Annotated in this window: 116 protein-coding genes, 10 pseudogenes and 1 riboswitch (2 of these 127 cut by a window edge); of the genes and pseudogenes, 72 read left to right on the plus strand and 54 right to left on the minus strand. The window is 33.0% G+C overall.

What is annotated here, in order from left to right; all coding sequences use genetic code 11:
- The 4 genes from BLV40_RS09705 to BLV40_RS09720 all read left to right on the plus strand — a co-directional run.
- Nucleotides 1-757, plus strand: the 3' portion of a protein-coding gene (locus BLV40_RS09705; RefSeq protein ID WP_090689368.1) for an enoyl-CoA hydratase. Its footprint begins 32 nt before the window's first position; only the last 757 of its 789 coding nucleotides appear in the window; the start codon falls outside the window, past its left edge; it ends in the stop codon at nucleotides 755-757.
- 2 nt (nucleotides 758-759) lie between these two features.
- Nucleotides 760-2,301: an acyl-CoA carboxylase subunit beta gene (locus BLV40_RS09710; protein ID WP_026590842.1), complete on the plus strand. Its 1,542-nt coding sequence runs from the start codon at nucleotides 760-762 to the stop codon at nucleotides 2,299-2,301.
- A gap of 48 nt (nucleotides 2,302-2,349) precedes the next feature.
- Nucleotides 2,350-4,290 carry an AMP-binding protein gene (locus tag BLV40_RS09715; RefSeq protein WP_026590843.1) on the plus strand — a complete coding sequence of 647 codons (1,941 nt, stop codon included), beginning with the start codon at nucleotides 2,350-2,352 and terminating at the stop codon, nucleotides 4,288-4,290.
- A 167-nt stretch (nucleotides 4,291-4,457) separates the two neighbouring features.
- Nucleotides 4,458-4,862: a hypothetical protein gene (locus tag BLV40_RS09720; RefSeq protein ID WP_211482113.1), complete on the plus strand. Its 405-nt coding sequence runs from the start codon at nucleotides 4,458-4,460 to the stop codon at nucleotides 4,860-4,862.
- A gap of 392 nt (nucleotides 4,863-5,254) precedes the next feature.
- Here BLV40_RS09720 and BLV40_RS09725 read toward each other — a convergent pair whose 3' ends face one another.
- On the minus strand, nucleotides 5,255-5,932 hold the full coding sequence (locus tag BLV40_RS09725; protein ID WP_090689371.1) for an ArsR/SmtB family transcription factor: 678 nt from the start codon (nucleotides 5,930-5,932) through the stop codon (nucleotides 5,255-5,257).
- A gap of 94 nt (nucleotides 5,933-6,026) precedes the next feature.
- Here BLV40_RS09725 and BLV40_RS09730 point away from each other — a divergent pair, with 94 nt between their 5' ends.
- The 4 genes and pseudogenes from BLV40_RS09730 to BLV40_RS09745 all read left to right on the plus strand — a co-directional run.
- Nucleotides 6,027-6,647, plus strand: a complete 621-nt coding sequence (locus BLV40_RS09730) for a flavin reductase family protein (RefSeq protein WP_026590845.1) — start codon at nucleotides 6,027-6,029, stop codon at nucleotides 6,645-6,647.
- An 11-nt stretch (nucleotides 6,648-6,658) separates the two neighbouring features.
- On the plus strand, nucleotides 6,659-6,847 hold the full coding sequence (locus BLV40_RS09735) for a hypothetical protein (RefSeq protein WP_090689374.1): 189 nt from the start codon (nucleotides 6,659-6,661) through the stop codon (nucleotides 6,845-6,847).
- A 121-nt stretch (nucleotides 6,848-6,968) separates the two neighbouring features.
- Nucleotides 6,969-7,535, plus strand: a pseudogene (locus tag BLV40_RS09740) (Type 1 glutamine amidotransferase-like domain-containing protein); the annotation flags it as partial.
- A 14-nt stretch (nucleotides 7,536-7,549) separates the two neighbouring features.
- Nucleotides 7,550-7,885 (plus strand): annotated as a pseudogene (locus BLV40_RS09745) (DDE-type integrase/transposase/recombinase); the annotation flags it as partial.
- A gap of 330 nt (nucleotides 7,886-8,215) precedes the next feature.
- On the opposite strand, the pseudogene BLV40_RS29230 reads toward BLV40_RS09745, so the two are convergent.
- A pseudogene (locus BLV40_RS29230) lies at nucleotides 8,216-8,401 on the minus strand (hypothetical protein); the annotation flags it as partial.
- Nucleotides 8,402-8,772: 371 nt separating this feature from the next.
- Here BLV40_RS29230 and BLV40_RS09750 point away from each other — a divergent pair.
- The 8 genes from BLV40_RS09750 (at nucleotide 8,773) to BLV40_RS09790 (ending at nucleotide 18,333) form a co-directional block, all read left to right on the plus strand.
- Entirely contained in the window at nucleotides 8,773-9,801 is a 1,029-nt protein-coding gene (locus BLV40_RS09750) for a LacI family DNA-binding transcriptional regulator (protein ID WP_026590847.1), read from the plus strand.
- A 103-nt stretch (nucleotides 9,802-9,904) separates the two neighbouring features.
- Nucleotides 9,905-11,155: an ABC transporter substrate-binding protein gene (locus tag BLV40_RS09755; RefSeq protein ID WP_090690009.1), complete on the plus strand. Its 1,251-nt coding sequence runs from the start codon at nucleotides 9,905-9,907 to the stop codon at nucleotides 11,153-11,155.
- Nucleotides 11,156-11,181: 26 nt separating this feature from the next.
- Nucleotides 11,182-12,141: a carbohydrate ABC transporter permease gene (locus tag BLV40_RS09760; protein WP_090689380.1), complete on the plus strand. Its 960-nt coding sequence runs from the start codon at nucleotides 11,182-11,184 to the stop codon at nucleotides 12,139-12,141.
- A gap of 15 nt (nucleotides 12,142-12,156) precedes the next feature.
- Nucleotides 12,157-12,984, plus strand: a complete 828-nt coding sequence (locus BLV40_RS09765; protein WP_026590850.1) for a carbohydrate ABC transporter permease — start codon at nucleotides 12,157-12,159, stop codon at nucleotides 12,982-12,984.
- A gap of 48 nt (nucleotides 12,985-13,032) precedes the next feature.
- Nucleotides 13,033-13,635 carry a YesL family protein gene (locus tag BLV40_RS09770; protein WP_090689382.1) on the plus strand — a complete coding sequence of 201 codons (603 nt, stop codon included), beginning with the start codon at nucleotides 13,033-13,035 and terminating at the stop codon, nucleotides 13,633-13,635.
- Nucleotides 13,636-13,672: 37 nt separating this feature from the next.
- Nucleotides 13,673-15,436 carry a glycoside hydrolase family 36 protein gene (locus BLV40_RS09775; protein ID WP_090689385.1) on the plus strand — a complete coding sequence of 588 codons (1,764 nt, stop codon included), beginning with the start codon at nucleotides 13,673-13,675 and terminating at the stop codon, nucleotides 15,434-15,436.
- A gap of 162 nt (nucleotides 15,437-15,598) precedes the next feature.
- Entirely contained in the window at nucleotides 15,599-16,924 is a 1,326-nt protein-coding gene (locus BLV40_RS09780) for an alpha-glucosidase/alpha-galactosidase (RefSeq protein WP_090689388.1), read from the plus strand.
- A gap of 635 nt (nucleotides 16,925-17,559) precedes the next feature.
- Nucleotides 17,560-18,333: a glycosyltransferase gene (locus BLV40_RS09790; RefSeq protein ID WP_090689393.1), complete on the plus strand. Its 774-nt coding sequence runs from the start codon at nucleotides 17,560-17,562 to the stop codon at nucleotides 18,331-18,333.
- A 58-nt stretch (nucleotides 18,334-18,391) separates the two neighbouring features.
- Here the strand turns inward: BLV40_RS09790 and BLV40_RS09795 are convergent, their stop codons facing one another.
- Entirely contained in the window at nucleotides 18,392-19,405 is a 1,014-nt protein-coding gene (locus BLV40_RS09795) for a D-alanyl-D-alanine carboxypeptidase family protein (RefSeq protein ID WP_090689396.1), read from the minus strand.
- Between the two features lie 391 nt (nucleotides 19,406-19,796).
- Here BLV40_RS09795 and BLV40_RS09800 point away from each other — a divergent pair, with 391 nt between their 5' ends.
- From BLV40_RS09800 to BLV40_RS09810, 3 genes are all read left to right on the plus strand, one after another.
- Complete coding sequence (locus tag BLV40_RS09800) at nucleotides 19,797-21,170, plus strand: short-chain fatty acid transporter (protein ID WP_090689399.1); 1,374 nt, start codon at nucleotides 19,797-19,799, stop codon at nucleotides 21,168-21,170.
- A gap of 345 nt (nucleotides 21,171-21,515) precedes the next feature.
- Nucleotides 21,516-22,031: a DinB family protein gene (locus tag BLV40_RS09805; protein WP_090689402.1), complete on the plus strand. Its 516-nt coding sequence runs from the start codon at nucleotides 21,516-21,518 to the stop codon at nucleotides 22,029-22,031.
- Nucleotides 22,032-22,996: 965 nt separating this feature from the next.
- Nucleotides 22,997-24,475, plus strand: a complete 1,479-nt coding sequence (locus tag BLV40_RS09810; RefSeq protein ID WP_090689405.1) for an Lsa family ABC-F type ribosomal protection protein — start codon at nucleotides 22,997-22,999, stop codon at nucleotides 24,473-24,475.
- 262 nt (nucleotides 24,476-24,737) lie between these two features.
- Here the strand turns inward: BLV40_RS09810 and BLV40_RS09820 are convergent, their stop codons facing one another.
- The 3 genes from BLV40_RS09820 to BLV40_RS09830 all read right to left on the minus strand — a co-directional run bounded on the left by BLV40_RS09820 (nucleotide 24,738) and on the right by BLV40_RS09830 (nucleotide 26,574).
- Nucleotides 24,738-25,061 (minus strand): hypothetical protein, encoded by a 324-nt coding sequence (locus BLV40_RS09820; RefSeq protein WP_244525375.1) that lies wholly within the window; start codon nucleotides 25,059-25,061, stop codon nucleotides 24,738-24,740.
- A 623-nt stretch (nucleotides 25,062-25,684) separates the two neighbouring features.
- Nucleotides 25,685-26,002, minus strand: coding sequence for a hypothetical protein (locus BLV40_RS09825; protein ID WP_244525376.1), 318 nt, complete (start codon nucleotides 26,000-26,002; stop codon nucleotides 25,685-25,687).
- Nucleotides 26,003-26,124: 122 nt separating this feature from the next.
- The gene (locus BLV40_RS09830) at nucleotides 26,125-26,574 is read right to left on the minus strand and encodes a GNAT family N-acetyltransferase (RefSeq protein WP_090689409.1); all 450 of its coding nucleotides are present in this window, start codon (nucleotides 26,572-26,574) and stop codon (nucleotides 26,125-26,127) included.
- A gap of 182 nt (nucleotides 26,575-26,756) precedes the next feature.
- On the opposite strand from BLV40_RS09830, the gene BLV40_RS09835 reads away from it, so the two are divergent.
- The 3 genes and pseudogenes from BLV40_RS09835 (at nucleotide 26,757) to BLV40_RS09845 (ending at nucleotide 28,166) form a co-directional block, all read left to right on the plus strand.
- On the plus strand, nucleotides 26,757-27,044 hold the full coding sequence (locus BLV40_RS09835) for a hypothetical protein (protein WP_090689412.1): 288 nt from the start codon (nucleotides 26,757-26,759) through the stop codon (nucleotides 27,042-27,044).
- Nucleotides 27,045-27,449: 405 nt separating this feature from the next.
- Nucleotides 27,450-27,788 (plus strand): annotated as a pseudogene (locus tag BLV40_RS29750) (DNA-binding protein); the annotation flags it as partial.
- An 84-nt stretch (nucleotides 27,789-27,872) separates the two neighbouring features.
- Nucleotides 27,873-28,166, plus strand: coding sequence for a hypothetical protein (locus tag BLV40_RS09845; protein WP_231503907.1), 294 nt, complete (start codon nucleotides 27,873-27,875; stop codon nucleotides 28,164-28,166).
- Between the two features lie 468 nt (nucleotides 28,167-28,634).
- On the opposite strand, the gene BLV40_RS09850 is transcribed toward BLV40_RS09845, so the two are convergent.
- Nucleotides 28,635-29,096 carry a VOC family protein gene (locus tag BLV40_RS09850; RefSeq protein ID WP_090689415.1) on the minus strand — a complete coding sequence of 154 codons (462 nt, stop codon included), beginning with the start codon at nucleotides 29,094-29,096 and terminating at the stop codon, nucleotides 28,635-28,637.
- A gap of 315 nt (nucleotides 29,097-29,411) precedes the next feature.
- Between BLV40_RS09850 and BLV40_RS09855 the strand changes: the two genes are divergently transcribed.
- From BLV40_RS09855 to BLV40_RS09875, 5 genes and pseudogenes are all read left to right on the plus strand, one after another.
- Entirely contained in the window at nucleotides 29,412-32,246 is a 2,835-nt protein-coding gene (locus BLV40_RS09855) for a DEAD/DEAH box helicase (RefSeq protein ID WP_090689418.1), read from the plus strand.
- A gap of 76 nt (nucleotides 32,247-32,322) precedes the next feature.
- Complete coding sequence (locus BLV40_RS09860; protein ID WP_081810971.1) at nucleotides 32,323-32,580, plus strand: hypothetical protein; 258 nt, start codon at nucleotides 32,323-32,325, stop codon at nucleotides 32,578-32,580.
- A 109-nt stretch (nucleotides 32,581-32,689) separates the two neighbouring features.
- Nucleotides 32,690-33,298, plus strand: a complete 609-nt coding sequence (locus BLV40_RS09865) for a TetR/AcrR family transcriptional regulator (RefSeq protein WP_090689421.1) — start codon at nucleotides 32,690-32,692, stop codon at nucleotides 33,296-33,298.
- A gap of 12 nt (nucleotides 33,299-33,310) precedes the next feature.
- Nucleotides 33,311-34,597 (plus strand): MFS transporter, encoded by a 1,287-nt coding sequence (locus BLV40_RS09870; protein WP_090689422.1) that lies wholly within the window; start codon nucleotides 33,311-33,313, stop codon nucleotides 34,595-34,597.
- A 250-nt stretch (nucleotides 34,598-34,847) separates the two neighbouring features.
- A pseudogene (locus tag BLV40_RS09875) lies at nucleotides 34,848-35,228 on the plus strand (hypothetical protein).
- Between the two features lie 126 nt (nucleotides 35,229-35,354).
- Here BLV40_RS09875 and BLV40_RS09880 read toward each other — a convergent pair.
- The gene (locus tag BLV40_RS09880; RefSeq protein WP_090689425.1) at nucleotides 35,355-36,512 is read right to left on the minus strand and encodes a sensor histidine kinase; all 1,158 of its coding nucleotides are present in this window, start codon (nucleotides 36,510-36,512) and stop codon (nucleotides 35,355-35,357) included.
- Entirely contained in the window at nucleotides 36,502-37,197 is a 696-nt protein-coding gene (locus BLV40_RS09885; RefSeq protein ID WP_090689426.1) for a response regulator transcription factor, read from the minus strand. The genes BLV40_RS09880 and BLV40_RS09885 overlap by 11 nt, the downstream gene beginning before the upstream one ends.
- Nucleotides 37,198-37,473: 276 nt before the next feature.
- Here BLV40_RS09885 and BLV40_RS09890 point away from each other — a divergent pair, with 276 nt between their 5' ends.
- The 6 genes from BLV40_RS09890 to BLV40_RS09915 all read left to right on the plus strand — a co-directional run bounded on the left by BLV40_RS09890 (nucleotide 37,474) and on the right by BLV40_RS09915 (nucleotide 40,858).
- Nucleotides 37,474-37,605 (plus strand): DUF3885 domain-containing protein, encoded by a 132-nt coding sequence (locus BLV40_RS09890; protein WP_081810973.1) that lies wholly within the window; start codon nucleotides 37,474-37,476, stop codon nucleotides 37,603-37,605.
- 24 nt (nucleotides 37,606-37,629) lie between these two features.
- Complete coding sequence (mtnN, locus tag BLV40_RS09895; RefSeq protein WP_026590870.1) at nucleotides 37,630-38,337, plus strand: 5'-methylthioadenosine/S-adenosylhomocysteine nucleosidase; 708 nt, start codon at nucleotides 37,630-37,632, stop codon at nucleotides 38,335-38,337.
- A 46-nt stretch (nucleotides 38,338-38,383) separates the two neighbouring features.
- Nucleotides 38,384-39,019, plus strand: a complete 636-nt coding sequence (locus BLV40_RS09900; RefSeq protein WP_090689430.1) for an SDR family oxidoreductase — start codon at nucleotides 38,384-38,386, stop codon at nucleotides 39,017-39,019.
- 26 nt (nucleotides 39,020-39,045) lie between these two features.
- The gene (locus BLV40_RS09905; protein WP_026590872.1) at nucleotides 39,046-39,897 is read left to right on the plus strand and encodes a GNAT family N-acetyltransferase; all 852 of its coding nucleotides are present in this window, start codon (nucleotides 39,046-39,048) and stop codon (nucleotides 39,895-39,897) included.
- A 51-nt stretch (nucleotides 39,898-39,948) separates the two neighbouring features.
- Entirely contained in the window at nucleotides 39,949-40,446 is a 498-nt protein-coding gene (locus BLV40_RS09910; RefSeq protein ID WP_090689433.1) for an SRPBCC family protein, read from the plus strand.
- Nucleotides 40,447-40,567: 121 nt separating this feature from the next.
- Complete coding sequence (locus tag BLV40_RS09915; RefSeq protein ID WP_090689435.1) at nucleotides 40,568-40,858, plus strand: hypothetical protein; 291 nt, start codon at nucleotides 40,568-40,570, stop codon at nucleotides 40,856-40,858.
- Nucleotides 40,859-41,067: 209 nt separating this feature from the next.
- Here the strand turns inward: BLV40_RS09915 and BLV40_RS09920 are convergent, their stop codons facing one another.
- Complete coding sequence (locus tag BLV40_RS09920; protein ID WP_090689438.1) at nucleotides 41,068-42,753, minus strand: M3 family oligoendopeptidase; 1,686 nt, start codon at nucleotides 42,751-42,753, stop codon at nucleotides 41,068-41,070.
- A gap of 180 nt (nucleotides 42,754-42,933) precedes the next feature.
- Nucleotides 42,934-43,032, minus strand: a pseudogene (locus BLV40_RS27960) (EamA family transporter); the annotation flags it as partial.
- A gap of 121 nt (nucleotides 43,033-43,153) precedes the next feature.
- On the opposite strand from BLV40_RS27960, the gene BLV40_RS09925 reads away from it, so the two are divergent.
- From BLV40_RS09925 to BLV40_RS09955, 6 genes are all read left to right on the plus strand, one after another.
- Complete coding sequence (locus BLV40_RS09925; protein ID WP_090689441.1) at nucleotides 43,154-44,527, plus strand: aminotransferase-like domain-containing protein; 1,374 nt, start codon at nucleotides 43,154-43,156, stop codon at nucleotides 44,525-44,527.
- Between the two features lie 22 nt (nucleotides 44,528-44,549).
- Nucleotides 44,550-44,897, plus strand: a complete 348-nt coding sequence (locus BLV40_RS09930; protein WP_026590876.1) for a hypothetical protein — start codon at nucleotides 44,550-44,552, stop codon at nucleotides 44,895-44,897.
- A 10-nt stretch (nucleotides 44,898-44,907) separates the two neighbouring features.
- The gene (locus BLV40_RS09935) at nucleotides 44,908-45,786 is read left to right on the plus strand and encodes an SDR family oxidoreductase (protein ID WP_090689444.1); all 879 of its coding nucleotides are present in this window, start codon (nucleotides 44,908-44,910) and stop codon (nucleotides 45,784-45,786) included.
- 154 nt (nucleotides 45,787-45,940) lie between these two features.
- A complete protein-coding gene (locus BLV40_RS09940) occupies nucleotides 45,941-46,393 on the plus strand; it encodes a CHRD domain-containing protein (RefSeq protein WP_090689447.1) in 453 nt (150 codons plus the stop codon).
- 354 nt (nucleotides 46,394-46,747) lie between these two features.
- Nucleotides 46,748-47,302 carry an undecaprenyl-diphosphatase gene (locus BLV40_RS09950; protein WP_090689453.1) on the plus strand — a complete coding sequence of 185 codons (555 nt, stop codon included), beginning with the start codon at nucleotides 46,748-46,750 and terminating at the stop codon, nucleotides 47,300-47,302.
- A gap of 250 nt (nucleotides 47,303-47,552) precedes the next feature.
- The gene (locus BLV40_RS09955; protein WP_090689456.1) at nucleotides 47,553-48,050 is read left to right on the plus strand and encodes a DUF421 domain-containing protein; all 498 of its coding nucleotides are present in this window, start codon (nucleotides 47,553-47,555) and stop codon (nucleotides 48,048-48,050) included.
- 29 nt (nucleotides 48,051-48,079) lie between these two features.
- Here BLV40_RS09955 and BLV40_RS09960 read toward each other — a convergent pair whose 3' ends face one another.
- Nucleotides 48,080-49,516, minus strand: a complete 1,437-nt coding sequence (locus tag BLV40_RS09960; RefSeq protein WP_090689459.1) for a MocR-like pyridoxine biosynthesis transcription factor PdxR — start codon at nucleotides 49,514-49,516, stop codon at nucleotides 48,080-48,082.
- A gap of 148 nt (nucleotides 49,517-49,664) precedes the next feature.
- On the opposite strand from BLV40_RS09960, the gene BLV40_RS09965 reads away from it, so the two are divergent.
- The 4 genes from BLV40_RS09965 to BLV40_RS09980 all read left to right on the plus strand — a co-directional run bounded on the left by BLV40_RS09965 (nucleotide 49,665) and on the right by BLV40_RS09980 (nucleotide 53,060).
- Complete coding sequence (locus BLV40_RS09965; RefSeq protein ID WP_090689461.1) at nucleotides 49,665-50,588, plus strand: DMT family transporter; 924 nt, start codon at nucleotides 49,665-49,667, stop codon at nucleotides 50,586-50,588.
- A 212-nt stretch (nucleotides 50,589-50,800) separates the two neighbouring features.
- Nucleotides 50,801-51,328, plus strand: coding sequence for an isochorismatase family protein (locus BLV40_RS09970; protein ID WP_090689465.1), 528 nt, complete (start codon nucleotides 50,801-50,803; stop codon nucleotides 51,326-51,328).
- 208 nt (nucleotides 51,329-51,536) lie between these two features.
- The gene (locus BLV40_RS09975; protein ID WP_026590884.1) at nucleotides 51,537-51,995 is read left to right on the plus strand and encodes a GNAT family N-acetyltransferase; all 459 of its coding nucleotides are present in this window, start codon (nucleotides 51,537-51,539) and stop codon (nucleotides 51,993-51,995) included.
- Between the two features lie 354 nt (nucleotides 51,996-52,349).
- Complete coding sequence (locus BLV40_RS09980; protein ID WP_026590885.1) at nucleotides 52,350-53,060, plus strand: class I SAM-dependent methyltransferase; 711 nt, start codon at nucleotides 52,350-52,352, stop codon at nucleotides 53,058-53,060.
- Nucleotides 53,061-53,215: 155 nt separating this feature from the next.
- Here the strand turns inward: BLV40_RS09980 and secY are convergent, their stop codons facing one another.
- Nucleotides 53,216-54,520, minus strand: coding sequence for a preprotein translocase subunit SecY (gene secY / locus BLV40_RS09985; RefSeq protein WP_026590886.1), 1,305 nt, complete (start codon nucleotides 54,518-54,520; stop codon nucleotides 53,216-53,218).
- 542 nt (nucleotides 54,521-55,062) lie between these two features.
- Here secY and BLV40_RS09990 point away from each other — a divergent pair.
- The 11 genes from BLV40_RS09990 (at nucleotide 55,063) to BLV40_RS10040 (ending at nucleotide 63,973) form a co-directional block, all read left to right on the plus strand.
- The gene (locus BLV40_RS09990; RefSeq protein WP_090689466.1) at nucleotides 55,063-55,854 is read left to right on the plus strand and encodes an arylamine N-acetyltransferase family protein; all 792 of its coding nucleotides are present in this window, start codon (nucleotides 55,063-55,065) and stop codon (nucleotides 55,852-55,854) included.
- A gap of 130 nt (nucleotides 55,855-55,984) precedes the next feature.
- On the plus strand, nucleotides 55,985-56,635 hold the full coding sequence (locus tag BLV40_RS09995) for a YdeI/OmpD-associated family protein (RefSeq protein ID WP_090689468.1): 651 nt from the start codon (nucleotides 55,985-55,987) through the stop codon (nucleotides 56,633-56,635).
- 93 nt (nucleotides 56,636-56,728) lie between these two features.
- Complete coding sequence (locus BLV40_RS10000; protein WP_090689469.1) at nucleotides 56,729-57,844, plus strand: NAD(P)/FAD-dependent oxidoreductase; 1,116 nt, start codon at nucleotides 56,729-56,731, stop codon at nucleotides 57,842-57,844.
- A gap of 162 nt (nucleotides 57,845-58,006) precedes the next feature.
- Nucleotides 58,007-58,570, plus strand: coding sequence for a GNAT family N-acetyltransferase (locus tag BLV40_RS10005; RefSeq protein ID WP_090689472.1), 564 nt, complete (start codon nucleotides 58,007-58,009; stop codon nucleotides 58,568-58,570).
- A 92-nt stretch (nucleotides 58,571-58,662) separates the two neighbouring features.
- Nucleotides 58,663-59,037, plus strand: a complete 375-nt coding sequence (locus BLV40_RS10010; protein WP_026590891.1) for a nucleotide excision repair endonuclease — start codon at nucleotides 58,663-58,665, stop codon at nucleotides 59,035-59,037.
- 175 nt (nucleotides 59,038-59,212) lie between these two features.
- Entirely contained in the window at nucleotides 59,213-59,824 is a 612-nt protein-coding gene (locus BLV40_RS10015) for a DUF4352 domain-containing protein (protein WP_090689474.1), read from the plus strand.
- Nucleotides 59,825-59,961: 137 nt separating this feature from the next.
- On the plus strand, nucleotides 59,962-60,741 hold the full coding sequence (locus tag BLV40_RS10020; protein WP_090689476.1) for an undecaprenyl-diphosphate phosphatase: 780 nt from the start codon (nucleotides 59,962-59,964) through the stop codon (nucleotides 60,739-60,741).
- A gap of 273 nt (nucleotides 60,742-61,014) precedes the next feature.
- Nucleotides 61,015-62,337 (plus strand): FAD-dependent monooxygenase family protein, encoded by a 1,323-nt coding sequence (locus BLV40_RS10025; protein WP_090689479.1) that lies wholly within the window; start codon nucleotides 61,015-61,017, stop codon nucleotides 62,335-62,337.
- A 90-nt stretch (nucleotides 62,338-62,427) separates the two neighbouring features.
- Entirely contained in the window at nucleotides 62,428-62,937 is a 510-nt protein-coding gene (locus tag BLV40_RS10030) for a GNAT family N-acetyltransferase (protein WP_090689482.1), read from the plus strand.
- 32 nt (nucleotides 62,938-62,969) lie between these two features.
- On the plus strand, nucleotides 62,970-63,491 hold the full coding sequence (locus BLV40_RS10035; protein ID WP_026590896.1) for a YfiT family bacillithiol transferase: 522 nt from the start codon (nucleotides 62,970-62,972) through the stop codon (nucleotides 63,489-63,491).
- Nucleotides 63,431-63,973, plus strand: coding sequence for a GNAT family N-acetyltransferase (locus BLV40_RS10040; RefSeq protein ID WP_090689485.1), 543 nt, complete (start codon nucleotides 63,431-63,433; stop codon nucleotides 63,971-63,973). The genes BLV40_RS10035 and BLV40_RS10040 overlap by 61 nt, the downstream gene beginning before the upstream one ends.
- A gap of 138 nt (nucleotides 63,974-64,111) precedes the next feature.
- Here the strand turns inward: BLV40_RS10040 and BLV40_RS10045 are convergent, their stop codons facing one another.
- Entirely contained in the window at nucleotides 64,112-64,489 is a 378-nt protein-coding gene (locus BLV40_RS10045; RefSeq protein ID WP_026590898.1) for a PH domain-containing protein, read from the minus strand.
- Nucleotides 64,490-64,680: 191 nt separating this feature from the next.
- Between BLV40_RS10045 and BLV40_RS10050 the strand changes: the two genes are divergently transcribed.
- The 4 genes and pseudogenes from BLV40_RS10050 to BLV40_RS10060 all read left to right on the plus strand — a co-directional run bounded on the left by BLV40_RS10050 (nucleotide 64,681) and on the right by BLV40_RS10060 (nucleotide 67,065).
- On the plus strand, nucleotides 64,681-65,532 hold the full coding sequence (locus BLV40_RS10050; RefSeq protein WP_090689488.1) for a patatin-like phospholipase family protein: 852 nt from the start codon (nucleotides 64,681-64,683) through the stop codon (nucleotides 65,530-65,532).
- Between the two features lie 18 nt (nucleotides 65,533-65,550).
- Nucleotides 65,551-65,943: a YxiJ family protein gene (locus BLV40_RS10055; RefSeq protein ID WP_090689491.1), complete on the plus strand. Its 393-nt coding sequence runs from the start codon at nucleotides 65,551-65,553 to the stop codon at nucleotides 65,941-65,943.
- A 120-nt stretch (nucleotides 65,944-66,063) separates the two neighbouring features.
- Nucleotides 66,064-66,171, plus strand: a pseudogene (locus BLV40_RS29755) (DUF1992 domain-containing protein); the annotation flags it as partial.
- A gap of 78 nt (nucleotides 66,172-66,249) precedes the next feature.
- Nucleotides 66,250-67,065 (plus strand): YwqG family protein, encoded by an 816-nt coding sequence (locus BLV40_RS10060; RefSeq protein ID WP_090689494.1) that lies wholly within the window; start codon nucleotides 66,250-66,252, stop codon nucleotides 67,063-67,065.
- A 728-nt stretch (nucleotides 67,066-67,793) separates the two neighbouring features.
- On the opposite strand, the pseudogene BLV40_RS28865 reads toward BLV40_RS10060, so the two are convergent.
- Nucleotides 67,794-68,117: pseudogene (locus BLV40_RS28865) on the minus strand (endonuclease); the annotation flags it as partial.
- A 487-nt stretch (nucleotides 68,118-68,604) separates the two neighbouring features.
- Between BLV40_RS28865 and BLV40_RS10070 the strand changes: the two are divergent.
- Complete coding sequence (locus BLV40_RS10070; protein WP_090689499.1) at nucleotides 68,605-69,987, plus strand: erythromycin esterase family protein; 1,383 nt, start codon at nucleotides 68,605-68,607, stop codon at nucleotides 69,985-69,987.
- A gap of 417 nt (nucleotides 69,988-70,404) precedes the next feature.
- Here the strand turns inward: BLV40_RS10070 and BLV40_RS10075 are convergent, their stop codons facing one another.
- The 4 genes from BLV40_RS10075 to BLV40_RS10090 all read right to left on the minus strand — a co-directional run bounded on the left by BLV40_RS10075 (nucleotide 70,405) and on the right by BLV40_RS10090 (nucleotide 73,458).
- Nucleotides 70,405-71,181: a Cof-type HAD-IIB family hydrolase gene (locus tag BLV40_RS10075; RefSeq protein WP_090689502.1), complete on the minus strand. Its 777-nt coding sequence runs from the start codon at nucleotides 71,179-71,181 to the stop codon at nucleotides 70,405-70,407.
- Between the two features lie 418 nt (nucleotides 71,182-71,599).
- A complete protein-coding gene (locus tag BLV40_RS10080; RefSeq protein WP_244525377.1) occupies nucleotides 71,600-72,172 on the minus strand; it encodes a hypothetical protein in 573 nt (190 codons plus the stop codon).
- Between the two features lie 206 nt (nucleotides 72,173-72,378).
- Nucleotides 72,379-72,837 carry a hypothetical protein gene (locus BLV40_RS10085; protein WP_026590905.1) on the minus strand — a complete coding sequence of 153 codons (459 nt, stop codon included), beginning with the start codon at nucleotides 72,835-72,837 and terminating at the stop codon, nucleotides 72,379-72,381.
- A gap of 183 nt (nucleotides 72,838-73,020) precedes the next feature.
- The gene (locus BLV40_RS10090; protein ID WP_090689508.1) at nucleotides 73,021-73,458 is read right to left on the minus strand and encodes an NUDIX hydrolase; all 438 of its coding nucleotides are present in this window, start codon (nucleotides 73,456-73,458) and stop codon (nucleotides 73,021-73,023) included.
- Nucleotides 73,459-73,650: 192 nt separating this feature from the next.
- Here BLV40_RS10090 and BLV40_RS10095 point away from each other — a divergent pair, with 192 nt between their 5' ends.
- Nucleotides 73,651-73,989 (plus strand): permease, encoded by a 339-nt coding sequence (locus BLV40_RS10095; protein ID WP_244525378.1) that lies wholly within the window; start codon nucleotides 73,651-73,653, stop codon nucleotides 73,987-73,989.
- Nucleotides 73,990-74,010: 21 nt separating this feature from the next.
- Here the strand turns inward: BLV40_RS10095 and BLV40_RS10100 are convergent, their stop codons facing one another.
- From BLV40_RS10100 to BLV40_RS10150, 11 genes and pseudogenes are all read right to left on the minus strand, one after another.
- Nucleotides 74,011-75,219: an L-lactate MFS transporter gene (locus BLV40_RS10100; protein WP_090689513.1), complete on the minus strand. Its 1,209-nt coding sequence runs from the start codon at nucleotides 75,217-75,219 to the stop codon at nucleotides 74,011-74,013.
- Between the two features lie 304 nt (nucleotides 75,220-75,523).
- Nucleotides 75,524-75,667, minus strand: a complete 144-nt coding sequence (locus BLV40_RS28515) for a hypothetical protein (protein ID WP_026590908.1) — start codon at nucleotides 75,665-75,667, stop codon at nucleotides 75,524-75,526.
- 53 nt (nucleotides 75,668-75,720) lie between these two features.
- The gene (locus BLV40_RS10110) at nucleotides 75,721-76,743 is read right to left on the minus strand and encodes a serine hydrolase domain-containing protein (RefSeq protein WP_090689516.1); all 1,023 of its coding nucleotides are present in this window, start codon (nucleotides 76,741-76,743) and stop codon (nucleotides 75,721-75,723) included.
- A gap of 167 nt (nucleotides 76,744-76,910) precedes the next feature.
- Nucleotides 76,911-77,141 carry a heterocycloanthracin/sonorensin family bacteriocin gene (locus BLV40_RS10115; RefSeq protein WP_090689519.1) on the minus strand — a complete coding sequence of 77 codons (231 nt, stop codon included), beginning with the start codon at nucleotides 77,139-77,141 and terminating at the stop codon, nucleotides 76,911-76,913.
- 356 nt (nucleotides 77,142-77,497) lie between these two features.
- Nucleotides 77,498-77,923: an NUDIX domain-containing protein gene (locus BLV40_RS10120; RefSeq protein ID WP_090689522.1), complete on the minus strand. Its 426-nt coding sequence runs from the start codon at nucleotides 77,921-77,923 to the stop codon at nucleotides 77,498-77,500.
- A gap of 58 nt (nucleotides 77,924-77,981) precedes the next feature.
- Nucleotides 77,982-78,107: pseudogene (locus BLV40_RS29240) on the minus strand (GNAT family N-acetyltransferase); the annotation flags it as partial.
- A 216-nt stretch (nucleotides 78,108-78,323) separates the two neighbouring features.
- Nucleotides 78,324-78,629: a heterocycloanthracin/sonorensin family bacteriocin gene (locus tag BLV40_RS10130; RefSeq protein ID WP_139265512.1), complete on the minus strand. Its 306-nt coding sequence runs from the start codon at nucleotides 78,627-78,629 to the stop codon at nucleotides 78,324-78,326.
- A gap of 415 nt (nucleotides 78,630-79,044) precedes the next feature.
- A complete protein-coding gene (locus BLV40_RS10135) occupies nucleotides 79,045-79,491 on the minus strand; it encodes an NUDIX domain-containing protein (protein ID WP_090689528.1) in 447 nt (148 codons plus the stop codon).
- 64 nt (nucleotides 79,492-79,555) lie between these two features.
- Nucleotides 79,556-79,888: a divalent cation tolerance protein CutA gene (gene cutA / locus BLV40_RS10140; protein WP_090689531.1), complete on the minus strand. Its 333-nt coding sequence runs from the start codon at nucleotides 79,886-79,888 to the stop codon at nucleotides 79,556-79,558.
- A gap of 29 nt (nucleotides 79,889-79,917) precedes the next feature.
- The gene (locus BLV40_RS10145) at nucleotides 79,918-80,379 is read right to left on the minus strand and encodes a GNAT family N-acetyltransferase (protein WP_026590913.1); all 462 of its coding nucleotides are present in this window, start codon (nucleotides 80,377-80,379) and stop codon (nucleotides 79,918-79,920) included.
- Nucleotides 80,380-80,535: 156 nt separating this feature from the next.
- A complete protein-coding gene (locus BLV40_RS10150; protein ID WP_090690020.1) occupies nucleotides 80,536-81,468 on the minus strand; it encodes a DMT family transporter in 933 nt (310 codons plus the stop codon).
- Between the two features lie 157 nt (nucleotides 81,469-81,625).
- On the opposite strand from BLV40_RS10150, the gene BLV40_RS10155 reads away from it, so the two are divergent.
- Nucleotides 81,626-83,077 carry an aminotransferase-like domain-containing protein gene (locus BLV40_RS10155; protein ID WP_026590915.1) on the plus strand — a complete coding sequence of 484 codons (1,452 nt, stop codon included), beginning with the start codon at nucleotides 81,626-81,628 and terminating at the stop codon, nucleotides 83,075-83,077.
- A 264-nt stretch (nucleotides 83,078-83,341) separates the two neighbouring features.
- On the opposite strand, the gene BLV40_RS10160 is transcribed toward BLV40_RS10155, so the two are convergent.
- Nucleotides 83,342-83,866 (minus strand): GrpB family protein, encoded by a 525-nt coding sequence (locus BLV40_RS10160; protein WP_090689534.1) that lies wholly within the window; start codon nucleotides 83,864-83,866, stop codon nucleotides 83,342-83,344.
- Between the two features lie 273 nt (nucleotides 83,867-84,139).
- Here BLV40_RS10160 and BLV40_RS10165 point away from each other — a divergent pair, with 273 nt between their 5' ends.
- Entirely contained in the window at nucleotides 84,140-84,607 is a 468-nt protein-coding gene (locus BLV40_RS10165; protein WP_026590917.1) for a DUF2306 domain-containing protein, read from the plus strand.
- Nucleotides 84,608-84,880: 273 nt separating this feature from the next.
- On the opposite strand, the gene BLV40_RS10170 is transcribed toward BLV40_RS10165, so the two are convergent.
- The 3 genes from BLV40_RS10170 to BLV40_RS10180 all read right to left on the minus strand — a co-directional run bounded on the left by BLV40_RS10170 (nucleotide 84,881) and on the right by BLV40_RS10180 (nucleotide 88,302).
- Nucleotides 84,881-85,735, minus strand: a complete 855-nt coding sequence (locus BLV40_RS10170) for an alpha/beta fold macrolide esterase (RefSeq protein ID WP_026590918.1) — start codon at nucleotides 85,733-85,735, stop codon at nucleotides 84,881-84,883.
- A 279-nt stretch (nucleotides 85,736-86,014) separates the two neighbouring features.
- Nucleotides 86,015-86,893 carry a glycerophosphodiester phosphodiesterase gene (locus BLV40_RS10175; RefSeq protein ID WP_090689537.1) on the minus strand — a complete coding sequence of 293 codons (879 nt, stop codon included), beginning with the start codon at nucleotides 86,891-86,893 and terminating at the stop codon, nucleotides 86,015-86,017.
- 203 nt (nucleotides 86,894-87,096) lie between these two features.
- Nucleotides 87,097-88,302, minus strand: a complete 1,206-nt coding sequence (locus BLV40_RS10180; protein ID WP_090689541.1) for an MFS transporter — start codon at nucleotides 88,300-88,302, stop codon at nucleotides 87,097-87,099.
- 565 nt (nucleotides 88,303-88,867) lie between these two features.
- Here BLV40_RS10180 and BLV40_RS10190 point away from each other — a divergent pair.
- Nucleotides 88,868-89,578, plus strand: a complete 711-nt coding sequence (locus BLV40_RS10190) for a hypothetical protein (RefSeq protein ID WP_170833640.1) — start codon at nucleotides 88,868-88,870, stop codon at nucleotides 89,576-89,578.
- Between the two features lie 34 nt (nucleotides 89,579-89,612).
- Here the strand turns inward: BLV40_RS10190 and BLV40_RS10195 are convergent, their stop codons facing one another.
- Nucleotides 89,613-90,119, minus strand: coding sequence for a DUF3189 family protein (locus BLV40_RS10195; RefSeq protein WP_026590922.1), 507 nt, complete (start codon nucleotides 90,117-90,119; stop codon nucleotides 89,613-89,615).
- Between the two features lie 286 nt (nucleotides 90,120-90,405).
- Between BLV40_RS10195 and BLV40_RS10200 the strand changes: the two genes are divergently transcribed.
- Nucleotides 90,406-90,939: a GNAT family N-acetyltransferase gene (locus BLV40_RS10200; protein WP_026590923.1), complete on the plus strand. Its 534-nt coding sequence runs from the start codon at nucleotides 90,406-90,408 to the stop codon at nucleotides 90,937-90,939.
- A 96-nt stretch (nucleotides 90,940-91,035) separates the two neighbouring features.
- Here BLV40_RS10200 and BLV40_RS10205 read toward each other — a convergent pair whose 3' ends face one another.
- The 4 genes and pseudogenes from BLV40_RS10205 to BLV40_RS10215 all read right to left on the minus strand — a co-directional run bounded on the left by BLV40_RS10205 (nucleotide 91,036) and on the right by BLV40_RS10215 (nucleotide 93,183).
- Entirely contained in the window at nucleotides 91,036-91,752 is a 717-nt protein-coding gene (locus BLV40_RS10205) for a YrrS family protein (protein WP_026590924.1), read from the minus strand.
- 341 nt (nucleotides 91,753-92,093) lie between these two features.
- Nucleotides 92,094-92,252 (minus strand): annotated as a pseudogene (locus BLV40_RS29245) (IS4 family transposase); the annotation flags it as partial.
- 63 nt (nucleotides 92,253-92,315) lie between these two features.
- Nucleotides 92,316-93,023 (minus strand): DNA alkylation repair protein, encoded by a 708-nt coding sequence (locus BLV40_RS10210; protein ID WP_026590925.1) that lies wholly within the window; start codon nucleotides 93,021-93,023, stop codon nucleotides 92,316-92,318.
- 19 nt (nucleotides 93,024-93,042) lie between these two features.
- Nucleotides 93,043-93,183 carry a TetR family transcriptional regulator gene (locus BLV40_RS10215; protein ID WP_244525379.1) on the minus strand — a complete coding sequence of 47 codons (141 nt, stop codon included), beginning with the start codon at nucleotides 93,181-93,183 and terminating at the stop codon, nucleotides 93,043-93,045.
- Between the two features lie 379 nt (nucleotides 93,184-93,562).
- Between BLV40_RS10215 and BLV40_RS10220 the strand changes: the two genes are divergently transcribed.
- The gene (locus BLV40_RS10220) at nucleotides 93,563-94,000 is read left to right on the plus strand and encodes a cell wall hydrolase (protein WP_026590926.1); all 438 of its coding nucleotides are present in this window, start codon (nucleotides 93,563-93,565) and stop codon (nucleotides 93,998-94,000) included.
- A 136-nt stretch (nucleotides 94,001-94,136) separates the two neighbouring features.
- On the opposite strand, the gene speD is transcribed toward BLV40_RS10220, so the two are convergent.
- Both speD and BLV40_RS29615 read right to left on the minus strand, forming a co-directional pair.
- Nucleotides 94,137-95,003, minus strand: coding sequence for an adenosylmethionine decarboxylase (gene speD, locus BLV40_RS10225; RefSeq protein ID WP_090689544.1), 867 nt, complete (start codon nucleotides 95,001-95,003; stop codon nucleotides 94,137-94,139).
- 304 nt (nucleotides 95,004-95,307) lie between these two features.
- Nucleotides 95,308-95,436, minus strand: coding sequence for a hypothetical protein (locus tag BLV40_RS29615; RefSeq protein WP_255260056.1), 129 nt, complete (start codon nucleotides 95,434-95,436; stop codon nucleotides 95,308-95,310).
- Nucleotides 95,437-95,601: 165 nt separating this feature from the next.
- Here BLV40_RS29615 and BLV40_RS28520 point away from each other — a divergent pair, with 165 nt between their 5' ends.
- Both BLV40_RS28520 and BLV40_RS10230 read left to right on the plus strand, forming a co-directional pair.
- Nucleotides 95,602-95,757: a hypothetical protein gene (locus tag BLV40_RS28520; protein WP_170833632.1), complete on the plus strand. Its 156-nt coding sequence runs from the start codon at nucleotides 95,602-95,604 to the stop codon at nucleotides 95,755-95,757.
- A gap of 348 nt (nucleotides 95,758-96,105) precedes the next feature.
- Complete coding sequence (locus tag BLV40_RS10230; RefSeq protein WP_090689545.1) at nucleotides 96,106-96,429, plus strand: hypothetical protein; 324 nt, start codon at nucleotides 96,106-96,108, stop codon at nucleotides 96,427-96,429.
- Nucleotides 96,430-96,728: 299 nt separating this feature from the next.
- On the opposite strand, the gene BLV40_RS10235 is transcribed toward BLV40_RS10230, so the two are convergent.
- The 5 genes from BLV40_RS10235 to BLV40_RS10255 form a co-directional block, all read right to left on the minus strand.
- Complete coding sequence (locus BLV40_RS10235) at nucleotides 96,729-97,328, minus strand: undecaprenyl-diphosphatase (RefSeq protein ID WP_026590929.1); 600 nt, start codon at nucleotides 97,326-97,328, stop codon at nucleotides 96,729-96,731.
- 109 nt (nucleotides 97,329-97,437) lie between these two features.
- On the minus strand, nucleotides 97,438-98,865 hold the full coding sequence (locus BLV40_RS10240) for a HAMP domain-containing sensor histidine kinase (protein ID WP_090689548.1): 1,428 nt from the start codon (nucleotides 98,863-98,865) through the stop codon (nucleotides 97,438-97,440).
- Complete coding sequence (locus tag BLV40_RS10245) at nucleotides 98,862-99,536, minus strand: response regulator transcription factor (RefSeq protein ID WP_026590931.1); 675 nt, start codon at nucleotides 99,534-99,536, stop codon at nucleotides 98,862-98,864. Before BLV40_RS10245 ends, BLV40_RS10240 begins: the two co-directional genes overlap by 4 nt.
- 236 nt (nucleotides 99,537-99,772) lie before the next feature.
- Nucleotides 99,773-100,000 carry a hypothetical protein gene (locus BLV40_RS29250; RefSeq protein WP_244525380.1) on the minus strand — a complete coding sequence of 76 codons (228 nt, stop codon included), beginning with the start codon at nucleotides 99,998-100,000 and terminating at the stop codon, nucleotides 99,773-99,775.
- A gap of 203 nt (nucleotides 100,001-100,203) precedes the next feature.
- A complete protein-coding gene (locus BLV40_RS10255) occupies nucleotides 100,204-100,722 on the minus strand; it encodes a GrpB family protein (protein ID WP_090689551.1) in 519 nt (172 codons plus the stop codon).
- Nucleotides 100,723-100,836: 114 nt separating this feature from the next.
- On the opposite strand from BLV40_RS10255, the gene BLV40_RS10260 reads away from it, so the two are divergent.
- Together BLV40_RS10260 and BLV40_RS10265 are read left to right on the plus strand one after the other, a co-directional pair.
- Nucleotides 100,837-101,724 (plus strand): protein kinase family protein, encoded by an 888-nt coding sequence (locus BLV40_RS10260; RefSeq protein ID WP_090689555.1) that lies wholly within the window; start codon nucleotides 100,837-100,839, stop codon nucleotides 101,722-101,724.
- A gap of 100 nt (nucleotides 101,725-101,824) precedes the next feature.
- Complete coding sequence (locus tag BLV40_RS10265) at nucleotides 101,825-103,102, plus strand: sensor histidine kinase (RefSeq protein WP_026590935.1); 1,278 nt, start codon at nucleotides 101,825-101,827, stop codon at nucleotides 103,100-103,102.
- A 614-nt stretch (nucleotides 103,103-103,716) separates the two neighbouring features.
- Here BLV40_RS10265 and BLV40_RS10270 read toward each other — a convergent pair.
- Nucleotides 103,717-104,511, minus strand: coding sequence for an alpha/beta fold hydrolase (locus BLV40_RS10270; RefSeq protein ID WP_026590936.1), 795 nt, complete (start codon nucleotides 104,509-104,511; stop codon nucleotides 103,717-103,719).
- Between the two features lie 676 nt (nucleotides 104,512-105,187).
- Between BLV40_RS10270 and BLV40_RS10275 the strand changes: the two genes are divergently transcribed.
- Complete coding sequence (locus BLV40_RS10275; protein WP_026590937.1) at nucleotides 105,188-105,499, plus strand: hypothetical protein; 312 nt, start codon at nucleotides 105,188-105,190, stop codon at nucleotides 105,497-105,499.
- A gap of 243 nt (nucleotides 105,500-105,742) precedes the next feature.
- On the opposite strand, the gene BLV40_RS10280 is transcribed toward BLV40_RS10275, so the two are convergent.
- The 4 genes from BLV40_RS10280 to BLV40_RS10295 form a co-directional block, all read right to left on the minus strand.
- On the minus strand, nucleotides 105,743-105,841 hold the full coding sequence (locus BLV40_RS10280; RefSeq protein WP_016115012.1) for a YjcZ family sporulation protein: 99 nt from the start codon (nucleotides 105,839-105,841) through the stop codon (nucleotides 105,743-105,745).
- 162 nt (nucleotides 105,842-106,003) lie between these two features.
- Entirely contained in the window at nucleotides 106,004-106,831 is an 828-nt protein-coding gene (locus tag BLV40_RS10285) for an energy-coupling factor transporter transmembrane component T family protein (protein WP_090689558.1), read from the minus strand.
- Entirely contained in the window at nucleotides 106,824-108,524 is a 1,701-nt protein-coding gene (locus BLV40_RS10290) for an ABC transporter ATP-binding protein (protein ID WP_090689561.1), read from the minus strand. The genes BLV40_RS10285 and BLV40_RS10290 overlap by 8 nt, the downstream gene beginning before the upstream one ends.
- Nucleotides 108,525-108,534: 10 nt before the next feature.
- Entirely contained in the window at nucleotides 108,535-109,083 is a 549-nt protein-coding gene (locus BLV40_RS10295) for an ECF-type riboflavin transporter substrate-binding protein (protein WP_090689564.1), read from the minus strand.
- A 137-nt stretch (nucleotides 109,084-109,220) separates the two neighbouring features.
- Nucleotides 109,221-109,336: riboswitch (SAM riboswitch) on the minus strand.
- Between the two features lie 157 nt (nucleotides 109,337-109,493).
- On the opposite strand from BLV40_RS10295, the gene BLV40_RS10300 reads away from it, so the two are divergent.
- On the plus strand, nucleotides 109,494-110,174 hold the full coding sequence (locus BLV40_RS10300; protein WP_090689568.1) for an aspartate/glutamate racemase family protein: 681 nt from the start codon (nucleotides 109,494-109,496) through the stop codon (nucleotides 110,172-110,174).
- Nucleotides 110,175-110,247: 73 nt separating this feature from the next.
- On the opposite strand, the gene BLV40_RS10305 is transcribed toward BLV40_RS10300, so the two are convergent.
- From BLV40_RS10305 to BLV40_RS10315, 3 genes are all read right to left on the minus strand, one after another.
- Nucleotides 110,248-112,029, minus strand: a complete 1,782-nt coding sequence (locus BLV40_RS10305) for a PAS domain-containing sensor histidine kinase (protein ID WP_139265513.1) — start codon at nucleotides 112,027-112,029, stop codon at nucleotides 110,248-110,250.
- 329 nt (nucleotides 112,030-112,358) lie between these two features.
- Nucleotides 112,359-113,219: an HAD family hydrolase gene (locus tag BLV40_RS10310; protein WP_090689569.1), complete on the minus strand. Its 861-nt coding sequence runs from the start codon at nucleotides 113,217-113,219 to the stop codon at nucleotides 112,359-112,361.
- 338 nt (nucleotides 113,220-113,557) lie between these two features.
- The gene (locus BLV40_RS10315) at nucleotides 113,558-114,769 is read right to left on the minus strand and encodes a cytochrome P450 (RefSeq protein ID WP_090689572.1); all 1,212 of its coding nucleotides are present in this window, start codon (nucleotides 114,767-114,769) and stop codon (nucleotides 113,558-113,560) included.
- Between the two features lie 141 nt (nucleotides 114,770-114,910).
- On the opposite strand from BLV40_RS10315, the gene BLV40_RS10320 reads away from it, so the two are divergent.
- Nucleotides 114,911-115,343, plus strand: partial view of a PadR family transcriptional regulator gene (locus BLV40_RS10320; RefSeq protein ID WP_026590945.1) — the 5' portion only. It continues 65 nt past the right edge of the window; 433 of the gene's 498 nt are visible here — the first part of the coding sequence; the start codon lies at nucleotides 114,911-114,913; its stop codon lies off the right edge, out of view.

A 115,343-nucleotide genomic window follows, 5' to 3' on the forward strand; every position in this document is an offset into this window, starting at 1 on the left:
TATAACACCGCATATTGTAAAAATAACATTAAATCGTGAACGACAAGCAAATTCGTTATCTCTTGCACTATTGGAAGAGTTGCAATCTACACTCACTCATATTAATGAAGAAGCTGATGTTCGTGTTGTCATTTTGACAGGAGCGGGCGAAAAGGCATTTTGTGCCGGAGCGGATTTAAAAGAACGTGCCAATATGAATGAGGAACAAGTACGTTATGCAGTCGGAATGATTCGTTCCACAATGGATATGGTTGAACAATTATCACAACCAGTTATTGCTGCAATAAATGGAATTGCACTTGGTGGTGGTACTGAATTAAGTTTAGCGTGTGATTTTAGAATTGCAGCAGAAACAGCAAGTCTTGGACTTACTGAAACATCTCTAGCTATTATTCCAGGAGCCGGTGGTACGCAACGACTACCAAGACTAATTGGTATTGGTAGAGCAAAAGAATTAATTTATACAGCAAGACGTATTTCAGCAAATGAAGCGAAGGAATACGGAATGGTAGAATTTGTTGTACCAACAAACTTACTAGAAGAAAAAGCAATTGAAATTGCAGAACGTATTGCTAGTAATGGCCCAATTGCTGTTCGATTAGCAAAAGAGGCAATTTCAAATGGTTTACAAGTGGATTTGCACACTGGACTACAAATGGAAAAGCTGGCGTATGAAGGTGTGATTCATACGAAAGATCGATTAGAAGGACTACAGGCATTTAAGGAAAAACGTAAGCCGATGTATAAGGGGGAGTAAATGTGCTAGAACAAAAACAACAATCTAATTCGTTTGCAGAACGTGTTGAAACAATTAAACAAGGCGGAGCTCCGAAATATCATGAGCAAAATAAAGAAAAAGGAAAAATCTTTGTTCGGGATCGTTTAGCTCTTCTATTTGATAATGGCGAGTATGTAGAAGACGCTCTCTTTGCAAATTGCGAGCAGTCAGGTTTACCGGCAGATGGGGTTGTAACTGCTACTGGTAAAATACACGGACGAACTGTATGTGTGATGGCGAATGATTCAACAGTGAAAGCTGGATCTTGGGGTTCTCGTACAGTTGAAAAGATTTTACGTATCCAGGAAACAGCTGAAAAGTTACGTGTACCACTGTTTTATCTAGTTGATTCTGCCGGTGCTCGTATTACGGATCAAGTTGAAATGTTCCCAGGCCGCCGCGGTGCAGGACGTATTTTTTATAACCAGGTGAAGCTGTCGGGTAAGGTACCGCAAATTTGTTTATTATTTGGTCCTTCAGCAGCTGGTGGTGCTTATATTCCTGCTTTTTGTGACGTTGTTATGATGGTGGAAGGAAATGCATCCATGTACTTAGGTTCACCGCGCATGGCTGAAATGGTTATTGGTGAAAAAGTAACATTAGAGGAAATGGGCGGTGCTCGTATGCATTGTTCCGTATCAGGATGCGGAGATGTGTTATGTAAAACAGAAGAAGATGCAATTGCTCAGGCAAGACAATATATTTCATATTTTCCAAGTAACTATCAAGAAAATGCTCCTGCGACTAAGCCTCAAGAACCAAAGCAGTTCGAAAAAACGTTAGAACAAATCATCCCAGAAAATCAAAATGCTCCTTTTAATATGAAAGATCTTATTAACCGTATTATCGATGAAGGTTCTTTCTTTGAAGTGAAAAAGTTATTTGCGCAAGAACTCATTACAGGATTAGGACGAATCGATGGGAAACCTGTTGGTATTGTTGCAAATCAGCCGCGTATGAAAGGTGGCGTATTATTCCACGATTCTGCTGATAAAGCAGCAAAGTTTATTAACTTATGTGACGCATATCATATTCCATTATTATTCCTTGCCGATGTGCCTGGATTTATGATTGGAACAAAAGTGGAGAGAGCTGGTATTATTCGTCACGGTGCGAAAATGATTTCTGCAATGAGTGAAGCGACAGTACCGAAAATTTCAATTATTGTTCGTAAAGCATATGGTGCTGGTTTATATGCAATGGCAGGTCCAGCTTTCGAGCCGGATTGCTGCCTTGCGTTGCCGACGGCTTCTATTGCTGTAATGGGCCCTGAAGCTGCTGTCAATGCTGTATACGCGAATAAAATTGCAGCGCTACCAGAAGAAGAGCGTGCAAGTTTTATTGCAGAAAAACGTGAAGAATATAAACAAGATATTGATATTTATCGACTAGCATCAGAAATGGTGATAGATGGTATTGTTCATCCGAATGATTTACGTGAAGAATTAAAGAAACGCTTTGAAATGTATATGAGTAAATATCAAGTATTTACAGATCGGAAACATCCAGTTTATCCAGTATAAAAGCCCTATTAAGGGCTTTCTTATTCGAAATATGAGGAGGGGAAAACAGTGAAACAAGCGGTATGGTTTCCAACAGAAGAATATAAAGAGAAAACGCGTTTACACGGATGGATGAAATCGCTGGGTTATGACGATTATGAAGCATTTTATAACAAGTCAATTGAAGAAACTGCATGGTTTTGGGGAGAAGCAGAACGTGCAGTTGGCTATCAATGGATGAGGCCGTATACAGAAGTGTTAGATTTAGCAAACGGTACACCGTTTGCACAGTGGTATACAGGGGGAACGTGCAATGTAGTTGAATCTGCCTTATCTCGTTGGCTTGCAGATGAAGAAACAAAAAAACAACCTGCCCTCATGTATGAAGGTGAAAATGGAACAACAAAAACATTTACATATGAAGAACTTGATAGCTGGGTAAGCCGCGTTGCGAATGGTTTGAAGCATATGGGCATTGAAAAAGGTGATCGTGTAACAATTTACATGCCGATGATTCCAGAAACAGTTGTTGCTATGTTAGCAGTAATGAAAATCGGTGCAATTATTTCTCCGATTTTTTCTGGATTTGCAGCTGATGCAGTTATGACGCGTGTACAAGCAGCAGGATCCAAAATGATTATTACAGCTGATGGATTCTCACGCCGCGGTAAAATCGTTTCATTAAAAGATGAGGTGGATAAAGCGTGTGAACATTGTCCGACTGTTGAGAAAGTTGTGATTGTCCGTCATGCCGGAAATAATTTTACACCTCACAATTATGATCTTTCCTGGAGTATTCTTGAAAAGGAAAAGCCATTTACACATGCTGAAGAAATGAAAAGCGATGATCCGCTTATGCTCATATATACATCCGGAACGACTGGTAAGCCAAAAGGAACGGTACATACGCACGCTGGATTCCCTTTGAAATCAGCATTTGATGCAGGATTTGGTATGAATATTAAGCAAGGTGATCGTGTGTTATGGGTAACTGATATGGGCTGGATGATGGGACCATTTTTATTATTTGGTTCCCTTATTAATGGGGCAACAATGGTCATGTATGAAGGTGTTCCGGACTATCCAGAAGCAGATCGATTATGGGAAACTGTCGATCGATATCAAATTACACATCTTGGAATTTCTCCAACATTAATTCGAGCATTGATGGCAAAAGGTGATGAATATGTAAAGAAACACTCTCTGGAAAGTTTAGAGGTATTTGCATCAACAGGTGAACCGTGGAATCCTGATCCTTGGATGTGGCTTTTTGAAACAGTTGGAAAAGGAAAGGTACCAATTTGTAACTATTCAGGTGGAACCGAAATTTCTGGTGGAATCTTTGGAAACGTGTTAGTTAAACCAATTGCGCCGATTAGTTTTAATGCATCATTACCTGGAATGGCAGCTGTTGTATTAGATGAACAAGGCAATCCGATTCTTGATGAAGTTGGCGAATTGTGTTTAGAAAAACCATGGGTTGGAATGACGAAAAGCTTCTGGGAAGATGACGAGCGCTACGTTAATACATATTGGTCGCGCTTTGATAATAAGTGGGTACACGGTGATTGGGTAATCTATGACGGTGAACAATATATCATTACAGGACGTTCCGATGATACATTAAATATTGCAGGAAAACGCATTGGACCAGCTGAATATGAATCAATTCTTGTAAAACATCCTAATGTAATAGAAGCTGCCGCAATTGGTGTACCAGATGAGGTGAAAGGGGAAGTCTGCCATTGCTTTGTTGTTTTACAAGAAGGAATAAAATTTACATCTGAACTAAAAAAAGAATTATTGAATTTAGTAAACTCTCATATCGGAAAGGCGTTATGTCCAAAAGATATTCATGTTGTAGAGGACTTGCCGAAAACACGAAATGCTAAAGTAATGAGACGGGTAATTAAAGCAGCATACTTAGGGAAAGAGTTGGGAGATTTATCTTCGTTAGTGAATCCAGAAGTTGTATCATATATTCAGGGGTTACAATCTGAGCAAGTATAAAAAATAAATAACGAACTCTTTTTTATAAGAGTTCGTTATTTATTTTTGGATATTCTATATTCTTTTCTATTGGATAACCGTTTATTTTTCTACCTCCTATGTTTTTGTCTTTATCATTTTCATCCTTTTTTCATATTGTGTAGTAAAAGAATAAAGGAGTGGAAATTATGGGTTGTCGTGATGAATGGTTTGAAAAAACCCATTCTAAATGCCGGGATCACAAAAAGCATTCTAAATGCAGGGATGATAATGATGATTGCTTGAAGAAATTTAAAGAGTGCAAAAAAGATCATAATGAAAAATGTGATTGTTGCTGTACAACTGGTATTTTCCGTAAGTTAAGAGAACTAAGAGATAGTTTTAATTTAGTTACTTTGATTTTAAGAGGAACTACAATTGAAATTGTTGGTGTTGTTGAATCTGTAAATTGTGATACTGTTACCATAAGAACCGGTCGTACTACACGCAGCACAGTATCTCTTTGTGAGATTATTGCAGTTAGTGAACAAGAACCAGAAATTGCTTCTGAAATACATGCAGAGCTTCTTAACATTGTAAAAAAGAATAACTAGTTTTCTTTAAAAGAAGCTATTTTCAAAAGCGAATGGCTTCTTATTTGTGATTCTCATAATTTAGTAGGTAAACTTATATGTGTAAAAAATTAATAGTAATGAGAAAATATCGAATTTATACAGGGGAGCTAACCAATGAGTAGATACCACATTGGGCTTTTTAGGACTCTTCTAATTGTACAAACGCTTTTCATCCTTTTACATATAGTATCAAATAGAGTTCATTATTTTAATGAATTCTACGACAGCTCTAGCTCCTAGCACGTTTACCGTAATCACATTAGATTCTATTATTTATGATTACTGGTAAGAAGTAAAACTCGCAAGCTTTGTGGTATAAGGAAGCGAGTTTTCTTCTGTATATAGGAGAATTGATTTTTGTAATAAAAAATTCATTTTATAAGAAATGTACGCAATATTTGTTGTTCTCCTAAATGTGTTACATGTATAGCTCTCGTTTTCGGGGCTTTTGTTACCCAATTTTGTTCTAACATTCTTTCTAATATAGCTTTTCCTAAGGCTCCTGCTATATGGTGTTGTCTTTCAGTCCAATCTAAGCAACATTTTGAGAATGCTCGTCTTTTCCTGTATAATGAATCCAAGTCAATACCAAATTCTTTGAAAAATAATTGTCCCTCTTTAGTCACCTCAAATTGTAAATTTTCCTTAACTAATATGTTGTTATTCAAAAGTGAATTTGTAATTTCAACACCTAATTTCCCAGCTAAATGGTCATAGCAAGTTCTGGCATATTGAATTTCTCTAGTCTCTTTCGATTGCTTTAAGGATTGAATTGGTTCTGGGGGAGCTAAATATAGTATTTTTTCTAGAGATTCTGCTATTGTATGATTGGTTATTTTGTAATAACGGTGTCTTCCATGTTTTTCAACATCTATAATTTCTGCTTCATATAGTTTTTGAAGATGAAAGCTAGCTGTTTGTGGTTTGATTTTTGCGGCATATGCTAATTCAGTAGCTGGGTGTGGACGACCATCCAAAAGTTGAATTAAGATGGTTGCTCGTGATGTATCACTAATAAGAGAAGCTATTTTTGCTGCGTTTACATTCATTTGCATCACTCCTTATTTTACATCCATATTTCGATGATAATGGAATTATTTGTGTTTTACAATACAAATAAATATCGAATTTAGGAGTGATAGTATGAATGCTAAAACAGAGAAACTGTTATGTAAAGAAATAAAACCAAAGATTTTATACTATGGAATGCCAATTTATTTATTATCGACATTAGATGAGGATGGAACAACAAATATTAGTCCAATGTCTTCTTCATGGGCTTTAGGAAACTATGTAATTTTAGGTATTGGTTTGGGAGGGAAATCGATTGAAAATCTTGAAAGGAATAGAGAATGTGTTATTAATTTACCTTCTTCATCGCAGTGGAAACAAGTGGAAAAAATCGCACCTTATACAGGATTAGAACATGTCCCAGTTTACAAACAAGAAATGGGATATACCTATCAAAAAGATAAATTTGCACTAGCTGGCTTGACTCCGCTAGATTCAAAATTTGTAAAACCACAACGTATTAAAGAATGCCCATTACAAATCGAAACAATCGTAAAACAAATTAGGATTCCAGAATATGATCCTTTCTTTGCAATTGTTGAAACCGAGGTTGTTCATGTACATGCGCATGAAGAGATAATACTAGGGGAAAACCATATTGATCCGCAAAAATGGAGTCCATTATTTTATAACTTTAGGCACTATTTTTCGATAGGAGAAGAGCTTGGGAAGAATTATCGAGCTGAAAGTTAGTTGTATGTATTTTGAATGACAAATTATATACAATTGAAGTTTTTCGATGGACAGAAGATGAGGGATATGAATATTGGAATCCATTAACACGTAATCTATCTCTTATAGATTCAAAAGAACACGCAATTGAACTTGCTTATGAACATGTAAGACAATATACTTCTGAAAAAGTAATGATGAAAGGTGATATTAATACATAATTGCAGTTCTTTTTATAGGTGTCAGTGATAAACACTAGGCTTAATTAACTGAAAACAAGTAATTTACGAACTAGAAAATAGGGGGATTTTAGTGAGAAAAATAGTACTATATAGTGATCAAGTGCAAGAAGATAGAAAATTGGATTATGAACTTTTAAGATTATTAAATAAAGAAAATCCTTCAATAGCATATCTTCGATCATCTTCAGATGTAACAGGAAAGTATTTTAATTATGTAGTTAAATACTATAGAGAATTAGGAATTAGTAATGTAGAATATTTTGATTTAGATAAAGAATACGATGAAAGAAAGATTAATGACATATTTAATTATGATGCAATACATCTTTCGGGTGGAAATACATTCCGCTTTTTAAATTCCCTAAGAAAAAGAAATTTAATGCAGCCATTAAAATATTATGTGGAAAATGGTGGGGTTTTGATTGGGGTTAGTGCAGGCAGTATAATAACAACTAAAAGTATTGATACAGCTCAATTTGTAGACGAAGATATAATAGGACTAGAGGATAGAAGCTCTTTAGGTTTTGTAGATTTTGATTTTCTGCCTCATTGGAGTGAGGAACAGAGTGAAAAATATTTAGATTTAGTAAGGGATTATTCCAAGTTGAAAAATAGGACAATTTATGCTTGTAAAGATGGTGGCGGGATAGTTATTGATGGAGAAAATATTAAATTGATTGGAAATATAATAAAAATCTAATCTGGTGAAAATGATGGAGGTAAGAGGATTATCAATTAATCATACAAAGATTATGCGCTGAGTTCATCAATATGGATCTCAATTAAAAGAGAAAGTACGACAGCATCTAAAACAGCAAATGATTCATGGAGAGTTGATGAAACCTATATTAAAGTAAAAATGCACTATATTTATATCGTTCCGTTGATTCAGAACAGAATACCATTGATTTTTATCTAAGTAAATCAAGAGATAAACAAGCAGCCAAGTGCTTTTTCAAGAAAGCCTTGGCCTTTTCGTACGTTTCTAAACCTCGTGTGATAACAGTAGATAAGAACTATCAAATTGATCAGATGTTTTTGATGTTGTTCAAACAGTTGCTGTAGTATCTAAGTCCCTATCATTATCTTCGTTATTTGTTTGAAACACTTCCTAACATCGATTAAAACAATAAAGAGGAAATTGATAAAGTCTTGCCGTGATCAATGGATTTACCATCTAGTTGCAAAGTACCAAAAAAGTGAAGCAAACAAAAAATAACTCCAAAATCAACTTTTATTGTATATTTTGGAGTTACTTGACGTTTACATTGAAAATGGGTCGGAATTTTGGACATCCTTTCACAATCTAATATAATTAGGTAACCAAAAATCACCAATGAAAAGTTCTTATATTAAATAGAAAAGCCGACTTTCAATCCATAATTCTGGAAGGAATGAAATGAACCCAAAAAGTTTTACGATTCTTTTTAAATTAACGGTGAATATGGCCATTACTCTTTGTAATTCCATACCAATTAGACCCGAGGATGAAGCCACATCGTATCCGTGTTACCCTCAAAAATCATTATTTTTATTAACTCCTTTGATGGCACTCGCTACCCCAATAGCAATGAGATTAATGCAATTACAGTTGAAGAGGCTGAATGTTTCTTCAGTAAATTTTTATTTTGGAGGTTTATTTTTTTAGTTTACTGAATTAATTGATTTATTCACTGGACTTTTTTCGCTCTTTTTATCGTAATAAAAAATGAGTGAATGTTAATAGTTATTAAAATCTTCGGATCCTTGAATTTCAATATGGGTGAATAATGGTGAAAAATTAAATTGAAAATTATGAAAATTAATATTGCGCTTATTTTTTACCTCTGATATATTATATTTAAGTAAAAATTCAGTAAATTATTAATTTTTATTTACTAAAAATAGAAAAAGAGGTAATCATATTGGTAACATTAAATGAAATTGCCAAAAAGGCACAGATATCAAAAACGACTGTATCAAGAGTGTTAAATGAGGACCAAACTTTATCCGTTACAGAAGAGACTCGGAAAAAAATCCTTCAGGCTGCAGAAGAGTTAGATTACATACCTAAAAAGCAACGAAATATAGAAAAAAAAATTACCAATCCTAAGCAGTACGGAAAAATTGGGCTTTTGATGTATCTTTCTCAGGAATCGGAATTTGATGATCCATATTTTTTGGCCATTCGTAATGGAATTGAAAAGAGGATGATTGAATTGGGAATTGAACTATCGAAAGTGTTGAGACCTCCTTTCAATAAAAAGGATCTAGAAGGATTGGATGGACTAATAGTAGTAGGAGTCATAGGTCAAGAAGAGGTGGAAAATCAAGTAAAGCAAGTACAACATTTAGTGTTTGTCGATGTATCTCCTGATGAACAACTATATGATTCAGTGGTGATAGATTGTGAAAAAGCTACTGAAAAGGTTATTCAATACTTATTGGATTTAGGACACAAAAAAATCGGTTATATTGGTGGTCAATCATATACCATTGGTGGATTATCTGGAAAATTAGAGATTCAAGATGTACGAAAAAGAACATATGAAAAAATGCTAACGGAACAGGGATTATATAACCCGGAATATACTTATATTGGAAAATGGGCAACGAAAGATGGCTTAACGCTAATGGAGGAAGCGATCCATTCAGGGAATCTCCCTACCGCCTTTTTCATTGGAAGTGACCCTATGGCCATTGGTGCTTTGAAAGCTTTAACGGATTCAGGATTAAAGGTTCCTGATGATATCGCAATCTTTGGATTTGATGGGATTGAATTATGCGAATTTGTTACTCCTCCATTATCCACTGTAAAAGTTCATACCGAGGAGATGGGGAAAGTAGCAGTAAATCTTCTAGTTGAACGCATTGATGGGAGAACACTGCCATTAAAAGTGGTGGTTCCGACTAATTTGATTATTAGAAAAAGTTGTGGAGGTGAGGGGATTTAAAAAATTTTTAAGAAGGAATGAAAACGCATTCTTAAAGTTAGGTCTAAAGATTGTTTTACAAAAGACAAAATTGATCTTCAAAAAATGATAGGGGGGATTTATGTTGAAAAAAAGAATATCGTTATTATTAATTTTAGCTATTTCTTTTGCAGTGGTGCTTTCTGCTTGCGCGAACAGTGAGAAATCTTCTAGTCAAGGTAAAAGTGGGGAGAAAGTATTACGCTTTGCTACATGGGATACTGGAGAGAGTCTCAAATACCAACAAGATATTGCGAAAAAGTTTGAAAAGGCGAATCCAGGAGTGAAAGTGCAAGTTGAAGCATATGCTGACGGGTTTGAGGATAAGCTGGCTGCTTCTTTCGGAGCAAAAAATCCCCCTGATGTCATGTATATGTGGAATTATCCAGATTACTATAAATCTCTGGAGCCACTTGATGACTACGTAAATAAAGACAGTAGTTTTAAAACTACTTTTGATGATTTTTATACAAATATTCTAAACTATCACAAATTTAAAGATACTACCTATGGATTTCCAGTTGGTTTTACCACTCGCGTCATTTACTACAATAAAAAACTTTTCCAAGAAGCAGGGGTACCTCTTCCGACTTCTGGTTGGACTTGGGAGCAGTTCAGTGATGCAGCGAAAAAGTTATCCAATCCTGAAAAGAAACAATATGGGTTTGTTCTCTCTTCCAAAAAAAATTCATATGCATTCCAAGAATATGTATGGAGTAATGGGAGTAGTTTCATTAGTCCTGATGGCAAAAAGGTAGATGGATATATGAATAGTTCAAAAACACAAGAAATCCTTAAAGACTTTCAACATATGATTGATGAAAATAGTGCTATTGTGTCTGATAAAGTCACTGATAGTTTCAAATCAGGGAAAATAGCTATGATCGAGAACGGCATTTGGCCTTTAGAAGAATTTAAAAAGGCTGGCATGGATTTTGGAACTGCAGAAATTCCATCCTTTCATGGACAACCTTCAAAGGGTGTTATCCATTCTGCAGGAATTGCAATGGCCAAAGACTCTAAAGAAAAAGACATAGCTTGGAAATTTATCAAATACTTTGTATCAGCAGAAGCAGCAAAAATGAGAAAGTCTGATATGCCAGTACTTAAGAGTGTGGTTTCCGAACAAAGTCATAAAAATGATCAGTTATTAAGTACATTCTATTCTATGCTTGAAAGATCATCAGATACTCCAGGCTTTTTACTTACAAGCAAATGGACAGAAGTTGACAAAAAACTAGATTATGCAATTAGCAGTGTATTATTAGGGCAAAATTCAGCAGATAAAGCCTTGAATGAAGCGGTTAAATTAATAGAGCCTGAATTGAAAAAATAGTTTAAGAGAAAGAAGGGGATCATTTTATGATTATAAAAACTGAAAATAAAATAACTCAAACGGTTCCCGAACGACCTATATCCATTCTATCAAAGATTAGATGGGGAGACCTTACTCCCTATCTATTCATTTCTCCTTGGATCATTGGTTTCTTCTGTTTTACGTTCGGACCCTTGATTTTTTCTCTTATCATAAGCTTTTTTGATTGGCCTACTGTTGGAACCCCAACGTTTATTGGTTTCAAAAATTATGTTGATATGTTTACAAATGATCCAGTGTTTTGGCAATCTTTAGGAGTTACCTTTAAGTTTGCTGCTATTTTAGTACCGTTAAACATCGGTATTGCTCTCTTGCTAGCTATATTATTAAATCAAAAAGTAAAATGGCTTTCAGGCTATAGAACGATATTCTATCTTCCTACAGTTGTTTCGGGAGTAGCCCTTTCAATGATTTGGTCATGGATGTACGACGGTGAATACGGTTTACTAAACTATCTACTATCATTAATAGGCATTAATGGACCAAACTGGCTAAATGATCCAACCTGGTCACTTTTTGCCATCGTGTTTGCAGGTATTTGGGGGCAAGGGACTATGATGCTGATATTCTTAGCCGGTTTAAAAAATATACCGAAAGACCTATATGAAGCTGCAGATATAGATGGTGCAAGTAAATGGCACAAGTTCAGTAAAATAACACTTCCGATGCTTAGTCCAACCATTCTGTTTAATGTCATTACTGCTATCATTTCAGCATTTCAACAGTTAACACTCGCGCTTGTTCTAACAGGTGGAGGACCTTTAAGAAAGACGTATTTCTATGCGATGTATGTTTATGAAAATGCTTTCAAGTATTTTAAAATGGGTTATGCATCCGCAAATGCTTGGTTTATGTTCTTAATTATTTTGGCTCTGACATTACTGGTTTTCAAAACATCTAATACTTGGGTTTACTATGAAAATGAAATGAAAAAGAAACAAAAATAGGAAAGGAGGAATATGATGATTACGAGAAGTATAACAACGAAGGTTATTGTACATACAATACTGATTATTTTTTGTTTATTTTTTATCGCACCATTTCTTTGGATGTTCATTACAGCTGTAAAAACCCCTGCTGAGACATTTGTTTTTCCTCCGAAACTAATTCCGTCTCAGTTTGAATTTAGTAATTTTTATACAGCCTGGACTGTTTTACCTTTTACAACATTTCTGAAAAATTCTTTGATTGTTACAGGATTAGGCATCATCGGACAACTATTATCATCTTCTTTAGTAGCTTATGGATTTGCCAGATTCAATTTTAAAGGAAGGGACATTCTTTTTCTAATTTTACTAGCAGGAATGATGATTCCCTGGGATGTAACTGCAATTCCCTTATATATGGAATTTAATCAGTTGGGCTGGATTAATACTTTAAAACCACTGATTGTTCCTAACTTTTTTGGATCACCCTACTTCATTTTTTTACTTCGCCAATTTTTATTAGGAGTTCCTAAAGAAATGGAAGAAGCAGCGATCATAGACGGGGCGAACCATTTTCAAATTTTTTCTCGGATATTCATTCCGTTAATGGCTCCAGTATTGGTGGTTGTCGGTGTGTTTCAAATGTTAGGCTCATGGAATGATTATTTAGGACCATTAATTTTTCTGAACGATCAAAGTAAATACACTTTAACGTTGGGACTCATGCAATTCAAAGGGATGTTTGGAGTTGATATGACTTCTATCATGGCTTCGACTCTATTAATTTGTATTCCTCCCATTATAGTATTTTTTATAGCACAGCGCTTTATCCTGGATGGCGTTCAAAATACAGGTATCAAATAATGTTTATTTCCTACCTGATCAAGGAAGACAGAAAGGAGGAAGTGGGCCGTGATCGCAAGGATTTATCATTTATTAGAATGGATCATGAAATTGTTATTTCTTAATTTATTGTGGATTGGATTTACATTGATTGGTTTTGGGGTGTTTGGATTATTCCCATCGACTGTTGCTATGTTCCAATTAATAATGGATTTGATCAACAAAAAGGATACAAAAATGGTAGCAACTTTTTGGAATTCCTATCAATCTAATTTTAAAAAATCGAACAAAATGGGTTTTGTCATCGTTTTAATAGGCTCGATACTTATGACGGATCTTTATTTTTTTCAAATGTATGACACCTTGGTAAGTAGGGTTCTTTCCCTTATGAGTTTGTCAATGCTTTTATTTTATGTAGTGAATTTACTCTATATTATTCAGACATTTAATCATTTTGAAGTAAAAACATTTCATTATTTTAAATATGCCACATTAATAGGCATAGCAAATCCGATAAAAACGATCATGATCATCATCACTCTCATTCTGATGGCACTTCTTTTTTTAATATATCCAGGTCTAATTTTCATGTTTGGTGGTAGTGGTATTGCACTAGTCATCGTATTGTTTACAAAAAATATTTTTGCTCGCTTAAAAGGTGTAGCTCTATAATTCAATATTTTAAAAAAGAAAAAGAGGAGGAGAGGCTATGATCACACAAAAGGCAAACATTGAGGCCATTCATGAAGATAGTGTCAAAGTCAAAATTGACCAAAGAGAAGAAAATGGAGTTTTATTTGTTCATATTCATATAGGATCAGAACAACCCATTCAATTCCCAAAAGTTAATTTAGTTTGGCATCACCCAATTGTTGATATTCAATCATATTGGCATCCGGGATCCTCCCGTAGTAAAAGTTTCGGTGTGGATTGGGATGGAGGTTTTTCTTCTAAAGCAACAGTATTAGCCCCGGTTGGCTGTTTCTATAATCAAGAAGGACAGAACAGGCTGGCTGTAGCATATTCCAATGCAATGGATACTGTTAATTTTAATTTGGGCGTCCACGAAGAAACTGGAACGATGAAAGCGCAAATCACATTATTTACAGAGCCATCCAAAGTTCGATCATCCTATGATGGAGTGATTCGAGTCGATATGAGGGATATTCCTTATTATCAAGCAATCCAAGATATTTCCGTGTGGTATGAGGAAATGGATGGATATGGGCCATCCTTTGTTCCAGAAACTGCGAAGCTTCCTATGTATTCGACATGGTATAGCTTTCATCAGGACATATCTGATGATGAAATCGAGAAACAATGTGAGATTGCGAAACAGTTAGGTTGTGGGGCTGTTATCGTTGACGATGGCTGGCAGACAGAAGATGATCATCGTGGTTATGCTTATTGTGGAGATTGGGAAGTGTCTCCTAAAAGAATCGTGGGCATGAGGGAACATGTTGAGAGAGTACATGATTTGGGGATGAAATATTTATTGTGGTATAGTGTACCATTTGTGGGAATCTATTCAAAGACGTGGGAGCGCTTCCGAAGTAAAATTTTATATTTCAATGATAGTCTCCAGGCAGGAGTTTTGGATCCACGTTACCCAGAAGTCAGGGAATATTTGATATCTACTTACGAAAAAGCTCTGAAAGAGTGGGATCTAGACGGATTTAAATTTGATTTTATTGATTTATTTGATTTAAATCGAGCGAAGGGCCAAGCAATTCAATTTGATCCAGAACGGGATTATGAATCCGTACAGGAAGCGGTGGATCGTCTATTTACTGATATTATGGAAAGTTTAAAATTAATTAAGCCATCCATTATGGTTGAATTCAGACAAAGATATATCGGACCTTATATGAGGAAATATGGAAATATTTTCAGGGTAGGAGATTGCCCGAATGATGCAATTACAAACCGTGTTGGTATTATGGATCTACGCTTGCTATCAGGAAACACTGCTGTTCATTCCGATATGATTATGTGGAGTCCAGAAGATACGACTGAAAATGCGGCACTACAATTAATCAATGTCATTTTTGGTGTACCGCAATTTTCCATGCGTTTTGAAAAATTAAATAAAGATCATTTTGAAATGGCAAAGTTTTGGCTAGGGTTTTCGAAAAAATACCAAGACGTATTATTGAATGGTGATTTAAAGCCTACTGCACCAGAATTACTTTACCCGATAGTAGAAACTATGAATGACTCAACCAGACTAATCACCATTTACGCAGATGTTTGTATTAAGACTGGTACCAATATTCCCGAGGAATTTATTATTGTAAATGGCACTTTAAACGAGGAGTTCATCCTAGATTTAGAAAAAGATCTTGTCAATATAACAATTGAGACATACAGCTGTACTGGCAATTTAATCCGAAAACATAAAACCGATCTATTCAAAGGGTTACATAGGATAGAGACAGAGAAATCTGGAGTTCTAATTTTTAGAAAAGCCTAAATCGGATTATGGCTTCATGTTAATGAATGCTGGTATTCAACTAGAACAAACTGTTTTTAGGAACACTGCAATGGAACGATTTTTTTCACGGATTTTTATTCTAAAAAGCCGATCCTAGTTGCAATAAATAATAAATAAAAATGGTTCATGAGGAGGATGAAAATGTCAAAAATTACATTTCTAGGTGCTGGAAGTACGATTTTTGCCAAAAATGTACTTGGTGACTGCATGTTAATACCTAGTATCCAAGGATTCGAGTTTGCCCTGTTTGATATTGACCATCAACGCTTAAAGGATTCTGAGAACATTCTGCAAAATCTAAAGGAAAGCTCCGGTAGCAACGTGTACATCAAGACTTATACGGACCGGAAAGAGGCGTTAAGAGGAGCAAAATACGTCATTAATGCTATACAGGTCGGCGGATATGAGCCTTGTACGGTGACCGACTTCGAAATTCCAAAAAAGTATGGGCTTCGCCAGACAATTGGAGATACAATCGGTATTGGCGGCATTTTTCGCGCATTACGAACCATTCCGGTGATGCTTGATTTTGCCAAAGATATCCGTGAAGTTTGTCCGGATGCTTGGTTTTTAAACTATACAAACCCGATGGCGACGTTAACGGCGGCAATGATTCGTTACGGTGGCGTAAAAACGGTCGGATTGTGCCACAGCGTTCAGGTCTGTGTTCCGTACTTATTTCGTTCGCTCGGAATGGATACAGAAAATGTCCAGTGGAAAATTGCCGGAATCAATCATATGGCCTGGCTTTTAGAAGTGACAAGAGATGGGAAAGACTTGTACCCGGAAATCAAGAAACGTGCGGCTGAAAAGCAAAAAGAAAAACATGATGATATGGTTCGTTTGGAACTGATGAACCGTTTCGGCTATTACGTAACGGAATCGTCCGAGCATAACGCCGAATATCATCCATACTTCATTAAAAGGAACTATCCGGAACTCATCGATAAGTTGAACATTCCGCTTGATGAATATCCGCGCCGCTGTGTCAATCAAATTGAGGACTGGGTGAAAATGCGTGAAGACCTTGTTAACAATAAAAACCTGACACATAAACGTACACTTGAATATGCTTCTTATATCATTGATGCAATGGAAACTGATAAACCATTTAAACTCCACGGAAATGTCTTGAATACAGGCGGCTTAATCAGTAACCTTCCGGAAAAAGCTGTGGTTGAAGTTCCGTGCCTGGTCGATCGGAGCGGAATTACACCTTGTTATGTAGGAGAACTTCCTGAACAGCTGGCGGCGCTGAACCGTACCAACATCAATACCCAGCTTCTTACTATTGAAGCAGCTATAACAGGTAAGAGAGAACACATTTATCAGGCCGCAATGCTTGATCCACATACTGCGGCAGAACTGTCTATCGATGATATCGTCTCATTATGCGATGATCTCATTGAAGCACATGGTGACTGGCTGCCTCAATTTAAAGGGACAGAAATTTTGAAGACATTCTAAATAACGTGAATGAATGCGACAGAATAGACTGGGTTCCAGACTGGTTTATTCTGTTTTGGTGAAAAAATGTTCACTAGAACCCAAGAGTGAATATGCTTGAAAAAAGAGAGCAAACCACTAATTAATCTTTATGTAATAGGGGCTTGCTCCTTTTTTGTGCCTGTCTTGGGTGTAATCTCTAGGGTGATAGCACCGAGCTGTGAAGGCAGAAGGAACAGGAAAAGACTTAGATTAGTAGAAGTAGTTATTCATTTTGCTGCGGATTCATTTGTCGGCGAAAGTGTAAAGGCCCCGTTAACGTATTTTTTGAAAAAATAGTAAATAAGAGATATTATATAAGCTAAGGCAACATGATAATAGGCTATTTATCTTAAGGGGTAATATAGAAATTGAATTCTTTAGAATAGGAATGCCAGTTTTGTATTGAATTATTCTAGGTAATGATCATTGTTAGAAAGAAAGGAGCACCGAGTCGTTAGGCATAAATCCTAAATTCCGGTGTTTTTTTGTATGAAAAAGTAGGCAGGTTTTAATTATAATTCAATGTGAATACAGAAATTTGTTCTATAGTAAATGTATCTGTATATATAGTAAGGAATTGCCAAAATATAAGAATTGTATTGGAGAGATGCGACATGGATAGAGGTAGTTGTTTTGTAGGAGGAGATAGTGAACAAGACATTAAATTTTCTATTATAATTCCTGCACACAATGAAGAAAGGTATATTGGTAGATGTCTGGATTCTATTGTGGCTGCATCAAAAAATTATAAAAATAAGGTTGAAGTTATTGTTGTACTAAATCGCTGTAGTGATCGAACAGAAGAAATTGCCCAGTCATATCATTGCGTAACTGTACAAGATGAAAACAAAAACCTTTCTAAAATAAGAAATGCTGGTGCAAAAGTAGCTAGGGGAGAAATCATTGTTACAATTGATGCAGATAGCTGGATGAGCGAGAATATGTTGAGTGAAATAGAAAAGCAATTAATGACTGGAAAATATATAGGTGGGGGTGTTAAAGCAAAGTTTGAACGTATTTCACTAGGAATCATAGTATCGGGAGTATTATTAATTCTTCCTCTCATTTTTAAATATGGACTCATATCAGTTGGGATGTTCTGGTGTTATAGGAAAGATTTTAATGCAATTGGTGGTTTTAACGAAGGTTTGTTAATGGCTGAAGATGCAGAATTTGCGATGCGTTTAAAAAAACATGGTAAGACGAGTGGAAAAAAATTCAATACGATAAAGAAAGCATATATGACAACTTCATGTAGAAAATTTGATGAACATGGTGATTGGGCATTAATAAAGAGACCTCAAATTATTTTTGCATATTTAAAGGGGACAAATAGAAGGTATGCAAATGAGTTATATTATGAAAAAGATAAAGAAAAAGAAAACTAAGATAAACCGACTTGTCTTGAAAACGCAAGTCGGTTTTTATGTAAAAGAGGGTTTGAAATTAAAAATCCTCTGAATCTTTTTTTCGTATATGTAGGAATAGCGAAATGATGATAATAACAAAAATTATTATTGTTTGTACAAATAGATTTTTAAACTGAAATAACGAGATCCATGAAAGCGCATAATCCTTAACAGATTGAAGAGATGGAATGCGAGTAGGCTCGGAACCATAAGTAAATAGTTTTTTTGTTTCGATAAACACGCTATTTTCTCCGTTGACCCCCATTACAATGGAAATATATCTTTTGTTTCCTTGTTGCACTGTACCAGCAAAACTATATCCAGCAGAATTTGCAAAGCTAGTTTGTAAACCATCGACGCCTTTAAATTTCACATTGCTATCAAGTGAATACAACATTTTATTTGTATTGAAAACATGTATATCTTTGAAGGTGAATTGATAAGAGGTTAATTTGGAAATTTCCAATATTATAGGATAATCTGTTAGTAAATGCTGGGCTAATTTGGAGGCATCTAAAGCTGTTATTTTAGATTCTTCTTGTTGATTCACTATAATACCGCTTGCATTTGCAAAATATGTTTTATTAGAAAGTCCAAGTTGTGTAGCTTTTTCATTCATTAAATTCGTAAAGTCTTGCTCACTTTTTGAAATATGTTCTGCTAAAGATACAGCCGCACTATTATTAGATGTAAGAACCATTGCATGAAACAGATCACGAACCGTTACTTGATCGGCAGTATTTATATCAATATCCTTTCTCTCTGTTTGAATGGAAGAATCATTTATTTTTACACGATCATCCCAATTGATATTTCCTTTATGTATTTGTTCTAACACAATATACTCTGTCATCATTTTTGATAAGCTTACTGAGGGAAGAGGGATATCTTCATTTTTTTTATATACAATTTCTTCTGAGGTTGTATCTATTAAAATAGCTGATTTAGCTTTAATTGAAGGTCCATTTACATAGAAATAAAAATAAAAAACAACAATTGCAGTAATAAGAAAAGATAAGATAAGAAGCATCAGTTTCTTAAAATATTGCATAGGCTATCCTCCTTGTATCTCGATATTACTAGTGTAAAAATTAATATTTAACTAGGAGGAAAGAAAAGTTAAAGAATTTCTAAAGAATTATAAGGAAAATATTAAGATTGGATAATTATAGTGATGATGATGGGCTAAAAATATAATTTGACTTACATTTAAACATAAAGAAGATTTAACATTGGAGGACAGGAATGTATTAAGAATGTATAAGGAATAAATTATTCTAGTATAAATATAGAAGTAAATTATGCGGTAGAAATACTAGCTAGAGATGAAAAATTTCCTTAAGTTAAATGGGAGAAGAATCTGCATGTGTAAAAGGAATTTATTTTCTTTTGTGGAATGTTATTCATATTTACCTTATTAAAATTTGGAAAGGAGAATATTTATGAAGCATTCCCTATTAGAGAAAAACACAGATGCAGATCTAGGAAAGAAAGAATCATTGCTTACAAAGTGCGCAAATATGTTTTCGAGATGGTCTCAGAAGTATGTACCAGACGCCTTTGTTATTGCTGTGCTGCTCACTTTGTTTACTTTTATTGTGGCATTTTTGATGAATCCCTCTAAGCCGTATGCAATCGTAAAATCGTGGGGAGATGGGTTTTGGACTTATTTGACTTTTACAATGCAAATGGTATTACTAATGGTTACAGGGATGACGTTAGCGTCCGTCCCGTTTGTTAATAGAGGTTTGCAGTCAGTTGCAAAGTTAGCAGACACACCTCAAAAGGCTTATACGATGACATTTTTAATTAGTGCAATTGCGTACTACATCAATTGGGGATTAGCGGTAGTTGTGGGAGCAATCATTGCGAAGGAAGTGGCGAAAAAGAATCCGAATGCACATTTTCCATTGCTTGTAGCAGCTGCTTATGCTCCGACAGCCTTATACAGTGCAGGCCTTTCCAGCTCTATTGGCTTGACAATTGCCACAAAGGATCATTTTCTTGCAGATATGATTGGAATTATTCCTACCTCACAAACAATCTTTAGTTACTCTACTCTAATTATTTTTTTCGCTCTATTCATCACAATGCCGATTATTATTGTACTTATGGCTCCAAAAAGCGGGATTATCAGGTATCAAGCAAACGAAACAGATACAAATTCTTTTGTAAAACCCCCTCAAAAAGATTTAACTGCTGCGGAAAAATTAGAATGGACACCAATTCTCGGAATCGTATTAGGTGCAATCGGCACGTTGTATTGTGTGTATGAATTTATAAACGGTCGCAGCTTAGATTTAAATATCATTAATTTATTTTTCTTGTCACTCGGTTTATTACTACATGGTTCCCTTGGCAACTTTGCACAAGGATTTAAAGAATCCGCGCAATCCATTTCGCCAATTATACTACAGTTTCCGTTTTATGCAGGAATTATTGCTATTTTAGGAAGTTCAGGATTGGGAAGCTCTATCATCGAATGGATGGCGTCCATTGCGACAAAGGATACATTTGATATATTTACATATTGGTCAGCGGGATTGGTGAACTTATTGGCGCCATCTGGCGGAGGGCAATGGGCTTTACAAGGACCACTGCAGGTCCCGGCAGGATTGAAGCTAGGTGTGGATCCAGCTACTATCGCTATGGCGGTAGGGTGGGGAGACGCATGGACAAATCTGATTCAGCCGTTCTGGGCACTACCTCTATTAGGAGTGCTAGGATTGAAAATTAAAGATATCATGGGCTATTGTTTCATTCTCTGTATTTGGGTCGGGATAGTTACAAGTGTATTGATGTTATTTGTATATTAGCTTTCATAGGAATATCCAAGCTGAAGAACTACTTCACTTTAAGGGAAAAAGTATTCCTCGATGGATTAGTAGTCGTTGGCATCGTTCTGTTGATAATAATAAGGCAATTTTGATGACTACCTTTGAGAGTTTCGAATGTCATAGATTGATAATTTAAAACAAAATTTGATAAAACCCTGTATAATAGGGTTTTTCTTTTGCCCCTTTAAATTCATTTAAAATGCTCAATTAAAGGGCTAGTTTGTAGAGGGTTTTAACAGGTTTTTTAGAGTTATTATTTAAATAAGGATTTTGAAGTCTTTTGGTGAATATTAAATGTTAATTTAAAAGACGGAGGTTGTTGTGATGCTGAAACTGTTTCAATATAACTGGCAAGTTCGTGATGATTGGTTTACATTGTGCGAAGACATACCGGCTGAAGAACTATTAAAGAAACGGGTCGGTGGGTTCGGCAGTATCCTACATACTCTATTTCATATTGTAGATGTGGAATATATGTGGATCTTAGGTTTGCGAGGTGAACCAGTGCCTGAGGAGCCATTGTTTGAAGATTATGCTAGCTTACACAAAGTGAAAAATCTTTCAGCTCAATACCACGAGAAAGTCAAGCTGTTTGTGACATCTTGGACAAATGAAATGGATTCTCGGAAACTTTCAGAAACTGATTTCAATAAAGAACCGATTAGCTCGAGAGACGCACCAATCAGGCGCCGAGTCATTGAATGTACACATGGAGAGATTATACGTCACATCATTGTCCACGAAATCCACCATATCGGCCAGTTATCTATATGGGCACGTGAAATAGGAATGGAGCCAGTTTCCGCAAATTTGAGGGGAAGAGGGCTATTCGATAATTAGACTGCCTTTGCCAATTTCACAATCGGGCGCTTTAATGGCACAAGCATCAAGAAATAATCAAACTTATTTATAAACGAATGGTTTAATTGAATATATTTAAAGCGTATTAGACGAGATGGTAGTGGAGGAGCTAGAGAAGTAGAACGGTCCTTGTAGGCGACTTTTTTGTTTAATAGCAAAAGCTCTGGAATGTATTAGGGGATATTTGCTGAAATGCCCATAATAATATGATTATACAGAGAAGAAACGATGCAAATGATCCCATAAAAGAAGGAAGTTATGAAAAAAGGAAAGAAGTCCCGTGACGAAGCGGGACTTCAAGTAGCTGCCGAAAAAATTTAGACTCGACAATTCAATGGTAATATAAATATTCAGGAAATTCACCTGGTAAATGCGACCAAATAATACAGTCAGTTTAATAGAATTTGCGAAAGACGCTAAAAAATCGGCAGAAGAGATCCGGTGATTTAAATGAGATTGGATAATGTGAAGATGATTCTGAAATTGCGTTCCATAAAAAAGAATGTTATTCTAAAAATAGAATAATGAGAGGACTGATGGATGAATAATGATTAACTAATCGATATTTTAATTTGAAATTAATAACTTCAAACTACAAAATATAGGGTTAGTCTATCCATTTTTCACAAATCAGTTCATACTTTATTTGTCATGATTCCAATGATTAATAAGGACTTATTAAGTATAAGTGAAAGGCTAATCCTTCCAATCACAAATTGGGGGGATTTTTTTATTCTCTTATAGGTAAGTTGATAATCATTAGTCTGTAACCTTAACCTAACAAATAAAGGAGAGAGAAAAGTGAGTAATTCAGAGACTATTGTTACACATGTAATGCTCTATATAAGTCGTTAATATCCATCAAACTTATATGGAGGAATTAAAAAATTGATGGATGTTCCGACTTTATATGAAACGTTTCGATATATAAAGGAGGAATTATTATGTCAATGATAAAAGTCCAAGACTTAACTTTTTCATACCCAGGTAGCTTTGATAACATTTTTGAAGGTGTAAATTTTCAAATAGATACGGATTGGAAACTGGGATTTATCGGTAGGAATGGACGAGGCAAAACGACGTTCTTTAATTTATTATTAGGGAATTATGAGTATAGTGGAAAAATCACTGCTTCGGTAGAATTTAATTATTTCCCTTACCAAGTTTTTGATAAGAACAAGTTTACTCATGAAATCCTTGAAGAAATTTGTCCCCAAGCAGAAGATTGGGAATTTCTTCGTGAAATATCCTATTTAAATGTTGATGCCGAGGTCATGTACCGACCATTTAAAACATTATCAAATGGAGAACAAACAAAGGTGTTGCTTGCTGCACTGTTTTTGAATGAGGGTCAATTTCTATTAATTGATGAGCCAACAAATCATCTAGATACTGATGCACGAAAGATAGTCTCTGATTATCTAAGGAAGAAAAAAGGATTTATTTTGATTTCACATGACAGAATCTTTTTAGATGGATGTGTTGACCATATTTTATCTATAAATAGAGCAAATATTGAAGTTCAAAGTGGTAACTATTCTTCTTGGAAGTTAAATTTTGATAGACAGCAAGAGCACGAAGAGGCTACAAATGAGCGTCTACAAAAAGACATAGGGAGATTAAAACAGTCTTCAAAGCGTTCAGCAGGTTGGTCTCATCAAGTGGAAGCTTCCAAAAATGGAACAAGGAATTCAGGATCTAAGTTAGATAAAGGTTTTGTAGGACATAAAGCTGCGAAGATGATGAAGAGAGCGAAGAACCTTGAATCAAGGCAACAAAAAGCTATTGAAGAAAAGTCAAAATTACTAAAAAATGTGGAGAAAACTGAGTCGTTAAAATTAGAACAATTGAAATTTCAGTCAAATGAATTGGTTGTTTTGGCGGATGTGTCTGTTAAATATGATGACCAAATAGTGAATGAGCCAATTAGCTTCATAGTTAAACAAGGTGACCGAATTGTACTTGATGGAAAGAATGGAAGCGGGAAAAGTAGTATCCTAAAACTAATTCTAGGACAGCCAACGCAGCATACAGGCTCAGTTAATTTAGGGTCAGGGCTCATCATTTCCTATGTCCAACAAGATACTTCTCATTTGAAGGGATCGTTATCGGACTTTATTGAAGAGCACGAGATTGATGAGTCGTTATTTAAATCCATCCTACGTAAGATGGATTTTGACCGAATTCAATTTGAGAAAGATATATCTCATTATTCTGGTGGACAAAAGAAAAAGCTGCTTATCGCTAAAAGTTTATGTGAAAAAGCTCATTTATATATATGGGATGAACCATTAAATTTTATTGATATTTATTCGCGTATGCAGATTGAAGAGCTTATTCAACAATTTAATCCCACAATGGTTATTGTTGAGCATGATAAGGCATTCCAACAAACAGTTGCAACAAAAACTATATCTATGTAGTTCAAGGTGAATGTTTGATCAAACTTTATTTAAAATAACAGCTGACCATATATCAAATTCTTAGAGGCAGCGAGATCGCTTTTAATTGAACATTATTTCAAACCAACACTCGGATTTACTATCGACGCTAAGGTTGACGTAAACAGCTCACCGCAGTATAAAGTGCACAACTCGAAAGGGAATACGTATTACATTACGGCTAGTGATGCGTATGTGAAGTAATATGAAAAAAAGACTGCCTATTACGGGCGGTCTTTTTTTACTAAGTATTTTTTAATGCTTGTTTTATCGTTTTAACTGTTTGTTCAAGCCATTCCAATGGTGTTATTTCTAACCCGCCAAAATATATTCCATCTGCAGAATACCGTATGTATTCGTTTTTTTCTGTATTACTATAATTGCTTTGAGTAAATTCAGTTAGAAAAATAATAGCGTCTTGTAAATATTCCGTACTTTCTTCTTCAAGTAACTCTTGGAGTGCTTCTTCGTAAAATGTATCTTGATAAAATGTTGCTGCTAAGAACCGATAAACCGGATCTTCTGGATTTTTTTTAATAGCATATATTTCTTTCCTCCTATTAGTCAACTGAATAACCTGTTAAAATGAAATTTCCATGCCGTCTTTTTTTAAGATAATTTTGGCATTTTTCATATCATGAGCTGTTGTAAACTCTCTCTGTATTCCACACCCAATAATATCATTATTAAAATAAATAGATTAAAAATGTTTGAGTTTGATATAAAATTGCAGTGTTCCGCTCCATTTCTGCCCCAAAGTAAAAGTGGGCGGAGGGTAGTTATATCAGTGATTTACGGTAGATACCAATAGAAGAATAATATTAAAAAAATGGTAGATACAGTTAGTAACGTTGGCTTTGAGGTAAAAATAGTTATGTAGCATACAGTGAAAAAGAGAATACACAATATATCTATATACAAGTACTCTCTTTTTGGTTTTTTATGATTTTGTAAAGTCCCAATTAGTAGAAACAAATCTAATATGGTAATTGTTTTGGTATATACCCGTTATTATGATTCTTTTTGCTTTGTACTTAATATATGGAACAAGTTCATAATGAGTTTTAGTTTTAAAATATTTAAAGGTCTATTTGAAGGTTTCTTCTCTATTTATAGTATCTAATAAATAGAGTTTGAAATACTAAGCATAGTTAAGGTTTATTTTCTTTTCAAGTGAATGATCTATGGTTATTATTTCTTTTCTTCGTCAAGCCCTGTACTTTCTACTTTGTAATTGTCCTTATAATTTACAACAGCCAAAATTCTGCGAGTTGGTTCAGTAGTAACATGTCCCGATACAAATATTGAACCTAGATCAGAAGGAGTAAATTTAAACTTTGTTACTGTGATATCAAGATTTTCTTGTTCTTTAAAATATTGGATGGCTACTTTTTCAGCTTTATCTTTAATAACTTGCTCCTTTTGTTCATTTTTATGCTCTCTGTATTTATACCCACCAAAAAAAATTAAAATGATTACTATTATTAAAAATAGATACCTTTTTCTCAAAATTATCCCCTCCTTTTATAAAATATATAATTAAGAATATACTATTTATTCGGGGCGCGAAAGAATAGGAAACGATAAAGTTTTAGATCAAACCTACTATGAGATGTCCGAATTTGCATATTTTACAAATTTAGATAATGCGTAGCGTGGGGGTAGGTATCACTTTTTAGGAAACCCGTAGAGATGTAGAATTTGTCAGCCTGCTCTGTGTCTGTATAAAGTACCAAGATTTTATAATGCCTTCTTGCAACACAAATGATGGTATTTAACAGGAGTTTTCCTAGTCCATTTCTTCGATTATCCTTAGCAATATAGAATCTCCTCAATCGTCCAACCTCTTGTCCTTTTAAGGATGAGTCTATATTAAGTCCTCCAATACCAACTAACACATTTTTCTTGTTAAATACACCGTATAAGGATTCTCCGGGCTTATCAAAAGTGTTGATACCAATCTTATAATCATTAACTAGCCTTTCAAGAAAACGAAAGCCATCTTGCTTACTTTCTTGTACTAAATGAGTGAGATCATTATAAAAGATATCTTGTATCTCTCTAACTTCAAAATCTTTCATATTTTCCTCCTCGATAATTAAGTCTATACACTTTATTCTTGTTAGAAAAGAGTAATCCCTTTCTGTATACTCTATACACTCATAGTTGAAATTAAGTCTCATTACTGGAATTTGTTTAAAAAATATACACGCACCGATATGGTATAATGTGGATATTAAATCTTTTTGAAGGAGGGATCATAATGATAAAGAGAGGACTCATTTCAGGAATACTTCTATTACTTTTCGTATCTGTAGAAGCTTATTTTAGTGGGGAGTGGCGTCACATTTATTATGTATGCGGAACTTTAGGGTTAATTAGCATTGGGTTAGCTTTAGCTTACTTCATTGATAGTTTAATTTTAGGTAATAAAGGAACTCTATATTCAAAAAAGGAAACGCGTAAAATTGGCCGTATCGATCAATCAAAAGGTTTTTTAATAATGGCTATACCAAATCTTATAGCAGCATTAGTTTACATTGTTATTTAATGTATATCGTATACATGTTAGGTTAACATAACGTCTTATAATTTATCGGTAGCAAGGACAGGCTGGAATCCTTGTGTTTACTTGGTTTTTTGTTTCTACACTTGTCCGACCTATATACATGATTTTATACATTGTGAAGATGATGGGATTTTTAGGCTTATGAGTATCCTGTATTATTACAAAAATTCGTATAAATGAAAAAAGATTTCGATTTTGTTATCGAAAAGTAATAAGTATCCACTTTGAAAATTGATAGGTGTCCCTAAGCTCGGGGCTGTAATTCGAACTAAATAGATTACCCAAGTGAAGATTATGCAAGTTAAAAATGAAAACAAGTGATACGTGAATTATTAGGAAATAGGGTATATCATTGCTATAGCGAATATATTTTTGGAGCGAAACGCTATGAAGCCGTTTTATAGTCCTAGTGACGTGGTGGAGCAATTAGGTATCCAATCACCTACATTATGTGTTAGAAAAATAGGATTACAGCTTCATAGGAAACGAGCGTGGGCATAGGAAGTATAGAAATGGCATTCCGTAAGGTTATAAACCTAAAGAATGACACAGATATGACACTAGAAAATACCACAAAGTAAATTGTATCATGGCATCAAGGTGTTGCTATTTTGAATCAACATGAAGTTGAGCGCTATAAAGAACCGGATTTCAACGCTACAAACGATGATTCAAAATCAAAAAGAAGTCATTGAAAAACAAAATGAGTTCCTTCAGGAATTAACCTAACGACTAACTGAGCAAGACTAGTAATTCATACAAATTGAATTTTGATTAATTAAGGAGTGAATTGAAATAGGAAGATACCCAGTGATTACAATAATAAAAGAATTAGATAATAGCGAATATGCGATTTATAGTTTTGGTCCTACTATTGATATTTGTGAGCAATACCCAGAAAGGTATGAAAGATGGCGTTTTAAGATTTTGAAAGATAAAATAACTTTTGAAGAAGGCTATGTTTTACTTGATGATATGCCTAAAGAACATTTCCAATTATTTTACAAGTGCGCCTTTAAGGTATATAAGCAAGTTGAAGAATGTTGCGGAATGGAGAATTTTAAAAATATTGATTTACCAGATCAAATTTCATTTATCATTTAAAATTTATTAGGATAGATTGTACTTTATTGAAGCATTGATTGACAAGTATCATATAAAGGGAATCACCTTCATTTTATCACTCAATTGAATGTAGAAGGTTTCTTCAGTCAAAGAATTCTAATTCTCTATCATCAGTTTGCTGTTTGTTACCGTAATACATGGCCTATTACATTTTGAAAATATCAATACAATACCTAATATTTTTATTTTATCCATATCAAATCTTGCTTTAGCAGAACATGTTCGAAAAGAGCTTATGTTAGATTTACGTAGAATCCCCATCATGCTTGAAATATAAGTTGGCCGTGAAATTTACAATAAATAAAAATACTTATTATCAGTGTAGGATATTCGAAATGATTAGCTTATTCACTAGAATCTTTGTGATTTAAACCATAACTTCGCCACTTGGGCAAGGTTATGGTTCCTTTTAAAATTATTTTGCGGGATTTGAGTCAAAAATCAAATTTATTCTTCACTCACCAAACTTTCCCACTCACTTAAATACATGACTTCTTGTTTTACTTTTTTCTTTTCGGGAAGTAAACACAGAAATTCTAAAGAATTGCCGTCAGGATCATAAAAATAAAGATTTGCAGTAGGTGTCCAGGTATGAACCATAGGCTCGGAAGGTTCAAGACCAAAAGCGGCCCTTGGATTTATTCCTTTATTAAGAAGCCATTCTCTTGCATGAATGATTTCTTCATAGTTAACCTTGAATGCAAAGTGACTTGTATGGAATGCTTCTTCTGATACCTCCCAAACGCCCAGCATTTGTTCCTTCTTATTTTCTTTATCAAACCAAAAGAATGCTACACGACGTTCTTCAATAGTGCGAGCATGAAATAATCCAAGTTTAGTATAAAACTCTTTTGCTACTTCTAAATTTTTTGTTTTAACATGTGTTTCATATAAAGTACCTGGAAACAAAGCATACCCCTCCTTTATATTTTTAGAAATTCTTACTATAAAGCCTATTTTAATAAACTAGAAATAGAAGTGATATCGTATTTTCTTAAAATGTTTTTTCAATTTTGTAGCCTTAATGTTGAACAAAAAAGTTCTCTTCATTATCCGCGCTGAGTTCAATAGGGAACCCTAGATATATATTGGGAAGCATAAGTTGGGCAAAACGGCCATCTTATGCTTATTGTTACAAAATAATTGAAAGAAAAGGAATTGTATTAAATAATTTAATTATAATTTGGTATAATTTAGGAAAATCCAGCTGCTAGGGGGCCAATAATGAAAGGGTTAAAGAAAATATTACCGTTCTTTTTTCAAAACAAAAGGAAAGATACAGATAAAGAGAATACGAATTATAAAGAGACGGCAACAAAAACACTTAACTATTTTATTGAATTAGAGCATTTCAATTTCATGAATTGCGATAAAGAGTCTATAACTTTGCATTCATTTAAAAGTTTTTTTCATAAAGAACCTAATATTCATATACCGGATTTTGTCAATCCTAATGGAACTCCACATCAGGATATGCAAATATTCCTTCAAAAAAAAGGAAATAGCGCAAAAGGAAAATATCTTGCAGATAATAATGCATCATTATTTTATTTACCAGTAGCAAAAAATGAAGTATTAAGGCATTTCTCGAATGAATCAAAGCAAAAAACAAGTTTTACTGATTTCCAAAAGGACCCGAATAGTTTTTTGATTCATATTCAACTAAATCAGATGCTTAAGCTAATCCCTGATACCCCGCTCGAATCTAGTGTGGTGGTTAGTCCGATTGTGAAGTACTTTCTACGTACAGGTAAGAGTCTGAAGGAGCTAGAATCAGATTTAATTAATACGATTTCATCTGTAATTGAAAGTGATAATTATGGAAAAAAAGACAAAACGCTTGAATTTATCGGGTCAAAAGAACAAGATTCTTTAGAAAAAGACATTAATTATATACATATCAGATTTAAAAATTGGGAAGAGCTGACCAAAAATATTCAAAGTACATTACAATCATATATTTCAAAGAGACATTTCGATAAAGATGGTGTATTTCGGTTTTGCAGTGAAAAAGAATATGAGAAATATGTACGTTTAACATATAAAGAACATGTAGGCGTAAACAGCTTTTATATAAATGATTTAGAAAAAGTAAAATATGAAATTAAAGATAGCTCCGTTGGTAAAGCTTTAGAAACCTATTTATCTTTAAGTAACTGGGAGGTATTAAAAAACTCAGGGGAAAGAGTGGATTTATTTAAGAATGAAAGTATAAGTGAAATGAAGAACGTATTACGAAAAATACCTATTACGAGATGGCCCTCGGAATTTCCATTAGGACTTATGCAGCAGGTTGCTTTAAATCTTATTATTGCAAAATCAAAAGAAGAGAATGGCTTTATTTTTTCTGTTAATGGGCCACCGGGAACAGGTAAAACGACGTTGTTAAAAGATGTATTTGCAAATATTATATTTGAAAAAGTAAAGTTTCTAAAAGAAGCCACAGATGTATTCTCAAAAGTGCAATTTGCGGAGGGACAAGAAGATTATTATTATTCCTTTCACCCTAAACTTAAGGAATATCGTATTTTAGTAACATCTAATAATAATTCTGCAGTTGAAAATATAAGTGTAGATTTACCAAAGGATAAGGATTTACTGAAGAACGGTTATCAATTTTTAGGATTCGACAAAGAGAAAAAATGTTGGGGGAAAATTTCTGCGGCAATGGGGAAAACTGCAAATATAAAGGAATACTTCACTACAATTACAGAAGATTTACAGCGTGTTGGTGATTTAGAGCATGAAAACGTATATTCATTTACACAATTAGAACAAAATGTGCTGAAAAAGATAGCTACGGCAGAAGAGAATGATGTCTTTCATAATGTTAATGAAAAGAAATGGCAAACATCTGAGGAACAATTTGTGAATATCGACGGTGAAAACAAAGATGAGCAGATGAATTGCGAGCGGAGCAAACTTTTTGCAAAGTTAATGAGTGAGTATAATGATTTTTTAATTGCAAATCAGGACAAGATTGAAAAGAACTTATCTTTAGCAAAAACCTATTTTTTAGGCGGTAAAGAAAAAGGAAATCTTGATTCCCAAATTAACGAAGCCAAAAGAGACAATTTCATTCAAGCTATGTTTGATACTGTGTTTTTACTCACTCCAATTCTCTCTTCAACATTTGCTTCCATTGCAAGGTTTTTAAAAGATTTAAAGACGGAGGATATAGGTTGGTTGTTTATTGATGAAGCAGGCCAAGCTACTCCCCAATCTGCAATAGGTGCGATTTGGCGTTCAAGGAATGTTGTTGTTGTAGGAGATCCCTTGCAAATTCCTCCTGTCGTTACATTAAGTGATGACCAACTTAAACTAATTGCAAATGACAGTGCTGGAATAACTGAGCAATATAATTTCTTTTATCGTTTAACTAGAAATGAAGTGAGTGTTCAAGAGTTTGCTGATCTTAATAATAGATATGGAGGCGAGATGATTGACTCAAATCAGAATAAAACATGGCTAGGGTCACCTCTGCGTGTTCATAGAAGATGTAAAAATCCAATGTTTTCAATATGTAATGAAACAACGTATCAAGGTAAAATGTTCTACGGATTAACGGATACTAAGAGTAAAGAAAGTAAGCCTCAATATGTTAGCCAATGGTTAGATATAGGTGGGAAAACATATGGGACAGGAAATCACTTTATTCCCGAGCAAGGTGAAAAAGCAATTGAAATTGCAAAAAAATTCTCGCAAGATAACCCAGATAAATCTTGCTATATTATTTCACCTTTTGTAAGTGTTGTTCAAAAATTAAAGCAATTCAAACAACAAAAACTACCTGGGAAAGAGTATGGAAATATTGAAATTGGGACCGTGCACACCTTTCAAGGGAAAGAGGCACCAATGGTTATTTTTGTATTAGGGGTAGATGATCAAAAACAAGGTCCACTAAAATGGGCTTCTAGTACGCCAAATTTACTCAATGTTGCAGCAAGTAGAGCAAAAGAGGTATTCGTAGTGATCGGGAATGCAGAAAGTTGGGGGAAACAAGAGTATTTTGACATTGCTTATCGATATTTAACAAAAGAGTTAGTTGAATTAAAATGAAATAGATAATCTCATGAATTGTTTGATGTAGGAGCTGTAATGGTAAATTTACAGTTCCTTTTTTGTTTTTAATTCAGTGACAACGTTCATTGTTACAATCACATTATTTTTGGCTCTTTTTGTTATAGGCCCAATAGCTACAAAACGAAAAGAAGAACACGATAGATTGGAAAAGGAATTGTTAGAACAACAAGGGGTATTAGAGCAAGAAATTAAGAAGCAAGCAGTTGGTGATATACCGGAAGTGAAGGAAAATAAAATGAAGATCAATAAGAGACCTAAGCTAAAAACAACTTTTGAAATAAATTTATTCGTTTATGGAGTTCGAATATAACTAATTGTAAAAATATGAAAATAAGTTCTTTCATCATATTGACAATGGAAATAAATAGCAATATAATTTGATTGATTAATCAATCATTTATTATGAAAGGGGTATCTAAATGGCACCTGGACTTACTAAAGATGAAAAAATGAAAAGAAAAAGATCTACTATCTTAAACGCCGCAATTAAATTATTTAGTGAGAATGGTTTTGCAGAGACAAAAGTTGCCGAAATAGCAAAAGAAGCAGGAGTTAGCTTTGGTACTGTATTTACGTATTTTGATTCAAAAGAATCACTTTATGAATCAGCGATTTTAGAGCCATTGGAGGAAATTAGACCATATTTTACTGAGATAGAAGAACACTTTAAAGGTGAACCTTTTGAAGTTGTGAGGGAAATGATAGATTGCCATGTACAACTTTTTTCAATGAGAAGTGAATACCTACGTCTAATTCAGCAGGTTCTTGCGAGACCTGATCGTTTTCCAAAACTTTTTAAAGAACTAGACGATTTCGTAAATGTATTTATAGACTGTATTCATCCAGTTATTGAAACAGGACAAAGGCTGGGTTACTTTTATGAAGAATCACCTTCATTAATTGCTAGGTCGTACTTATCCATCTTAAACGGAATGCGTTTAACGTTTATTGATGAATATGCAAACATGATGTGGAAGGATATAACGATACAAGCCCTGAGATTATTTGGACCTATCTCGAATAAATAAGGAGTGACTTATATGAAATTGAGGGATATCCATCCCAACATCAAACTTCGCCTAGCCATGCAATTTCTAGGCAGCCTGATTTCTATGGCCGTTATACCTTTTCTGGCAATCTATTTTTCTCAGAAAATCGGAGCCACTGAAACGGGTATTATCCTTATAATAATTGTGATTAGTGGAGTCATTGGAGGCTTTATCGGGGGGCATGTCTCAGACAAAATAGGTCGGAGAAAAATAATGATTTATTCTGAAATTGGTATATTGCTTTCGTATCTGTTTATAGCACTTTGTAATTCCCCCTGGTTTAACCTTCCTTATATTTCCGCAGCATTCTTTATCATCAATATGTTTTGTGGGGGAATGTTTCAGCCAGCAGCACAAGCTATGATTATTGATGTTACTAATTCTGAATCGAGAAAGCTTGTATTTACAATTAGTTACTGGTTGGGGAATTTATCAACTGCTATTGGAGGAATCATTGGAGCTTTTCTTTTTAAAAACCACTTGTTTGAGTTATTTATTGGGATTTCACTCATCTCTTTGTTATCTGTCTTCATGACCGTATTCTTCATCACAGAAACCTATACACCGGAACCTTCATCTAAGTCTTCTAATTATAAGAAAAAATTTTCATCAATAGAGATGCTTCAAACCTATTTAATCGTTTTAAAAGATAAGCTGTTTATGTTTTATATTTTCGGAGCGATCTTAATCTTTTCCTTGGAACAGTCTTTAACAAACTATATTGGGATTCGTCTTGAAAAGGATATACCCCATCATTCAGCTTCATTGTTTGGAATAGACTTCATTCTTGATGGCACGAAGATACTGGGTTTTCTCCGGACTGAGAATACACTTCTTGTAGTTCTCTTATCAAGTGTTGTATTATTCTTATTTAAAAAGCGGGGTGATCGCTGGACTTTAGTTACAGGGATGTTGATCTTTTCTATATGTTTTAGTGTTTTTGCTTTTACAAATAGCGTAGTATTTCTTTTTATTGCCATGTTTATTGGGACAATTGGTGAACTGATGTATGTTCCTATTAAACAGGCGATGATAGGGGAACTTGCACCACCTAACGTTCGTAGTACCTATATGGCTTTTAATAGCTTGACTTTCTACGGAGCAATGATTGTATCTTCATTGTTGATCATCGTTGGAGAGTGGATTCGCCCCATATATATGGGAGGATTGCTTCTTATTCTAGGATTAACTGGTACATTTTTGTACTACATAATAACAAAAACGTTAGACTCTAAAGTTAGTGAAAATAATGAAGGAAAAGTACCTGTTTCTTATTAAAGGATTGTTTTTCCACTAATACATGAAAAGAACCTAACTAGAAAACGATTTTCCGTAATTGGGTGTGATTGTGGAGTAACACAGGCAGAAAATAATCAAACTTTTTTATAAAACCGAAACATAAACTTGTTGAATAGGAATCCATTTTGAACATTTTTTTTCAAAATGGATTCATTTTATCTATCATAGAATACGGGTTAACACGATATTTTTAATGGTAGAAATTTCATTGTGGATAAAAGGAGTAATTATGTTGAAAATCATTAAAAGTACAATTTCATTTGTTCTATGTTTAGTAGTTCTTAGTGGTTGATCTACTATAGAGGGAAAAGTTGTTGGGGGAAGTAAAAGGTTCTTCAAATAGAATATTGGGAGACTATAGAAAGTTTACCGGTTCTGCAAGTCGAGATATGGAAGTTAAAAAGGGTGAGAATTGGGTATTTTCTTTTGATGAAACAACAAAGAAAGGAACAATAACTGCCTATGTTGTGGATTCAAATGATAATACAATACTAGAATTTAATAATGTGAAAGAGGAAAAAATATTAAAGTAACTAAAGATGATACATATAAAGTTAAAATTAAAACGGAGGAACATGGTGGGGAATTTATAATGTCATGGAAAAAATAACAGTAGTTTTTCAAACGATCTTATTGTTATATTTTTTAGTATAGTGAGGTATCTTACATCAAGGTCAAACAAGCATACCCCCGTCCTAGATTTAGAACGGAGGTATGCTTGTTTGAGAAAGTGAATTTATTGTTTATATGGAAGAAGTTTTACTGTAAATGTTGTTTTTTCAGCATCGCTGTATACCTCAATTGTTCCACTATGAATCTCCACAATGCTTTTGGCAATGGCCAAACCAAGCCCTGATCCTCCCGTGTATGTGGAACGGGATTTTTCGACACGATAGAAGCGTTCAAAAATATGTGGTAAATCTGTACTTGGAATAGGCTGTCCGTAATTTGTAATATCGATTGCAATCATGTTTCCGTCTTGATACGCTGTTAAGTCAATAAATTTCCCTTCATTTCCATATGTCATCGCATTCATAATTAAGTTTTCAAATACACGTACTAATTTATCTCCATCAGCGAGTACCATAAGTTTTTCTGATGGAAATGAAAGCCTACATTCAATATTTGCTTCTTGAAATTGCATACGAAATTGAACAGATAGTTGACCAAGTAATTCAATTATATCAATAGGTACAGTGTTTAGTTGTAACTCTTTATTTTGAACACGCGTATACTCAAATAAGTCATTCATTAGCATGTTTAATCGATTTACTTTGTCATAAATAACTTGAATATAGTGGCGTAATTCTACTTCATCTCTGTAATTATCATGATGAATGAGAGTTACATAGCCAACTATGGATGTTAAGGGTGTTCGTAAGTCATGCGATACATTTGTAATGAGTTCACTTTTTGCTTGTTCGGTTTGACGTTCTTCTTCAATAGAAACTTTTAACTGTTCTACAATTTGATTAATGCCATTTGCTAAGTCTTCTAAGTAATTATGTTGTAAAACGGAAATTTTATGATTAAAGTTTCCATTTGCAATATAACGAATTTCCTCTATCATTTTTTTAATACAAGCTTCATAGTATAACTTCTTCTCATGACGATAAAAAAGATACACGTAGGAGGAGAAAATAGAAAACAAAAATACATAAGACACCATCATAGCCCAAAAAGATTCTTTAAGTCCTCGATATTTTTCATAGCCGACGATTCTAACAAATTCTTCACTTAAAGCTGTTAATGTAAGGGAACTGTCAATTACACTTGTAACAAGACGAGATATGAAAACCTCTGAAATGGGTGTAAGTAAAATAGATATTAAAAGCCAAAATGCAATTTTCCATTTTGGGATGACCTTCAATATATCAAACGTTTCATTTTTCAATTTTATAACCTACTCCCCAAACAGTATGGATGAGTTTTTCACCATTCGTTCTTGTTTCAAGTTTATCCCTTAAGTTGCTAATATGAACCATTACAGTTTTATTAGAACCGTAACCATCTTCATTCCAAACACGTTCAAATATTTCTTCTGAACTAAATACTCTCCCAGTATTGCTAGCAAGTAGGTATAGGATATCAAATTCAATAGATGTAAGCTTAATATATTCTCCATTCACTTTCACAGTATGATTATGCTTATGTATTTCTGCAGAACGAATCCGAATAATTCCGTCTTCCTTTATTTGCGAGGCAGTATACTGGAAGGAGGATCTGCGCAATAACGCTTTAACTCTCGCAATTAATTCGAGTGGATTAAAAGGCTTAATCATATAATCATCAGCACCTGTCATAAGACCTAGAATTTTATCCATATCTTCGGCTTTTGCACTTAACATAAGAATAGGAACCGTATTTTTTTCCCTTACTTGCTGACAAACTTCTAATCCATTACGCTTTGGCATCATGATATCTAAAATCATAAGATCAATTTGATAAAGTGAGAGCATATGTAACGCTTCCTCACCATCATATGCTTTATAAATGTTGTAACCTTCATTTCGTAAATAAACGGCAAGCAATTCTACAATCTCTTTATCATCATCAATAATTAAAATATTTCTTTCCATCGTATATTTAATTCCTCTCTCTACATTTCATCATCATTAATATAATAACAAACATTTATGTGTTTGGGAGTTAAGATTATATACATAATTTCATGTAACGTATTGAAAGGATTTAAAAAACACATCACGAATAAAAATAAGAGGATGCTTTGTTACTTATGATAAATAGAATATAAGTTTTGTTAGAAGAGAGTAACGTGTTACATAAAGAACTAGCTACATTAGAATCGAGTGAAGATTGGGGAAAAGATATAAAAAACTTTTTTATTAGAATGTATGTTTATTTACGATGATAGAGGATGTGAGGTAATTGCGAAGAATAAAGAAATGATACGAGATTTATATAAGAAATATAAAGATTTGATTTCCTGTTATGAGCGAGAAAGTAATGATGAATTATTCAAATGAAAATAGGAGGAAGTGAAAAGTGTAATGAAACGTATTGCAATTGTATCAGCATGGGAGCCTGAGCTTACATACTTGCATCAGCATCATCCAAGTCATCGTGTAGAAAAACGAGCAGCTTGGGACTTTCATTTTCATTCTATAAATGACTTAGAAGTAATATCGGTAATTACTGGCGTTGGAAAAGTAAGCTGTGCTAGTTGCGTACAGTTATTAATAAGCGAATTTAAGCCTGAACAGTTATTTATGACAGGTATTTGTGGAAGTTTATCTGAGAAAGTAAAAAATGGTCATATTGTTGTTGCACTTAACACATTACAGCATGATGTAACGGCTGCAGGAACAGGAACAGATAGTTTCAATTTATATACTGGTAGAGCAGCTCCTATTGAAACAACAGAATATCTTGTAAGGCAAATAAAAAAAGTGCTTGCTTATGATACAGTGCATTTTGGGACTTTCATATCCGGAGATCAGCGTATTCGCAGTACGGAAATGAGATATTTACTACATACTGTTTACGGTGCAATAGCTGTTGATCAAGAAATAGCAGCTTTTGCGTATGTGTGTCATGTGAATAAAAAACCTTTTCTTTGTTTGAAAGCAGCTTCAGATCAAGCGAACGATAAAACAGTGGAAGAACAAAAAGTATTTAAAATGTTGGCATGTGAGAAAGCATGTGAATATTTAATTGCGTTTTTACGCGTTTACGAATTAACTACATCTCATCAATAATACGATGTATAAATCTATATCCTTTAAAAGGAGCCTAACTTTAGTCATGAAAATAATAAATAAAGTAGCAATTATCGGTGCAAACGGAAAGGCTGGTAAATACCTTATAACTCAAGCACTACTAGAAGGATACTTTGTCCGTATTCTCACACGAGATCCACAAAAGTTTAAAATATCGCATAAACATTTGGAAGTTGTAAAAGGAGATGCTCGCGATATTTCTGCAATACGTCGATTACTGCAAGGTTGCAATGCTGTTATTAATGCAGTGGGGCAACCTAAAAAAGAGTCATATATATTTAGCACAGTTACGAATCATATTTTAGAAGTAATGAAAGAATACGGGATCAAGCGATATATTCTTATTTCTGGAGGATCAATGGATGTACAAGAAGATACTAAAAGTTTATTAAATAAAATAGGGGCAAAGTTATTTCGTTTGTTTCTTTCGAGTATGATGAAAGATAAATATAAGGAATTACAACTAGTGCGAGATAGTAATGTGAATTGGACTATTGTACGATTACCTTTTGTTGTAGACGGAGAAGGGACCGGTAAAATAAAAGAGAGTCTTATAGATTTACCAGGAATTAAGATTCAAAATGGAGATATTGCGCCGTTTGTTATAAAGCAAATTCAGGATGAAATGTATAGTTGGAAATGCCCATTTATTTCAAACTAGTTGGAAAGGTGGATGAAATTGTTACGATGGTTCATTATAAAAAATGTAGCGAAGTGAATATAGATTTCGTGTACGAAGCTTTTCGAGATGGTTTTTCTGATTACATCATAAAGATGGAAGTGTCAAAAGAAGATTTTATAAAAAGATTCTTCGGTCCGGAAGGAAATAAACTTGAGTATTCTTATATAGCGTTGGATGAAAATAAACCAATTGGAGTTATACTTGGTGGAATTAAAGAATATGAAAGTATAAAAACAATGCGATGTGGCGCATTAGCGGTTCATCCGGACTATCGTGGGGTTGGCGTTAGTCATAAATTATTTGAATTTCATAAAGAAAAAGCGATAAAAAATGGATGTCAGCAACTTTTTCTTGAAGTCATTGTCGGTAATGATAGAGCGATTCAATTTTATACGAAGTTAGGGTATGAAAAAGTATATGATCTCTCTTACTATAATTTGAGGGACACTTCTATTTTGACAAGTAAGAGTGTCCAAAATATAGAAATAAAGCAAATTAAGTTTGGCGAATTTCAAAACGGTATACAAAAATGGTTAAACTTCCATATAAATTGGCAAAATGATGTCGAGTATATGGAGAAAACTGAAAATAATAAGTATTATGGAGCTTATATTAACGATGATTTAAAAGGATGTATATGTGTTGGTGACAATGGTAAGATAAGTTTATTATTTGTTGATAAAAAATATAGAAGAATTAGAGTCGCTACAAGTCTATTACAAACTGTAAGCAAAGAATTACAGCTTTCCAGTCTTTCTATTGGATTCCCTAATAATGCTTTACTTGAAGGATTTGTAAAAAAGTGTGGATTCGAGAAAAGTTCGTTGGCTCAGTATGAAATGTATTATACATTATAACCGATAGAGTGGAAATAGAGAAAATCTGTGATTTTAAATGGAGGTATGACAATGTTAGCTTTAATAGAAAAAGTAGATAATGGATATGTAGCTCAATTTAATCGTCCGTTACATTATTCAGTAGAGCAAGTTTGGGCTGTATTAACAGAAAATGAAAAGCTAAAAAGATGGATGCCGAATCTTTACATAGAAGATTTGCGACAAGGAGGTAAGATAAAATTTGATATGATGGATGGTTCTGGAGAATTTATTAATATTGATATTTTGCGATGTCAAATAAATTCTGTATTAGAGTTCACATGGGGAGAAGATCGAGTTCGATTTGAAATACATAAAGATCAAGAAAATTGTTTATTAATATTAAAAGAGTTTATCCACGAAATAAATGATCATACACCAAAAGATTTATCTGGGTGGCATGTATGCTTAGAAATTTTTTCTTCTGTATTAGATGATAGTGAAATGGAGTTTCCAAAAGAAGAGTGGGAAAGATGGTATAAGAGATATGAATTAGTAATGGATAAAATCAAAAATGAGAGAGTAAATTAATTGTATTATTATATAATAATTTCATATTAAAAAAGCGCATATACGACAGAAAGAACATTGTGCTAATATTTATTTGAGTAGGGGATAATGTGCAGTTTGAGAATATAGTAGGAGGATAATATTGACGAAGAGTATACCGATATTTTTTATCCTATGTATCTTTGTTATCATTATTATAAATATTAAAGGGAATAATAAGAAGAAAAACGATACGAATCCATCTCTAATATGTATAGAAGATGCTAAGTACATAAATTCAGTGGTACTATCTCAAGATAAGCAACCTCTACCAAATATTAAAGTTTATGAAGAGGCTATTAGTGAAAAAGAGCTTGCAGTTACAAATTCAAAAGGAGAGTTGAAATTTACGACCAGTGTTTGTAGTAAAGTTACTTTAATATTTATTACCTAAAATGGAGATATATTTACAAAGAAATATGATAGAAATAATATACCTGAAATTATTCAGTTGGATTAGCATAGCTAATAAGATCACTATAATTTTATTATGTAAACATATAACGGATTAAATAAGACTCTAATTTTGAAATTACTTTTTCAAAATTAGAGTCTTTTATTTAGTAGAGATAAGTTAATGCCGTACAAGGTTTTCTTAATTATTTACAGTATCTCTAGTAACTTTAATTCCTCTTCTACAAAATCTATTACTTCTTTTATTGTTTTACTAGAAAAATCAAATTGGATTCCAGCGGCTTCATATATTTCTTTTACAGATTTAGAACTACCTAAAGATAATGCCTTTTTATAGTTTTGCAATGTTTGCTGAGGGTTTTCTTTATACTGTTTATACATTTGTAAGGCGCCGATTTGTGCGATTGCATATTCGATATAATAGAAGGGAACCTCAAAAATATGTAAGACAGATAACCATTGTGCGACGATCCAACTTTCATGCCCATTTATATTTACTACGCTTGAATTATATGTTGTAGAGAGCTCTAAAAACTTAACATTTCTTTCTTCAGCGGTATGATTTGGATTCTCATACAACCAGTGTTGAAATTGATCGATGATAAGCGTAATGGGTATATACTCTATAATTTGTGTTAATTGCTCTTGTTTAGCTTGTTTGAGTTCTTCTTTATTACTATAAAAAACATCCCATTTATCCATTGTAAATAGTTCCATTGTCATACTCGCTAATTCAGCAGTTTCCATTGGTAAATGCTGATATTGGTGTATTAAAATATCTTTCATTAAATCGTGATGAATACAGTGACCCATCTCATGTAAGAAAACAACAACATCATCTTGTGTTGTTGTTAAATTCATAAAAATAAACGATAACTTAGATGAAGGTAAATATTCACAAAATCCACCTGGTGCTTTTCCTTTTCTGCTTTCCAAATCTAGATTGGTATGCATTTTTTCTAGAAGAGCTGAAAAACTCGAATCGATTTTCGCAAAAATTGTTTTACTTTTTTCTATTAATTCATTTTCACTTTTTACAGGCTGTAAAGGCTTATGCTCTATAGGTACAGCATGTATATCCCACGGGCGTAATATATCTACTTGAAGCTTTCCTTGTAGTTCCTTATGTATTTTTTCTTGCAACGGCACAACGTATTTACGAATAGATTCAGCGAACGCATTGCATTGCTCGACAGTGTAATCAAAACGCTCGTATTTTTTAAACATGTAGTCACGATAATTCGTTAAACCAACATTCCTAGCTTTTTTTGTTCGAAGTATAATTAACTGGTTTAAGATTTCTTGAATTTCATTCTCTACGGATAGAAATTTTTCAGAGATAGCAGTCATCGCTTTTTGACGAACATTTCGATCTGGGTCTTGTAGATATACCCTTAATTCAGAAATGTTTACTTCTTCGCCATTCCACATAGAAGTGAGGTTGCCTGTGATTTCAAAATATTTTGTGGTTAACTCATCTTCAGTAACTTCTAGTCTAATATTTTCTTCGTTAAAGAGTTCTATCGTATTTTTAATCTTTGTATCTAAGAATCCAAACTGAGAAGAATTTAATTGTAAACGGTAGGGTGATTCATAATATTTTTGATCTAATAGACTTTTATAACGTTTTAATATAGGCTGTACGTGTTTTTGATCAAAGTCAAAAGTTTCTTTTGCTTCTATATTATTCGTATTTTGTTGAAAGGCAATATAATGTTGCATGAATTGTTCATTGATAGAATTTAAAGTCTGTGATTGTTGTATTAACCAATTCTCAAGTTCTTGACTAGAAGATATTGAGACGTTTACTAGTATATCCAATTCTTTTATTAATTCATCTATATTACTAATATTGATAGGTATTGCCTGCTGCATGAAATATCCCTCACTTTTTTATTTACTAATAGAGGTATTCTTTTCTTTTATACGAATTCCTTTTTAACCAGGAAGTTCATACTTACTACACCAAGAATAATACTCCTGTAGTAATTGTAATTAATGTAGATAGATTGTTAAAGACATTCATTTTAGCTACTTTAATATAAGAAATATTCCGCTTGTAACTGTTAAAGCTAATTTCACAAATATAAATGAAAATCCGGTAATCAATGTATATAATGATACAGCTATGTACGCTTTAGTTGTATTTTTCATTATTTCACCTCATATAGTCAATTTATTACCGGCCATATACCCATGGTAATCTTTCTGAGTCGATGCTACAATGTGAACAAATACAGACTGTACCGGTACGCAATAAACAAGAGGTGTAATCATGTATAAGTATTTAAAGGTACTAAATGATTTAGAAAACATGATTCAAAAGGGAGAAATGCAAGAAGGGAAGAAACTTCCATCTATACGTTCGCTTGTGACGCAATATGGATGTAATAAAGCAACAATCATACGTGCGCTTCATGAATTAGAGAAGCGTCATATTATTTATTCCGTACCTCAAAGTGGATATTATGTAGTGAAGAGAATGGGGATTTATGAGGAAGATGAAACGGAGAATATTGATTTTGCATCTTCAGCTCCAGACCCTGATGTATTTCCTTATTTAGATTTTCAACATTGTATTAATAAGGCGATTGATACGTATAAGAATCATTTGTTTATATACGGTACACCCAAAGGGTTACCATCGTTAATTACAGTTGTGCAAAAACAATTAGTAAACTATCAAATTTTCACAAAAGAAGAAAACATCTTTATTACTTCGGGAGTTCAACAAGCTCTCGCTATATTAACTTCTATACCCTTTCCAAATCAAAATGAAACAGTACTTATTGAACAGCCAAGTTATCATTTATACATTGAATACTTAGAAACAAATCGAACCCCTGTAATTGGTATAAAACGTACTGCTGAAGGTATTGATTTAATTGAGCTAGAAAGAATATTCCGAACGGGAAAAATTAAATTTTTTTATACAATTCCAAGGTTTCACCATCCACTTGGCACTTCATATTCTAAGAAAGAAAAAGAAAAGATTATTTCTCTCGCAAGAAAATACAATGTATTTATAGTAGAAGATGATTATTTAGCAGATTTAGAACAAAATTCGAAGATAGGCCCACTATATAGTTACGATAATTCTTCACATGTAATCTATCTAAAAAGTTATTCAAAGATTGTTTTCCCTGGATTACGTGTAGGTGTGGCAGTTATTCCTCCTTCTATTGCAGCGTTGTTTCATAAATATAAAAAGCTATTAGATATTGATAGTTCGATGATTTCCCAAGCTGCGTTAGAAATTTACATAAAAAGTGGGATGTTTGAACGACACAAGCAAAAAATTCAATCATCTTACTATGCTAGATCTAAAGTGCTATCAAAAACATTAGAAGAAGTTTATAAAGAAAATCAACATTTGTTTACATATAAAGGTGAAAACAACATAGGAATACATACGTGCTTATCATTACATAAAGGTATTGCTAAAGAAACACTTATTAAAAGCCTAAGACAAAATCAAATATTTATTGATGCTATTGATAAAAATTATTTGTCTTCTTTCCATAAGGAAACACTTTTAAAACTAAATGTATCAAATGTGAAAGAAGATAAAATCGCGGTAGGAATTCATAGAGTAATCGAGGAAATGAAACGAGTAAGTCGTGTAGATTTCCATTTTAAGAAAGGCTAATTCTTTATATAGGAGGCTTAGTATGAAGAAAAACGTAATAGTCTTGTTGATATGTATGGTGGTAGGAATCGGAGCGATAGCAATTGTGATATATAATAAGAAAAGTGAACAATGTATAGCAGTTGCTATTCAAATAAAATCCGTTGTTGTAGATCATAACAACATGCCTTTAGCAAATGTTAAAGTTTATGAGGGTTCAATTACAAATAAGGAACGTGCTATTTCAAATTCACAAGGTGAATTTGATTTTTATTCTGGTGTTTGTGGTAAGATTACTTTACAATTGGTTACTCCAGATGGGGAGAGCTATACGCAAAAATATGATAGAGAAAATGTACCTAAATTAATTCAATTGGAAAATGAACATTGAGGAGAATAATATGAAACCATTACAAGGAAAAGTGGCAGTAGTTGCAGGAGCAACACGTGGTGCTGGAAGAGGAATAGCGATGATGCTCGGTGAAGCCGGAGCGACTGTATATGTAACAGGGAGAAGTACAAAAGGAAATTTATCATCAATGGGAAGAACGGAAACAATTGAAGAAACAGCAGAACTCGTTACAAAACAAGGCGGAAAAGGAATTGCCGTTCGTGTGGATCATACAGTAGAAGCAGATATTAAAGCACTATTTAATAGAATCCAAGAAGAACAAAACGGAAAACTTGATATTTTAGTAAATGATGTTTGGGGCGGCGATCCGCTTACTGAATGGGAAAAAGATTTTTGGGAGCATGATTTACATAACGGCTTGCTTATGCAACAACGTGCTGTCCATTCACATATGATGACAAGTTATTATGGTGTTCCGCTTATGGTGAAAAATAAGAAAGGACTTGTTATTGAAATTACAGATGGGATTGATTATCAGTACCGCGGTAATTTATATTATAGCTTAGCGAAAATCTCAACAATTCACTTAGCAGAAGCGATGGCAAAAGATTTAGAGAAACATGGTATTACTGCAGTTGCGGTAAGTCCTGGCTTTCTCCGTTCTGAAGCAATGTTAGATTTATTTGGTGTGACTGAGGAAAATTGGCAAGAAGGTGTAAAGGAAGATCCTCACTTTATCGCATCTGAAACACCTTTCTTTGTAGGAAGAGCAATTGCTGCTTTAGCAAGTGATTCAAACGTTCATAATAAAACAGGGAAAGCGCTTAGTTCATGGGAGTTGGCGAGGGAATATGGGTTTAAAGATATTGACGGAAGACAACCTGATTGGGGAAAATATTTCGAAGAGAATGTGTTAAAAGAACAATGAGTATTATATAAAATTAAATGAAGGCTAAGAACCCTTTATAAATCGGTTTTTAAGTCTTCTTTTTTGTTATTACAATCCTTGCTGATTGAATAGCTTCCTTTTTTATGTTCACCTTCCTTTTATAGTTAAAACGAACAAGCTATTTTTTTGTCTAATGAATAATATATGGCATCAAATAAATAAGGAAGTGAATCACACATTGTCCCAATGTTTTATTGCTAAATTAGGAGGCCGGGAGGAAGTGCCCTCTGTTTGTACAAATGCTTTTGGAATAGCACAATTTAGAATTAATGATGATTTTACGATACTTCCATTCAAACTGGTAGTGCATGATATAGAACGAGTGACTGCTGCTCATATTCATTTAGGAGAGGGAGTAGAAAATGGTCCAGTTGTTGTTTTTCTATTTGGTCCGGTTACACGAGGAATTAGTGTAGATAGAGGAGTGGTAACAGGAACGATTACAGCATCTGATCTTGTGGGTCCTTTACAGGGAATATCATTACTGGATCTCGTAAGAAAGATGGGTGCTGGTAATACTTATGTAAACGTTCATACGGAAAAACATCCAAATGGAGAAATTAGAGGACAGATAAAAAGATTTTAAAATTTCTTAACTGTATATTGTTAGTGCAGAATATAATCCCCTATTTTTTCTTATAAGTATGATGACAAAAACCTTTAGACATAATTATGACTAAAGGTTTTTAATGTGGGGAAATGTATACAGGACCAACAATTTTAAAGGAGGTTAAGTTCATGGAAGATAATAAAAAATCGATCCTTGCTTTTATCGTGTTAGTTTTAGGTTTAGTGTTTTTTGTTGGAGGTATGGTTTATAGCTTGTGGGGACCATTTTAAATTTGTTCGTGACTAACTGACCCTGGGTAATCCAGTCATAAATTCCTTTTTATTAGTTAGGTTAAGTTATATATTTCGAACATAAAGGAGAACATTAGCAATGAATTATATACTATTTAAAGCGATAAATGGTCTTGCTAGAAGAGGAACTACTATGGATACGATAATGATTTTTATCTCACAGAAGACTCGATATTTATACCTTTTCATATTAATATGTATGTGGTTTAGAAACAATTTCTACAAAAAAATTATTTTGTATGCAGGAATTTCAGCAGGAGTCACTTTAATTATAAACCGTATCATCCAAATTTTTTATTTTAAACCTCGTCCTTTTATTGTTCATCGAATTCGTTTGCTTATTCCATCAAAAAATAATTCTTCATTCCCAAGTAAACATACTGCTTTAGCTTCTGCTGTAGCAACTTCCATTTTACTTCATGAACGTTGCATGGGCTCTATTATGTGGTTATTAGCAGTTTTGACAGGTTTTTCACGTGTTTGGGTAGGGCATCATTATCCATTTGACATAATTTGGAGTGCTGTTATAGGTAGTCTAACAAGCATTGTTATTGATAAAAATACATATACGTTTCAATCTTTTACTACTTGGATTATAAAGATGTATTCATCGTTTACAAAATTATTTAAATGAAAAGAAGCAGCAACTCTCCTTTTTTATTCTCAAAAATTATACCCGATATAAAGAGAACATCCACTTCTTTTTGTGAAATTTGAAACAACCTAGTAAATAGATGAGGAGAAATAGGAATTGACTAGGATAACTAAAAACTAGGCACGGCTAGTATATACTTGTTTTTAGTTTTTATGTGCTGTGTGAACAATAAAGAACTGGATCAATGGTAATGCTATTTATTAATTACCATTAAAGGAATGGATTGTTGATGAATATTTTTTTTGAAAGCATAATTTTAATTGTTACGGGTATCCTTGCGTTAAAATTAACCGGAAGTAAATCTGTTAGTCAGATGACACGAGCTGAGATTATTATTGTTGTCTCCATTGCGCGTATTATTGTAGAGCCGGTATTAAGTAGGAAAGTAGGGCCATCAATCCTTGCTGCTTGTATATTTTCAGGCATTTTACTTGTTATTCATTATGTAGAAGTGAAATCAAGGGGGATGGAAAAATTTTTAAATGGTAATAGCATTGTTATTGTTGAGGATGGAGAAATTTTGAAAAATAATTTGAGGCGTACGAAAATAACAGAACAGCAATTGCTTATGTATTTAAGAGAACAGGGAATTCATGATATAACAACATTACAGCAAGCAACAGCAGAACCGAACGGTCGCATCGGATATCAATTAACAGCTGGTGCGCAGCCGGTTACATGTGAAATGTTAGAAAAGATGTTGCATCAATACAACCTGAAAAAATAGTTAATATGGGATATATTAACTATTTTTTATTATTTTAAGGAATGTAGTAATACGTTATGAAGTCTTTTTAACCCAATCAACATGTCTTTTTCATTCAACATGGAGTAACTAATTCGTAAATAGTTATAGTTTGATTCATGATTCAAAATACATGCCGTTCCTGGTAGGAATGAAACATTCACATCATTCGCTTTTTTCAGTAGCATAAAAATATCAATTGAATTCGGAAGTGCTCCCCATAAATTAAAGCCACCTAGAGGTTTTTGAAAATAAACTTCTCCTGTTTGAAAAGTTAATATTTCTAGTGTTGTATCGCGTCTTACTTGTAAAGCAGTACGCAATTTTTCTAAATGGTTTTTCATTCTTTCTGCTCGTAAAAATGGAAGAAGTGCTTTTTGTGTCAATAATGGACTGCCTATATCCATCGAAGCTTTCACAGCGTATAACCATTCGAAAATAGGACCTTCTGCAGCTAATGCTGCAATACGAAGGCCTGGTGCTAATGTCTTACTGAATCCTTTTAAGTATATAACATGCCCGTTTGCATCAAAGGTTTTAAGTGGAGCTGGAATTTTAGCACCCTCAAAATATATTTCTCCAAAAGAATCATCTTCAATTATAAAGAAATGATATAGCTCCGCTAGTTCTACAAGTTCCATTCGTCTTCTTTTACTCATAACAGTACCTGTAGGGTTTTGAAAAGTAGGATTTACATAAATTAAAGTCGGCTTCTTTTTTTGACAAACTTCATCGATTAAATCAGAACGAATCCCTTGTTCATCAAGCTCAATTGGGATGATTTGAACCCCTTTATTTATAAATACATCGATTGCGGCACCATAGCACGGGCTCTCTATTATAACTGTGTCACCTGGTTTTAATAATGTTTGAGCAATTAAATCAATTCCTTGCTGAGCACCACTTGTAATTAATAAAGTAGAAGGGTCTACAGATAGTTTTTGATAATCCTTTAAATATCTTGCAATTTCTATTCGAAGTTCTTCATCTCCTTGAACTGATCCATAAGTTGCCAATATCATTTGATTGTCCGCTATTATTTTTTGCATTTCACCCGAAAGAAAAGGATTAGGTAAAAGCCGAGGATAAAGAATAGCTTGTGAAAAATCATAATGCTTTCTATGTTGATTCATTACATATTGAGATCGCATGACATTGATTGATTTTCTATGTTGCCAATCATATGGCTTCGGCTGATTTTTCCGATTTATCGGTTTATGTATATACACACCTTTTCCTTGCTGAATATATACATATCCTTTCGTTTCTAACTTTTTATAGGCTTTACGAACGGTTAATATGCTTATCTGTAAATCATCTGCCATAGAGCGTAATGAAGGTAAAAAATCCCCGTTTGATAGCATTCCACTTTGAATCCGCTCAACGATTTGCATATAAATTTGTTGATAGAATGGTATGTTAGATTCTTTCCGCAGTATAATCTTCATCAGCTCACCTAAGTTTCTTTTTAATTTAATTAAATCCAAAAACATATGCAGAAGCAACTATAGATTTATCAAACTGTTATACGCCTTGATATACTGTTATACACTGTTTCCTCTATACTCATTTCAAGATTACAAAGGAGGAAATGAAATGGTCATTTTTAATTATATTTTAATTTGTATAATTTTCGGGACAACATTTTTAACAATTAAAATTGGGATTGAAGCGGGGACGCCACCATTATTCTCGGCGGGAATTCGTTTCTTTTTGGCAGGCGTTATTCTCATTATCATATTTTCCTTAAAACGGAAACATGTCATGCCATACTTGTTATCAAAAAGAATTATGTACGCTGGTTTTTGTTTAACCTTTATGACATTTGCAACGTTATACTGGGCAGAACAGTATATTTCTTCTGGATTAGCAGCTATTCTTTCTGCGACAGGGCCAATGATGATTTTGTTATTACAAGTGAAAAGAAATAAAACAAAATTACAAAGGGAACAACTTCTTGCACTAATCATAGCGATTAGTGGAGTTGTTTGTATTTCCTTACCAGGTATAGGTATGCATCAACATTTCACTTTTATATGGAGTATTGCTTGTTTTGTTATATTAATAGGAGAATTGTTTTATGCAATAGGCTCCATTTGTTCAAAAGAAATACTTTCAGATTTGCCAAAAGTATCGCCATTTCTTATTAACGGAATCCAAATGTTTTACGGTGGAGTTTTTCTGTTGATTACTTCTATTTTTACAGAACAGCCAAATCTAGCTATGCTAACATCTTGGAGTGTACAATGGCCCATTTTGTATCTCATATTTATTGGATCAATTGGTGGCCATGGACTCTATTATTGGCTCTTATCGAAAACAAATCCAGTTTTCCCATCAACTTGGCTGTATGTATCCCCATTAATTGCTGTTATTACAGGATACGTATTTTTAGGGGAACCAATTAATCCGTTAATGGGAATCGGAGCATGTCTCATCTTGATTGGTGTATTTTTAGCAAATCGCTCTACACTTGAAGTGTATTTTAAACAGGGAAGATTATTTAAAAAAGAAATGTAAAATTATATTTTGGTTGTGAAATAAAAGAATATTTTATCTTAATGTGCCTACAAATGACAGAAAAAACAAATTATTAGATAGAGTTAGAACTTTTTATATGTTATAATTATATATTGTTTTTATAAAATGGCCCTGTATATGATAGGGCTTTTTGAGTTGTAAAGTGATAAGGAGAAAAATTATTATTCAACAAAGGGATAGGAGAGATACATGTGAAACAAGCATTAATTGTTATCGATTTGCAAGAAATCTTTTTTTCAGAAGAAAAAAATCACTTATATCAGTATGAACAATTACTTGAAAATGTGAACACAGTCATTAACTGGGCAAAAGTAAAGGAGATACCAGTAATTTTCATTCAGCATACAGATCAAAATCCATCAGATGAAATGGCGAAGGGGAAGTATGCCTGGGAATTACATAAAGGGTTGTACCGAGAAAGTAATGATATTGTTATAGAAAAAATCACATGGGACGCCTTCTATCAAACTACTTTAGAGGAAACTTTAAAAAAATTAGATATAGAGCAATTAATTTTTGTGGGTGCTCAAACTGAATTTTGTTTAGATACGACTATACGAATTGCCTATAGTAAGGGATATCAACATAATTTGCTAGTAAAGGGTGCGCATAGTACGTTAAATAGCAATCAACTTAGCGCCAAGCAAATTATTGAGCATCATGAGTCTGTATGGAATAACCGTTTTGTGCAAATGCAGCCGCTTGATTTATATAAGTGATGAGAGAAATCATGAAGCTTTTCCAATCCCATTAAACAACTTGAATAAAATAGGGACTAGATGTTATGATTCCGGGTATTAAAGAAGAACCGCTAGAGAATGCAATTGCTCCTCTTGAAATTAGAGTGCAAGCATCATTGAAAAAAGTCAGTATGTTTTTGAGTTTTAAAACAAGTACGAGGAAAATATTAATAGGAGGGGACGTCTTATGGAGATAAAAATAGATGATTTAACCGGTACTGCAGTAGAAAAATTATTGATGGATCATCTACAAAGCATGGCACTACATTCTCCCCCAGAAAGCAGGCATGCTCTAGATTTAGATGGATTGCGGAAAGAAGATATTACATTTTGGAGTGCATGGGAAGGTAATGATTTAGTTGGATGCTGCGCACTTAAAGAACTCAATAGTCAACATGGGGAAATAAAATCAATGAAAACATCTTCGTTGCATTTAAGAAAAGGTATTGCCAAGCGACTTCTTCAGCATATAATTGAGGAAGCAAAGCGACGTGGTTACCAGAGATTGAGTTTGGAAACAGGATCTATGGATGTCTTCAAACCGGCTAGAAGTTTGTATACAAGTATGGGATTTCAATATAGCAAACCGTTCTCGAAATATATAGAGGATCCAAATAGTGTGTTTATGGAAATGAAATTTATGTAAATGATGTAAATAACCGAAGAAATATTTGTATTTAATGAGAATGTATATCTACTTTATTTGTAATATTGTCGTAATAATCGTAATGATAATTCTGAAAAGACAGAATTACATTCTGGTTCTAAGGGTATTTCTAATTGTTTTGTTGGATTTTAAGGAAGAGAAAGGTAAATACTTTTAAAGCAATGTAAAAAGAAAATTAGGTATCTTTCTGCACGTTAAATTAACATAAATAGGCATAAGTAGAGAGTTCAAATTTATTTGGATTTAAAGTGTTGTTAACCCTAATGAAACACGAAGCAATCTAATCGCTTATATAATTAGATTGTAAGAGTTAATTGGAAAGAAGGGATTACTGTGAAAGAAATAATTAGTAGTTATGAAGATGTATTGAATATGTTAGATTCATTATTACGTGAACCAACTCAATTTTGGGATGGTTTTTATTCAAATCGTGAAAAAGAAGTTCCCTTTTTTACTAATAAACCAGATGAGAATCTCGTTAATTATTTCGAGAAAAAATTACTTAGTCCAGGAAAAGTTCTTGAATTTGGATGTGGTCCAGGCAGAAATGCAATTTACTTTGCTGAAAAAGGATGCTTAGTTGATGCAGTAGATTTATCACAGAAATCCATTCAATGGGCAACCGAACGTGCAAAGGAGAAAAATGTAAATGTAAATTTTATTTATAACAATATCTTTGACTTAGAAATCAAAGAGAATACATACGATATTGTGTACGATTCAGGATGCTTTCATCATATTGCACCACACAGAAGAATGAATTATATAAATTTGGTGAAAAAGGCTTTAAAACCAGGTGGTTATTTTGCAATCACTTGTTTTGTTCAAGGCGGAGAATTAGGTGGGGCAGACATAACGGATTGGGAAGTATACAAACTACAAAGTCTTAAAGGTGGATTAGGATTTACAGCTGAAAAACTTAGAGCCATTTTTAGTGACTTTTCTGAAGTGGAAATACGTAGAATGAAGGAAATAAATCAATCAAACCCAGTTTTTGGTGTCTCTGGACTGTGGACAGCTTTATTTATGAGTAAAAAGAATTAAGTGAATATAAAGTAATATCAACGGAAGAAATATTTTTTTCAAAAAAGAAAACAAAGTCTTTCTGATAACTCAACATTCTTTTAAGCAACATAATGAAACCCTCTCGTATATAAAACGAGAGGGTTTCATTATGTTTAGTTTATATGTACAAAGCATTAGTTTACTTTCTTTATAAATCCTTTGTAATGACGTTTTACAAGCTGACTTTCTAGCGTTTTCATTGTTTCTAACGCTACCCCAACAATGATGAGTAGGCTTGTACCACCAATTTGAGCAGAAGGTGGTAAAGTAGCAATCTTTGTGAATACGAGTGGTAAAATTGAGATAGCGCCTAAGAAAATAGCACCAATAAATGTTAAACGATACAAAATTTTTGTTACATATTGCTCTGTCGATTTACCCGGACGAATACCTGGAACATATCCATTTTGCTTTTTCAAGTTCTCTGCCATTTGTTCAGGGTTTACTTGAATAAATGCATAGAAGTATGTAAAAGCAATGATGAGTCCAACATAAAGAGTCATTCCGATCGGATGCGCGAAGTCCAAGTTCGTGCTTAACCATTTCGATACATTAGAGTCAGGAAATAGCTGCGCAATTGTCCGCGGTGTCATGAGAAATGCAGAAGCAAAGATAACAGGGATTACACCTGCACTATTTACCTTTAAAGGTAAATGAGTATTTTTTGCTCCTTGATATTGATTCTTACCTGAAACAGCTTTTGCATATTGAATAGGTATTTTACGAACTGCTTGTTGGATATAAATAACACCGACAACGATTGCTAAAATAACTAATCCAATCAATATGATTTTGACAATATGCATAAAGAGTTGATCGCCAGCATTTTGGAATTGCTGTAAATAAATCTGATTTACCACGTTTGGAATTGCTGCAACAAGCCCCGCAAAGATAAGCATTGAAATTCCGTTTCCTACGCCGTTTGCAGTAATTTGTTCACCTAACCAAAGTAAAAATGCAGTACCGGCAGTTAGCACTGTAGCGATAAATAAATAAGTAGTCCATCCTGGATTAGAAATTAGTTGCCCGCCTGCTATATTGTTAAAGCCAATAGACATTCCAATGGCTTGAATAAATGCGAGAATGATTGTAAAGTATCGGGTAAACTGAGCTGATTTTTTACGGCCCATTTCACCTTGCTTTGCCCACTCTGTAAATTTAGGTACAACATCCATCTGTAACAACTGTACAATAATGGAGGCTGTAATATAGGGTGTGATACCAACAGCAAAGATTGAGAAGTGTTGTAAAGCCCCTCCGCCAAATACATTTAGCATACCTAAAACATTGGCTTGATCTTGTACCTTTAATACCTCTGCGTTAGTATGAGGAACTGGTATAAACGTGCCAATTCGAAAAACAATTAACATCGCAAGTGTAAAAAGGATTTTCCTTCTTATCTCAGCTACTCTCATAAAGTTTGAAATTGTACGAAACATCATGTCGCCTCCTGTATTTTTATCAGTTACATAAAACTGATTGTTATATCCCGATGAATAAACCACAAACCTCCTTCCGTTTAAAATTCATTTGACAAATGGATTTTCGTACATTTTGTAGTTTTTTCATGGATTTAAGAAATACAAGTATTTGTATAGACGATAGATTTATTTTCGTAATCATTCAATAACCATAATATAACTAATAAATCAAAAAATGTACATAGATGTGCATGAAAAATGAATAAAAAGGGTACTTCTTTACAATTGTTATATGAAGAGTTGATTACATAAGTTTGTAATTGTTATCTATACATAAGTAGAGAATTATCCATAATGGTCGCATGGTTTATGAAATAAGTTTATGGATTATATACAAGAGACACGAATGGATTTTGAAAAATTATATTCACTAAATGTGCGAATGGGTATGGCACTATTGTACCGGTACAGTTATTGTAAATGAACATTGTTGATACTCATCATAACTTTTAAAATTTGCATATAATACATTCACTCTAAATATTGAAGGGGTGCTTTATATGACAGAATTACAAGATCAGTTTTTTGAAAGATTGAACCTTAAGAAACAACAGACTGTGAAATTTGAGGACTTGAACAAAATAATGAGCGCAATTGCGTATGAAATTCCGTTTGAGAATTTAGATATCGTAATAGGTAATACGAAAGAAATTTCTAAAGAGAATTTACAAAAGAAAATATTAATGAGTTCACGAGGTGGGCTTTGCTATGAAATGAATTCTATTCTATATTATTTTTTACAAGATTGTGGATTCGATGTGCAGTTGGCATTAGGCACAGTTTATAAAAGTGATTTAAATGTATGGTCTATTGAAGATAGTCATATTACAATCATTTTAAATTATGATTCCGCGTTGTATTTAGCTGATGTAGGAATTGCTTCATTTGTACCTCTCACACTTGTACCGTTTACTGGTGAGGTTGTTACTTCAAAAAATGGGGAATATCGTGTTATAAGAAAAGATACAGATAAAGGAACGTATATTTTAGAAAGACGAGACATTCACTCGCGGCACACCTCACAAGAAAATATAGAATGGAAGGTGTGTCACGCCTTTCGTACAGATCCCATTGATGAAACAACTTTAAATGAAGTTCAAAGAAAAGTTATAGAAGATGAGAATTCTAGTTTTAATAAGGGGGCAATTGCAGTAAAACTTACGCATTCTGGATATGTCTCTTTGACGAAAGATAGCTTGACTCAAGTAATAAATGGTCAAAAAAGTAAAAGTGTAATTACAGAGAATCACTACGAAAAGCTCTTACATGATAGATTTAACATAGAAATGTAAACCGAAGTAGTATGAATCTTAATGTAAAAGCATCATGAGAAATAGAGGGTTTATTTGCACAGCAAGGCCATTCTCTTTTATAGTAATATAGGTACGATAAAAGTAACAATGAATAGAAAAGGAGTCTACTATGTCAGTTATCGATAAATTGAACCTTAGTAAATATAGTAATATGGCAGTAATGAATCAACCAAACGATTATGCCCTATTTGCTGAACAAGCAATTAAGTTATCTAAAGATCATGATGCTATCTTCATTTTTGTAGAAACACTTGATGAGATGGTAAAACACACGCAACTTATTATTAATAAACAATTATTACTCGAAAAAGGCTATTTATTTTTCGCCTATCCGAAAAAAGGTAATACGCGTTATGACACTTTTATTCACAGAGATGAAATATTTCCAGCGATGAAAGTTGGAGAGGATGGATATGTAGGTAATAGTGATATCAAATTCGCGCGGATGGTTAGTATGGATGACGTCTTTACTATTATTGGCTTAAAACGTGAAAAAAAGAAACCAAAGAAAACATCTGCTGCTAGTCAATGTGTTTCTGATTATATAGAGAATATTAAAGATGTAGAAGCATTTTTAGCTAATCACCCAAATGAACTTCAGTTTTATCAAGGTTTAACACCAGGATATCAAAAAGATTGGGCGCGCCATATATTTTCAGCAAAACAGCAACAAACACGCGAAAAACGTGTGCAGAAAATGATTGAAATTCTTTCACAAGGTTATAAATCAATGGATTTATTCCGCAGAAAGAAGAAATAAAGAAAATTTAATAGTAGAGCGTGATATTTTTAAATTAGGAAACAAATGTTAAATAATAAGATATAAAAGAATGAATAAGAAAAGGTGTTTTGAATGAAATCGTATATTGTAGTTGGAGCTGGAATTTTAGGAGCGTCTACTGCTTATCATCTCGCTAAAGAAGGAGCACACGTTACTCTAGTTGATCGCCAGGATTTAGGACAAGCAACGGATGCAGCAGCAGGAATTGTATGTCCTTGGCTTTCACAGCGGCGTAATCAGGCTTGGTATAAAATCGCAAAAGGCGGAGCGCATTACTATACTTCTTTAATTCAACAATTAGAAGAAGATGGTGAAACAGATACAGGTTATAACCGAGTGGGTGCGATTAGCTTACATACGGATGATAAAAAGTTAGATCAAATGGAGGAGCGAGCATATAAGCGACGTGAAGGTGCTCCTGAAATTGGCGAAATCACTCGCCTATCGCCAGAGGAAACAAAAAAACTATTCCCGCCGTTATCAGAGGAATATGGATCTGTACATATAAGTGGCGCAGCTCGGGTAAATGGACGAGCTCTTCGTCAATCTCTTGTAAATGCTGCGAAGAAACATGGTGCTACCTTTATAAAAGGAGATGCTGTTTTAATTCATGAGAATAATTATGTTAAAGGAATTCATGTAAATGGCGAAACATTAACGGCGGATCAAGTAATTGTCACTGCAGGAGCTTGGGCAAACGAATTACTAAAACCACTTGGGGTAAATTTTCTTGTGACTTTCCAAAAAGCACAAATTGTTCATTTACATATGCCGGATACTAATACTGAAAACTGGCCAGTTGCGATGCCGCCAAACGATCAGTATATTTTAACTTTTGAAGATGGCCGTGTAGTTGTAGGGGCAACGCATGAAAATGATACTGGTCTTGATTATCGTGTTACAGCAGGTGGTTTACATGAAGTGTTTGATAAGGCATTGTCTGTGGCACCAGGATTAGAAAATAGTACAATGCTGGAAACGAGAGTTGGCTTTAGACCATTTACACCAGGTTTTCTCCCAGTTATTGGTCCATTACCTAATTTTAAAGGTATACTCGTTGCGAATGGTTTAGGCGCTTCGGGATTAACAGCAGGTCCATACTTAGGTTCTGAGCTTGCGAAACTTGCTTTAGGACAACCGATAGAATTAGACTTAAATGATTATGACGTAGCAGGAGCAATCGAATAATTACAAAAACAAAAAAGATTAGGCATAACTACCTAATCTTTTTTGTTTGTTTCCACATTGCTCGCAGTAAATTTTATATGTGTAGAGGGAATTTTGAGTATTTTGGAGAAAAGCTATATGGATTGTAATTTTGAAATTTAGGAGATTAAGGAGTTGTCTTCGGTGGATCATGTTGAGATAAGAAGACCAATCATCGATGATTTTGAAGAATTAAATCAATTGTTTCGAACAGTCATTATCGATACGTTTGCTAGAGAAGGTCTATCGGAATTGGCTGATGACATAGAAAATGAAATTGAAACGAAAAAGCAGTACTTGAAATGTGACTTTGATAGCAATGGGAAAAATCGATATTTTTTGATAGCTGTAGATAAACGTTGTAATAAAATTATCGGCACAATTGAATTTGGTCCATCAAGTAAAATTATTAATAGTTGCACAGATAACGCATTAAAAGATTTGAATGAGGTGGGGACTGTATTTGTACTCCCGAATTATCAAAGATGCGGCATAGGAAAATTACTCTTAAATGCGATTTTTCTTACCTTATTGGGTAAAGGCATAAAAGAATTCTGTTTGGATAGCGGATATACTAACGCACAAAAAATATGGAAGAAAAGATTTGGAGAGCCTAACTTTTTGTTAAAAGATTATTGGGGCGAGGCGTATGATCATATGATTTGGAGAAAATACATACATGATATACCTATAATATTTAGGAGGTAGTGAAAAAACGGTATTTTTACTCAACACGAATAGCTTTTCTTGCATACATGTGCTATTATTTACCTTTATAATAAAAGAGGACGTGAAGCAACTTGATTAAAATTGATTTACCTGCAGTTGATGTTTCTATAACAGAAAGAAAACAAGTAATAAAAGGCGATGAGCCAAGAATCACTCCAATTCATGGGTTCATTGATTTCCACCTATTCCCAAGAGATAAAGGCGGCATTTTTATGTTTTATAACATTAATGACGAACTTCTCTTTGTAGGGAAAGCACGTAAAATAAGACAGCGTATTAAAAAGCATTTTGAAGACAATGTTTCACCAATTAAAGCAAATCGTGATGAAGTATACCGCATTGATGCATGTATTGTAGAAGATCCAATGGAAAGAGAAATTTACGAAACATATATTATTAATGAGTTTCAAGCGAAGTATAATGTTGATAAGGTATTTTATAAATAAAATAAAAGCAATGTAAAACATGATCTTAGTAATATAGTAAGGTCATGTTTTTTTATTTAACAAAAAAACATTGAGTCCCCTTTGATTATTCGACAAAATATAACAATGCAAAAGATTGTTTTTTGCTATGATAAGTAGGAAATTTATATATTGTGTTTATTGGGGGATAAAAAGTATGTTAAAAAAATTTACTACATGTATTTTGGGTGGAGCTTTAGTATTTAACTTATCTGGCTGTGAAAGTACATCAGATAAAACTTCTTCTGAATCGAAAGAAACAATTTCTAAGCAAGAAGAAAAGAATATGAAAACAAAAGAGAATACAGATTCGAAAAATAAGGAACAAACAAAGGCAAAGACAACAATAAAAGAAAAAGAATATCCATTAAACAAAACTTTTAATACGTCAAAATTTGATGTAACTGTGAAAAGGGTTGTAGAAAGAGATAAGGTGGGTAAAGAAAGCATAGGGATTCAAGAAGCTGATAATGGAAATGTCTTTATTGTTATAGAAGTTGAAGGGAAAAATATAACAAACGAATCGATTAAATTAGCAGTTTTGCCATCAGTTGATTTAGTGGATGAAAATGATAATGCTTACGAAATGAATGTCTGGGCAGCTAGTAGTTATGCAGTTGAAAAAGGTGTAACTCCTAATCTTAATACAGAATTAAAACCTGGGGAAATAAAGAAAGATAATAGAGTTTATGTGATTAATAAAGAGAAGTTTGACACAGGTAAATGGTATGTTCTTGTTAATCATGAACATAAAGAACAAATTAAATAAAGTTTATACTAAGAGGGGGATTTTCCCTCTTTTTTGTTGTCTGGAAAAGTCCTTACATCTTGAATTCGTTTCCCTTTCTTTCATAACAGGTAAAAATAAACATATACTGGTACAAGCAAACAAGAAAGGAGACAATCATGAACTGGTTGGAAGCTTTTATATTAGGAATTATTCAGGGGTTAACGGAATTTTTACCTATAAGCAGTACCGGTCACTTGTATTTAGGAAGACATTTGTTTCATTTAGATGAAGCTGGGCTTTTTTTAGACACGATGCTGCATATTGGTACCCTGCTAGCGGTATTTATTTATTATAAAAAAGAGTTTATCTATTTGGTTAAAAACCCATTTTCAAAACTTACATTTTTACTCATTGTAGGAACAATCCCGGCCGTTATTATCGGTCTACTATTTAAAGATTTCTTTGAAGAGATTTCAAAAACGGGCATAACTATCGGATGGGAGTTTTTAGTGACAGGTTTGTTTTTGTATATGGCAGAGAAACAAAAAAATGGACGTAAGAAAATGAATGACATTACATATAAAGATGCTTTTATCATTGGCTCCTTTCAAGCATTTGCTATTTTTCCAGCAATCTCTCGTTCTGGTATGACAATTGTCGCTGCACTTTGGAGGAAACTAGACCGTGAAACCGCAGCGTATTTTTCATTCTTATTGTCAACACCTGCAATTGTTGGAGCAATCATCTTACAGTCTGTGGACGTTTTTCAAGGTAAAGCAGAAACAATTTCAAGTACATCGTTAATTGTTGGTACTTTATCCGCGGCATTTTTCGGATATATCGCAGTATCTTGGATGATTCAATATTTAAAAAAGCATTCTCTTAAAGTGTTCGCTTATTATGTTTGGGCTCTTGGCATATTAATATTAACTTTACAGTTCACTGGCATATTTTAAAGAGAGCCCTTGGAGATATACAGTTAAGCAGTAAGCATATATTAAACTAGCTCTTGCTGGTGAAGATGATTAGATTAACCTAACTTACTCACTTAGTACTTGTAATGAAAGGAAAAGATGAATAAATGTTGATAAAAAAATCCTGTCGTGTAAATTTATAGCAGGATTTTTTATTTTGTGATTCTATTAATATGCTAGGAGAATAAAGTGGGAAATGGAAAATTATATTTTAGCATCATAAAAGAAGCGGAAATATCTTTCGGGAGGTAGAAAATGTTAGGAAAAGCAATCGTTATTGGTGGAAGTATAGCTGGGAAATTAGCAGCAAAAGCTTTGTCTGATTTTTTTCAAGAGGTAATGATTTTAGAAGTGGGCACAGAGTGGAATGAAAAAAGCCCACGAAAAAGAGTACCTCAAACCCATCATCCTCATGTGTTATTAAAGGGTGGTGAAGAGGCTATTGAGAAATTATTCCCTGCGATTATGACCCAATTAAAAGAAGATGGTGGTATCATAAATAATTTTACTGGAGATTTGAAATGGCATCATTTTGGTTTATGGAAACAACCATTTATTGGAGAGTTGAATGCGGTTCAACAAAGTCGTCCTATGCTTGAGTGGCATATACAAAAAAGAATGAGTGAAGTAAATAATATTACAACAAAATATGAAACAATGGTTGAACAATTGATAATAGATCAGCAACATCACAAAATCTCTGGAGTAAAAGTGCAGTGTATGAAGACAGGAAATAAAGAAAATCTCCATGCAGATCTCGTTGTAGATGCAAGCGGATTTGGTTCGAAAAATATAGAGTGGTTAGAAACATATGGCATAAAGGTAAAAGAAGAAAAAGTATGGATTCAATTATTTTACGCAACTAGGGTATTCCGTTTAAAACAACATAAAAATCCTGATTGGTGCAATTTACTTATTTCTCCTAGCTTTCCTGAAAATCCTTATGGCGCCTTTATTCAAACTATTGAAGACAATCGTTATTTCGTAACTTTTAGCGGATATGTCAATGAGAATGCACCAAAAACAGATGAAGAGTTCCTTGCATTTGCTCAGAAGTTACCTGCACCAGATGTTATGCATTTTCTTGAACAAGCTGAACCAATTACAGATATAAAAATACACAAGATTCCTTATCAAGTTCGTCGCCGATTCGATTTAGTGAAAAATATGCCAGAAGGGTTTTTAGTAATTGGAGATGCTCATTGTCGCTTTGATCCAGTTTTTGGACAAGGAATTTCTGTTGCTGCCATGGAAGCTGTCGCGCTACAAATGAGTTTAAAGAAAAGAACATCGCTGCAGAATGGTTTTACTCGAGAATTTTACAAACGTATTTCTAAGGTGATTGCAACGCCATGGGAAATGGTTACTACAGAAGCATTCCGTCACCCTAAAATAAAAGGAGAGAAGTCTTTTATCCAACCATTTCAACAATGGTATACGAAAAAAGTATATCGGCTTTCTGCGAGTAATACAGATATTTATATTCGTCTGGTTAGGGTAATGAACCTTATTCGTAGTCCTCTACATCTTTTTCATCCTAAGGTATGGTTTGCCATTCTTACAGCTCGACAGAAATAGAGGGAGTTAACCTTACTACAAGCAGTAGGAAATTAACTATTAAATGGCGAATTAATAATAGTTAATCGATTAAAAAGGAATGATTCATAAATGGAAATATACATAGAAAAATTAAAGAAACAAGATGCAGAAGAATTATTTGCTTTTGAGTGTTATAACAGAACTTTTTTTGAAAACATGGTACCGAGTCGTGGGGATGATTACTATGTTTATGAAACGTTTCAATATAAGCATGATGAATTGTTAAAGGAACAAAAAGAAGGCATTTCCTATTTTTATCTCATACGAAATAAGAAGAAAGCAATTGTAGGTCGAATAAACTTAGTAGACATAGAGAAAGATAGACAATTAGGATATCTTGGTTATCGTGTAGGAAAAGATTTTATCGGAAATGGAATTGCAACTAAGGCCGTTCAATTACTCCAAAATCAAGCAGTAAACGAGCAAATTACTGAAATTCATGCAAAGACAACAAATACCAACATTGCTTCACAAATCGTATTAGAAAAAAGCGGCTTTTCACGTACTGCAATTGATAAAAAAGCTACAGAGTTAAATGATTTCATTCATTACGTTTGGAAACAAACTAAAATGCTATAAAAGAAATTTAAAAACAAAAGGGGAACAATGCAATGAAGGACTTACGTTATCCAATTGGACAGTTTACTCATGAAGGAAATATTACAGAAGAAACGGTAGAGAAATGGATTCAAGAAATTGCCAATCTTCCTAAAGAATTAACAAAAGCAATTAGAGATCTAGATAAGGATCAATTAGATACGCCATATCGAAAGGGTGGATGGACAGTACGGCAAGTTGTTCATCATATTGTTGATAGTCATATGAATAGTTACATCCGTTTTAAATTAGCTCTTACAGAAAATAACCCGACAATTAAGCCGTATAGGGAAGAAAAGTGGGCAGAACTCCCTGACTCAAAATTACCTGTAGATGTTTCTCTTGTATTATTAGATTCATTACATAAAAGATGGGTAAATTTATTAAATTCTTTAGAACAGGCAGATCTTGAAAAAACTTTTAATCATCCAGAATCAGGTGAAACAAAACTAGAAGTAGCAATTGGATTATATGCATGGCACGGTCGTCATCATACGGCACATATTACTTCTTTACGAGAACGGTTAAGTTGGTAAGTGCTATGGAAGTAACATTAGAAAGGGCAGTAAATTTTGATGCAGAATCTATTTTTGCTATTCAAATACAAGCGTTTAAACCGTTATTAGAAAAATACAAAGACTATAAAACGAATCCTGCTAATGAAACGATTGATAAAGTAATTACGAGAATAAACAATCCTAATGGAGGATTTTATAAAATAGTAGTTAATAATACTCTTGCTGGGGCTATTTGTGCATTTTGGAAACATACGACGACCCAGTTCTGGATTAGTCCTATGTTTATTCTACCTAATTATCAAGGAAAAGGGGTAGCCCAGAAAGTACTCGTTTTAGTAGAAAAGATGTTTCCAAAAGCAGCTAGTTGGGAATTAGCTACAATTTTAGAAGAAGAACGTAATTGTTATCTATACGAGAAAATGGGTTACATTCAGACGGGAGTAAAAAAGAAGTTGAATGATCATACAACACTTGTTTATTATAAAAAAGTAGTATCATAATTTTTAAAGGGATAGATAAAACAGAATAAATCTGTGTCATCTATCCCTGTTGTTTTGTATTTTTAAAACAAAACAATGTATGTTGTTCCAAAAAATACGGGGTTATAACTTTTGTTTTTGCATAAAAATGCAAAAAGGTTATTTTGTTGTATATTTTACTAAAGCTTTTTGGACGTTTAAAATACTGTCATCACCTTTTAATTCTTTTGTGATTGGATCGTGCATACTAGATATCCAAATTTTCAGTTCTGCATCTAAATCAAAATGTCCTGCTGTTTCGATGCTAAATTGTGTAATGCTTTTATAAGGAATAGAATGATATTCTGTTTTCTTACCAGTTACTCCTTGTTTATCTACTAAAATCATTCGTCGATTTGTAAATACAATTAAATCTCGAATCAATTTATATGCATACTCAACTTGTTCATCATCAAGCATAATTTTTTGTAAGTCACGCTCAACATTTTCTGTACTCGTATCAGATGCATTTCCTAAAATACCACTAAATAAACCCATATAAAATTCCTCCTTTGTAATCTGTGGAATGAGTTTCTTTTATTGTATCACGTTATAGACTAAGAGATTCTTACAATGCAGCAAGAGCTTTTGAAAGAGAATGCAATGAATTTATTGATACTTCATCATAATATCTTGTGCTAAAATATAAGTATTTATAAGTTTAAGAAACAAATGCAGAGGGAGTATACATGAAAAATATTGGTTTAGTATTAGAAGGTGGAGGCATGAAAGGGTTATATACAGCAGGCGTGCTTGAATACTTCATGGAAAATGATATGTTTTTTCCATATGTAGTTGGAGTATCCGCGGGAGCATGTATGGGAGCAACCTATTTATCCCGTCAAAAAGGGAGAAATAAAAAAGTAAATACAGAGTTAGTGTCTGATCATCGGTATATATCTTATCGAAATTTAATTCGAAAACGAGAATTGTTTGGTATGGATTTTCTTTTCGATGAGGTGCCTAATCAAATTGTACCATTTGATTTTCAAACCTTTTTAAATACAAATGAGCAGTTTGTAATCGGCACAACAGATTGCGAGGCAGGAGAGGCTGTCTATTATAATAAGCAAGAGCACGGGAATGATATATTGAAAATTATTCGTGCATCAAGTTCTGTACCATTTATCGCTCCTGCTGTGGACTATGATGGTAAAAAGCTTTTAGACGGAGGGATTATTGATCCAATCCCTGTTCGAAAAGCGCAAAAAGATGGATTTCAAAAAAATGTTGTTATTATGACGAAGCCAGAAGGATATGAGAAAAAGCGTAATAAATTTTCGCCTATAGCAAAATATTTATATAGACGATATCCGAAAGTCTCTGAGCTTTTAGTAGAACATTATCGTTTTTATAATGAAACAATTATGTATATGTCTTCGGAATTACAAAAAGATAATTTTTTTGTGATTCAACCAAGTGCGCAACTTCCTGTTAGCGGGATTGAAAGGAATAAAGGAAGACTCGTTAACTTATATAACTTAGGGTATAACGATGCAAAAGAACAGTACGATAACTTATTACGATGGATAAATAACTAAGAAAATTGAGGAGAGCCATTGATATTAGGAAAAAAGGTGATTTTTGAAGAGTTAATGAAACTATATAGTCATTTATATAAACCATTCCCACATCGTGATACGCGTAATATGTATCGAGATTTTAAGAAGATGTTTTCTGAGGATGATTGTATAAATGCTGATTTGGATCTATATTGGATGAATATCTCAGGAACATTAAGTTATGTGTTAAATGGAAGGATAGAAAAAATTCCATTTAAGCAAATAAAATCACTTCGCGTATCATTTTTTGATCGCTTTAAACAATTTCGCTTTTTAGAAAAACATATTGAAGATTACTACATATTTTATAGAGACTATATGTATTATGAAAGAGCACGTAAATTATTACTTTATTATCTGACTTATGAAAAGACCCAACACACGGACTAAACTTGTTTGTGTGTTTTTTGTTCATAAATAATACAACATTTATAAACTTGAAATCCCTTCTTGTATTGTAGATCGATTAACTGAGCTTATTTACAACAATAACATGAACTCATTGAGGGTTCTGAAGAAGCAGCGAAAATAGTTCGGACAATTAATAAAAAGGGTTTAGAATATCACTTAATTTATCCTGCAAGTGCACAAAAAATGAGGGTGAAAACAGAATTTTAGTGTTTTTCCATAAACCTACCACTCGTTATATAATCGAGATAGGCTTATTTTATATATCATGTAAGGGAGAAATGGAGAATGACAAATACATATCAATTACAAATACCAAAGCAATTAGAACAGTATAGGGATATTTTAGAAAAAAGTGTAAAACCTTATATTAAGATTACTGGTAAGATAGGGGAAACAACATTATTTCAAAGCAAATTTGGTGGTTATCCATATTTACCAATTAACCATGAGCACCCTAAAGATTCAAACGGAAAGCCGATGGTACTACTTGCACAATTAAATTTTGAAGAACTTCCTCATATCGAACCTATGCCAACAAAGGGTTTGCTACAGTTTTTTGTAAATGGAGAAGATGATCTTGTTGGTGCTGATTTTGATCATCCAACAACACAAAAAGACTTTCGGATTATTTATCATTCTGAAGTAAATTATGACGAATCACAGCTTGTAACGGATTTTAGTTATTTAAATAATCTTGATTTAGAGCATTTTGTTATACCCGAAGCAGCTAAGTTATCATTCGAACAAGCTTATCAACCTGTAACAATAGGAGATCATCGTTTTGAATCATTTTTTAAAGATACAGTTGATTTAGAAGATATCGTTGATAAAGAAGAAGAAATAGAGTTTGGTGAATTGTATGAGGAGTCTTTTGAGAGTCTAGGACACAAAATTGGTGGATATCCGTTCTTTACACAAAGCGATCCAAGGGAATGGGACGAATCATATCAAAAGCACAATATTTTACTGCTACAAATTGATACAGATGATTCTCTAGGTATTATGTGGGGAGATTGCGGCGTTGCGAATTTCTTTATAAACAAAGAAGACTTGATCAATTTAGATTTTACTAATGTACTTTATAATTGGGACTGCTGCTAAGGGAATTTAAAGCCACTTTCTATATAGATATTTAGAGAGTGGCTTTGTTTTTGCTTGAAAAGAAATATTTTAAGAAATTATATATTGCATGCGTGGGTTTTGATGAAAGTCACACCGAAAGAAATGTGAATTGCATTTATTAGAGATTCCTTTTTGAAATGAGAAGAGATTTTTTTAGTAATCCAAAATACGTTATGTTAACTAGATGAATATCGGAAATACAGAGCGTATACAAAAGGGTTAAGTGAATAAACACCGGAATTATATATATTCAATAAACAAGATGTTTAAGTATTATAAAGAACGAAAAAATTAACGATGAATTTATGAATCAAAATAACTGCTAATAACAAATAATTTAATCGCTCGTTTTATTAAGTTATAGTCGTTATAGTATCAATAATTAATCAGAGAAAGTTTAAGAATAAATTTGCTGTGACAAATTTGATCTTAAATCTATATAAAGATTAATACAATTAAGCAAAAGCATATATAGTGAGTTTCCTTGAAAAATCCCTGTTTCATCTCAAAAAGTATAGTTTACTTAGATTTTGAGATGAAACACCTTTTATCTTCATAACTACCTATAATTTATATTATGTTAACTGTAAAAAAGGAAGTAAATTATTTTATTCGTTAGAATCCCTCTTCCTTCTGTTTCTGTGTTACTTGATAGAAAAAAGATTAGTGTTGAAATACAGCATTCACACCAATCTTTGAAAGGATTTTTATTTTAAATTAATTTGTTCAAAGTAGCTTTTAAACTCTAAATCATTTTTTAACCAACTTATAAATGTTGCTTTGCTGATACCGAGGTTTTCGCAAGACTTATTTATACAATTATGTTGCTGATATTGTATGAGGAAGTCTCGTTTTCTTTGAGTAGCTGCGGTTTTAGTTCTTTTTAATTTTCTATCTTGTAAGTATTCTAAGCTTAAGGTTTCTTTTTGGAACACTTCATATTTTCTTTGCAGAAATATTTCTTTATCTTTATAAATCCAGTTAGAAAAAACTTTAATACTTCTTCGACCGCTCAATACTACACGATAATGTAATACAGTTTAATCATTTCGTCCTTTTCCAGTGCGCATTTAGAATTCTTTTTGCTCTGATCAACCATTTTGATTAGCTCCCTTCACTTGATATAAATTAAGTGTGCATCTTATTCTATATCATATAAAGGAACTAACGTTCTGTCTATTTTATCTATCGAAATTTAAGATAACATTTTTATTCACTGTAGATCTTCGTATCTTCCCTTCTTTTTGCTGTTATTTGCTCTTCCTGTACTGTACGTTTGTTCAATTTTTGTGGTAGCTATGTAGCATGTTTCCTCGAGTTATCTTCCGTCGGTTCTTTTTACACCCTTTAATTTAAAGAATTTTTAAATTTAATAGAATTATCACCCTTTTCCTCTTGATTTGTATAAACTACATCCTTTAATATGAATATATAAACCTAAATGTTCCTATTTTGTTTAAATGAATCATAAATGATTAGATTTAGGTGATAAAGTTTATAAAATTAGGAGGGATATGTGTGTTTTCGAAATGGAAAAAAGGATTAGTAACTACTTTATTTGCACTAACAACGTTTTCGACAGTAGCATCTGCTGAAGAACTGCCTACAGATCAACAAAAATGGCAGAAATGGGTTAGTGAACATGCAGTTAAATTACAGGAACCAACTGCTAGCTCTAATGAGGATTTATCATTTTTAAAACAAACCTTGCAGGACAAACGTATTATCTTATTAGGTGAATCTACTCATGGTTCCACAGAAATGAATCAATCAAAGGTTCGGATGATTAAATATTTGCATGAGGAAATGGGTTATGATGTACTTGCGTTTGAATCAGGCTTTGCGGAAGCGAATGCTGTATATCAAAACATAGATGATTTAACAGCTGAGCAAGCTATGAAAAAAGCTATTTATGGAGTATGGCATACAGAAGATGTAGAAGAATTATTTCAATACATAAAAGAGCAAAAAGAAAAAGGAACACCCCTTATTTTAACGGGATTCGATATAAATATCCCGTGGAATGCTTCAGCTGCTACATTTGCAACTTTTGCAAATGAATGGATTAGTAAATTGAATCCTGAAATAGGGAAACTACTCGTAGAAGCAGAAAAAGAAATTGTGAAATATCGTTCTGTCTCTTCTTATGAAGAGTTTCAAACAATGCAGAAACCTCTTTTAAGTAAATATGAAAGAGTAAAAGAATTTATCCAACAACATAAGAATGAATTACAACAAATAAAACCTAAAGCATCTTATAATGTAAATCTTCTAGAAAAATCGATTAGTACTCGAATTGATACGCTGAAAACGCATATTCCAAATGAAGTAAAAGAAGAAATACAAAGAAAACAAAAAACATATAACGAAAATGAACAAACATTGAATGAGTCCACTTTTTACTCTCGGGATAAAGAAATGGGACAAAATTTAGCATGGTTAAGTGACATGCAATATAAAAACAAAAAAATAATTGTGTGGGGTCATAATTATCATATAAGAAAACAGAATTATAATATGCTTTTGAGTTTCCAGTATGCTATGGGTCTGTCCAAAAAATACCCTAATATGATTGACTTTTTGCCAAAATGCTTGAAAAATCAAATGTATTCTGTTGGTTTGTATGCATATAGCGGAAGTAGTTACGATGACAGTCAAGACTCTATTGTAAATGTGAATAAAAAACATGAACCCAATAGCATCGAAGAAATCTTGAAAGCTGCTCAACATCCACAAGTCTTTGTAAACTTAAAAGATGTGAAAAAAATTCCCGAAACGTCTTGGATGTACTCACAGACTATAGGACAATATTGGGGGCTTATTCCTGAATATATGATTCCGAACCAACATTATGATGGTATTCTATGGTTGGAACACATTTCACCTGCTCAGTATAAATAAATACACAGCTAAACGCGCTATTGAGATAAGATGGTGCGTTTTTTTATACATCTTTAACACCATGATGTTTCATACTAATACTGATGTTTTTTACGAACATCTTCTCCCTTTATGAAATTATTAGATTATATGTCTTCTTCTGAAGGTAAATAAGAAAAAACACCTTTTATAGGTGTCTAAGAATCTTATATATCATACAAATCAATTGGAATTATTCTTTTTTCTCTCTACCTGTATTCCCATAACCGAAAATCTCAAAAACGAATTCACATAGACCAACTACGACTTCCCCAATTATTTCGTGCATTTTCCTACACTCCTTTTTTGTAAATCTATCTTAAGTATATGAGTTGGATGTTTTTAAGTGCTATTGGAGAAAGTAACATAAACATTACAAATTTGTAATGTTACTCTAGTTTAAATGACACCAAATTTCTTTAATGCGTAAGATATTCCTCCTTCGCTTGCTTTTTTAGTAACAAAGTCTGCTTTTTGTTTTAATGTATCTCCGCCATTTTCCATGGCAATTCCAAAACCTACATACTCCAACATGTCGATATCATTTTCGCCGTCACCGAAAGCAATAGCTTCGGATTTGCAAAAGTTGAGATGCTCTAATACTTTTTTAATCGCAGCTGATTTGGATACTTCCGTTTCTTCAAGTACATTCATTACGTAGCCATGAAAACGCTCGAATCTAAGTTTTGAAAATCTATCTAGAAATTTTTGTGCTTCATTGTCATCCGCATACAAACATATACAGTAAATTTCCTCTGATAGAGATTTCATTTTTTCGGGATATTGTGTAAGGTTTAAAGTTTCTTTTAATGCTCTCATAACCCGCTCATCGTCGGAACCCATGCCGTTCATCGTAAATAGCTTGGTAAAATAAGAAACACCGTGTCCGTTCAACTCAGCAAAAGCTGAGACATCTTGAACTGTTTCTGTTGATAGTACTGATTTATGTATAACTTTCTCGTTACATGTTATAAGTGCACCATTAGCAGAAATAAATGTATCAATGCCCATAGTCTTAAACTCTTGGCACAAATTGTACGGTCTTCCTGTTGTAACTACAACTTTTATTCCTCTCTCGACTAATTTCTCAATTGCTTCTTTTGTGCTTAACGGTATACTTCTATCCACTTCACTTAATAGGGTGCCATCGACATCGAAAAATACAATCTTGTACATATTTAAACCTCCCTTGCTATATAAATACATCTTTATCCAGTATCTTAAGGACGTTTGATTTTGACATAAAAAGTTTTATTCCACTTCGTATTTAGTAAGGCTTATAAAGTTATTTAAATTTCATTATGGTGCTTATTAATTCTCTTTCGAATTAAAGTGACGTGTGTTATATGGTTATACTCGGGTTGTCTAACCTGTTAAAATCTTTGCATTCTCTACTAATGTATGATTTATAATGATATACCGATGTCATAATACATGCGGCTCATTGAGTATTTTAGATAGAAAGCAAGGTATCATCTCCCCTACCCCATAATAATAATCACTAAGTATCATGGAAATAATTGATGATCTATTAATTTAAGCGCCTTCTTTAAATAATTACCATTCGAAGGACTTTTTTATTTTTATGTTAGTCCTATTTATTTTCTGTAAATAGCTTGTTGAACAATGAGTAAGGAACCGTTTTTTTAATTAACAATTCGTAAACTTCGGCACCAACATCATGTAGAGTTACATAGGCAAAGAAATCTTCTGTTGTATCCAACAACGAAAATGTATTTTTAAGTCTATTCATTACATTGATTCCTATTAAAACTAGCTGCTCTTCAAAAAACGATTTATGAAATGCTATCTTTCTTTCGACATCAAGTATTGGATGCTCCGTATTTATACAATAGTATGCGTTTGTGATTTCTTCTAATTGTGGAGTGATTAATTCATTGAAAAAGGTAAACGGAAATGATGAATCATGGTACCGAACACCATTTAAACTATTAAGCTCTTCTTCTGATTCATCAGAAGACCTATCAACTATCTTTCGGTATGCATGTTCTGTATTTATTAATATACCGCAATAGCCTCCCTCAGTACCAACATACAATGCGAGTACAAACACATCTTTATTATTTTCGGAATGAGGAAATTTTTCTATGACTTTAGAACTGGCTTCAAAAAATAGATCCTCAACATATCTAAAATCCGCTAACAATATATCTTTTTCATTTGATATATCTTCAAAATATTCAATGGTTTTTTCAGGAGTATAAGCAACAAAACCTTTTTGATTTGACTTCCAATCTCCATTAATTACTCGCTTTAGTAGCTCGGTATAATCCGCTTTTTTCTTTGTTTTTACGTATTATTTGTTTGTATTTTGATATTCGTTATTATCTAATAATGTAAAGCAGCTATTACTTATATAATCGTATAGTCATCAAAATATTGATCGATGCTTTGTAGTTTTTCTACTTTAAAATTTGTAATAGCAAAAGAACTCTTATGTAAATGTAACGTTTCATCTAAGGTAATAATGTTGCCGTCTTTATCAAGCATTATGAACGAATAAACGCCCTCTATAGTAGCTGTTACTTTTCCTAACGCTTTTTTATCCAACCATATAGATAGTCCTGCAAACAAAGAAGCAGTAACAAACATTTTGTTATCTATTAATTCAAGTTTAATATAGTCTGGACTGTCAATATCAAATAGCTCGACGTAATTACATTCCGAATTTCCGTATTCTTTTTTAAAATTATCAATGAAACTACTAATAAACATTTCTTTGTTATTCAAATTTTCTAGTATTTCTCCACTTTCATTCAGTATAAGTTCCTCAAGTTTTTCGTTTGAAAGTATTTCGTTATATATTCGCATAGTTATTTCTCCTAAGCCCTTATTATTTCTGTGCATAATAATTTAAATGGTAATGATTTGTTTTTTAATAAACCTTTTTCATCCATGTATTGAATCAATTACTTTAATTTCTTTTCATGGGATATTCTTAGTTATCAAGTATCTTTCCCCTTATATTTGTTTCACCTTAAAATATTAGTTGTATTATTTGTGAATGATTGTCCCATTAAAAATATATGGTACAGTTACTTTTCGTTGTAATAGACCTTTCGCATGTTCGGGAAGTCGTAAACATGTTTCAGCGGTTTGTAACTCCATCCATTTAATTTCCTCGATTTCTTCGGGTCTTGATATGTGTATTGCTCCACTTGTGATTTTCCCTACAAAGTTAATAAAAATAGCATGGTGCCCTTTTTCCTCAAAAAATGCTTCACTTATTGAAAAAATCCCACCTACCTCTATATCTAATCCTGTTTCTTCTTTTACTTCACGAATTGCTGCTTCTTCTAACGTTTCACCAAACTCGACTGCACCACCTGGTAAAGTAAAATAAGAACCATTTGTGCCTGTATTTTTAACCATCAATACTTTTTCTTGAAACTCATCAAAAAGTAGTACGTATGTTACAGTAACTTTTTTCATAAGAACCTCCTTAGTAAATTTCTAATATACAGTTCTATATAAGGTGTTGTATCCCCTTGTTAATAAATTTTAAATATTATCATATGGAATATTAAGGATGTTATTTGTTTTTATTTAAAGAAACGACATAACCGGAGAACGTATGGGCAATTCTTAAGTCAATGTTGGGTTAATATAAAAATTTTTTTAAAAATGTTATTTATTTTAGGAATTTTAGGTACATTTATGGGATTTGGTTTTTACATAGTGGATTCAATATCGCATCAAGAATTTACAGTGTACCTTGCTTTGGCTTTTATAATTTGCTTTGTGTTGTCCTATATTCTAGGGCATATTATCAGTAAAGTTAAGGACTGGAATTTTTCAAATGCAGATGCAAACTTTGATGGAGATATCGGAGGTTGTTTACTAACTCTTATTTTATTTCTATCATTTTTATTATTATTTGGTGTAACGTACTTTGGTGTGAACTACATCGTTTGTAAAATAACTGGAGATAAAAAATTTAGTTCCTTTTCAAAAGAGCCCTAGTATTCATTTAGGGCTCTTTTCTTAAGCTATTTTTTGATATAGCTTTTGTTTTTCTTTCTTTTTCTCTTTATTTGGTGGTCGAATTAAAATAGCAATAACAAAGGATATAATACACAGTATACCGATTGTAATAAAAGTAGGCTGAAACCCACCTAACAAAGCGCCGATAAATGCCCCCGCGAGTGCTCCAAAGCCAAAACCTTGATATACGATTCCATAATTTGTACTATGATTTTTGAGACCGAAGAAATCCCCCACAATTGCCGGAAATATGGTGATATTACCTCCGAAACAAAATGCAACACTTGCAACACAAGTAAAATAAATAGCGTAGTTTAAATTCATAAAACTGAGTGTGAACACAGACAAACCGATTACGACAAAAGTTGCGGATACAATTTTTAATCGACCTATTTTATCCGACAATGTCCCGAGAATAATACGGCCTGCAGTATTAAAGATTGCAATCATTGCAACGGCATTCGCTGCGGTTGCTGCACTCAGTCCTACGAGTTGAACTCCGATATCTTTTACCATACCGATTAAATATAGGCCGCTCATGCACGATGTAAATAACATAAAAAATAATAAATAAGCTTGTTTTGTACGTAACATTTCTTTCGGTGAATAATCACTACTGGCAGTTTCAGATACTGTTTCATTTGTTGGAGCCTCACGTAAGAAGAAAGATCCCACGAGTATTACAATCAAAACGATTATGCCCCAATATAAAAAAGCTTCCGATACACCAACTGTATCAATTAGCTTTCCATTCACGTATTTAAAAATTAAGCTTCCCATTCCATATGCTGAGACTGAAATACCAGAAATTAAGCCTTTACGATTTGGAAACCATTTAATTAAATTTGATAATGATGTGATATAAGCTGTTCCATCTGCATACCCTACGACGACACCAGCTAGTAAATAAAGTAACGCTAATGAAGAGACTTGTGAGCTAAGAATTAATCCAAAACCAAGAATAATTCCTGCAGTTGCAATAAGTTTACGAAGTCCCATTTTTTGTTGTAATTTACCTGCAAACAAAGTTGAAAACGATAAAGAAAAGCTGGTAATTGAAAAAGTTATCGCCACAGTATGAAGTTCCCAGCCAAATTTACTTACTAAAGGTTGATTAAACAAACTCCATGTATAAATAGTTCCCAGCCCAATTTGCACGATGATTGTGCCTAGGACAATAAGCCATGGGTTTATAGATGCTTGTTTCATGCGAACTGTCCCTTTCTTATCATGACATGATTTATCACAATTTAGTATATCCGTGTTAAAAGACGAGATACGAATTTAAAAACTGGAAATTAAATTAGAGTGATTGTATAAAATCAACAAAAAGGCACTTCAGTAAGAAGCGCCTTTTTGTTGATTAGATTATATACGGATTTATTGTAAAAAAGCTGTGTTAAGATAAGACATTTTCAAATGCTTATATACATATAGTACCAAATGATGCCCTTATTTTTATAGGGCCTAAGATGTATTTTTCTTTCATAAAAAAGTCTTATAAAAATAAAAATTAATATTCGATTTCCTCATAATCTTTTGGTTGTGGAACAGTTTGCATATTTGCTGCATCTTTTGGATCGCTATATATAGCATTTTGCTCTATGCTTGTGTCTTTGATATTTTGTTTTGTAGTTCTATTTGTTTGTTTTTTCATAAGGGCTCACTCCTTTTCTGTATAAAAGTAGTTATACCCTAATTTAAATATTTTTACTGGTATGTAAAAGATGATTTCGAGAATGTATCAGCGACTAAATTGCTAAATTCTCGTAAATAATACAGATAATTGTCTCCCCCATAGTTATATCTTTTATTATACATTTTGGCAACGACAACATTATATTCGGGAATAACTAAAATGGTGGGTCCTGTAATGCCTAATATTTGATACGAGCCTTTAGGCACTCTTTCTCCAAGTTCACTTTGTAAAGCCGGTGTGTTTTGAACGAACCAAAAACATCCATTTTGTGGTAGGTCCATGTTTTCATATTTTGGGCTTTGAAGACTTGTTGCAATTTTAATGACCTCTTTCGGTACAATTTGTTTTCCGTTTAAATACCCTTCATTTAGATGTAAATTTCCCCAATAGGCGAATTCTCTAGCAGAAACGAATAGATTCTTTTCTGTTCCATCATCTAATATTCCAGTACTGCATATCGCTTCTTCATGAGGATTTACTATTACCTTTACCAAATTCTCATGATGCTTTTTTCGCCATCCTGTTTCTTTAAAACCTGCAGGTATAAAGATACGTTTCTTTAATAGCGTTGGAAAACTTGTATTATATAGCTGATTAATAAGGTGCGTCATCATACGTACATTAATGTCTCTATATGCCCATCCTTTTCCAGGTTCAAATTCTCGATAAATGGTTCCGTCTACTTTTTCATTTAAACCGTGTGAATGGGTTACTAAATGTCTTAATGTTGTTTTACCAAGTAAATCTTTATCATAGTCTTTAAAATAATCAGCTGCGTAATCATCGAGATTCTTTATTTTCCCTTCATACAGGGCATAAGCGACTGCTAGACCTAAGTAGCTCTTTCTAGCCGAAGCGACATTAAATTGTGAAGAAGCTGTTATTGGTGTACTGTTTTCAGTATTAGAATGTTTTCCACTATAATGTTCAAGCACCACTTCATTATCTTTCATAATAAAAAGTGCTGCTGCAGTACTATGATTCTGTTCTTTTATTTCTTCTACCCATGAAACTAATTTTTGAAATGTATTCAATGTATCATTCACCTCTAAATAAAATGCTATATCAGATATTAAATTCGACAAAAATAGAAAATGCCCTTTAAATTATTTACTCTACAAAATGAAAGAAAAGTGTCTCTACAATTTGAACATGTACATACACTCTTCTTTCATATAATAACTTTATTTATGCTACAAAGTTAAATGAACCACCAACTCCAGCAGCTAAAGCAGCCAAAGCATCCGCCACAACCGCCGCATCCGAAGCAACGTCCACCACATCCGCCACAACGTCCGCATCCGCCACAGCGACGAGCATCTTCTTGTGCATAATAGTATGGATATTGGTTTTGATTATCCCAGTACACAACATTTCCAGACTGATAATCATTTAAATTCAATGAGTGCAGTTCTTGTTGAAACTCATTCATTTTTATGACCTCCGTTTATAAAATTAATCTTCCATCTAACATAATTCATTGGTGCTTTTCTATATTTTTTTGCTTGTTTAATCTCTGTAATAAGCAGTGATAAATATAGAAACTATAAACTAATTTCAATACGTACAACAACAAAATATGAGTTTTTACTGGGTGATGTACCTTGTTCGGTTGCCTATTTTTAAATAGCTTAAATGAATATAATTTTACATGAATTTCTCATTTGTAAATTTAATGGGGGAATCTCGCAATATGATATGGGGGGTTACAGTCGAGGTGGAAAGAATAAGTTGGGTACTTATACAGTAATATTTACATTTAAGCACCCCATACCCTTTATCAACATTTTATAAGTTGCTAATCCAACAATTTGATACATTATCTTTCTGCATCTTTTCTATTAATCTTTGAACAGAGGGTTCGGGCATTATTTTATATGTAATGAAATTTTCATTACTAAGGATGATCCAATGAAAAGCCAAGTGAGACTCTTTCGAAATCGGCGCTATATCACTATGTAAGTCTTTACCATAAACCTCGAAAACATGATTAATTTCATAATGAAGAGTCTCACTATCTTGCCAATCGTTTTCAATCACTCCTAAAAAGCGCTTAATTTCACAATCGATCCCTATCTCTTCTTTCAGTTCACGAATTAATGCGCATTCTGCAAGTTTTCCTAATTCTACATGACCACCTGGTAGAAAAGAATGATGCCTTTTATAATTTGCTATTAAAAGTTTGTTATCTTTAATAATGATTTCTCTTACAATATGATGAAATTTTGTTTTCGATTAGGTTTCTCCTCTTTATCCATTTTCTTAATTAAAGTTAAACAAGTAAACGATATACTTCTTCCCCATCATAAACATGATCAAGATTTACAAAACGATAGCTTTCATATAATCTTTTTGCCCGAGTGTTCTTTTTGTGTATAGTTAGACGAATCTCTTATTCCGTACCTTTATTTCTTCTACCCATGAAACTATTTTTTGATATGTATCCAATGTACCATTCATCTCTATATGAAATGCTATGTCAAATATTAATTTCGATGAACATAGAAGATGCTCTTTTATTTGTTAAATTCACAAAATGAAAGAAAAGTGTCTCTACAGTTCATACTTGTATATACACTTTTCTTTCAAAAATATCTTTATTTATGTCACGAATTTAAATGACCCACCAGGTAACACCATTAAAACCGTCAAAACAATTAGAGCAACCACCGCAACCACCACAACCACCACAACCACCGCAACCAAAACAACCGAAGCAACCAACACACCGGAATCCACCACAACGAAATCCACCGCAACGGCCACCGCAACCACCGCAACGACCACAACCGCCACAGCGACGAGCATCATCTTCAATATAGTAATGTGGATATTGGTTTTGCTGGTCCCAATACATAACATTTCCAGACTGATAATCATTAAGACTTAACGCTTGTAGTTCTTGTTGAAACTCATTCATTTTCATGACCTCCGTTTATAAATTAAAACCCCATCGATGCTTTCTTAGATTTCTGTTCGTTAAATCTAAGTAGAAATAGCGCTATAAACTAAGCTCAATACGTACACCAACAAAATATGACCTATCACTAGATGATGCACCTTGTTCATATGCCTATTTTTAGGTTGTTTTTACTATGGGGTTATTTTTATAAATGGAAATTATAAAATATGAATTTAAACAATAACATTTAGCTTTATGTCATCATTTTCTAGTTCTATAGCTTAAGCGTGGTAGTTTTTTGCGTGATATCTTTTAGTCATAAAAAAACACAGATATTAAATTTTTAAAAAGATGAACTAAGAGTATATTAGTTTTTCGAGAAAGGGTACTTATATCATGTTTTTTTTACAACGTAGTACTCTTACATGTTAGTTTATAAATTGCTAAGCCAACAACTTGATAATTCCTCTTTTTGCACCTTTTCTATTAATCTTTGAACAGAGGGGTCGGGCATTATTTTATATGCAATTAGATTTTTATTATTAGGAATAATCCAACTAAAATCCAGGTGAGACTCTTTAGAAATTGGTTTTATATCACTATGTAATTCGTTACTATCAACTTCGAAAACATGATTAATTTCATAATGAAGTATTTCACTATCTTGCCACTGGTTTTCAATCACTCCTAAAAAGCGCTTAATTTCACAATCTATACCTATTTCTTCTTTCAGTTCGCGAATTAATGCGCATTCTGCAGATTCTCCTAACTCAACATGACCACCTGGTAGAAAAGAGTGATGCCCTTTGTAGTTTGCTATTAAAAGTTTGTTATCTTTTATAATGATTCCTCTTACAATATAATGAAATTTTGTTTTCAATTAGCTTCCCCCTCTTTATGCAGTAACTACTTTATAGTATTTATGTTCATAAAGAATATTACATTTATCCAAAATACTCATTTAGTAGTGGAATAATATAAATCATAGGTGTTTCGTAGGGATGAATGCGATGAATAACCGCAAGTGCATCTTTTACTATTTCTCGTTTGCACCGTATTTCCACCTTACATTCTTGTCCTTCGCATATTTGACCAATTTCTCCATTATAAGGTTCTGAGTTAGTTAGCGGTCTCCAGTACCCTTTAACTGCGCTATAAGACATGCAGTTATCATAATTCCCCACTTTACAAGCCTGGACTTTATTTAATGCATCTCGTAAGTCTTCAATAAATTCTTCTGGAATAAATATTTCGATTTTTACTTCATTAAATTGCATTCTTTGTTTCACACCTTTTTTAATTAAAGTTAAACAAGCAATCGATATACTTGCTCTCCATCATAAACATAACCAAGGTCTACAAAACCAAGGCTTTCATATAACCTTTTTGCTCGAGTGTTCTCTTTGTGAACAGTTAGACGAATTTCCTTGCACTGGGAGAAGTGATTGGTAACCCATTTAATCATCTCTATAAAAGCAGATTTTCCGTATCCCTTTCCTTGATATTTTCCATCAATCAAAAACCCATTAATCCAATACATGTCCACTGTGTTTCTATCGAAGGCATGCATAATAAACCCAACCATAACATCATCATCGTATATAGCAAATGGTATATATTCTACGTTGTCACCATCTGGTTTTATATATACTTTTGCAAGTGATACAGCTACAGACGGTACAAATTGATTTTGTTCCTTGGATACTTGTAATTTTAGTGCGTCTTCCCAATTTTCTCTTGTCACGACTTTCAATTGTAGGTTTACCATATCAAACTCCTTTGGAATAATGGATTATGAAATTATTGAAAAATCCTTATATGAATTGAAACAACACAAATAATTGGTAAGAAAAAAACTTCTTTAATTTTAATTCTTCTTTTATATTCGTTTCATTCCATTAATCTCCTTTTTCTCATATAGATTTTAAAACATCGAATGTGATTTATTTACATCGTTTGTTCTTTCAATTCGTATGTAGTGATCTTTTTCGTTTTTTATATGTGCAAGTACAACGCCAAATATTGTTATGACACCACCAAGTATTGATAACATAGTAGGAACCTCTCCTAACCATATCCAACTAATAAAGCAAGCAAACGCTGGTGTTAAATAAAGTGAGCTCGTTGCTTCAGAGGCTCCAGCATGAGAAGTTATATAAGCCAAAGCTATATACGGAAGTACCGTTGGAAAAAGACCTAAATACACAGCGCTAAGAGTAACTTCTATAGGAGCTTTTACTATTTCAGAGCCAAGCCCTGGTAAAAAGATTAGCATTAATACAGTCCCTGCCCATATCGTATATACAGTAAACGGTAAACTTCCATATTTTTTGAGGAATGGTTTTTGAAAAACAAAGAATAAACTTTCTGAAATTGCAGCAATAAGTATAAGTAGTATGCCAGTGTTGAATCCGAGTTCATCTCCAGTACTAATTGATATGAGTGCTACTCCTATAAAACTAACTGCTCCTCCTATCCATCCCCATAATTTAAATTTTTCACGGAAAAATATAAGAGCAAGTACTGCAGTTATGATAGGGGTAACTGATACAATCAAACTTGCAGGCCCTGCGCTCACACTTTTCTCTCCATAATTTAAGGTGATGTGATAAACGGTAAAACCTAAACCGCCTAGAATGAATATTACCGGTATGTCTTTTAATTCTGGTAGACGCATTCTACGTATGACCGCTAAAATAACTAAAGCAAATGAGGCTATTAATAAACGTAATAACGTAAGATGTTCCGGCGTATATGCTTCAAGCCCAACGCGAATTCCAGGAAATGCAGAACCCCAAAGAACAATCGTAATACAGTGTGAGAATAAAACATGGAAATTCCATTCACTATATTTCATACCATCTCTTCCTTTCATATAGAAAAAGCCAGCCACTTTTCCTTTTCCAATTATTTCTTTTCATAATATTCAATCGTTGATAAAATGTCTTCAACCAGTTCTTTAATAAAAAAACCAACCACTTTACGGTTCATTAGTAGAAAAAAGGGGGCTTTTTATGAATACATATAATCCAAAGTCGAATAAACAATCCCCTAAGTACCAACAGATTATGGAGTATATGAAAGTAAAGATTACAAATGGCGAATGGCCGATAGGTAGTAAAATCCCAAGTCAACGAAAATTGGCACAGATATTTGATGTAAATCGAAGTACGGTTATTACAGCATTAGAGGAGCTAACTGCAGATGGTTTAATCCAAGGGAAAATGGGTATGGGTACAATTGTGGTCAATAATACATGGACCCTATTAGCTACTGATCCACCGCCTAATTGGAATGAGTATGTGAAAGCGGGTTTGCATAAACCGAGCAAAGAAATGGTTCAAGAAATTAATACAGTAGAATCAAATAAACAATTCATTCACCTTAGTAAAGGCGAACTTGCTTCTAATATTTTCCCATTAGAAACAATGCAATTAGTCATGCAAGAAGTTTGTAAAAACCTCACTGCTTTCGGATATGAAGAACCAAAGGGGTTTCTTCCTTTACGTGAAGCCATCAGTAATTATGTAAGTTCATTTGGTATTCATGTCTCACCATCTTCCATATTAATCGTCTCTGGAGCTTTACAAGCATTACAGTTGATAGCTGTTGGTCTGCTACATAAGGGATCTCCAGTTCTACTTGAACAACCATCTTATCTCTATTCGCTTCATGTATTCCAATCAGCAGGAATGCATTTATCAGGAGTATCCTTGGATTGCCAAGGGGTTATACCAAGTGAGTTATCTAGACTGAATAAATACAATGGTGAAAAAACTGTTTTATATTCTATTCCTAGCTTTCATAATCCCACAGGAACTTTAATGTCAAAAACTCGGCGAAAAGAACTTATAAAAGTATGTGAGAAAGAACAACTTCCTGTTATTGAAGATGATATTTACCGTGAATTATGGATTGATGAGCCACCTCCTCTCCCGTTAAAGGCAATGGATAAACACGGACATGTATTACATATCGGTAGTTTATCAAAGACACTAAGTCCAGGTTTAAGAATCGGATGGATTATCGGCCCTGAACCTGTAATTGAACGATTATCAGATATAAAAATGCAAACAGACTATGGTTCTAGTTCTTTATCACAAAGAGTTGCTGAAAAGTGGCTTTCTAGCGGTTTGTATCAAGAGCATGTAGAATTTGTGAGAGCGCAACTAAAGATACGAAGAACCCTAATGATTCAAGCATTGGATATGTATTGCAAAAATATTGCCGAATGGAATGTTCCTAGTGGTGGTTTTTTTATATGGTTAAAAATAAAACCGAAAATTCCAATGAAAAAACTATACTCAAAAGCGTTATCTAGCGGGATACTTCTTAACCTAGGGCGTATTTATGGAGAAGAGTCTGATCAGCATATTCGACTTTCGTATGCCTATGCATCTGTGGAAGATCTAACAAAAGGAATCTATCAATTAAGCGAAATTGTTCGAGAGTTGATAAACTCATAGTAAAAAAGCCTGTTCCTTTAAGAAACAGGCTTTTTTATAAATTTATTAATCCTCTTATTGAAATAAATTGAAACTCCTATTGGCGGGGTGTTTAGTTCCCCACTGATGGTTAACACAACCAATAGGGATTTATATTTTTTTATTCATTCATTATGGTTCTAATTTCTTATAAGGCAAGAATATTTGCATTAATTTATCTCTCCACAAATAGCCTATTTGCTTGTTCTAAATATTACAGGTAGCAATTCGTATTTTTATTCCTTTCTAGTTTTTATAAAGAGTTTTCTCCAAAACTCCTGTTATAAAATCTGTTTTCGCCTTACAATAACGATCAATATCTTTCCGATAATTTTCAGCTAGTTTGTATTTCAATTCCTCATATTCTTTACGTGCAGCTTTATTCGACGATAAATAATCACGTAAAGCGATATGCTCTAAATAACCTTTCCCGTCCTTTGGACAAACATAGAGATGGTATTTCATAAAATGATCTTCTTTATTCCGTTGAAAAGCTTCACGACCTTCAACACCTAGATCTCCTTGATATTGATAACCTTCTTTTTCTAATCGTTTTATAATATCAGGCAAAATATCGTAACTATCTATAACGACATCAATATCAATAATCGGTTTCGCTGCTAATCCTTCAATAGAAGTGCTCCCTACATGTTCAATTCTTAAAGTCAAATCTCCAATATAACTTTCAATCATCATTTTGATTTTCTTAAATTCCATTTTCCATTCAGGATTATAAGGCATAATTTCTATTACTCTTGTTTTTTCAGCCATTAGTCTGTTCCTCCTTAATAAGACCTAGAACTTTTGCAAAAGCAGGTTCTGTTTTCTCTTTTTTTCAGAACTGTAATATCTCCTCAAACATGAGGTAGTTACTTAAAATTACAATATATATTCTAAATTAGCTAATAAAATATGATGAAAAATATTAAAGATAGAGAATGTTCTAGAAACACCTTTATTTCAATATATTAAATTGAACCAAAGATGTATTTCATCTCTTCGTTAACAAACCAAAAATATTAAAGTAGCAAAGGAGGAAGTTTATTGGATATCTTTCACATCCTGTTAATCATTCATATTCTATTTGGGACCATATGTTTAATTTCAGGGGCGGTTGCAATGTCTGCAAAAAAGAGAAAAGGAACTCATACAGAATGGGGTGAAGTTTACCATGCATCTTACGTTGTAGTTTTCATCACTGCAATTATATTATCTATTTTACATTGGAATGAGATTGCTTATTTGTTTTATGTCGCACTTTTTTCTTATTCATTTGCTATTTATGGTTATCTTGCAAGAAAAAGACGTTGGAAAAATTGGATTCATCATCATATTAGAGGTATGCTAGGTTCATATATAGGTGCTGTAACGGCCCTTTTAGTGAACATCGGGAGCTATATTCCAATATTAAATTTACTTCCTAAACTATCGTTTTGGTTTTTACCTACATTGATTGGTACCCCACTTGCAATAATGGTTGTAAAAAAATACAAAAAACATACAAACAAGTAAAAAGTTCTATCTCTCTTGGAAAATAATAAAAGCACCATTAATCATGCAGTAAATATTCTGCTTCGATAATTAGATTCAATGATTTATATTATGACGCAATCATTTTAGTTCAAAGAAAAAGAATCCAGATTTTACTGGGTTCTTTTTTACTTTAGACTCGTCATGTTAAATCTATTTCTGTATCATTGTCAATTAATTATTAAAATAAAATAGACGATCTACGGATTAGAAAAATCCTTAAATCGTCTATTTTAGCTGTGTAATTTCCTACACTTACACTCTTGAAGTATGTTTCGAAATAGCGTTAATTATATTACCCCAATCATCAAAGTGAATTTCATGCCCCGTTCCCTCTAGTGGTAGTAACGATGCATTAGGAATTTCATTAGCTAGAGCTAAGCCATGTTCATACGGAAGCGCCGTGTCTTCGGTACCGTGAATAACCAAAGTAGGTATATGTATTTCTTTTAATTTCCCCTCATAGTAATCATCACCTTTAAGCAGTGCATGATTAAACATACTGAGTAGATTGTTTGCTCTTTTTATTTCTTTTGTTACCTGCTTTGTAACTCTTTGTTCATCAAATTTATGCTTTGGTCCACAGAGTAATGCTGATCCTCTAACCAAATAATTCACTACAGATTCGTTATCTGTCCAGTCCAATTTACTTCCATTTGCATGATTAGCAAGAATTTTTTCATCCATTGGAGGTAAATTTCGATTATTTTCATCAGACCCATAAATACTTGATGCAATCAAAGTCATTGTTAGAACTCTTTGAGGATGTCTTACTGCGATAACTTGAGCAATCATACCTCCCAAGGACATTCCAACAATATGCGCTTGATTAATATGGTATGTATCCAGTACTCCAACAGCATCATCCGCCATGTCTACTACAGTATACTGAGAACTCCCTGGCTCGTAGACAACGGAACGTCCAACATCTCGATGATCGTATCGAATAACGTATCGCCCTGTATCCGCTAATCTTTGGCAAAACTCTTCATCCCAGTAAACCATTGAACACATTGCTCCCATAATCAATAAAGTAGCTGGATGATTAGGATCTCCAAAACTCTCTGTGCATATATCAATTCCATTAATTTTATTTATCTTTTCTTTCATAATTCATTCCTCATTTCATTCGAATTTGGTTATTTGGAAAAAAGTACATCAAAACAGCCCAAAATTCACTTTAGAAAAATGAACGAATAGAAATGTACCTGAAATTAACGGAAACGATTGAACTTTATAATCATGCTAAACACTCTCCTTATAAGAGATGAATAAGAGGCTTTAGCCCACTATTTATTATAATATGTCTTAGTAGCGTAGTTAATCTATTTTATTACTAATGAATATTGATCAATAAAACATCCAAATCATAATATAAGATGTTTTATTTTAGCTTTTTATGTGCTGCAAACGATCCGGATAATTCGTGAACATGCCGTTTACACCCCATTCAATCAATTTTTTCATATCTTCCTCTTTATCCACTGTAAATGGGTGAATTTCTAAGCCGTGTTTTTGTATTTTTTTAACATAGGTAGCATTCATAGATGTATAATTCATGCCCAAGCCCAAACAATACGTTTTGTACTCCTTAAAGTCTTCATTAGTTAATCTCGTTGCTTCCTTATGTGTTAATAATTGCACTAGAGGAATGCTTGAATTTAGACTATGAACTCTTTTTAAACTTTCTTTACTAAATGATTGGATGATTATTTTTTCCTTTACAATACTTGGATCAGTTAATTTGTATTGATTCAGTATTTCTAATAGTTTTTCTTCCATTCCAGGATAGTCTTCTGGTGATTTTGTTTCGATATAATATCGAGCATCATGTCCAAACGTTTCAATAATTTCTGCAAGTGTTGGTACTTTTACATCCTGAAATTCTTCTTTTACTAGATTGGGATGTTTTTTGTTAAAGAAACTACTAGCATCAAGTCTTTTTATTTCTTCCAATGTATGATCTTTAACAAGTCCTGATCCATTTGTTGTTCGATTTAATGTATCATCATGCATGGCAATTAAGTACCCATCTTTTGTCATTTGAAGATCTATTTCTATATAATCGCTTTTAAATTGTTGACCTAATTTGTAAGCTGGTATTGTATGTTCTGGAGCATATGCGGATGCCCCTCTATGAGCAATCGTTATTACATTATCTGATTGGTTCTTAGCTTTTATGTAATTCTTTTCTTTTGTTTGCTGTAGAATGACGATGCTTATTCCTATCCAAAGGAAAATAATTGTAGTGATAAGTGGTTTTTTCATAGTAATATTTTAACTCCTAGTCTTTTACTCTATTTATCTATATTACACGTTAAAATTTAAGTAGGCTTAAATTTGTTATTAAGGTTTTGTAACAAAGTTATGCAGTCTGTATAACAGATAATTGCATAGTCAATATTTTTATAAAAAACAGACCATGCTTTCAGGATTGAATCTATCCTAAAGCATGGTCTATTTACTATGAGTTACAATTCAATATTTTTAGGTACTTCCTTTACACCTTTAATCGGTAAGCAAGTACCTATTAGTGCAATGATAGCACATCCAATAAACATAACAGGTAACCCATATACAGCAAGTAAAGATAGCGTACCAAAAATAATTAAATCCAGCACTGAATCGAGCACTGATAACAATGAAATTGTGGTTGCACGTACATGTGATGGAATTATATCATTACTCAGTTGTGAATAAATCGGGTATCTTATTGCTCTTACAAATCGTAATATAATAAATGCTCCTAAAACGACCCATAACGTATTTCCAAAGCACGCTGCTAATAGTAATCCACAGACAGCTAATGCACCTGAAAGATTTAATAAAAATATACGAGAGAATTTTTTGGTTAACCATCCTATTGAAATGGATGCAAAATATCCGCCTATTGCAGCGACTGCATATAATATACCAATTGCAAATACAGGAACTCCTGCATTTTTCAAAAGTAGTTGATCGTAGTTATCAAAAACCGCACTCGCTGAAATAAATACAAGTGATATATTCAAGAACATGATGAGTAATTGAGGTGCTTTTCGAATCACTTGTATTCCTTCGACTACTTGTGAATACGGTGACTCAATATATTCAAATCCCGCTGCTGGATTTTTTATAAATAAAAGTAAAAATAATTCTACGAAATGAAAAAAAAGCCCGAGTGTAATTAAAATAAGAAATTGCTCTTCCTTTAAATCTTTCGCAAAATAAGATCCAAAAATAACAGCAATCATCATTGAAATAAAGCTAGCCGATTGAATTTTTCCCATCGCTTTATCCATAAGATGTTGTTCATTCGTTTCTTTTAACGATTCATATATTAAGGCTTCGTCAGCACCTGAGAAGAAAGTGACTGATAAACCATTCAACAAGCTATATAAACAAAATAACCATATATTATCAGCAAAGAACAAAATAGAGATACTTATAATTTTGATGCAAGCGCCTGTTATAAACGAGAGTTTTAAGCCGAAGCGATCTGCAAAAACGCCTGCCGGTACTTCTCCAATTAAAACCGCTCCACTCCAGCACATTAATACAATGAGAATATTGGAAGGAGTGAGTCCTCTTTCAACATAAAACAACGTCATAACTGCTTGTAAAAAACTAATTGTTCCAAAAAAATGAACCCAAAATAAAATAGAAATATTATGATTTGCCAGCGTATATTTTTTCAAACTTTCTCCTACTTTCCGATATTTATATTCTTTGCGGAAATAGGAGTGCTAAGTTAGCTTAAATGCTATTCACTCCTCTTCCTTCATTTGAGATTCGTTTTAAATTTTTTAACATGCGAATTCCTCCTTACGTTTAATTATATGTATCGTAACAAAAATTCTAAATATTTACAAAACGAAAATATAAACTGGATAAGATTGTCGAAATGAAAAAAGTGGTATATAATAGGCAGTAACATTACTAGTAATTATTTTAGGTATTCCTAGAATAAAGGAGCGATACATATGAAAATTACTATTTATTTCGGAAGTCATGAAGATCAAGATGTACGTACAATGGATTGTCATTTAGATGTAGACGATGCAGAAGAGCTTGTTTCTGTTTCATAATATAAATTACAAATAATATGGGTTGAATCCTCTTCCCACTTACGTTCAAGACACCTTTTAAAAGGTGTCTTTTTTATTGTTTTTTGATAAAAATCCCTTTACTTTGTAGTGATTAAATAGTAAAATATAGATATGCGAACAAATGTTCTTTTTTATTTCAATCGTACTTGAAGGGATGATTTTTACAATGGCTCAAAACAAGCGCAGAGGAAGAAAAAAGCATACACCGACTATCTCAAATACAGGCTTTATCGGTTCTGTGTTTATTGATACATTGGAACTACAAAAAAAATCCTATTACTTTGCCCGAAAGAAACTTCAAATTGTCCATCATGTGTTAGATGGTCTTGCAGGAGCAACAAGCTCTCTATTTAAAGAACATAATATTTCTGCATATATATCTTGTGTGTATTTACATAAACAAAAGAAAATCGGTTTTGTTCTCTCCACAAAACCTTTTGAACAAGCTGATGGTGTTGCTTATTTTAAAAATTACTTAATTGAAAAGAATTTTTACGATTCTCAAGATGCTGAATTTCAAGAGGTATTTAATACAGGCTTTATTGGGGTTGTATTTGCTGATTTATCTAGCATTGACCGCTTTAACTTTGATTTTGAAATGAGTATGCTATCAAAATTAATGAAGGATATGATTATTCCTGTTAAGGAGCTATTTTTACGTCATAATACCCCTGCTTATATCTCTACTTCTCATTTAGAGGAACAAAATAAATTAGGCTTTGTTTTATCTATAAAACCTTATGATGAACGTGCAGAAGCGGATTTATATTTTGAAACATATTTAAAAGAACGTGGCTTATATATTGGTGATGAAGAAGAGGACATTGATAAGATTGTTATTCGAAAAAAAGTTGAATTAATATAGAAAAAATGCAGGATTGCAATATATCCTGCATTTTTTATTTAAAGACTTCATTTTCTAAAATAACGACAGAATCATTTGTCATTCTCCCAGCTTCTTTTGTATAACTTACAAGTCGTTGTATATTGTCACAACACAACTTTGCTCCCCATACAAGTAATGGAACACCAATAAAATCAATATGGAACCTTCTTGAAAACAAGCCTCCAAACGTCATAGGAAGTGGCACTGTTGGAGATGTATTTGAAAAAATGATTTTTTCGTTGTTTTGATATTGATGTTGAAGAATTTCTCCTAAATTCTTCATAGCTGGAACAACTAACTTTGATGTTCCGTGCCCTATTGTGTAAACTGGGTTCCCTTTCTCGTCTCGCCCATGAAAAATTATTTTTCCCATATCAGAAGTTTTGAGTTTATTGAAATAATCCACATTTAAAATTTCTTCTTTGGTCAGTCTTCGATCGGTTGGTAATTTGTTTAAATGATATGCTGCCGCAAGTGAGGTTGTATGCGTTCCGCCAAAATCAGTGTAAATAAAGATCATGGTATCATTCCTTATCATAAGTGTTCAATGTTTATTAGTATCACCATTTCAATATTTACTAATCAAATAATGTGGGGATTTTATAACTTATTTGATTAATTTGATATATTTCTTTCAAAAATAATATCTTCTACTTATTACTGTAACAAGTGGCGTACAGAAAAAGCGTTTGTATAACGATTAACATATAATGTGTACCTCACGAAGAAATATACTTGAGTTTTAAGTTACAATACGATTATGATATCTAGATAGAATATAATACTGAAAGGATGGTGTATTCTCTTTGAATATCCTTGAAACAGAACGTCTTATCCTTCGCCTACAAACAACCGACGATGCATCATTTATCCTTGAGCTTTTGAATGACCCTTCTTGGTTACAATTTATAGGTGATCGCGGTGTGAGAACGATAGAAGATGCAAAAGCTTATATTTTGAATGGAACGGTTCGTATGTATGAGCAATATGGTTTCTGTCTTTTTTTAGTAGAACGAAAGGAAGATCATGTTCCAATTGGAATTTGTGGTCTAGTAAAAAGAGATTCACTGGAAGATGTAGATATTGGCTTCGCCTTTCTTCCCAAGTATTGGGCCAAAGGATATGCCTATGAAGCAGCTTCTGCGGTGATGGCATATGGAAAAGATAAATTGGGGCTAAATCGTATTGTGGGGATTACTACTCAAGAGAACCACGCTTCAGCTAAGCTATTAAAGAAAATAGGATTACAGTTTGAACAATTAATTCAGTTAGCTAATGATGCTGAAGAACTTAGTCTGTTTGTATTCGATAAACGAAAAGATAACCATATCAACAAATAGCAAACATATTAAAAATAGGAACTCATGTAAAAGACTCTCCGATTGGAGAGTCTTTGTCTTATATACTGAATTTTGATAGATCATTTGTCGGTATAACTATTTTATAGCCTGTACAGATACGGGCTTCCATCCCTTATTTTCAACCCAATCAATGTATACTTTATATTTTTTATTGCTTTGCTTATCTCGCACATTACCATATGCTTTATTCGTTCCATTATTTCCGATAAAATCATAAATGATTTGTGATTCAGGAACATCAACAGCGGAGGAAATTGCCTTTTTCATCTCATTCCAATCTGTCGTTCCCTCTTTAAATTGCATGGCAGGTTTTGTTCCTTGTTCTGTACCAACTGGCTGCCATTGATTATTTTGTTCAGTTTGGTTTTTAGTTGTTCCCTCTTCATTCACCTTCTGCTTTTCCATGTTTGTATTCTTTTGTTCTTCTTGTTTTTTCACTTGATTTTCATTAAGCTGCTTTTCTTTTTCCGGTAATTTTGAGGTTTCTTTCACTTGATTTTGTTGCTCTGCTAATGTTTGTTTTTCAACTTCTTTGTTTAATTGTTCTTTTGATGCGTCTTCTTCTGATTGTTTTGCGTTTTGTTCCTCTAATTTACTTTTTTTCGCCTCTTTAGATGCTAATTGATCTACCTTCTTTTCTTCTAGACGCTCTTTTCCTTTTGTTTGATCAGTAAAAAATAACTGATAAGATACCATGCTGACTGTCAGTAATACCAAACTTAATCCAATATTAACAACACCGCGCTGTCGACGGGTTTGTTGTTTTTCTTGAAACCTACTTTCATTTCCCATTCCTGAAACCTCCATATGACTTTTACAGTATACCTGTATGTTGTTTTCTTTACTTTAGACTCTAGTAAGTTTATTTTCATATTTTTGATGTTGATAAACTTTAAAATTCCATATGTATAGTCTTTCTCATTTTCCCCCTTATCACTTACACAAACATCTATTGTAAATTCATTTTTTAATTCGTACATTATTACACACGCTTTTCTATATTACATTTTAATATTCAGAATTTCAACAATAAAATTCATATTAAGCTAGAATATTTCTACTATTTTTAATACAAGTTTCGATTACTTAAACAATTCATTTATTTTTATGAAATACTTGGGAATTTAAAAACGAAAAATGGGGGTAAAATGATTAGGAACTTGAAAAATAGTAGCATCTAAAATACGTATACGTTAAAAATAAGAAGTATATTGACTTTGGATTTGAGACGAATTGTTTAGTTGGATTTAGACTAAAAGAGAAAATATGCGCTATAGAAATAAAATAGCGCACTCGAAATCATAAAAAAGAGTGTCAATCCTTCTTGGATTAACACCCCAATACTAAGCTAATTTTTAACATCTTACATATTTACGTTTGAAACCAAGCCTCCCTCTATCAATTTCTTTATGAATACTTTCATAAGCATTTAGGAAACTGCTTTTTTTCTTGTCCCGTTTTACTTCTACTGTACCTATTTCCTTTGTGGTCTCGACTGCTTTTTCATGTAACGGCAAATATGAAATCCCCACGGTGTATAGAAAATTATTCATAGCGGATTTCGTTCGTTCTGGCGAATCATGAATCGTATTTTTCACAATTTCAAGCATATTAGAAATCTTACTTTCGGAAAATTCATTGTCTAAGCGATTCCCTAAAAGCCAGCAGTAGCAACTCCAGCCCGCTGACATTCTCAGTTCGTCACCGCTTGCAATCCATTTATCAGCAACGTCTTGTGCAAAATCTGACTCTGATAAAGTTACTGCCACCACAAAATCAGACAGCATATAAAAATACGCCCCATCCATCCAACGATCAAAATCCGACTCACTCATAGCTTTTGGGTTTGCAATAATGCCCGCAAAGTACATTGCATCGTAGTTACCTGTGGAATAAAGCTCTTCAGCTAAACGTTGATTCATTTTTAATTTCTTTGCGATTGGTTTCATAGCACCTGTAGCTACCCCAAAAAGCGGCTCTTGCGCACCATTGGATATGTACATTTTTTTCGTTCGTTCCTTACCGAGGGCTTCCAGCTCCTGCATAACTTTTTCGAAATCCATAGTTTTGCACTTCCTTCCTTTATATTAAGACCCTTCTAATTGTAACTTTATTTTGATAATGGTAATAAATATGTCCTTTTCTATAACCAGAGGACTTCGTAATATCTTTAACAGAAGTCTTTGCATAAGAAAATAGTTTGGTTACTTTTTCAGCTATCACTTATTTTTCTTGTTCAATGTCATAACGTCTTTTATTCAACACTTTTCTCCTTTCATTTGTATCTTTGAATTACGAACGTTAGTTCTCACGCTAGTCTATGTAAATTTTCTATATTTAGCAACTGTTTTGTTTTTTATTTTTCTTATAAATACGGTGCATGAAATTACTTATTGGAGTACCTCCAATACTTCGGACTCTGTACATTGATAGTTTCTTTAATTGCTATTACCAGGATAATAAAAGCATATTTTATTATATGGAGACCCATTCTTTATAAAAATTACTTGTAGAAAATTATCTATGGGAATGCAATTCATTTTTTTAATTCGTGTTTTTTATTCTCTTTACATATATTTGTAAAGAGAAGGGAGGGACAGAAATGAGAATTGCATATACAGATAGTGATGTGGACTTATTAGCTCGTCTAATGAGAGCAGAAGCTGAAGGAGAAGGACAACAAGGTATGTTGGATGTTGGAAATGTCGGTGTGAACAGAGTCATGTGTGATTGTCTAGATTTTAAAGGAATTACAAATATTCAACAAATGGTGTACCAACAGCAAGGTGGAAATTATTCATTCGAAGCTGTAACAAAAGGATATTTTTATCAACGTGCAAGAGAAACTGACAAAGAACTGGCAAGGAAATGCCTAGAGTACTGGAGAGGGCATCCCGCAACCAATTCTCTTTGGTTTTTTAATCCCGTAGGAAATTGTCCTCCTGTTTGGTGGGATCAAACATTAGCTGGGCAATACAAAGAACATTGTTTCTACAAACCAAAGAGCATTGATTGCCCCAAAGTATATTCTGGAAAATAACGCTTATTTGATATGGCTTTAAACCCTTTTTATAATTCATTCTCCCTTTCAAAAGTTAAGAAAAAGCCTTGGCTATGTTTCATATACTAGCAAGGCTTTTTCCATTGGTATTTCTCTAATGAATTGTTAAATACGCTTATGAATTATTTGTAGTCCTCTGAAACGAGTTATCATCCAAACCCTCTTCAATTGATCCATGATTCATGTTTTTCCCGTAAAATATTTCATCCATTTCTGTTTTTAATTTTTTTGTAATTTCCTCTCGTTCTTTTACTGGTAACTTCTCTTGTGTATAGCCAAATAGATAGTTGTTTAGGTCAAATTCTTTCAGTTTACATTTTGTGTGAAAGATATGCTCTTGATATACATTGACATCAATCATGTCATAGAGACTTTTCACGTTATTTGGAATGTAATTTTGAATAGAACTTATTTCGTGATCAATAAATAACTTGTTACCTGTTATATCTCTTGTAAATCCTCGAACGCGGTAATCAATTGTCATAATATCAGTATCAAATGAGTGAATAAGATAATTTAATGCTTTAAGAGGTGAAATTTCACCGCATGTAGCCACATCAATATCAGCTCTAAAAGTGCTGATCCCCTCATCTGGATGATATTCAGGATACGTATGAACTGTGATATGACTTTTATCTAACTGCATAACAACTGAATCAGGAAGAGGTCCAGGAGATTCAGTGAATGATTCCGTAGGTACTTCTACCACTGGTCCTTCTGATACTAATATAGTTACGCTTGCTCCTTGTGGTACATAGTCCTGTTTAGCGATATTCAGTACATGTGCTCCTATAATGTCTGAGACATTTTCCAAAATTTTAGTTAATCTGTCTGCATTATACTGTTCATCTATGTATTCTATATAAGCTTCTCGTTCTTCTTTTGTTTTTGTATAGCAAATATCATACATGTTAAAACTTAATGATTTTGTTAGGTTATTAAATCCATGCAATTGAATACGTTGTTCTGGTGTTAGTTTCATAATAAAATTCCCCATTCTTTTTTCTGCTCAATAATGTTTTAGAAATCCTTTATGAAATATAGTTCCATTCTACATTTTTTTCATACATTTTCTTTTTGCATTAGAATTACTTGTAATTATTGTATTGTTATAATTTATTCTTATTGTAAAATACGGTAAATGAAATTCAGAATAACAGCCATGTAAAGAATAAAAAAGCTATTTAGAGTAAACGAAAAGATGTACAAGCTAATGTCAGCTTGTACATCTTTTCGTTTACTCTATGTTTAAGAATAATTTAATATGATTACTCTCAATTAAAACATTATTTATTTAAATCTTTTTTCGTTACTTCACTTCTAACATTCACATCTTTTGAGAATTCAGTATCGTTTTTTAGGTTATTCGGATATTTGTTTTTGCGTTTTCGATTATCATTTCGATTCGTCATCATTGATCCTCCCTCTTATGAACATTCGTACCTATTTTGTACAAAAGGACTGATTTAATACAATATGATTCGTTGATATCAACAACTACTTTACCACTTTTTGTAAACTTTCTTTTTGAAAAAACACTTACTTGTTGGCGCATACTACGTTTATTGGAGGTGACAATCATGGGACACAATCAAAACCCGTTTACAACAAAAAAGCGTACTGCCAACGGGCAATACGATAAAGAAGCACACAGCATCGACAGCCACGGTAACTTTGTACCTAATACTCCAACGAATGACGCTGTTCTTCGCACTGAAAGATCGAAGAACAAATGAAAGAAGCCCTGGATTTTCCCCTGGGCTTTTTCATTTCTAAAAATTATTGATATTGTTTGTCATAAATAACAAGTAAGTGGCATTCCTTTTTTACTGGTTTATCAAGAATACTGTTACCCCTGATTCTATGTGGTCATCCCTCTCTTGCATCAACAATGAATGCTCGAGTATCAATTACAGATGAAAGAAGTCATTTTTGCTACTAGAAACCGTAATAAAATTAATACCAGAAGATTTCATATTGTGTTTACACCCTGCGTAAGTAAGATTCAAAATCCCCCAATTTAATACAATTCGTTCAATGCTTTTCCAAGCTATTTGGACATGTTAAAGAATGAGGTGACAGTTATGAAAAATGAAATATTAAAGTTAGTTCCAGAATCGGTAAAAAAGTTAATCCAGAAGAAAGTTAAAGATAGCAACCGAAGCATTATTGAATTAATTATCGATGATGCAACTGCATATGGACTTGATCCGGAGCAAGTAGTCCCTTGTATCATGGCTGCTTATTATGCTCACCAGTCCACTCATTATCCTAGTGAAATGGAAGATGAGTGGATCGGAATCTTAGTCTTCTACACGGCTATACGCTCAGCAATGAAACTTTTATCTTACGGTAAATTTAAAGCAAAGCGATCAGAAAGTGGATGGATGAGATACACAGAGGATTGAACGATTCCGTTTTGAAGTAAGAGATCTCCCCTGGGAATCTCTTACTTAGGGATGGAATTTCGTGAAACGGAATGGTTGATTAGTACATAATAGATATCCTAAACTTCGCGTAGAAAGCGCTTTACAAAAAATGCTAAAGATAAGGTTCAGATACTTTCGCCCCCCAATAAGCCAATATGTTTTTCTATCTTATTTGATTCTTTATTTTCCAATTAAATACAGTGCGTGAAATTAACATTTATGTGCATGAAAAAGAACCTATCATTTATGATTAGGTTCTTTTCTAGTGACTTCTAGGATTAAAGTGTATGATTATATTTCGATAATAATGGAATTCGTTTCGAAACGGATCCATAGATTCTAAATACCATTTGTATGAATGGCTCTAATTTTCGTGTACTTTGCATTACTATGCCACAAGTTATAAATGACAGGAATGCTCCACCAATTATATCTGCTGGATAATGGACACCAACGTAAATACGTGAAACTCCAACTAGTACTGCCCAAATTAATGCGATATATTTTAACCTTTCTCCTCTCAATAACATTGTAAATGCTATTGAGAATAAGAGTACAGAATGATCACTTACAAATGATGAATCTACTGCATGTGGTACTAATTGATGAACATGATAAGTTACAAAAGGTCTTGCATGATAATATACTGCATGAATAAAAACATTTAATAACAATGAAACTCCAACTGTAAGAACAGCATATACAACAGTATATTGTTTTTGAATTGCCATTTCTTTTTTTGCATTACTAAACCATAAAATAAGCATAAAAAGAGCTGCCACATAAAGCGCGCTATTTGTAATCATAATCATGAACTTATCTAAAATGCTTGAGGTTCCTGCTAAATTATTAATCCATTGAAATACTGTGTAGTTCATACCCGCTCTCTCCTTATTTTCATTACATTCGTACTTTAAAGAAGTACAAGTTTTATCGCTTTACACAGTATACAACAGCAATATGAAAATACCTTAAAACTTTTCTCATCTATTTCTCATTTTTATGTGCGACATAAGGAAACGAAATTGTAACTGATGTACCTTCTTTTTCCTTACTTTCTAATATAATATTTCCATTATATTTTTCTATAAGTCGTTTTGCGATGGAAAGCCCTAGGCCATTTCCCCCCTCCTTACGACTCCTTGCTTTATCTACTCTATAAAAACGATTAAGTACATATGGTAAATCTGATTCGGGTATTCCGACGCCATGATCTATAATACGTATGATAATATTTTCAGTTTGTATATTCGTTTGAATACAAATGTATTTATCATTTGTTTTGGTATATTTAATTGCGTTATCTAGTATGATAATTATTATTTGCTCTAAGTAAGGTGCTGGTATAGCCGCGTAAGCCTCTTCGGCATATAATTGTATATCAAATTCAAATTCGGTTTGAAGAACTTCAAAATTTTGGATTACTTGTTTTAACACAGTATTTACATGTACAAGCTCGACTGATGATGCAGGAATTTGCTCCGATTCTGTTCTGGATAACTCTAATAATTCTGAAACTAACTTATTCAATCGATCCACTTCTTTCAAACTAGATTGAAGTGATTTTTGTAAAATAACAGGATCATCCTTTCCCCAACGGTTTAACATGGATAAATGTCCTTGAATAATTGTAAGAGGTGTTCGAAGTTCATGTGAAGCATCTTCAACAAACTGCTTTTGTTGTAAAAAAGACCTTTCTACATCATCCATTAGTTCATTAAATAGAAAGCCTAACTTCGCAAGTTCATCATTATTTTCTCGTACGGGAACTCTTTCTTTTAATCCGTTTGTTTTAATTCGATTCATCGTATCAGTTATATTCTGAACACTTAATAAAAGTTGTTTAGCAATAATCCTCCCACCTAAAAAACTAAGTATAAGTCCACCAATACCAGCTGCAACCATTACAACGAAAATAATTTTTAACAAGTGATCGAAGGCCTCTAAATTTTCCCCAACCTCAATTGTCCCCTTAAATGTCGCTGTTTGAATTGGCATCCGTTCTATTAATATTCTATCTTCTAAGTGTCTCTTTATATAAGTTTCAGGCTGAGTAACCGCTTTAGGAGAAGTCCACTTCGGATTAAAATCACGAGAAACTGAGACAACTGGTTGTCCATCTTTATCTAAAATTCGAATAATCTGATGCTTATCATTCATATTATTAAGAAAGTCCTTACTGTTTTCAATCGTTTGGTTAGAAAGTGTTTCTTTTTTATCAGTAAAATATGCTGCTATTTCTTTTACTTGCCTGTTCATTTGTTTCTTTTCATATTCTACTGCCCACTGATTAATCACAATAAACTGTAAAATATTATATAAAGCGAATAAGATAAATAATAACGTGGTTGACCAAAGAGTTAGTTTCCATTTTATCGGGAGGTGTCGAATGCGCTGTACAAAATCTTTAATCATCTCATCACATACCCAGCTCCTCTAACAGTCTGGATATACTCCTCCTTATCTATCCCATGTAATTTGTTTCGTAAATAGCGAACATATACATCAACAATATTTGTTTCCACAATCGCATCGTAACCCCACACTTGCTCTAAAAGTATATCTCGTGTAAGCACTCTGTTAATATTCTTCATAAACGTGAGTAATAACTCAAATTCTTTGTTCGTTAATTCAATGATCTCATCATTTTTTCTTAGCGTTCTTGATTCTACATGTAACTGTAAATCTTTAAAAGCAAGCAATAGTGTTGACTTACTTTCTTCTTTTTGTTCGCGTCTAAATATAACTCGTATTCTTGCCAGGAGTTCTTCAATTGCAAATGGTTTCGGTAAGTAATCATCAGCACCGCTATCTAATCCTGTAACGCGATCCATAATACTATCACGCGCTGTTAACATAATAATGGGAGTATTCTTTGTCGCACGCAGTCTACGACATACTTCAATTCCACTCAGTCCCGGTAACATCAAATCAAGAAGTATAATATCATAGTTCTTCTCTAGGGCTGCTTCCAATCCTTTTCGCCCATCATATTGTACCTCTACTGCATATCCTTCATATTTTAATTCTAATTCTAAAAATTCAGCTAAACTTTCTTCATCTTCAATTATTAATATGTGATGCAATTTTAATTCCTCCTATAGCATTAAATGAATTATCAATCCTAATCCAAATAAAATCGCAATCATTTGATGTAAGTTTCGATATAATACCGATTTATTTCTGTTTTTACTCCTATTCAAAAGAATTCCAACAGAGCTCAGTAATACTAAAATGCAAAAAGCAAATATACCACTGTAAATCTGTATCATGTGGTGACTTCCCTTTATAAAAAAATAAACTCCATGTGTTGTTGCAACAGCTAATACAGCATACCAATAAACATATGATATTTCTTTGCTAACATATATAACTCTTTCATATACTTAAATTTGGATATTTTATTTCTGTGCAAAAATAACCAAATATGGTGTAAAAACCAAAGCGATATAGCTGCAATCGTACCATATTCACCAAGAGATCCAAGAGTTTTATTTACACTTTTTAATTCTATTTGATCTCCTAGCATAAAATTTGCGATATATACCATAACACAAACTCCTATAACTTTTATAAACAAATGAAAAATTTGACTTCCGAACATTTTCTTCATTTTGCATCCCTCTTTCAATTTCAAAACATCACTACATTCCAAATTGTAGCAATCAAAAAAGAAAAAAGAATGAAAGAAAGATTAGAATAAAATGAGAAATACTTTATGTGAACTAAAAATCAAATTTCCCACCTTAATTTTTATATGTATAGATTTTCTTTCGCCAGTGCAATGATCTTTTGAATAAAAGGTTCTTTGGCATTAGTATATGACACTCGATCAAATGGATACTTCATGGCAAGCCCTTGTTTTAATTGTCTGTATTCAATATGTACCCATTCATGATTTCTCATAAAATCACGAAATAATAAATTGTTCTTCCACTCTTGACCACCGTACGTATAGACGTGTAAATGATGTGTCCCTGCTCTCCATTTCCCTTTTCTAAAAAAACGTCTCTGTGGAAAGTGCTTATGAAATACATATTCATATCCTATTGTTTGCAATGGTTCTATCCAACGATCAACCAAATTTAAATTTTTAACACCTATCATCATATCAATGATGGGTTTAGCATCTAAACCTTTTATTGACGTACTTCCAATATGTTCGATTGCTATAATTTCTTTTTTTAGTAGTGCAACAAATTTCTTTTTCTCTTCTACAAATTCCTTATGCCAATTTATATTATATGGTTCAATGGTTATTTGTTTATCCATTTTTCACCTTCCATTTGAATTACTTAGCCTTCTAACTAAGTAAAACAGGTTTTTTCATTATCTTTCTTGAATATAATAATACTTAATCTAATTATATAGAATACGAGGTGCAAAATGAACGGAATTCCGATTACAATTCATTTAAATGATGTCACTTTTCAATTAAAAGAGCAACACGACTTCAATTGGCTTGCCAGTCTTGGAAAAATATTTGCAGTCTTTGATCAACAAGATTCAGGGAATATTTGCTGTGGTATCGAAAAAAATGGAAAGAAAATGCTTGTTAAATTTGCTGGAGCAAAAACAATGAATTATGCAGGAAATCCAGCAGATGCAATAGTAACTCTTAAACAAGCTATGTTACTTTATGAAGAGTTAAAACATAACTATTTAGTTGAATTGATAGACCATTTTGAAGTGCAGAATGGTTATGTAGCAATCTTTAATTGGTTTAACGGAGAATGCCTTCATTCACATTGTTCATTTCCAACACCAACAAATTACAGTGATCCAAATTCTCCATTTTATCGCTATAAACAATTATCAATTGAAGAGCGTCTTACTTCACTCGATCATATTTTTTCTTTCCATGTACATGTTGAAAGAAAAAACTATGTAGCAATAGATTTTTATGACGGAAGTATTTTATATGATTTTAAAACAAACAAAATAAAAATTTGTGATATCGACTTATATAAAAAGAAACCCTATATCAATACAATGGGAAGACTTTGGGGATCATCACGATTTATGTCACCAGAGGAATTCGAGCTTGGCGCAGTAATTGATGAGAAAACAAATGTATTTAATATGGGGGCAACCGCTTTTGTGTTATTAGGAGGCGGACGCAATCACACTTTCGCTAAATGGGAAGCAGGAAAAGAATTGTATGACGTAGTATCGCGTGCGGTAGACAAAAATAGAAATCAACGCTATACATCAGTTGAAGAGTTTTATTTAGAATGGGAATTTGCGCGTAACAAAATGAGTATGAAAAAGTAATCCTCCTTCATTTTAGTAAAATAATTAATACATGAAGAAGTTATGTTTTTTCTGTATAATAACTTATAGTATCGAAAACTACAATAATGAGGCATGCTAGATGGATTTTATATATATCAATCAAAACGTATTAAATAATTTGCTTTACATTTTAATTAGCGTCTTTGTTTTTTACTTTCTATATAATAATAGAATATTTTTCAAAAAATACAAAAAAACACTTATTGTTATTTGCACTAGTGTACCATTAATTTTATGCATGAAATTCCCTATATACATCGATGAAAATTGTGTTCATGATTTGAGACAAATCCCATTTTTAATAGGTACACTTTATGGCGGTTTACCAGTTGGAATTGCTTTATTATCTATCATGCTATTGATTCGGTTTGTTTTTTACGGTGTTAACTTTTTAACAGTTATTGTTTATATTACCATGCTTATTTTTACTGCCTATTATTCTTCTAAATTCAATCAATTAAGCAGAAGAAAAAAGCTTATTATATCAATGATTTTACCTTTTTTCCTTGCTTTACTTACAACCTTTATCGCTGTAGTTTTATCGGATTTCCCAATTACAAAATTATATATCGCTTATTTTATTATACTGCCTCCTATTATCATGTTATTTGTTGTGTATATAAATGAAGTTTTAAGAGATGCCGTTATTATGCGGTCAAAACTAGTAAAAATGGAGAAGATGGAGATTGTGAGTCAACTTGCTGCGAGTATTTCACATGAAGTAAGAAATCCTCTTACCGTAGTAAAAGGCTTTACTCAACTCCTTAAAACTCCAAATTTATCACAAGAATCACGCGAACAATATATTGAACATATTCTTGGAGAACTAAACCGCGCGCAGGTTATCATTGATGACTACTTAACATTTGCTAAGCCGGCATCACAAAAAATTGATAACATTGTAATAGATCAAGAATTAAAAAGAGTAATAAGTATGATGATGCCATTATGTAATATGAATTCTATAAATGTTTCTGAGAAATTAGAAACAGGTTCCATCACCGGGAATACACAACATTTTCAGCAATGCTTTTTAAACTTAATAAAGAACAGTATAGAAGCGATGCCAAACGGCGGAAAACTAAGTGTCAAATCATCTGTTTGTGAAAACAAAATTACTATTGTCATTAAAGATAGTGGAATTGGTATGACACAAGAGCAAATCAACCGATTTGGGGAACCTTATTTTAGTACAAAAACAAAAGGAACAGGTTTAGGTACGATGGTTGCATTGAAAATTATTGAAACGATGAATGGTACTTTAGATATAAATAGTGTTGTTAATAAAGGAACCACTTTAACGATTACATTTCCACAAAGTAATGAGATTACTAAAAACACTAACATGTTAATTTAAAAGGGGCTCCTATGCTCCTTTTTATTTTTGACTCTATAAAGGAGACATATTGGTTTTTGATGGGATATACAATGTTCGAGGGATTCATTTTTCAGATGAGCCTTACTCTTTCCTCAATTGGTTTTCTTACGGTTTATTTGAAAGTTTTGTTCCAATAATCCTTATCTTTTTAACAACAGCATTCTCTGGCTTTGTATAAGCATATGCTTTTCAAAAAATAAAATCGATGCTCTACTACCTATTTGACTTCATTTTGGATGGAATTTCACGCTCAATCAAATTTTTTCCAAAAGATCCATTAAGATAGCAGTTTTTCATCCCTGTAAAAGGTCTTGACTATCCCCATCTTGTAGATATTCCTTCTTTACTCCATTTTTTATTACCTAACATAGTTGTATCACTGCTCACATATGTACTGATTAGGTTTTACATTCAAAAGACTCAATCAGTATCAATCACCAGTATACAAAAATAATTCAACATATTTAGGAGAGATAACTCTTGAATGATCCCTACTCTTTAACATATCAATTATAAAAAGGAGCATGGTAGCTCCTTTCTCATTAAATCTTTGGAGCAATAAACACATATAACTTCGAAATCAATATGTTTTTTTATGGATAAATAAAAAGATTCATATCAGTATGAATAAAAGCAAACTGCTGAATCATTTCATTTAGGCACTTCGCTGCTTTTGTAGGGATTTGATGCTTTACGTGATCAATGAATTTTAATTCATTACATGGCAATTTTTCATGCAATAATTTGGCATGACTATAAAATACTTTATCCTTCTTACCATACACCAATAAAACCGGATGCTGAATATTTCTAAGCTGATTCGTACAATTATAATGCAAACTATAACGATAATACTGCCAGATATTTTTGGCATTCCCTTTTCGCGCTTCTTTAAACATCTGTATGAACAATTTATGTGTATTTGAGTTACTCCATGAAATAGACCATGCTAAAAATGAAACTGCCCCCGCTTTTGCCAGTTTCATGCCAAGTGAAATCTTATTCTTTAGATACCCATCCCTCACTTCTGACATTCCCCCAATTAGAATAGCCCCTAACACTTTTTCAGCAAAAGCCAATAAAAATTCTAATGCGATAGAGCTTCCAGTCGAATATCCACATACAAATGCTTTCTTAATTTCCAAATGATCCAACAAACATCTAATGTCTTCAGCAATCAGTGGATAGGTAATCGGTTGTTCTGAATACTGACTTCTTCCGTGCCCTCTAATATCAAAAGCAATCACCTTAAAATTTCGAGATAATTCCTCTATTTGATACTCAAAATTCACACAAGTAAGTACAGGAGGATGAATAAAAACAATAGGAACCCCTTTTCCCTTAACGATATAATACAGACTACTACCGTCCACATTCAACATTGGCATATATGTAATCACCTCAACAATCTAAAATCATTTCCAACTCTTTTTCTAGAAAAAGATATCTCTAAAAACAATGCATACTAAAATTCATTTTAGTACATGAGTATTTCCATTTGTTAGCTATAAGCGTCAATATTATTTTGTTATACGTTCCTGATAACGTTAAAGCCGATTCTCGTTTAAAAAATGAATTTAGTCGCTTCTCAAGTTTTTCTTTTTATTTAGTTTAAAAAACAGATGATATGTTATGCAATAAATAACCTTGTGTAGTGTAGTACACTTGACGATGTGTCTCTTCACTCATTTCTGTTATTATGTGGCACTTCTTTTTTTCTATTCCGGCAACTATTTAGAATAAATTACAATGCATTTTGTTCTATAAATGACATAGAAAATGAATATCATTCCTTTTCACCTCATTTTCAATATACTTCATCTCATTGATTAAAAAACATTATGTAAACAAATGAACTTTAAATCCTAAAAACCCAATTGACCTGTACATGTTTTCCTTTGGAATGAGGGAGCCTGCAAGTACACTTAGGGTTTTTAGGAAAAAAGAATTAAGAAATATTAGCATAAATTAGCATCATAAATTTCTATAAAATATTGCAACATAAATCATATGGAATTAAACTTAGTGTTTCTTTTTCCTAATTATTTTTACAGGGGGTAAAAAATGAATACTCTTAACTTCTTGATGTCACTATTCAATTCTGGAAGAAGAACTCAGCAAATGTTTAAATTATTTAGAAATAGACGGAATAACAATAGAAGCTGGATTTGGTTCTCTTTACTAGGATTAGGAACAGTTTTTAGTGTAGTAGCAACACGTAATTCAAATATGATGAACCCTATTCAACGTTTATTCCAAGGTGTTCAAAATACGACAAAAACATTTATTCCATCCAAAGTAAATTTGACAAATGTAGAGTTTGCCGATGAAATTATGCCTAACAGTCAAAAGAAACCAGGGAATCAAAACCAATAACTATCGTGAATAATAAAAACTCGCCTTTTAATCACAAATATTTACAATGAAAAAGTATGTAAATTCAACAATTTTTTTGAAGGTTCACTTTGTTATTTCGGTAAAATTTCAATATAAAAAGGAGCATGATAGCTCCTTTTTCGGATTGAATCTCGTATTGATACTAAAAAGTACCTTTAATAGTTTTTCTAATTACATAATTCTGTGACGAATGATTAAATAAATGGATAGTTTTTAATACCCTCAACCCCAGCAGCTGCATCCAACAATAATTAATAAAATAAATAGCACAACTAATAATGCAAAACCTCCACCAAAACCACAAGAACCACCGAAACTCATGTTTTCTCCTCCTTTTAGTATAAAACTAATGGATAAATTGATTGTTTATTAACGGGTTGGTATTATACAGTATGTTTCTATATAATTTTTGAGCATGTCTTGGTTAAATTTAAAAAGACACTCCGCGAGTGCCTAAATTTTATCTGTATAACATCGAGAAACTTAAAGTGGATACCAAAACCCTTTAAAAATATTAAACTTTAGGTAAATAGCAAATACTAAAATGATAATGCCGATAACGAATCCTATATAATCCTCTTTTTTTGCTTTTGTTGTAAAATACCATGTTCGTTTCTCTTTTTTTCCGAATCCGCGTAAATCCATTGCATTTGAAACAGTATCAATTCGCTCTAAAGAGTGAATAACAAGTGGCCAAAAGATGAGTATCCGGTTTTTAATACGTTCCCAAAAATCCGCTTCTCCTCTTTCAAATGGTACACCTCTTGCTTCTTGAGCGTGCTTAATCAATTGATATTCCGCTTGTATATTCGGTATGTAGCGAAGCGCGATATTTATCGCGTAGGCAATCTTATACGGTAATCCAATTTTATATAGACTGCTAGCGAACTCACTTGGATGCGTTGTGTATATGAAAATAAGTGTAAATGGTAATAATGTAAAATACTTTAATGAGAGCGTAAGAGCATAAAAGAGTGTTTCAAACGTGATAGTAGCATATCCAATATACAAAAATGCTGTACTTGTACCAGTTAGCTCAGATCCATGGGCTGGTGTAATCAATAAAATCATCAATGAATTTAGCACACTAAATGTGAAAATAACACTAAATATAATTACAACTTTTTTTAAAGGGATTTTAGCAATCACTAACCCTAAACAACCAATGAAAAACAAGCATAATAAAATACGAAAATCAAAAAATATAAATGTAAGAGTCATCCAAATTATAAATAACAACATCTTAATCGCGCCGTCCATACGATGAAAATATGTATAATTATCTATATAAAATAAATCTGATTTATTCATAATCTCCCCTCCTTTTTGCCTCCATATACATTTGTACAAAAACTTCTGGATAAGGGACTTTACTCAATTTTACTAATGTTATTAGCGAACTTTCCTCTAAATTAGATTGTTGTAATACTTCGCTATTTGTTAATACATTTGGAACAGTACCATCAGCAAGTATTTTCCCTTTATGGAGGACAACTGCACGGTCTGCATATTCTAAAGCTAGGTTCATATCATGTGTAATAAAGATGAATGATATTCCTTGTGTCGCTAATAGACTTATACAGGACATAAATTGTTGATAATGAAAATAATCTTGTCCTGCTGTTGGCTCGTCTAAGATGATAAGCTTCGGATCTCTTGTTAAAACCGATGCAATAGTAAGCCTCTTTTTTTGTCCGTAACTTAACGCTTGGATTGGCCAATTTCGAAATGGATATAATCCACAAATTCGCAATACCTCTTCCACTCGTTTATTTATTTCTGCGCTAGAAACTTTCTTTAATTTTAATGAGAAAGCAACTTCATCCCAAACAGTAGATTGTGTAATCATGTGATTAGGATTTTGCATGACATAGGAGATCACTTCTCCACGCTTTCGGATAGACCATGAACTTATATTTTCATTATCAAATACAATCTCTCCTTTCTTCGTTTTGTTCATTCCCGTTAATGTATGTGCAAATGTAGATTTACCTGCACCATTATGGCCTAATAACGCTACAATTTCTCCTCTTTGTATAGAGAGTGATATGTCCCTTAATGTAAAATCTTTGTGCGGATATGAAAATGATATATTTTCTATTTCGCATAAGATTTCTTTTTTAGGTTGTTTTTTAGACATAGTAGAATGTAACATCCATTGCTTAATCGCTTTATTCACTTTCTCATGATCTAGCGTTTCAATTGGATATAATTCTTCATTTAAAGTATTCATTTTTATATTTTTTAATGCTTCAATATATACAGGCTCTCTTAACCCTATTTTTTGTAGCATGTTTGTTTGTAAAACTTTTTCTGGCGAATCAATTGCTACAATTTTTCCTTCTTCTATTAATATGATTTTATCAAGGTCTAACTTTAGTATTTCTTCTATTCTATGCTCAATAATAACAACTGTTTTATTAAATTGTTGATGCACCTTTCGTATAAGTTCTACTGTTTTCAAACTACTCATGGGGTCTAAGTTTGCTAATGGCTCATCAAATAGTAATATGTCAGCATGTGTTGTTAACAGTCCTGCAAGAGAAACAGTTTGTTTTTGACCACCAGATAATTCATGTGGGCTTCGTGAATGAAACGGATGCATCTGTACTTTCTGTAGTGAGTCCATAACAACGGCCTTCATCTTCTCCTGTTCTACACAATCGTTTTCTAATGAAAAAGCAACATCTTCTCCTACGGTTAAACCAATAAACTGAGAATCTTGATCTTGTAAAATAGTTCCTACATGCTTGCTTTGTTCAAAAATACTACCTTTTCGCGGATCCTTACCACATATTGAAATGTTCCCAGTACTTGATCCCTCATATGAAAAAGGGATAAGCCCATTTATACAATGGGCCAATGTTGACTTTCCTGATCCACTTCGACCGGCAATCAATACTTTTTCGCCTGGGTAAATACGGAATGTAACATCCTTTAAAGTAGGTTCTGTCACTTGTTTATATTGAAATGTAAATTGTTCAAAGGAAATAATCGGCTTCATAATAATCTCCCTACTTTTCAATCTTCAAATGTGTATGTTTTTTATTTGCTTTCGCTAATCCCAGTGTGATTGGTAAACCTAGAATTAAGAATACAAGGACATCTGCAATCGTTGCACCAAATACTTGAATAACAATTTTATCCAAAGGTTCACCCATAATGATAATATCAAAAGCACCAGCAAATATGATTGCAATGACAATCCCAATTAAACCTGTTATAGCAAAATATGAAATATCTCTATTACGAAATATTCCATTTTTCACACTGAAACTTGTTCGTTTTTGTACAAGTCCCATCGTAAATCCAATAATACCTGAGCTAAGTACCCATCCCCACCATACTCCCCATCCAGCGATGGTATCTGTCACCGTATGACCGATAAGACCAATCAAAAGTCCTGCAAATGGCCCGAAAATCGCACCAAATATTGTTAATATAGCCAAAGCAGGCTTGATAAATGTGTTTGGTGCAATTGAAAATCCCCATAGACCTAATACACCATATATTGCAGAACCGATTCCAATTGCTACGACTAATTTTGTAGATAATTTGTTCATATAAATTCTCCTCTCATTTTAGTGAGTTTCTATTAGTCCTATGTAAAAAAACATTGAATTATGAGCCTTCACTTCCTTTCTTCCCAATAAAAAATGACCTCTGCTATAAGAGGCCATTTGCATATGAATATATGATCCTCTTATCTTTCAAAAGACAATATGTCCTTTGCGGAATTAGCACCTTCCTATTTTGTAGTAAATAAGGGTTGCTGAGGTTTCATCGGGCCGTTCCCTCCACCTCTCTAGATAAGTATTCGTTTGTAACTTGTATTATTGCATTAACGCGAATTAATTTCAACGCTTTTCCCACTATTTTTATTTTTCGAAAAACAAACAATTAAAACATTGTATTCTTATCGGAATTATGGAATAATAAGTTAAATAAAGCATGTTTACGGGAGGGATTTGACATGAAAGTAATTGGATTAATTGGTGGATTAAGCTGGGAATCAACGTCTCTTTATTATAAACATATTAATACACTAACTCTATCTCAGTATAATCAAAATGCAAAGCTTGTCCTTTATAGCATGGATTTTGGCGAAGTGACGAATTTATTACAAAATCAACAATATGAAGAAGTGCAAAAACAACTCGTTCAAGTAGCAAAAAAAATAGAGAATTCTGGTGCAGATTGTATACTTATGTGCTCAAATACAGTACATCAATTTGCGGAAGAAGTAGAACAAGCAATCTCTATTCCCCTTCTCCACATTGGTGATGTAAGTGCTGAAGAAATTGTTGAACACGATGTGAAACGAATTGGTTTACTTGGAACAAAACAAACAATGGAACAGGAATTTTATAAAACAAGATTAGCTAATTATGGAATTGAAACAATGATTCCGAAAGAAGATGACCGAAATTTCATTCATAATGTCATTCTCTATGAATTAAGTAAAGGAATTATTTCAAAGCAGTCCAAAGTACGTTTCTTACAAATCATTCAAAAACTTATTGAAAATGGTGCAGAAGGAATTTTATTAGGTTGTACTGAAATTCCGTTACTCATTTCACAAAAAGATCTTTCTATTCCTGTATTTGATACTGCTTTTTTACATGCTAAAACTGCAGTACAATTCGCTGGATAACAAAGAAAAGAGGCTATCTTATAGGGTGATAAGATGACCTCTTTTCTTTACCGTCAATGGAAATTAATCTCGATTACAAAGCCTTTGTTATAGATGGCATCGCTGAATGAGAAGTAACCTGCTCACTTTGAAACATAGGTAAATAAATTGTAACTGATGTTCCTACTCCTACCTCACTCATTATGCTAATTCTTCCTTGATGACTTTCAATAATTTTATAACTGAGCATTAGCCCAATGCCAGTTCCTTTTTCTTTCGTACTATAAAAAGGTTCACCAAGTCTTTTTATTCTTTCTTCAGGAATTCCTAAGCCCTCATCAACTATATTAATAATAACGTCCTCACGCTCTGATTTTTTCACGTAAATAGATATTTCTCCTCCATCTGGCATTGCTTCAATTGAGTTTTGTAAAATATTAATAAAGACTTGTTTTAATTGATTTTCACAACAATCAATGATTAATTCTTTTGATTCTATATGAAGATTAATTTGAATATTTGTCATGATTGCCTTCGTATTGATTAACGAAACGACATTTTTTAATATGAAACAGAGATTCTTCTTTTCAGTTGGAATAACATCAGTTTTTGCAATCGATAAAAACTCATGAAGTATAGCTTCAATTCTTTCAATTTCTGATAGCATAAGTTCAAAATATTTATCTTGGTCTGCTTGATTAATTTGAAATAATTGAATAAATCCTTTAATCACAGTCAATGGATTTCGGACTTCATGGGCTACCCCTGCAGCTAATTGTCCAATTGCCGCAAGTGTATCTGATTTATTCAATAACTCTTCAGTCTTTTTACGTTCCGTAATATCACGGACAATAATCATGACCTTATCTTTTAACAATGGTAAACATCTAGCTTCAAAGAAACTAATACTGCCCTTAAGTGTGAGTGGGTATTCAACAATAACAGTTGATTCTTTATGCTGCACTTGGTGAATTGCTTCACGAAATTGCTGTGCAACGGGTGAAGGCAAGACCTCATAAAACTTTTTCCCCATAAAAGATTCTGCCGGTACGTAAAACTTAGCTGGCGAACCGGCTTTATAATCTATAATTGTTCCATCAGCCTCGGTTAAAAAGCACAAATCAGGTAATGCTTTGAAAATAAGCTCTAGTTCAGATGTTTGTTGCTTTAATTGCTCTTCAATTCCTTTTCGATGAGTAATATCAACTCCAACTGCCCAATAGCTATAGCCAGGTACTGGGAACTGTTCTGAAATATTTGACCACATGATTGTTTTTATTTCTCCATTTTTGCATGTTAAATTCATTTCCCAATCTCGAAAACTTTTTCCACGAACCGAAAATTTCTTTTGCATTTGCTTGCGATAACTTTCATCAGGGTATAGCAGTTCAAGCGCTTTTGGATTCCCAACGATTTCTTCTGCAGCATAACCTGTTACGAGCTCACATTCCCGGTTCCATAATATAAATTTTCCATTTTTATCAAGAGCATCAACCATAATGGGCATATTTTGTAAGATTGTGTGTAGCTGTTCTTCTTTTTGAGAAAGTAAATGTATATTTTTTGTTTGGTTTTGAAGTTTATTCATTGCACTATCTACAATGAGTTTTGAAAGCATTTCGAAGTATTTTTGACAAGTAAGAATGTCATTTTTTATTGAACAGGCAACAAATGAACCAAGATGTTGCTCATGTAAAAAAAACGGAATTTCAATCTTTGTAAGTTGTTTATTTTCTTCTCGATTCATACCAAATGAAAAAACACATGCCATATTTTGATCAAGAAGTTGATGTGAAATGTTTGTTAATTTATAAAATTGTTCTGCCATGGTTTCTATTGTGTTCACATCAATGAGTTCCAATAGCCGAGCATTCATTCTCTTTCCACCTCTATATGTAAATTTAATACCAATTTTTAATCACGCTTCTCCATTATACGAATAATGTTCTCATAGGTATATAGCAAGAGCATAATTATTCAAATAAATTTTATTTTTCAATTAAAAAGTGTTCAAAATGGTATATAGCTGCCTTTCCATACGTGTAATAGAATTAAAAAATTCACAAATTATTCACAAAATAATTTAAAAATATATACAATACTACCAATATATTCTATATAATGAGCTGTAATAAGGCTTCTATGAATCTCATAGAATACCTTACCCCTAATAAAAGTAAAAAAGAATCCTTTGTGGATTCTTTTTTACTTTTTTTCTATGACATATTGATAAAGAGCATGTGCAACACCATGTTCTTCATTCGATCGTGTTTCATAGTGACAAATCTTTTTAATTTCGTCTACTGCATTTCCCATCGCGATAGACATATGTGCTTTTTCCATCATTGAAATATCGTTAAGACCATCGCCTATCGCAACGGTATTCTCTACCGGAATATTAAGATGTTCAGCTAAAGTATATAAACCATTACCCTTTTGAGCGTCACGATGGTTAATCTCTAAATTATGCCAATATGAAGCAGTAATTGCTAGCTCTGTATTATGTTGAAAATGCCTTTTTAATTTTTGTAATTTCTCTATGTTATAGGAAAATGGTAAAAGCTTATGCACATAAACCTCTTCTGCTAATATTGATTTACAGCTTTCTGTGATATGAAATGCTGTATGTTCAAGATACAGTGCTGCGATGACCTCAAGCTCTTGCTGATCCATATCTTTATTTGATCTTTTTATCCATTCTATTTCATGATTTACACTTTCTTCACCATACGCCGGAACGTATACACCTCGATCTGTATACAGTTGATAATACATACGATTTTGTTCAAGATACTCGACAATTTCAAAGGCTTGTTTATTTTGAATTGGATATCTTTTCATCATTTTTTGATTCGTATAAATAAGAGCTCCGTTTTCTGCAATAATTGGACACTGTAAATTCGCTTCCAGTAAAAGTCGTTCAATATCGACAATAGAACGTCCTGTACAAATCGCTATCACATGCCCCTGCTCCTGACATTTTTGAATCGCTTCTGCATTTTCTTTACTAATCATTTTATTTCTTGAAAGAAGAGTTCCATCTAAATCAATCGCAATTAGTTTCATTGTTTCGTCACCACTTTCTATAAATAAACATGCTCATATAAAGTGAAACCACTAATTAGTAGCCTTCACGAATCAGGATTATATGGGCAGTTGATTCCTCTATTTCCTTCCACTGAAATTGGATGGCTTCTTGTTCGTAAATAGTAGGATAAACAGATAAATTAGGTATCGTTTCCATATTTACTTTGTCAAACCCAACTTAGTTATAATTTATGAAAAGCGTTTCATGTCAAGAGATATTTTTTAATTCGTTTGAAAAAATCTTAGATATTATAAAAAACATATTAAAAAAATGAAAACACCTACATAAAATAGGGGTTTTCATTTTTTAATACGCTTTATTCCTTCAAAAGAATAGGAAGTTGTTTTAACGTTTGTTCATTCTCTAATACACAGTTCGCTAAATGAAAGGATGGTGAAAGCTCTAGCTTTTTAAAATTGCTAATAAACGTAGTTAATGCAACTTCAGCTTCTAAACGAGCGAGTGGTGCCCCTAAACAAAAGTGTGGTCCTTTGCCAAATGTTAAATGTTTTTCATTTCCAGATCGATGTAAATCAAAGCGATCTGCTTGCGGAAATTTATTCTCATCTAAATTGGCAGCACTTATCCACGTAACAATCATTTGTCCTTTTTTCATTTTTGGTCCAAATATTGTTGTATTTTCTGTTATAGTACGGGCTAATGTAACTGGGAAACGATAACGTAGCACCTCTTCTATCGCTTTAGGAATCAGCTCTGGACTTTCGCCTAACTCTTTATATACCCCAGGTGCATCTACTAAAAAGCAATAAAAGCTATTAATAATAAGGTTTGTAGTGGTTTCATTCCCCGCGGCTAATAGTCCTAATGAAAATGTAACAATTTCCTCGTCAGTCAATCTTTCTCCTTCATACTCTGCTCTGATCAGGTCTGAAATAATATCTTCTTTCAAATGGTACCGTTTCTCTTGAACAATTGGGAGAAGGTAGGCTTTAAATTCATGTAAAGTGACTTCTTTCTGTGTATCTAAATCGCTAAACTTCTCTTTGCTATATGGCATGAACAAAATATCTGACCACATCTTAATTTGTTTTCTGTCTGTTGTTGGAACACCTAATAAATCAGAAATAACAGTTACAGGTAGAGGTGCAGCAAACTGCTCTACAATATCGATTTCATCAAAATGATTCATATCTTGCACAAGTTCATTTGCAATTGCTTGTATCCGTGGTTTCCACTGCTGAAGACTTCTTGGGGTAAATGCTTTTGAAACAATTGATCGAATGTTTCGATGCTCTGGAGGATCAGAAGAATTTAAATTTACTCTTGTTTCTAAAGGAGGAATGGAAAATTGACGACGATCTCTTCTGCTTGAAAATAGGCGATAATCAGATAAAACACGGTTCACATCATCATATAAAAAGACATTCCATACATCTTGCTCCGCATCATAATAGACCGGATGATTTTCTCTCATATGCTTATACCACTCATAAGGATTCCACAGCTTTTCTTTTGTTTTAAGCTTTGAAATTTCATGAACCAAAATTACATTTTCAGGCGAATTCATAGTTCTTTCCTCCCTTTTCTATTAAAATAAAAAGTAATAGGTAGGCAGTTCAAAGATGTACAGACTAACATATGTTATTTTAACATATATAAAGGAGATATTTACGGATAAAAACTTGAGAAAAAATTAGGGGGGATACATATGTATGTTGATATTTTACTACTCGCAGAATTAACTTCTGGACCAAAGTATGGTTATGAAATAAAGAAAAACATTCAAAATCGTCTTGGAGAAAATTTTGAACTCAATCATAACATGCTCTATCCGGCTCTTCGGCGTTTTGAAGATATGGGAGCAATTACAAAAAAGGTCCATCAACAAATAGGTAAACCAAACCGTAACATTTATGCCTTAACTCAAACGGGTGAAGAAATCTTTTATGAAATGATGCGAGAGTTTCCAGAGAAACTAGCTTCTAATGATGCTGAATTTCTTGTACGTGTTGCATTGTTTGAGAAGCTGGATTACGAAGCTCGAAAAGAAGTTTTAACGACTCGTCAAAATGTGCTATATACACAATTAACATCTATTCAATCTTTATCTGAAACATCACTTTTTATTTCGGAAGTCGTAC

Source organism: Bacillus sp. 166amftsu (assembly GCF_900107445.1).
Taxonomy (GTDB): Bacteria; Bacillota; Bacilli; order Bacillales; family Bacillaceae_G; genus Bacillus_A; species Bacillus_A arachidis.

What these genes read in the sequence shown, in the direction of transcription:
- BLV40_RS09940 (WP_090689447.1), top strand. Translation starts at nt 45,941, where the DNA reads ATGAATAATATATGGCATCAAATAAATAAGGAAGTGAATCACACATTG.
- BLV40_RS09885 (WP_090689426.1), bottom strand. Translation starts at nt 37,197, where the DNA reads ATGGAAAGAAATATTTTAATTATTGATGATGATAAAGAGATTGTAGAA.
- BLV40_RS10095 (WP_244525378.1), top strand. Translation starts at nt 73,651, where the DNA reads ATGTTATTTATTTTAGGAATTTTAGGTACATTTATGGGATTTGGTTTT.
- BLV40_RS10275 (WP_026590937.1), top strand. Translation starts at nt 105,188, where the DNA reads ATGAATACTCTTAACTTCTTGATGTCACTATTCAATTCTGGAAGAAGA.
- BLV40_RS09905 (WP_026590872.1), top strand. Translation starts at nt 39,046, where the DNA reads ATGGTTCATTATAAAAAATGTAGCGAAGTGAATATAGATTTCGTGTAC.
- BLV40_RS09920 (WP_090689438.1), bottom strand. Translation starts at nt 42,753, where the DNA reads ATGCAGCAGGCAATACCTATCAATATTAGTAATATAGATGAATTAATA.
- BLV40_RS10280 (WP_016115012.1), bottom strand. Translation starts at nt 105,841, where the DNA reads ATGAGTTTCGGTGGTTCTTGTGGTTTTGGTGGAGGTTTTGCATTATTA.
- BLV40_RS09955 (WP_090689456.1), top strand. Translation starts at nt 47,553, where the DNA reads ATGAATATTTTTTTTGAAAGCATAATTTTAATTGTTACGGGTATCCTT.
- BLV40_RS10090 (WP_090689508.1), bottom strand. Translation starts at nt 73,458, where the DNA reads ATGAAAAAAGTTACTGTAACATACGTACTACTTTTTGATGAGTTTCAA.
- BLV40_RS10150 (WP_090690020.1), bottom strand. Translation starts at nt 81,468, where the DNA reads ATGAAATATAGTGAATGGAATTTCCATGTTTTATTCTCACACTGTATT.
- BLV40_RS09950 (WP_090689453.1), top strand. Translation starts at nt 46,748, where the DNA reads ATGAATTATATACTATTTAAAGCGATAAATGGTCTTGCTAGAAGAGGA.
- BLV40_RS10315 (WP_090689572.1), bottom strand. Translation starts at nt 114,769, where the DNA reads ATGAATTCGCCTGAAAATGTAATTTTGGTTCATGAAATTTCAAAGCTT.
- BLV40_RS28520 (WP_170833632.1), top strand. Translation starts at nt 95,602, where the DNA reads ATGGGACACAATCAAAACCCGTTTACAACAAAAAAGCGTACTGCCAAC.
- BLV40_RS10270 (WP_026590936.1), bottom strand. Translation starts at nt 104,511, where the DNA reads ATGCCAATGTTGAATGTGGACGGTAGTAGTCTGTATTATATCGTTAAG.
- BLV40_RS09975 (WP_026590884.1), top strand. Translation starts at nt 51,537, where the DNA reads ATGGAGATAAAAATAGATGATTTAACCGGTACTGCAGTAGAAAAATTA.
- BLV40_RS09730 (WP_026590845.1), top strand. Translation starts at nt 6,027, where the DNA reads ATGAATGCTAAAACAGAGAAACTGTTATGTAAAGAAATAAAACCAAAG.
- BLV40_RS10045 (WP_026590898.1), bottom strand. Translation starts at nt 64,489, where the DNA reads ATGGGTTTATTTAGTGGTATTTTAGGAAATGCATCTGATACGAGTACA.
- BLV40_RS10015 (WP_090689474.1), top strand. Translation starts at nt 59,213, where the DNA reads ATGTTAAAAAAATTTACTACATGTATTTTGGGTGGAGCTTTAGTATTT.
- BLV40_RS10155 (WP_026590915.1), top strand. Translation starts at nt 81,626, where the DNA reads ATGAATACATATAATCCAAAGTCGAATAAACAATCCCCTAAGTACCAA.
- BLV40_RS10255 (WP_090689551.1), bottom strand. Translation starts at nt 100,722, where the DNA reads ATGGATAAACAAATAACCATTGAACCATATAATATAAATTGGCATAAG.
- BLV40_RS10195 (WP_026590922.1), bottom strand. Translation starts at nt 90,119, where the DNA reads ATGATCTTTATTTACACTGATTTTGGCGGAACGCATACAACCTCACTT.
- BLV40_RS09805 (WP_090689402.1), top strand. Translation starts at nt 21,516, where the DNA reads ATGCTGAAACTGTTTCAATATAACTGGCAAGTTCGTGATGATTGGTTT.
- BLV40_RS10235 (WP_026590929.1), bottom strand. Translation starts at nt 97,328, where the DNA reads ATGAACTACACAGTATTTCAATGGATTAATAATTTAGCAGGAACCTCA.
- BLV40_RS10230 (WP_090689545.1), top strand. Translation starts at nt 96,106, where the DNA reads ATGAAAAATGAAATATTAAAGTTAGTTCCAGAATCGGTAAAAAAGTTA.
- BLV40_RS10025 (WP_090689479.1), top strand. Translation starts at nt 61,015, where the DNA reads ATGTTAGGAAAAGCAATCGTTATTGGTGGAAGTATAGCTGGGAAATTA.
- BLV40_RS10300 (WP_090689568.1), top strand. Translation starts at nt 109,494, where the DNA reads ATGAAAGTAATTGGATTAATTGGTGGATTAAGCTGGGAATCAACGTCT.
- BLV40_RS09830 (WP_090689409.1), bottom strand. Translation starts at nt 26,574, where the DNA reads ATGAAAGATTTTGAAGTTAGAGAGATACAAGATATCTTTTATAATGAT.
- BLV40_RS10220 (WP_026590926.1), top strand. Translation starts at nt 93,563, where the DNA reads ATGAGAATTGCATATACAGATAGTGATGTGGACTTATTAGCTCGTCTA.
- BLV40_RS09890 (WP_081810973.1), top strand. Translation starts at nt 37,474, where the DNA reads ATGTTTATTTACGATGATAGAGGATGTGAGGTAATTGCGAAGAATAAA.
- BLV40_RS09810 (WP_090689405.1), top strand. Translation starts at nt 22,997, where the DNA reads ATGTCAATGATAAAAGTCCAAGACTTAACTTTTTCATACCCAGGTAGC.
- BLV40_RS10115 (WP_090689519.1), bottom strand. Translation starts at nt 77,141, where the DNA reads ATGAATGAGTTTCAACAAGAACTGCACTCATTGAATTTAAATGATTAT.
- BLV40_RS09925 (WP_090689441.1), top strand. Translation starts at nt 43,154, where the DNA reads ATGTATAAGTATTTAAAGGTACTAAATGATTTAGAAAACATGATTCAA.
- BLV40_RS10035 (WP_026590896.1), top strand. Translation starts at nt 62,970, where the DNA reads ATGAAGGACTTACGTTATCCAATTGGACAGTTTACTCATGAAGGAAAT.
- BLV40_RS10050 (WP_090689488.1), top strand. Translation starts at nt 64,681, where the DNA reads ATGAAAAATATTGGTTTAGTATTAGAAGGTGGAGGCATGAAAGGGTTA.
- mtnN (WP_026590870.1), top strand. Translation starts at nt 37,630, where the DNA reads ATGAAACGTATTGCAATTGTATCAGCATGGGAGCCTGAGCTTACATAC.
- BLV40_RS09965 (WP_090689461.1), top strand. Translation starts at nt 49,665, where the DNA reads ATGGTCATTTTTAATTATATTTTAATTTGTATAATTTTCGGGACAACA.
- BLV40_RS10265 (WP_026590935.1), top strand. Translation starts at nt 101,825, where the DNA reads ATGGATTTTATATATATCAATCAAAACGTATTAAATAATTTGCTTTAC.
- BLV40_RS10100 (WP_090689513.1), bottom strand. Translation starts at nt 75,219, where the DNA reads ATGAAACAAGCATCTATAAACCCATGGCTTATTGTCCTAGGCACAATC.
- BLV40_RS09725 (WP_090689371.1), bottom strand. Translation starts at nt 5,932, where the DNA reads ATGAATGTAAACGCAGCAAAAATAGCTTCTCTTATTAGTGATACATCA.
- BLV40_RS09765 (WP_026590850.1), top strand. Translation starts at nt 12,157, where the DNA reads ATGATTACGAGAAGTATAACAACGAAGGTTATTGTACATACAATACTG.
- BLV40_RS09855 (WP_090689418.1), top strand. Translation starts at nt 29,412, where the DNA reads ATGAAAGGGTTAAAGAAAATATTACCGTTCTTTTTTCAAAACAAAAGG.
- BLV40_RS09775 (WP_090689385.1), top strand. Translation starts at nt 13,673, where the DNA reads ATGATCACACAAAAGGCAAACATTGAGGCCATTCATGAAGATAGTGTC.
- cutA (WP_090689531.1), bottom strand. Translation starts at nt 79,888, where the DNA reads ATGCAATTTAATGAAGTAAAAATCGAAATATTTATTCCAGAAGAATTT.
- BLV40_RS10290 (WP_090689561.1), bottom strand. Translation starts at nt 108,524, where the DNA reads ATGAAGCCGATTATTTCCTTTGAACAATTTACATTTCAATATAAACAA.
- BLV40_RS10145 (WP_026590913.1), bottom strand. Translation starts at nt 80,379, where the DNA reads ATGGTAAACCTACAATTGAAAGTCGTGACAAGAGAAAATTGGGAAGAC.
- BLV40_RS09760 (WP_090689380.1), top strand. Translation starts at nt 11,182, where the DNA reads ATGATTATAAAAACTGAAAATAAAATAACTCAAACGGTTCCCGAACGA.
- BLV40_RS09780 (WP_090689388.1), top strand. Translation starts at nt 15,599, where the DNA reads ATGTCAAAAATTACATTTCTAGGTGCTGGAAGTACGATTTTTGCCAAA.
- BLV40_RS28515 (WP_026590908.1), bottom strand. Translation starts at nt 75,667, where the DNA reads ATGAAAAAACAAACAAATAGAACTACAAAACAAAATATCAAAGACACA.
- BLV40_RS10040 (WP_090689485.1), top strand. Translation starts at nt 63,431, where the DNA reads ATGGCACGGTCGTCATCATACGGCACATATTACTTCTTTACGAGAACG.
- BLV40_RS10130 (WP_139265512.1), bottom strand. Translation starts at nt 78,629, where the DNA reads ATGAATGAGTTTCAACAAGAACTACAAGCGTTAAGTCTTAATGATTAT.
- BLV40_RS09835 (WP_090689412.1), top strand. Translation starts at nt 26,757, where the DNA reads ATGATAAAGAGAGGACTCATTTCAGGAATACTTCTATTACTTTTCGTA.
- BLV40_RS10175 (WP_090689537.1), bottom strand. Translation starts at nt 86,893, where the DNA reads ATGAAAAAACCACTTATCACTACAATTATTTTCCTTTGGATAGGAATA.
- BLV40_RS10160 (WP_090689534.1), bottom strand. Translation starts at nt 83,866, where the DNA reads ATGGCTGAAAAAACAAGAGTAATAGAAATTATGCCTTATAATCCTGAA.
- BLV40_RS10000 (WP_090689469.1), top strand. Translation starts at nt 56,729, where the DNA reads ATGAAATCGTATATTGTAGTTGGAGCTGGAATTTTAGGAGCGTCTACT.
- BLV40_RS09720 (WP_211482113.1), top strand. Translation starts at nt 4,458, where the DNA reads ATGGGTTGTCGTGATGAATGGTTTGAAAAAACCCATTCTAAATGCCGG.
- BLV40_RS10310 (WP_090689569.1), bottom strand. Translation starts at nt 113,219, where the DNA reads ATGAAACTAATTGCGATTGATTTAGATGGAACTCTTCTTTCAAGAAAT.
- BLV40_RS10075 (WP_090689502.1), bottom strand. Translation starts at nt 71,181, where the DNA reads ATGTACAAGATTGTATTTTTCGATGTCGATGGCACCCTATTAAGTGAA.
- BLV40_RS10060 (WP_090689494.1), top strand. Translation starts at nt 66,250, where the DNA reads ATGACAAATACATATCAATTACAAATACCAAAGCAATTAGAACAGTAT.
- BLV40_RS10210 (WP_026590925.1), bottom strand. Translation starts at nt 93,023, where the DNA reads ATGGATTTCGAAAAAGTTATGCAGGAGCTGGAAGCCCTCGGTAAGGAA.
- BLV40_RS10205 (WP_026590924.1), bottom strand. Translation starts at nt 91,752, where the DNA reads ATGGGAAATGAAAGTAGGTTTCAAGAAAAACAACAAACCCGTCGACAG.
- BLV40_RS09960 (WP_090689459.1), bottom strand. Translation starts at nt 49,516, where the DNA reads ATGAAGATTATACTGCGGAAAGAATCTAACATACCATTCTATCAACAA.
- BLV40_RS09910 (WP_090689433.1), top strand. Translation starts at nt 39,949, where the DNA reads ATGTTAGCTTTAATAGAAAAAGTAGATAATGGATATGTAGCTCAATTT.
- BLV40_RS09935 (WP_090689444.1), top strand. Translation starts at nt 44,908, where the DNA reads ATGAAACCATTACAAGGAAAAGTGGCAGTAGTTGCAGGAGCAACACGT.
- BLV40_RS10295 (WP_090689564.1), bottom strand. Translation starts at nt 109,083, where the DNA reads ATGAACAAATTATCTACAAAATTAGTCGTAGCAATTGGAATCGGTTCT.
- BLV40_RS10285 (WP_090689558.1), bottom strand. Translation starts at nt 106,831, where the DNA reads ATGAATAAATCAGATTTATTTTATATAGATAATTATACATATTTTCAT.
- BLV40_RS10305 (WP_139265513.1), bottom strand. Translation starts at nt 112,029, where the DNA reads ATGAATGCTCGGCTATTGGAACTCATTGATGTGAACACAATAGAAACC.
- BLV40_RS09990 (WP_090689466.1), top strand. Translation starts at nt 55,063, where the DNA reads ATGACAGAATTACAAGATCAGTTTTTTGAAAGATTGAACCTTAAGAAA.
- BLV40_RS10190 (WP_170833640.1), top strand. Translation starts at nt 88,868, where the DNA reads ATGATTTTTACAATGGCTCAAAACAAGCGCAGAGGAAGAAAAAAGCAT.
- BLV40_RS10020 (WP_090689476.1), top strand. Translation starts at nt 59,962, where the DNA reads ATGAACTGGTTGGAAGCTTTTATATTAGGAATTATTCAGGGGTTAACG.
- BLV40_RS09800 (WP_090689399.1), top strand. Translation starts at nt 19,797, where the DNA reads ATGAAGCATTCCCTATTAGAGAAAAACACAGATGCAGATCTAGGAAAG.
- BLV40_RS09790 (WP_090689393.1), top strand. Translation starts at nt 17,560, where the DNA reads ATGGATAGAGGTAGTTGTTTTGTAGGAGGAGATAGTGAACAAGACATT.
- BLV40_RS10085 (WP_026590905.1), bottom strand. Translation starts at nt 72,837, where the DNA reads ATGCGAATATATAACGAAATACTTTCAAACGAAAAACTTGAGGAACTT.
- BLV40_RS29615 (WP_255260056.1), bottom strand. Translation starts at nt 95,436, where the DNA reads ATGATGACGAATCGAAATGATAATCGAAAACGCAAAAACAAATATCCG.
- BLV40_RS29250 (WP_244525380.1), bottom strand. Translation starts at nt 100,000, where the DNA reads ATGGTATATATCGCAAATTTTATGCTAGGAGATCAAATAGAATTAAAA.
- BLV40_RS09995 (WP_090689468.1), top strand. Translation starts at nt 55,985, where the DNA reads ATGTCAGTTATCGATAAATTGAACCTTAGTAAATATAGTAATATGGCA.
- BLV40_RS09865 (WP_090689421.1), top strand. Translation starts at nt 32,690, where the DNA reads ATGGCACCTGGACTTACTAAAGATGAAAAAATGAAAAGAAAAAGATCT.
- BLV40_RS10240 (WP_090689548.1), bottom strand. Translation starts at nt 98,865, where the DNA reads ATGATTAAAGATTTTGTACAGCGCATTCGACACCTCCCGATAAAATGG.
- BLV40_RS09870 (WP_090689422.1), top strand. Translation starts at nt 33,311, where the DNA reads ATGAAATTGAGGGATATCCATCCCAACATCAAACTTCGCCTAGCCATG.
- BLV40_RS09900 (WP_090689430.1), top strand. Translation starts at nt 38,384, where the DNA reads ATGAAAATAATAAATAAAGTAGCAATTATCGGTGCAAACGGAAAGGCT.
- BLV40_RS09930 (WP_026590876.1), top strand. Translation starts at nt 44,550, where the DNA reads ATGAAGAAAAACGTAATAGTCTTGTTGATATGTATGGTGGTAGGAATC.
- BLV40_RS09795 (WP_090689396.1), bottom strand. Translation starts at nt 19,405, where the DNA reads ATGCAATATTTTAAGAAACTGATGCTTCTTATCTTATCTTTTCTTATT.
- BLV40_RS10260 (WP_090689555.1), top strand. Translation starts at nt 100,837, where the DNA reads ATGAACGGAATTCCGATTACAATTCATTTAAATGATGTCACTTTTCAA.
- speD (WP_090689544.1), bottom strand. Translation starts at nt 95,003, where the DNA reads ATGAAACTAACACCAGAACAACGTATTCAATTGCATGGATTTAATAAC.
- BLV40_RS10030 (WP_090689482.1), top strand. Translation starts at nt 62,428, where the DNA reads ATGGAAATATACATAGAAAAATTAAAGAAACAAGATGCAGAAGAATTA.
- BLV40_RS10170 (WP_026590918.1), bottom strand. Translation starts at nt 85,735, where the DNA reads ATGAAAGAAAAGATAAATAAAATTAATGGAATTGATATATGCACAGAG.
- secY (WP_026590886.1), bottom strand. Translation starts at nt 54,520, where the DNA reads ATGTTTCGTACAATTTCAAACTTTATGAGAGTAGCTGAGATAAGAAGG.